The 115,343-nt window shown below is 71.5% G+C and carries 96 protein-coding genes, 2 tRNA genes, 1 pseudogene and 2 riboswitches (2 of these 101 running past the window's edge); of the genes and pseudogenes, 43 read left to right on the forward strand and 56 right to left on the reverse strand.

Annotation, left to right across the window (positions count from 1 at the left end; all coding sequences use genetic code 11):
* Together ACQXVK_RS01055 and ACQXVK_RS01060 are read right to left on the reverse strand one after the other, a co-directional pair.
* On the reverse strand, positions 1 to 161 hold the 5' end (the start) of the coding sequence (locus ACQXVK_RS01055) for a spermidine/putrescine ABC transporter substrate-binding protein (protein ID WP_430852393.1). The gene continues 493 nt to the left of window position 1, outside the view; 161 of the gene's 654 nt are visible here — the first part of the coding sequence; its start codon is at positions 159 to 161; the stop codon falls past the left edge of the window.
* 72 nt (positions 162 to 233) lie between these two features.
* Positions 234 to 1,175 carry a DUF3097 domain-containing protein gene (locus ACQXVK_RS01060; RefSeq protein WP_402264336.1) on the reverse strand — a complete coding sequence of 314 codons (942 nt, stop codon included), beginning with the start codon at positions 1,173 to 1,175 and terminating at the stop codon, positions 234 to 236.
* Between the two features lie 80 nt (positions 1,176 to 1,255).
* Between ACQXVK_RS01060 and ACQXVK_RS01065 the strand changes: the two genes are divergently transcribed.
* The 7 genes from ACQXVK_RS01065 (at position 1,256) to ACQXVK_RS01095 (ending at position 9,562) form a co-directional block, all read left to right on the forward strand.
* The gene (locus tag ACQXVK_RS01065) at positions 1,256 to 2,305 is read left to right on the forward strand and encodes a zinc-binding dehydrogenase (RefSeq protein WP_430852394.1); all 1,050 of its coding nucleotides are present in this window, start codon (positions 1,256 to 1,258) and stop codon (positions 2,303 to 2,305) included.
* A gap of 183 nt (positions 2,306 to 2,488) precedes the next feature.
* Positions 2,489 to 3,730, forward strand: a complete 1,242-nt coding sequence (locus ACQXVK_RS01070; protein WP_430852395.1) for an ROK family transcriptional regulator — start codon at positions 2,489 to 2,491, stop codon at positions 3,728 to 3,730.
* A gap of 158 nt (positions 3,731 to 3,888) precedes the next feature.
* On the forward strand, positions 3,889 to 5,244 hold the full coding sequence (locus ACQXVK_RS01075) for an extracellular solute-binding protein (RefSeq protein ID WP_430852396.1): 1,356 nt from the start codon (positions 3,889 to 3,891) through the stop codon (positions 5,242 to 5,244).
* On the forward strand, positions 5,244 to 6,284 hold the full coding sequence (locus ACQXVK_RS01080) for a carbohydrate ABC transporter permease (RefSeq protein ID WP_022905600.1): 1,041 nt from the start codon (positions 5,244 to 5,246) through the stop codon (positions 6,282 to 6,284). Before ACQXVK_RS01075 ends, ACQXVK_RS01080 begins: the two co-directional genes overlap by 1 nt.
* Positions 6,284 to 7,177 carry a carbohydrate ABC transporter permease gene (locus ACQXVK_RS01085; protein ID WP_022905599.1) on the forward strand — a complete coding sequence of 298 codons (894 nt, stop codon included), beginning with the start codon at positions 6,284 to 6,286 and terminating at the stop codon, positions 7,175 to 7,177. The genes ACQXVK_RS01080 and ACQXVK_RS01085 overlap by 1 nt, the downstream gene beginning before the upstream one ends.
* A 7-nt stretch (positions 7,178 to 7,184) precedes the next feature.
* The gene (locus ACQXVK_RS01090) at positions 7,185 to 8,489 is read left to right on the forward strand and encodes a 6-phospho-beta-glucosidase (protein WP_430852397.1); all 1,305 of its coding nucleotides are present in this window, start codon (positions 7,185 to 7,187) and stop codon (positions 8,487 to 8,489) included.
* Positions 8,477 to 9,562 (forward strand): N-acetylglucosamine kinase, encoded by a 1,086-nt coding sequence (locus ACQXVK_RS01095; RefSeq protein WP_430852398.1) that lies wholly within the window; start codon positions 8,477 to 8,479, stop codon positions 9,560 to 9,562. The genes ACQXVK_RS01090 and ACQXVK_RS01095 overlap by 13 nt, the downstream gene beginning before the upstream one ends.
* Positions 9,563 to 9,754: 192 nt before the next feature.
* Here the strand turns inward: ACQXVK_RS01095 and gap are convergent.
* The 11 genes and pseudogenes from gap to mnmA form a co-directional block, all read right to left on the reverse strand.
* Positions 9,755 to 10,758, reverse strand: a pseudogene (gene gap, locus ACQXVK_RS01100) (type I glyceraldehyde-3-phosphate dehydrogenase).
* Positions 10,759 to 10,890: 132 nt separating this feature from the next.
* Positions 10,891 to 11,841, reverse strand: a complete 951-nt coding sequence (locus tag ACQXVK_RS01105; RefSeq protein WP_022908648.1) for a GlxA family transcriptional regulator — start codon at positions 11,839 to 11,841, stop codon at positions 10,891 to 10,893.
* Positions 11,842 to 11,869: 28 nt separating this feature from the next.
* The gene (locus ACQXVK_RS01110; protein ID WP_083858084.1) at positions 11,870 to 12,592 is read right to left on the reverse strand and encodes a methyltransferase domain-containing protein; all 723 of its coding nucleotides are present in this window, start codon (positions 12,590 to 12,592) and stop codon (positions 11,870 to 11,872) included.
* Positions 12,589 to 13,779, reverse strand: a complete 1,191-nt coding sequence (locus tag ACQXVK_RS01115) for a type III polyketide synthase (RefSeq protein WP_430852399.1) — start codon at positions 13,777 to 13,779, stop codon at positions 12,589 to 12,591. The genes ACQXVK_RS01110 and ACQXVK_RS01115 overlap by 4 nt, the downstream gene beginning before the upstream one ends.
* 121 nt (positions 13,780 to 13,900) lie before the next feature.
* Entirely contained in the window at positions 13,901 to 15,406 is a 1,506-nt protein-coding gene (gene gatB, locus ACQXVK_RS01120) for an Asp-tRNA(Asn)/Glu-tRNA(Gln) amidotransferase subunit GatB (RefSeq protein ID WP_430852400.1), read from the reverse strand.
* On the reverse strand, positions 15,406 to 16,953 hold the full coding sequence (gatA, locus tag ACQXVK_RS01125) for an Asp-tRNA(Asn)/Glu-tRNA(Gln) amidotransferase subunit GatA (protein ID WP_402264370.1): 1,548 nt from the start codon (positions 16,951 to 16,953) through the stop codon (positions 15,406 to 15,408). Before gatA ends, gatB begins: the two co-directional genes overlap by 1 nt.
* Positions 16,954 to 16,964: 11 nt before the next feature.
* Positions 16,965 to 17,264 carry an Asp-tRNA(Asn)/Glu-tRNA(Gln) amidotransferase subunit GatC gene (gene gatC, locus ACQXVK_RS01130; protein WP_022907359.1) on the reverse strand — a complete coding sequence of 100 codons (300 nt, stop codon included), beginning with the start codon at positions 17,262 to 17,264 and terminating at the stop codon, positions 16,965 to 16,967.
* Between the two features lie 48 nt (positions 17,265 to 17,312).
* Positions 17,313 to 19,646: a transglycosylase domain-containing protein gene (locus ACQXVK_RS01135; RefSeq protein WP_430852401.1), complete on the reverse strand. Its 2,334-nt coding sequence runs from the start codon at positions 19,644 to 19,646 to the stop codon at positions 17,313 to 17,315.
* An 84-nt stretch (positions 19,647 to 19,730) separates the two neighbouring features.
* Positions 19,731 to 21,215, reverse strand: coding sequence for an alpha/beta hydrolase (locus ACQXVK_RS01140; RefSeq protein WP_430852402.1), 1,485 nt, complete (start codon positions 21,213 to 21,215; stop codon positions 19,731 to 19,733).
* A gap of 182 nt (positions 21,216 to 21,397) precedes the next feature.
* Positions 21,398 to 23,749: an NAD-dependent DNA ligase LigA gene (gene ligA, locus ACQXVK_RS01145; RefSeq protein ID WP_430852403.1), complete on the reverse strand. Its 2,352-nt coding sequence runs from the start codon at positions 23,747 to 23,749 to the stop codon at positions 21,398 to 21,400.
* Between the two features lie 67 nt (positions 23,750 to 23,816).
* Positions 23,817 to 24,923 carry a tRNA 2-thiouridine(34) synthase MnmA gene (gene mnmA / locus ACQXVK_RS01150; protein WP_416394047.1) on the reverse strand — a complete coding sequence of 369 codons (1,107 nt, stop codon included), beginning with the start codon at positions 24,921 to 24,923 and terminating at the stop codon, positions 23,817 to 23,819.
* A 56-nt stretch (positions 24,924 to 24,979) separates the two neighbouring features.
* Here mnmA and ACQXVK_RS01155 point away from each other — a divergent pair, with 56 nt between their 5' ends.
* The 3 genes from ACQXVK_RS01155 to ACQXVK_RS01165 all read left to right on the forward strand — a co-directional run bounded on the left by ACQXVK_RS01155 (position 24,980) and on the right by ACQXVK_RS01165 (position 27,292).
* Positions 24,980 to 26,314, forward strand: a complete 1,335-nt coding sequence (locus tag ACQXVK_RS01155; protein WP_022907364.1) for an MFS transporter — start codon at positions 24,980 to 24,982, stop codon at positions 26,312 to 26,314.
* 81 nt (positions 26,315 to 26,395) lie between these two features.
* A tRNA-Leu gene (locus ACQXVK_RS01160) sits at positions 26,396 to 26,479 on the forward strand.
* 114 nt (positions 26,480 to 26,593) lie between these two features.
* Entirely contained in the window at positions 26,594 to 27,292 is a 699-nt protein-coding gene (locus tag ACQXVK_RS01165) for a DedA family protein (RefSeq protein WP_402264389.1), read from the forward strand.
* A gap of 536 nt (positions 27,293 to 27,828) precedes the next feature.
* Here ACQXVK_RS01165 and rdgB read toward each other — a convergent pair.
* Genes rdgB through murI form a run of 3 tightly spaced genes read right to left on the reverse strand, consistent with a single transcriptional unit; the run spans position 27,829 to position 29,992 of the window.
* Entirely contained in the window at positions 27,829 to 28,419 is a 591-nt protein-coding gene (gene rdgB / locus ACQXVK_RS01170) for an RdgB/HAM1 family non-canonical purine NTP pyrophosphatase (protein ID WP_402264392.1), read from the reverse strand.
* Entirely contained in the window at positions 28,416 to 29,150 is a 735-nt protein-coding gene (rph, locus tag ACQXVK_RS01175; protein WP_430852404.1) for a ribonuclease PH, read from the reverse strand. Before rph ends, rdgB begins: the two co-directional genes overlap by 4 nt.
* Positions 29,147 to 29,992 carry a glutamate racemase gene (gene murI, locus ACQXVK_RS01180; protein ID WP_022907368.1) on the reverse strand — a complete coding sequence of 282 codons (846 nt, stop codon included), beginning with the start codon at positions 29,990 to 29,992 and terminating at the stop codon, positions 29,147 to 29,149. The genes rph and murI overlap by 4 nt, the downstream gene beginning before the upstream one ends.
* 571 nt (positions 29,993 to 30,563) lie before the next feature.
* Between murI and ACQXVK_RS01185 the strand changes: the two genes are divergently transcribed.
* Positions 30,564 to 31,880, forward strand: a complete 1,317-nt coding sequence (locus tag ACQXVK_RS01185) for a nicotinate phosphoribosyltransferase (protein ID WP_430852405.1) — start codon at positions 30,564 to 30,566, stop codon at positions 31,878 to 31,880.
* 9 nt (positions 31,881 to 31,889) lie between these two features.
* On the opposite strand, the gene ACQXVK_RS01190 is transcribed toward ACQXVK_RS01185, so the two are convergent.
* From ACQXVK_RS01190 to ACQXVK_RS01200, 3 genes are all read right to left on the reverse strand, one after another.
* Positions 31,890 to 32,150: a DUF3039 domain-containing protein gene (locus ACQXVK_RS01190; protein WP_092384164.1), complete on the reverse strand. Its 261-nt coding sequence runs from the start codon at positions 32,148 to 32,150 to the stop codon at positions 31,890 to 31,892.
* Between the two features lie 143 nt (positions 32,151 to 32,293).
* A complete protein-coding gene (locus ACQXVK_RS01195; RefSeq protein ID WP_430852406.1) occupies positions 32,294 to 33,865 on the reverse strand; it encodes an ABC transporter permease in 1,572 nt (523 codons plus the stop codon).
* On the reverse strand, positions 33,841 to 35,241 hold the full coding sequence (locus ACQXVK_RS01200) for an ABC transporter ATP-binding protein (RefSeq protein ID WP_430852407.1): 1,401 nt from the start codon (positions 35,239 to 35,241) through the stop codon (positions 33,841 to 33,843). Before ACQXVK_RS01200 ends, ACQXVK_RS01195 begins: the two co-directional genes overlap by 25 nt.
* A gap of 321 nt (positions 35,242 to 35,562) precedes the next feature.
* Between ACQXVK_RS01200 and ACQXVK_RS01205 the strand changes: the two genes are divergently transcribed.
* From ACQXVK_RS01205 to ACQXVK_RS01220, 4 genes are all read left to right on the forward strand, one after another.
* Positions 35,563 to 36,258 carry an NTP transferase domain-containing protein gene (locus ACQXVK_RS01205; protein ID WP_022907220.1) on the forward strand — a complete coding sequence of 232 codons (696 nt, stop codon included), beginning with the start codon at positions 35,563 to 35,565 and terminating at the stop codon, positions 36,256 to 36,258.
* Positions 36,259 to 36,347: 89 nt separating this feature from the next.
* Positions 36,348 to 37,127, forward strand: coding sequence for an ABC transporter permease (locus tag ACQXVK_RS01210; RefSeq protein WP_430852747.1), 780 nt, complete (start codon positions 36,348 to 36,350; stop codon positions 37,125 to 37,127).
* The gene (locus tag ACQXVK_RS01215) at positions 37,127 to 37,897 is read left to right on the forward strand and encodes an ABC transporter ATP-binding protein (RefSeq protein WP_022907222.1); all 771 of its coding nucleotides are present in this window, start codon (positions 37,127 to 37,129) and stop codon (positions 37,895 to 37,897) included. The genes ACQXVK_RS01210 and ACQXVK_RS01215 overlap by 1 nt, the downstream gene beginning before the upstream one ends.
* Before the next feature lie 108 nt (positions 37,898 to 38,005).
* Positions 38,006 to 38,308 carry a hypothetical protein gene (locus ACQXVK_RS01220; protein WP_430852408.1) on the forward strand — a complete coding sequence of 101 codons (303 nt, stop codon included), beginning with the start codon at positions 38,006 to 38,008 and terminating at the stop codon, positions 38,306 to 38,308.
* A 46-nt stretch (positions 38,309 to 38,354) separates the two neighbouring features.
* On the opposite strand, the gene ACQXVK_RS01225 is transcribed toward ACQXVK_RS01220, so the two are convergent.
* The 5 genes from ACQXVK_RS01225 to ACQXVK_RS01245 all read right to left on the reverse strand — a co-directional run bounded on the left by ACQXVK_RS01225 (position 38,355) and on the right by ACQXVK_RS01245 (position 44,567).
* A complete protein-coding gene (locus ACQXVK_RS01225) occupies positions 38,355 to 39,587 on the reverse strand; it encodes a CDP-glycerol glycerophosphotransferase family protein (RefSeq protein ID WP_022907224.1) in 1,233 nt (410 codons plus the stop codon).
* Positions 39,588 to 39,629: 42 nt separating this feature from the next.
* Positions 39,630 to 40,538: a glycosyltransferase family 2 protein gene (locus ACQXVK_RS01230; protein ID WP_430852409.1), complete on the reverse strand. Its 909-nt coding sequence runs from the start codon at positions 40,536 to 40,538 to the stop codon at positions 39,630 to 39,632.
* Positions 40,535 to 41,353 (reverse strand): CDP-alcohol phosphatidyltransferase family protein, encoded by an 819-nt coding sequence (locus tag ACQXVK_RS01235; RefSeq protein WP_402264419.1) that lies wholly within the window; start codon positions 41,351 to 41,353, stop codon positions 40,535 to 40,537. Before ACQXVK_RS01235 ends, ACQXVK_RS01230 begins: the two co-directional genes overlap by 4 nt.
* Before the next feature lie 9 nt (positions 41,354 to 41,362).
* Complete coding sequence (locus ACQXVK_RS01240; protein ID WP_416394038.1) at positions 41,363 to 42,406, reverse strand: glycosyltransferase family 2 protein; 1,044 nt, start codon at positions 42,404 to 42,406, stop codon at positions 41,363 to 41,365.
* 169 nt (positions 42,407 to 42,575) lie between these two features.
* The gene (locus tag ACQXVK_RS01245; protein WP_402264425.1) at positions 42,576 to 44,567 is read right to left on the reverse strand and encodes a S1C family serine protease; all 1,992 of its coding nucleotides are present in this window, start codon (positions 44,565 to 44,567) and stop codon (positions 42,576 to 42,578) included.
* A 192-nt stretch (positions 44,568 to 44,759) separates the two neighbouring features.
* Here ACQXVK_RS01245 and ACQXVK_RS01250 point away from each other — a divergent pair, with 192 nt between their 5' ends.
* Complete coding sequence (locus ACQXVK_RS01250) at positions 44,760 to 45,962, forward strand: aminotransferase class I/II-fold pyridoxal phosphate-dependent enzyme (RefSeq protein WP_430852410.1); 1,203 nt, start codon at positions 44,760 to 44,762, stop codon at positions 45,960 to 45,962.
* A gap of 693 nt (positions 45,963 to 46,655) precedes the next feature.
* Here the strand turns inward: ACQXVK_RS01250 and ACQXVK_RS01255 are convergent.
* The 4 genes from ACQXVK_RS01255 to ACQXVK_RS01270 form a co-directional block, all read right to left on the reverse strand.
* Positions 46,656 to 47,471 (reverse strand): carbon-nitrogen hydrolase family protein, encoded by an 816-nt coding sequence (locus ACQXVK_RS01255; RefSeq protein WP_430852411.1) that lies wholly within the window; start codon positions 47,469 to 47,471, stop codon positions 46,656 to 46,658.
* Positions 47,472 to 47,643: 172 nt separating this feature from the next.
* Positions 47,644 to 47,720 (reverse strand) — tRNA-Met (locus ACQXVK_RS01260).
* A gap of 65 nt (positions 47,721 to 47,785) precedes the next feature.
* On the reverse strand, positions 47,786 to 50,824 hold the full coding sequence (locus ACQXVK_RS01265; RefSeq protein ID WP_430852412.1) for a UPF0182 family protein: 3,039 nt from the start codon (positions 50,822 to 50,824) through the stop codon (positions 47,786 to 47,788).
* A 189-nt stretch (positions 50,825 to 51,013) separates the two neighbouring features.
* Positions 51,014 to 52,123 carry a YlbL family protein gene (locus ACQXVK_RS01270; protein WP_430852413.1) on the reverse strand — a complete coding sequence of 370 codons (1,110 nt, stop codon included), beginning with the start codon at positions 52,121 to 52,123 and terminating at the stop codon, positions 51,014 to 51,016.
* 106 nt (positions 52,124 to 52,229) lie between these two features.
* On the opposite strand from ACQXVK_RS01270, the gene ACQXVK_RS01275 reads away from it, so the two are divergent.
* On the forward strand, positions 52,230 to 53,624 hold the full coding sequence (locus ACQXVK_RS01275) for a zinc-dependent metalloprotease (RefSeq protein ID WP_416394032.1): 1,395 nt from the start codon (positions 52,230 to 52,232) through the stop codon (positions 53,622 to 53,624).
* Between the two features lie 59 nt (positions 53,625 to 53,683).
* Positions 53,684 to 54,541, forward strand: coding sequence for a hypothetical protein (locus ACQXVK_RS01280; RefSeq protein WP_430852414.1), 858 nt, complete (start codon positions 53,684 to 53,686; stop codon positions 54,539 to 54,541).
* Here ACQXVK_RS01280 and ACQXVK_RS01285 read toward each other — a convergent pair.
* Both ACQXVK_RS01285 and nudC read right to left on the reverse strand, forming a co-directional pair.
* On the reverse strand, positions 54,432 to 56,195 hold the full coding sequence (locus tag ACQXVK_RS01285) for an ATP-dependent helicase (RefSeq protein ID WP_430852415.1): 1,764 nt from the start codon (positions 56,193 to 56,195) through the stop codon (positions 54,432 to 54,434). The genes ACQXVK_RS01280 and ACQXVK_RS01285 overlap by 110 nt on opposite strands.
* Entirely contained in the window at positions 56,192 to 57,127 is a 936-nt protein-coding gene (gene nudC / locus ACQXVK_RS01290) for an NAD(+) diphosphatase (protein ID WP_430852416.1), read from the reverse strand. Before nudC ends, ACQXVK_RS01285 begins: the two co-directional genes overlap by 4 nt.
* A 107-nt stretch (positions 57,128 to 57,234) precedes the next feature.
* Between nudC and ACQXVK_RS01295 the strand changes: the two genes are divergently transcribed.
* Positions 57,235 to 58,233, forward strand: coding sequence for a phosphotransferase (locus tag ACQXVK_RS01295; protein ID WP_416394028.1), 999 nt, complete (start codon positions 57,235 to 57,237; stop codon positions 58,231 to 58,233).
* 195 nt (positions 58,234 to 58,428) lie between these two features.
* Here the strand turns inward: ACQXVK_RS01295 and ACQXVK_RS01300 are convergent, their stop codons facing one another.
* Both ACQXVK_RS01300 and ACQXVK_RS01305 read right to left on the reverse strand, forming a co-directional pair.
* On the reverse strand, positions 58,429 to 61,701 hold the full coding sequence (locus tag ACQXVK_RS01300; protein ID WP_430852417.1) for an ATP-dependent DNA helicase: 3,273 nt from the start codon (positions 61,699 to 61,701) through the stop codon (positions 58,429 to 58,431).
* A complete protein-coding gene (locus ACQXVK_RS01305) occupies positions 61,698 to 64,853 on the reverse strand; it encodes a PD-(D/E)XK nuclease family protein (RefSeq protein ID WP_430852418.1) in 3,156 nt (1,051 codons plus the stop codon). The genes ACQXVK_RS01300 and ACQXVK_RS01305 overlap by 4 nt, the downstream gene beginning before the upstream one ends.
* 135 nt (positions 64,854 to 64,988) lie before the next feature.
* Here ACQXVK_RS01305 and ACQXVK_RS01310 point away from each other — a divergent pair, with 135 nt between their 5' ends.
* Positions 64,989 to 65,213 (forward strand): DUF3107 domain-containing protein, encoded by a 225-nt coding sequence (locus tag ACQXVK_RS01310; RefSeq protein ID WP_031261735.1) that lies wholly within the window; start codon positions 64,989 to 64,991, stop codon positions 65,211 to 65,213.
* 1 nt (position 65,214) lies between these two features.
* Positions 65,215 to 65,511 carry a hypothetical protein gene (locus ACQXVK_RS01315; protein WP_430852419.1) on the forward strand — a complete coding sequence of 99 codons (297 nt, stop codon included), beginning with the start codon at positions 65,215 to 65,217 and terminating at the stop codon, positions 65,509 to 65,511.
* Between the two features lie 69 nt (positions 65,512 to 65,580).
* Here the strand turns inward: ACQXVK_RS01315 and ACQXVK_RS01320 are convergent, their stop codons facing one another.
* Positions 65,581 to 66,294, reverse strand: coding sequence for a ferritin-like fold-containing protein (locus tag ACQXVK_RS01320; RefSeq protein ID WP_416394024.1), 714 nt, complete (start codon positions 66,292 to 66,294; stop codon positions 65,581 to 65,583).
* Between the two features lie 94 nt (positions 66,295 to 66,388).
* Between ACQXVK_RS01320 and ACQXVK_RS01325 the strand changes: the two genes are divergently transcribed.
* Positions 66,389 to 67,894, forward strand: coding sequence for a DEAD/DEAH box helicase (locus ACQXVK_RS01325; RefSeq protein WP_430852420.1), 1,506 nt, complete (start codon positions 66,389 to 66,391; stop codon positions 67,892 to 67,894).
* A gap of 161 nt (positions 67,895 to 68,055) precedes the next feature.
* On the opposite strand, the gene ACQXVK_RS01330 is transcribed toward ACQXVK_RS01325, so the two are convergent.
* Positions 68,056 to 68,928, reverse strand: a complete 873-nt coding sequence (locus ACQXVK_RS01330) for a PHP domain-containing protein (RefSeq protein ID WP_430852421.1) — start codon at positions 68,926 to 68,928, stop codon at positions 68,056 to 68,058.
* Between the two features lie 70 nt (positions 68,929 to 68,998).
* On the opposite strand from ACQXVK_RS01330, the gene ACQXVK_RS01335 reads away from it, so the two are divergent.
* The gene (locus ACQXVK_RS01335) at positions 68,999 to 70,483 is read left to right on the forward strand and encodes an aminopeptidase P family protein (protein ID WP_430852422.1); all 1,485 of its coding nucleotides are present in this window, start codon (positions 68,999 to 69,001) and stop codon (positions 70,481 to 70,483) included.
* A gap of 9 nt (positions 70,484 to 70,492) precedes the next feature.
* Complete coding sequence (locus tag ACQXVK_RS01340; RefSeq protein WP_022906261.1) at positions 70,493 to 70,993, forward strand: GNAT family N-acetyltransferase; 501 nt, start codon at positions 70,493 to 70,495, stop codon at positions 70,991 to 70,993.
* A gap of 255 nt (positions 70,994 to 71,248) precedes the next feature.
* Here ACQXVK_RS01340 and ACQXVK_RS01345 read toward each other — a convergent pair whose 3' ends face one another.
* Entirely contained in the window at positions 71,249 to 72,280 is a 1,032-nt protein-coding gene (locus tag ACQXVK_RS01345; RefSeq protein WP_430852423.1) for a general stress protein, read from the reverse strand.
* A 104-nt stretch (positions 72,281 to 72,384) separates the two neighbouring features.
* Here ACQXVK_RS01345 and ACQXVK_RS01350 point away from each other — a divergent pair, with 104 nt between their 5' ends.
* From ACQXVK_RS01350 to ACQXVK_RS01370, 5 genes are all read left to right on the forward strand, one after another.
* Positions 72,385 to 73,704: a magnesium transporter MgtE N-terminal domain-containing protein gene (locus ACQXVK_RS01350; protein WP_402264478.1), complete on the forward strand. Its 1,320-nt coding sequence runs from the start codon at positions 72,385 to 72,387 to the stop codon at positions 73,702 to 73,704.
* Between the two features lie 52 nt (positions 73,705 to 73,756).
* Entirely contained in the window at positions 73,757 to 74,254 is a 498-nt protein-coding gene (locus tag ACQXVK_RS01355; RefSeq protein ID WP_430852748.1) for a DUF1003 domain-containing protein, read from the forward strand.
* The gene (locus ACQXVK_RS01360; RefSeq protein WP_430852424.1) at positions 74,211 to 75,407 is read left to right on the forward strand and encodes an Mrp/NBP35 family ATP-binding protein; all 1,197 of its coding nucleotides are present in this window, start codon (positions 74,211 to 74,213) and stop codon (positions 75,405 to 75,407) included. The genes ACQXVK_RS01355 and ACQXVK_RS01360 overlap by 44 nt, the downstream gene beginning before the upstream one ends.
* Positions 75,408 to 75,417: 10 nt before the next feature.
* Positions 75,418 to 76,266: a class I SAM-dependent methyltransferase gene (locus tag ACQXVK_RS01365; RefSeq protein WP_430852425.1), complete on the forward strand. Its 849-nt coding sequence runs from the start codon at positions 75,418 to 75,420 to the stop codon at positions 76,264 to 76,266.
* 138 nt (positions 76,267 to 76,404) lie between these two features.
* Entirely contained in the window at positions 76,405 to 77,751 is a 1,347-nt protein-coding gene (locus tag ACQXVK_RS01370; RefSeq protein WP_430852426.1) for a carbohydrate-binding protein, read from the forward strand.
* Positions 77,752 to 77,832: 81 nt separating this feature from the next.
* Here ACQXVK_RS01370 and ACQXVK_RS01375 read toward each other — a convergent pair whose 3' ends face one another.
* Complete coding sequence (locus ACQXVK_RS01375) at positions 77,833 to 78,201, reverse strand: twin-arginine translocase TatA/TatE family subunit (protein ID WP_022906173.1); 369 nt, start codon at positions 78,199 to 78,201, stop codon at positions 77,833 to 77,835.
* A 64-nt stretch (positions 78,202 to 78,265) separates the two neighbouring features.
* On the opposite strand from ACQXVK_RS01375, the gene ACQXVK_RS01380 reads away from it, so the two are divergent.
* Positions 78,266 to 78,898 carry an O-methyltransferase gene (locus ACQXVK_RS01380; protein ID WP_022906172.1) on the forward strand — a complete coding sequence of 211 codons (633 nt, stop codon included), beginning with the start codon at positions 78,266 to 78,268 and terminating at the stop codon, positions 78,896 to 78,898.
* Here ACQXVK_RS01380 and ACQXVK_RS01385 read toward each other — a convergent pair.
* Entirely contained in the window at positions 78,895 to 79,653 is a 759-nt protein-coding gene (locus tag ACQXVK_RS01385) for an AAA family ATPase (protein ID WP_430852427.1), read from the reverse strand. The two genes, ACQXVK_RS01380 and ACQXVK_RS01385, sit on opposite strands and share 4 nt — an antisense overlap.
* 123 nt (positions 79,654 to 79,776) lie before the next feature.
* Entirely contained in the window at positions 79,777 to 79,947 is a 171-nt protein-coding gene (locus tag ACQXVK_RS01390; protein ID WP_017887054.1) for a DUF3117 domain-containing protein, read from the reverse strand.
* A 127-nt stretch (positions 79,948 to 80,074) separates the two neighbouring features.
* Here ACQXVK_RS01390 and ACQXVK_RS01395 point away from each other — a divergent pair, with 127 nt between their 5' ends.
* Positions 80,075 to 81,244, forward strand: coding sequence for an AI-2E family transporter (locus tag ACQXVK_RS01395; protein ID WP_430852428.1), 1,170 nt, complete (start codon positions 80,075 to 80,077; stop codon positions 81,242 to 81,244).
* Here the strand turns inward: ACQXVK_RS01395 and ACQXVK_RS01400 are convergent.
* Positions 81,223 to 82,467, reverse strand: a complete 1,245-nt coding sequence (locus ACQXVK_RS01400) for a hypothetical protein (protein WP_430852429.1) — start codon at positions 82,465 to 82,467, stop codon at positions 81,223 to 81,225. The genes ACQXVK_RS01395 and ACQXVK_RS01400 overlap by 22 nt on opposite strands.
* The gene (gene dapE / locus ACQXVK_RS01405; protein ID WP_430852430.1) at positions 82,452 to 83,534 is read right to left on the reverse strand and encodes a succinyl-diaminopimelate desuccinylase; all 1,083 of its coding nucleotides are present in this window, start codon (positions 83,532 to 83,534) and stop codon (positions 82,452 to 82,454) included. The genes ACQXVK_RS01400 and dapE overlap by 16 nt, the downstream gene beginning before the upstream one ends.
* A gap of 171 nt (positions 83,535 to 83,705) precedes the next feature.
* Here dapE and dapD point away from each other — a divergent pair, with 171 nt between their 5' ends.
* Both dapD and ACQXVK_RS01415 read left to right on the forward strand, forming a co-directional pair.
* Positions 83,706 to 84,674, forward strand: coding sequence for a 2,3,4,5-tetrahydropyridine-2,6-dicarboxylate N-succinyltransferase (dapD, locus tag ACQXVK_RS01410; RefSeq protein ID WP_430852431.1), 969 nt, complete (start codon positions 83,706 to 83,708; stop codon positions 84,672 to 84,674).
* Between the two features lie 13 nt (positions 84,675 to 84,687).
* Entirely contained in the window at positions 84,688 to 85,491 is an 804-nt protein-coding gene (locus tag ACQXVK_RS01415) for an alpha/beta hydrolase (RefSeq protein ID WP_430852432.1), read from the forward strand.
* Between the two features lie 128 nt (positions 85,492 to 85,619).
* Here ACQXVK_RS01415 and ACQXVK_RS01420 read toward each other — a convergent pair whose 3' ends face one another.
* From ACQXVK_RS01420 to typA, 7 genes are all read right to left on the reverse strand, one after another.
* On the reverse strand, positions 85,620 to 86,918 hold the full coding sequence (locus ACQXVK_RS01420) for a citrate synthase (protein ID WP_022908294.1): 1,299 nt from the start codon (positions 86,916 to 86,918) through the stop codon (positions 85,620 to 85,622).
* A 151-nt stretch (positions 86,919 to 87,069) separates the two neighbouring features.
* Positions 87,070 to 88,188 (reverse strand): succinyldiaminopimelate transaminase, encoded by a 1,119-nt coding sequence (gene dapC / locus ACQXVK_RS01425; RefSeq protein ID WP_430852433.1) that lies wholly within the window; start codon positions 88,186 to 88,188, stop codon positions 87,070 to 87,072.
* 14 nt (positions 88,189 to 88,202) lie between these two features.
* A complete protein-coding gene (gene fdxA / locus ACQXVK_RS01430) occupies positions 88,203 to 88,520 on the reverse strand; it encodes a ferredoxin (RefSeq protein ID WP_022908292.1) in 318 nt (105 codons plus the stop codon).
* Positions 88,521 to 88,713: 193 nt separating this feature from the next.
* The gene (locus ACQXVK_RS01435) at positions 88,714 to 89,910 is read right to left on the reverse strand and encodes a PIG-L family deacetylase (protein ID WP_430852434.1); all 1,197 of its coding nucleotides are present in this window, start codon (positions 89,908 to 89,910) and stop codon (positions 88,714 to 88,716) included.
* A gap of 25 nt (positions 89,911 to 89,935) precedes the next feature.
* On the reverse strand, positions 89,936 to 90,478 hold the full coding sequence (locus tag ACQXVK_RS01440) for a hypothetical protein (protein ID WP_430852435.1): 543 nt from the start codon (positions 90,476 to 90,478) through the stop codon (positions 89,936 to 89,938).
* Positions 90,479 to 90,591: 113 nt separating this feature from the next.
* On the reverse strand, positions 90,592 to 91,785 hold the full coding sequence (locus ACQXVK_RS01445; protein WP_402264512.1) for an amidohydrolase: 1,194 nt from the start codon (positions 91,783 to 91,785) through the stop codon (positions 90,592 to 90,594).
* Positions 91,786 to 91,929: 144 nt separating this feature from the next.
* On the reverse strand, positions 91,930 to 93,852 hold the full coding sequence (typA, locus tag ACQXVK_RS01450) for a translational GTPase TypA (protein WP_402264515.1): 1,923 nt from the start codon (positions 93,850 to 93,852) through the stop codon (positions 91,930 to 91,932).
* 138 nt (positions 93,853 to 93,990) lie between these two features.
* Here typA and ACQXVK_RS01455 point away from each other — a divergent pair, with 138 nt between their 5' ends.
* The 3 genes from ACQXVK_RS01455 (at position 93,991) to ACQXVK_RS01465 (ending at position 96,074) form a co-directional block, all read left to right on the forward strand.
* The gene (locus tag ACQXVK_RS01455; RefSeq protein ID WP_430852436.1) at positions 93,991 to 94,740 is read left to right on the forward strand and encodes a CPBP family intramembrane glutamic endopeptidase; all 750 of its coding nucleotides are present in this window, start codon (positions 93,991 to 93,993) and stop codon (positions 94,738 to 94,740) included.
* An 88-nt stretch (positions 94,741 to 94,828) separates the two neighbouring features.
* Positions 94,829 to 95,308 (forward strand): peroxiredoxin, encoded by a 480-nt coding sequence (locus ACQXVK_RS01460; protein ID WP_430852437.1) that lies wholly within the window; start codon positions 94,829 to 94,831, stop codon positions 95,306 to 95,308.
* Between the two features lie 217 nt (positions 95,309 to 95,525).
* The gene (locus ACQXVK_RS01465) at positions 95,526 to 96,074 is read left to right on the forward strand and encodes a hypothetical protein (RefSeq protein WP_430852438.1); all 549 of its coding nucleotides are present in this window, start codon (positions 95,526 to 95,528) and stop codon (positions 96,072 to 96,074) included.
* 94 nt (positions 96,075 to 96,168) lie between these two features.
* On the opposite strand, the gene ACQXVK_RS01470 is transcribed toward ACQXVK_RS01465, so the two are convergent.
* Entirely contained in the window at positions 96,169 to 97,881 is a 1,713-nt protein-coding gene (locus tag ACQXVK_RS01470) for an ABC transporter family substrate-binding protein (RefSeq protein WP_022906080.1), read from the reverse strand.
* A gap of 262 nt (positions 97,882 to 98,143) precedes the next feature.
* Here ACQXVK_RS01470 and ACQXVK_RS01475 point away from each other — a divergent pair, with 262 nt between their 5' ends.
* From ACQXVK_RS01475 to ACQXVK_RS01485, 3 genes are read left to right on the forward strand one after another with little or no spacing between them, the layout of a single operon-like run.
* Positions 98,144 to 99,124: an ABC transporter permease gene (locus ACQXVK_RS01475; RefSeq protein ID WP_402264527.1), complete on the forward strand. Its 981-nt coding sequence runs from the start codon at positions 98,144 to 98,146 to the stop codon at positions 99,122 to 99,124.
* Between the two features lie 3 nt (positions 99,125 to 99,127).
* Complete coding sequence (locus ACQXVK_RS01480) at positions 99,128 to 100,066, forward strand: ABC transporter permease (protein ID WP_022906078.1); 939 nt, start codon at positions 99,128 to 99,130, stop codon at positions 100,064 to 100,066.
* Positions 100,059 to 102,203 (forward strand): dipeptide ABC transporter ATP-binding protein, encoded by a 2,145-nt coding sequence (locus ACQXVK_RS01485; protein ID WP_402264530.1) that lies wholly within the window; start codon positions 100,059 to 100,061, stop codon positions 102,201 to 102,203. The genes ACQXVK_RS01480 and ACQXVK_RS01485 overlap by 8 nt, the downstream gene beginning before the upstream one ends.
* 85 nt (positions 102,204 to 102,288) lie before the next feature.
* Here ACQXVK_RS01485 and ACQXVK_RS01490 read toward each other — a convergent pair whose 3' ends face one another.
* The 8 genes from ACQXVK_RS01490 to gcvT form a co-directional block, all read right to left on the reverse strand.
* On the reverse strand, positions 102,289 to 102,759 hold the full coding sequence (locus ACQXVK_RS01490) for a PH domain-containing protein (protein WP_022906076.1): 471 nt from the start codon (positions 102,757 to 102,759) through the stop codon (positions 102,289 to 102,291).
* A gap of 83 nt (positions 102,760 to 102,842) precedes the next feature.
* Positions 102,843 to 104,585, reverse strand: coding sequence for a dipeptide ABC transporter ATP-binding protein (locus ACQXVK_RS01495; RefSeq protein ID WP_430852439.1), 1,743 nt, complete (start codon positions 104,583 to 104,585; stop codon positions 102,843 to 102,845).
* Positions 104,582 to 105,532, reverse strand: a complete 951-nt coding sequence (locus tag ACQXVK_RS01500) for an ABC transporter permease (protein WP_022906074.1) — start codon at positions 105,530 to 105,532, stop codon at positions 104,582 to 104,584. Before ACQXVK_RS01500 ends, ACQXVK_RS01495 begins: the two co-directional genes overlap by 4 nt.
* Entirely contained in the window at positions 105,522 to 106,451 is a 930-nt protein-coding gene (locus tag ACQXVK_RS01505; protein ID WP_022906073.1) for an ABC transporter permease, read from the reverse strand. The genes ACQXVK_RS01500 and ACQXVK_RS01505 overlap by 11 nt, the downstream gene beginning before the upstream one ends.
* A gap of 231 nt (positions 106,452 to 106,682) precedes the next feature.
* Complete coding sequence (locus ACQXVK_RS01510) at positions 106,683 to 108,311, reverse strand: peptide ABC transporter substrate-binding protein (RefSeq protein ID WP_430852440.1); 1,629 nt, start codon at positions 108,309 to 108,311, stop codon at positions 106,683 to 106,685.
* 401 nt (positions 108,312 to 108,712) lie between these two features.
* Positions 108,713 to 111,637 (reverse strand): aminomethyl-transferring glycine dehydrogenase, encoded by a 2,925-nt coding sequence (gcvP, locus tag ACQXVK_RS01515; RefSeq protein WP_430852441.1) that lies wholly within the window; start codon positions 111,635 to 111,637, stop codon positions 108,713 to 108,715.
* Positions 111,634 to 112,011 (reverse strand): glycine cleavage system protein GcvH, encoded by a 378-nt coding sequence (gene gcvH, locus ACQXVK_RS01520; RefSeq protein ID WP_022906070.1) that lies wholly within the window; start codon positions 112,009 to 112,011, stop codon positions 111,634 to 111,636. The genes gcvP and gcvH overlap by 4 nt, the downstream gene beginning before the upstream one ends.
* 4 nt (positions 112,012 to 112,015) lie before the next feature.
* The gene (gene gcvT / locus ACQXVK_RS01525) at positions 112,016 to 113,134 is read right to left on the reverse strand and encodes a glycine cleavage system aminomethyltransferase GcvT (RefSeq protein ID WP_430852442.1); all 1,119 of its coding nucleotides are present in this window, start codon (positions 113,132 to 113,134) and stop codon (positions 112,016 to 112,018) included.
* Positions 113,135 to 113,184: 50 nt separating this feature from the next.
* Positions 113,185 to 113,304, reverse strand: a riboswitch (glycine riboswitch).
* A riboswitch (glycine riboswitch) is annotated at positions 113,305 to 113,407 on the reverse strand.
* Between the two features lie 94 nt (positions 113,408 to 113,501).
* On the opposite strand from gcvT, the gene ACQXVK_RS01530 reads away from it, so the two are divergent.
* The 4 genes in view from ACQXVK_RS01530 to ACQXVK_RS01545 are tightly spaced (at most 35 nt apart) and all read left to right on the forward strand, a layout consistent with a single transcriptional unit that may run on beyond the window.
* Positions 113,502 to 113,876, forward strand: coding sequence for a BlaI/MecI/CopY family transcriptional regulator (locus tag ACQXVK_RS01530; protein ID WP_402264546.1), 375 nt, complete (start codon positions 113,502 to 113,504; stop codon positions 113,874 to 113,876).
* A 13-nt stretch (positions 113,877 to 113,889) separates the two neighbouring features.
* A complete protein-coding gene (locus ACQXVK_RS01535) occupies positions 113,890 to 114,630 on the forward strand; it encodes a M56 family metallopeptidase (protein ID WP_022906067.1) in 741 nt (246 codons plus the stop codon).
* A gap of 35 nt (positions 114,631 to 114,665) precedes the next feature.
* The gene (locus ACQXVK_RS01540) at positions 114,666 to 115,148 is read left to right on the forward strand and encodes an FBP domain-containing protein (RefSeq protein ID WP_022906066.1); all 483 of its coding nucleotides are present in this window, start codon (positions 114,666 to 114,668) and stop codon (positions 115,146 to 115,148) included.
* Positions 115,145 to 115,343: the 5' portion of a hypothetical protein gene (locus tag ACQXVK_RS01545; protein ID WP_022906065.1), read on the forward strand. The gene runs 56 nt beyond the window's last position; 199 of the gene's 255 nt are visible here — the first part of the coding sequence; its start codon is at positions 115,145 to 115,147; its stop codon lies beyond the right edge, outside the window. Before ACQXVK_RS01540 ends, ACQXVK_RS01545 begins: the two co-directional genes overlap by 4 nt.

Consider the following 115,343-nt stretch of genomic DNA (forward strand, 5'->3'; position numbering starts at 1 on the left):
TGCGGCACGTCCGGTCCGAAGCCCGCCGCCGAGGCGATCGGCGACCCCGTGCACTTCCGACAGATCCGGGTGCGGGGCCGCGCGGTGCCGATCTGCCACCGTGGCAGCCAGCGCAGCCAGACCTCGACAGCGCTCCGCACGCGTCCGTCGATGCCGTCCATGCCCCAACAGTAAGCCTGGAGGCGCGGATCACCCCCGCCATCCGGCGCGCGCGCACGAAACGGTCGGGTCCGTCAGCCCGTCGGTTCCGTCACGAAGTCGATGAGTTCCTCGACGCGGCCGAGGAGCTCCGGCTCCAGGTCGGCGAACGTGCGCACCTGCCCGAGGATCCGCTGCCACGCCCGGGCGATGTCGGCCTGCTCGGCGGCGGGCCAGCCGAGCGCCTGGCAGATGCCCTTCTTCCACTCGATCGAGCGCGGGATCGTCGGCCACGCCTGCAGCCCCACGCGAGCGGGCTTCACGGACTGCCAGACGTCGACGAACGGGTGTCCGACGACGAGCACGTGCGCGCCCCACTTCCCGCGCGTCACGGCGTCGGCGAACCGGGACTCCTTCGACCCGGGCACGAGGTGGTCGACGAGCACCCCGACACGACGGTCGCGCGTCGGCTGGAACTCGTCGAGCACGTCGGCGAGGTTGTCCACGCCGGAGAGCTCCTCGACGACGACGCCCTCGACGCGGAGGTCGGCTCCCCAGACCTTCTCGACGAGCTCGGCGTCGTGCTTGCCCTCCACCATGATCCGGGAGGGCAGGGCCACCCGCGCACGCTGCGACTCCACCGCGAACGATCCGGACGCGGTGCGGAGGCGACCGCCGTCGGAGGCGTGCCGCACCGCCGGGGCCGAGCCGCGCCTCCCGGCACCCGCACCACCCGCCGGGCCCGCACCCGCACCACCCGCCGGGCTCCGCCGCCCCACCGGCGCCTGCGGGCGTCCCAGGGTGACGAGCTCGCCCTCGAGCAGGAACTGCCCGCCGAACGGGAACGAGCGGGTGCGCCCCTTCCAGTCCTCGAGCTCGACGGTGCCGGCCTCGAGCCGGACCACGGCGCCGGCCCAGCCGGTCACGGGGTCCTCGAGGACCATGTCCCGTTCGAGCGGCACCTGCCGCACCTTCTGCACCCCGCGCGAGCGCCAGTCGCCCGAGAGCACGTCACTGCCGTACCGGTCGTCGTCCACCCGCACGAGGGTACTGTCGTCCTCGGCCCGGACGACGTCGACGGGCCGGACACCCCACCATCTCGACGGAAGGCCCACCCGTGCGCGCTGCCATCATCCACGCCCCGAACGACATCCGCGTCGAGGACCGCGACCAGCCCGAGCTCCTCACGCCGAAGGACGCCGTCGTCAAGGTCGTCGCGGCGTGCGTGTGCGGCTCGGACCTCTGGCCGTACCGCGGCGTCACCGAGACGAAGGCGTCGCACGGGATCGGTCACGAGCTCGTCGGCGAGGTCGTGGCGGTCGGCGTCGACGTGCACGACCTGCACGTCGGCGACTTCGTCATCTCCCCCTTCACCATGAACGACGGCACCTGCCAGGCCTGCCGCCACGGCATGACGACCGGCTGCGAGCACCTGTCCGGCTTCGGCGGGAAGGACGCCTACGGCGACCCGGTCGGCGGCGCGCAGGCCGAGTACGTCCGCATCCCGGACGCGGCCGCGACGCTCGTCGCGGTCCCCGGCCCGGTCGACCCGGCGCTCGTGCCCTCCCTGCTCACGCTGTCCGACGTCTTCTCCACCGGGCACCACGCCGCGGTCTCGGCGGCGGTCGGTCCGGGCAAGACCGTCGTCGTGGTGGGCGACGGCGCGGTCGGGCTCTCCGCCGTCCTGGCCTCGAAGCGGCTCGGCGCCGAGCGCATCATCGCGATGAGCCGGCACGCGGACCGCCAGGCGCTCGCCCGCGAGTTCGGGGCGACGGACGTCGTGTCGGAGCGCGGCGCGGAGGGCGTCGCGGCGATCCGTGCGCTGCTCGGCGGCGACCTGGCGGATTGTGCGGTCGAGGCGGTCGGCACCGAGGAGAGCATGGACCAGGCGCTGCACTCGGTGCGTCCGGGCGGCAACCTCGGCTTCGTCGGGGTCCCGCACGGGGTGCCGACGATCGGCACGCGGTACCTCTTCGACACGAACATCACCGTCGCGGGCGGCATGGCCCCGGCGCGGACGTACATCCCAGAGCTGCTGCCCGACGTGCTCTCCGGCGCGATCGAGCCCGGCCGCGTCTTCGACCTCGAGCTCCCGCTCGACGAGGCCGCCGAGGCGTACCGGGCGATGGACGAGCGCCGGGCCATCAAGGTGCTGCTCCGCCCGTAGGCGCGGCACGCTGGGCCGGGAGGCGCGTGGCGGGGCCGACCCGCGCCTCCCGGCCCGCGGTGCGCGCGTCCAGGGCCGCGATCCGTGCGTGCAGGGCGGCTCGCGTTTCGCGCAGCAGAACGCGTGTTTCGAATCGGTAAACAAACCTTTCAGTAAAGAAGGTTGTCCGTTACAGTCCTCGACATGACCACTCGAGGACGCACCCCCGGCCAGCCCGGCCTCCTCCGTGTGCTCAACGACCGCGCGGCGCTCGAGCTCCTGCTCGACGACGGGCCGCTCACCCGAAACGAAATCGCCCAGCGGACCGGACTGAGCAAGCCCACCGCTGCCGAGATCATCCGGCGACTCGAAGCAGCGGCACTCATCCGAGAAGCCGGCACCGCACCGCAGGCCGGTCGCCGCGGTCCGAGCGCCGTCGTGTACGAGGCGATCACCGACCGCGACCTCGCGGTGGCGGTCGACGTCCAGCTCGTCGACGTCCGCAGCACCGTGGTGGACGCCGCCGGCCGGACCTTCCCGGTCGCGACCCACACGATGTCCCCGACCGAGATGCGTGCGCCCGGCGCCGACATCGTCGCCGCCGCGATCTCCCGTGCGGCTGCTGCCGCCGACGTCGACCCTGACCTCGTCACCGCGGTCGCCGTGGGTGTCCAGGCGAGCGTGGACCACGCGACCGACACCCTCATCTTCACCGACGGGCTGCCCGGCTGGCCCCGCGACCGGGTCGCCGCGACCCTGTCCGCGGCGCTCGGGGTGCGGGTCGTCATCGAGAACGACGCCAACCTCGCCGCCATCGCCGAACGCAACATGGGCGCGGGGCGGACCCCGGGCTCGTTCGCCCTGTTCTGGATGGCAGAGGGCCTCGGCATGGCCCTCGACCTCGGCGGCCACCTGCACACCGGCGCCTCCGGGGCAGCCGGCGAGATCGGCTACCTCGGCGTGCCCGCAGCGGCCCGCTCCATCGACCCGACGGCCACGATCGTCGCGGACCTCATCTCCGAGTCCGCGATCATCGCTCTCGCCGCCGAACACGGGATCACGGCACCGGACGGCACCGCAGCCGACTGGCGCCAGGTGCTCCCGCAGCTGCCCGGACTCCCCGAGCAGCACCCGTTCACCACCGCCCTCGGCGAGCGCGTCGGGCACAACGTGCTCCCCGCCCTCGCCGTCGCCGATCCCGAGACGGTCGTGCTGCACGGCCCGACCGGGATCGCGGGCGGACCCGCCCTGGCCGCCGCCGTGACCGCCTGGCTCCGGACCCGCACGCGCTGGTCCACCGCCGTCGTGGCACCCGGCGTCCCCGACACCCCCGTCCTGCACGGTGCGCGCCACGTCCTCATCGACGTCGTCCGCACCGCGCTCGCGGACCGGCTCGAGCGCATCAGTGACGATGTGCCCGCGCCGGACCCCGTCGAGCGCCCCTGACCAGCACCACCCCACCCGCACCACTCGAGGCACCACAACCCGGCCCTGTCCCAGGGCTCTTCGGCGCGCCCGGAACCGGTGCCGCACGCTCGGATCCGTCCGGCGTGCGGCACCGCGACCGCACCGCGTCGGAGCGAGACCAGAGAGCGAGTACCGCAGTGTCCCTCCCCCAACCGAACGTCCCGCGCCGGACCGTCCGCCGCATCGTCACCGCGACGGCCGTCGCCGCGGTCGGCGCCCTCGTCGTCGCCGGCTGCAGCTCCGGCAGCAGCGCCGACTCGATCGACAAGACCGCGCCGAAGGAACTCACGGGCACCGTGTCCCTCTGGCACTTCTTCACCGGGCGCGAGGCCGGTGTCGTGAAGAGCGCCGTGGCCGGCTTCGAGCAGGCGAACCCCGGCGTCACGGTGGACATCCACGCCGGCCAGGACGACGAGAAGCTGCAGAAGGCGATCTCGTCCGGCCAGAACATCGACGTGGGCCTGTCGTACTCGACCGCCATCGTGGGCAGCTTCTGCTCGTCCGGTGCCTTCCGTGACCTCTCGCCGTACATCGAGCGCGACAAGGTCGACCTGTCGGACATCCCGAAGGCCGTGCGGTCGTACACGCAGTACAAGGGCACCCGGTGCACGCTGCCTGCCCTCGCCGACGTCAGTGCGTTGATGTACAACAAGCCGCTGCTCGAGAAGGCCGGGATCGACGCTCCGCCGAAGACCCTCGACGAGCTGAAGACCGACGCGCTGAAGCTGACGACGTACAACGCCGACGGGTCGATCAAGCAGCTCGGCTTCAACCCGCTCATCGACTTCTACGAGAACTCCCCCGAGCACTGGGCACCGATGGTCGACGGGTCGTGGCTGGACGGCAAGGGCAACAGCGTCATCGGCACGTCCGCCGCCTGGAAGAAGCTCATCACCTGGCAGAAGGACTTCGTCGACGAGATCGGGTACGACAAGCTCAAGGCCTTCACCTCGGGCCTCGGGCAGGAGTTCGCGGCCGACAACGCGTTCCAGACCGGCCAGGTCGCGATGCAGATCGACGGCGAGTACCGCACGGCGTTCATCAAGGACCAGAAGCCGGACCTCGACTACGGCACCGCGCCGACGCCGGTGATGGACGGCCTCGGCCACTACGGATCGACCTACATCGCGGGCAACGTCGCGGGCATCGCCAAGGGCTCGAAGCACCCCGAGCTCGCGTGGGCGCTGCTCAAGTACCTCTCCACGAACACCGACGCGCAGGTCACGATGGGCAACGGGTTGAAGAACATCCCGACGCTCACCTCGGCGCTGCAGTCCCCCGACCTCGAGGTCGACGAGAACTACAAGACCTTCGTCGACGTGGCGGGCAACGCGGACACGATGACCTCGCCCGGCACCGCAGACGGCGCCGCGTACATCGGCACGTTCACGAAGTTCTGGCAGGCGTACCAGGAGAACGGCGGGAACCTCGACGCCAAGCTCAAGCAGCTCGACTCCGACATCGACAACGCCAACCAGCTGGCTGGTCCGTGATGAGCGTCACCACCAAGACGACCGGCCGGGAGGCGCGGCTCGCCCGCGCCGCCCGGCCCACGGCCCCGACGGGGTCCGGTCCGGTGCCCCCGACGGCTCCACGGCGCCGGCCCCGCTCCGCCGAGTCGCGGCGTCGGCTCGTCGCCCTGACGATGCTGGCGCCGGCCCTGGCGGGCCTGGTGATCTTCTTCGCCTACCCGCTCGTCGCGTCGGTGTTCTACTCGTTCACCCGCTACAACCAGCTGCAGGAACCCGAGTTCGTCGGCCTGCTGAACTACCGGTTCCTGTTCACGCAGGACCCGCAGATCGGCCCCGCGGTCGTCAACACCCTGTGGTTCGTGGTCATCCTCGTACCGGTCCGGATCGTCTGCGGCCTGCTCGTCGCGGGACTCCTCAGCCGGGCGAAGACGGCCACCGGGTTCTGGCGGACGCTGTTCTACCTGCCCGCACTGGTGCCGCCGGTCGCGAGCGTCGTCGCGTTCGTGTTCCTCTTCAACCCGGGGACGGGGCCCGTCAACCAGATCCTGCGGGTCTTCGGGATCGACGGGCCGCTGTGGTTCAACGACCCGGCGTGGTCGAAGCCCTCGCTCGTGATCATGGGCGTCTGGGTGATGGGCGACATCATGATCATCTTCCTGGCGTCGCTGCTCGACGTGCCCCGCGACCTGTACGAGGCGGCGTCGCTCGACGGTGCGAACGGCGTCCAGCAGGTGCGGCACATCACGCTGCCGACGATCGCCCCGGTCATCGGCTTCGCGGTCGTCACGGGGGTGATCGCCGCTCTGCAGTACTTCACCGAGGCGGCGGTCGCGTCGGGCGTCGCGAGCGGCAAGGCGACCATCGGGGGCGGGACCGCGGCGCAGCTCGGCTACCCGGGCACCTCGCTCCTGACCTACACCGAGCTGCTCTACCAGCACGGTTTCGCGAACTTCCAGTTCGGCTACGCGTCCGCGATGGCCGTGGTCCTGTTCGTCATCACCGCGATCGTGCTCGTGCTCACGATGCGCCGGATCAGCGTGTTCCGACCGGAGGAGTCCTGATGACCGCCGTCTCCCAGTCCCCGCTCGCCCGGGCTCCCCGCGGCGCGGCACCCGGTGCTGCTCGCGGCCCGCGCCGGAGCGTGCTGCTCTGGATCGCGGAACACGCGGTCCTCGTGGCACTCGGCGTGCTGACGATCGCCCCGATCGTGTTCGTGGTCCTGACCTCGCTCATGTCGAGCAACCAGGCACTCACCGCGTCGATCCTGCCGCGCCCGTTCGACTTCTCGAACTACGGCCGGGTCTTCACCGAGCTGCCGCTCGCGCAGTGGTTCGGCAACTCGTCGATGTACGCGGTGCTCGCCACCGCGTTCATGCTGGTCAGCTCGGTCCCGGCGGCGTACGCGCTCGCCCAGATCCGGTTCCGGGGCGCGAACCTGGTCTTCACGGTGATCATCGTCGCGATGCTCCTGCCCCCGCAGGTGACCGCGGTGCCGGTCTACGTGATGTGGTCCGAACTGCACCTGACCGGCACGCTCTGGCCGCTCATCCTGCCGAACCTGCTCGGCGACGCGTTCAGCATCTTCCTGCTCCGTCAGTTCTTCATGACGATCCCGAAGGAGTACGGGGACGCCGCCCGCATGGACGGCTGCAGCGAGTGGGGCGTGCTCTGGCGGGTCGTCGTGCCGATGGCCCGGCCCGGCATCGCGTCGGCGGCGATCTTCATGTTCTTCCACTCGTGGAACGACTACTACGGCCCGCTGCTGTACGCGTCCGAGAACCAGGCCGCCTGGCCGGTGGCGTACGGGCTCGCCACGTTCCGCGGCCAGCACGGCACCGACTGGTCGATGACGATGGCGATGACCGTCGTCGTCATGGTCCCCGTCGTCGTCATCTTCTTCTTCGCACAGAAGGCATTCGTCGAGGGCATCGCGCTCACCGGCGTGAAGGGATAGCACCACAGTGAAACTCGCAGTCATCGGTGGCGGATCCACCTACACCCCCGAACTCGTGGACGGCTTCGCCCGGCTCCGCGACCAGCTGCCCATCGACGAGCTCTGGCTCGTCGACCCCGACCCCGTCCGCCGCGAACTCGTCGGCGGCGTCGCGAAGCGGATGTTCGCGCACGCCGGCCACCCGGGCACGATCCACGTCACGGACGACGTGGTCGCCGGGGTCAGCGACGCCGACGCGGTGATGTTCCAGCTCCGGATCGGCGGGCAGGCCGCCCGGCACCAGGACGAGACCTGGCCGCACGAGGCCTGCTGCATCGGACAGGAGACCACCGGACCCGGCGGGTTCGCGAAGGCGCTCCGCACGGTCCCGGTGGTGCTCGAGTACGCCGAGCTCGTCCGGCAGCACGCCAAGCCGGACGCCTGGATCATCGACTTCACGAATCCGGTCGGCATCGTCACCCGTGCCCTGCTCGAGGCCGGCCACCGCGCCGTCGGCCTGTGCAACGTGGCGATCGGCTTCCAGCGCCGCTTCGCGAAGGAGTTCGACGTCGCGCCGTCGGCCGTCCGGCTCGACCACGTCGGCCTCAACCACCTGACGTGGGAGCGCGGCGTCCACGTGACGGACGCTTCCGGCGAGCGCGACGTCCTGTCCGAACTGCTCGCTGCCGACACCGGCGCCCTCGACCGGATGGCGGAGAGCGTGCACATGCCCGCCGACCTCATCCGGCTGCAGCACGCCGTGCCCTCCTACTACCTGCGCTACTTCTACAGCCACGACGTCGTGCTCGAGGAGCAGCTGCACGCCCCCACCCGGGCAGAGGCCGTCATGGAGACCGAGCGGGCCCTGCTCGCGAAGTACGCCGACACGTCCGTGGTCACGAAGCCCGCCGAGCTCGAGCAGCGCGGCGGCGCGTACTACTCCGAGGCGGCGATCGACGTCCTGTCGTCGATCCTCGGCGACCGTGGCGACGTCCAGGTGCTCAACGTGCGGAACGACGGCACCTTCCCGTTCCTGCCGGATGACCACGTGATCGAGGTCCCAGCACGCGTCACCCGTCAGGCGATCACCCCGCTCCCCGTCGCGCCGCTCGACCCCGACATGGTCGGGCTCGTGTCGGCCGTCGCCGGGTACGAACGCCTCGCGCTCGACGCCGCGGTGCACGGCGGTCGCGACCGGGTGCTCCGGGCGATGTGGGCGCACCCGCTCGTCGGGCAGGTCGACAAGGCGGAGCGGCTGACCGACCTGCTGCTGGCCGCGAACGCCGACCACCTGCCGTGGACCCGATCGGAGCAGCTGACGTGGGCGGGCTGAACCGCACCGCGTCGGGGGTCGCTCGGATCGTCCGGCCGCCGGCTCCCGTCCCACCGGACCCGAGCGACGTCGTCCTCGCCGTCGACGGCGGTGGCAGCAAGACCGACGTCGTCGCGATCGCGCTGGACGGCTCGATCGTCGGACACGCTCGCGGACCGGGGTCGAACCCGCAGACCCGCGGCTGGGACGTGGCCGGCCCGATCCTCGACGACGTCCGGGCACGGGTCGTCAGCGAACTCGGCGACCGTCGAATCCGGACGACGCACGTGTACCTCGCCGGGCTCGACCTGCACGACGAGCTCGTCGCGGCGACCGAGGCGCTGGCCCACTGGGATGCCGACGGCGGCGCACCGCACGTCCTCGACAACGACCTGTTCGCACTCCTCCGCGCGGGGACCCTGTCCCCGGACGCCGCGGCGGTCGTCTGCGGCACGGGCATCAACGCGCTCGCGGTCCGGGCCGACGGCACCACCGCGCGGTTCCCGGCCATCGGCGACGTCTCCGGCGACTGGGGCGGCGGCGCGTACCTCGGCAACCGGGCGCTGTGGCACGCGGCCCGGGCGGACGACGGCCGCGGACCGGCGACGGCCCTCGTCGGCGCGGTCCCGGCGGCACTCGGTCTCCGCAGCGTCCGCGAGGTGACCGAGGCGATCCACTTCGGCCGCCTCGACCAGCGGGTGTTCAACCGGCTGTGCCCCGTGCTGTTCGAGGTCGCCGGCGCAGGTGACTCCGTGGCGCGCAGCGTCGTGGAACGCCAGGCGGAGGAGATCGTCCTGCTCGCGGCGGTCGCCCTCGAACGACTCGGCCTGGGCGGTGCCGCGGCCGGCCCGGTCCCGGTCGTCCTCGGCGGTGGTGTGCTCGCCGCGCGGGACCCGCTGCTCGTCGAGGGGGTCGTCGACGGCCTCGCTGCCCGGGTGCCCGGCGCAGTGCCGACCTGGGTGACCGATCCACCGGTGCTCGGTGCGGGGTTGGCGGCACTCGAGTCCGTCGGGGCCGACGCCGCCGCGCTCGACCGGTTCCGGCAGGCGGTGCGCTCCCGGGCGTTCGCGAGCACCACGGCGCTGATCCGCTGACGCGGCGCGCGGCGGCGCCGCCGCGCGCCGCGCAACCGGCGGATTTCGCGCTCAGCGACAGTTCACGGCCGCCCGATCGCGTGAACTGTCGCACAGCCCGAAACGCGACCGCGACCGCGACCGGAACGTGACCACGACCGGGCCGGAGGCGCGGTGCCAGCCCGCACCGCGCCTCCAGTCCGGCCGGACTCGCTACGCGCGGGCCAGCATCCCCAGCGTGTCGACCACGCGGTTCGAGAAGCCCCACTCGTTGTCGTACCAGGCGACCACCTTCACGTGGCGACCTCCGTCGACGCGGGTGAGCAGCGAGTCGAACACGCTCGACTCCGGCCGCCCAGTGATGTCCGTCGACACGAGGGGGCCGCCGTGTAGGCGAGCACCCCCTGCAACGGGCCGGAGGCCGCCGCGCGGTAGGCCGCGTTCACCTCGTCCACCGAGACGTCCCGCGACACCACCGTGTTGAGCTCGACGATCGACCCGACAGGCACCGGCACGCGGATCGCGTCGCCCGAGAGCTTGCCGTCGAGCCGGGGCAGCACGAGGCCGATCGCCTTCGCCGCCCCGGTCGACGTCGGCACGATGTTCACCCCGGCGGCACGGGCTCGGCGGAGGTCCCGGTGCGGGCCGTCCTGCAGGTTCTGCTCCTGCGTGTAGGCGTGCACGGTGGTCATGAAGCCGTGCTCGATGCCGGCGAGGTCGTCGAGGACCGACGCCAGCGGCGCGAGCGCGTTCGTCGTGCACGAGGCGTTCGAGACGACGGTGTGCACGGCGGGGTCGTACACGTCGGAGTTGACGCCGTACGCGATGGTCGCGTCCGCCCCGGTCGCCGGAGCACTGATGAGCACACGTCGTGCACCGGCGGTCAGGTGTCCCGCGGCTGCGTCACGGGCGGTGAACCGGCCGGTCGACTCGAGCACGACCTCGACGCCGAGGTCGGCCCACGGGAGCTCCGCCGGCTCCCGCGACGCCAGGACGCGGATGCGCCGTCCGTCGATCACGAGCGTGTCCCCGTCGACCTCGACGGTGCCGGAGAAGGGTCCGAGGGCGGAGTCGTACCGGAACAGGTGCGCGAGCGTGTCGGGTGCGGTGAGGTCGTTGACGGCGACGACCTCGAGGTCGTCTCCTCCTCGGGCGATGAGGGCACGGAGGGTGTTGCGGCCGATGCGGCCGAAGCCGTTGATGGCGATGCGGGTCATGTGGATGTCCTTTCGTTCCGCGGTCCATGCTCACGGGGCGCCGGGCACGGCTCCAGTGGCTGGGGAGCCAGTGTTCGAAAGAATCACGCCAGCACCGCCGGCGCGGGCGCGGGCGCCGGCCCGGCGACGCGGTCAGTCCTGGAAGGTGCGCCGGTACGCCGTCGGCGAGGTCCCGAGGATCCGCCGGAAGTGCGTCCGCAGGTTCGCGTCCGACCCGAGTCCCGCGCGCACCGCGACCTGGTCGACAGCGAGGTCCGAGCGTTCGAGCAGTTCCCGTGCCAGGTCGACGCGAGCACGCAGCACCCACTGCATCGGCGTGTACCCGGTGTCCTCGACGAAGCGCCGCGAGAAGGTCCGGGGCGAGACCCTCGCGTTCCGGGCCAGCACGTCGAGCGTGAGCGGGTCGGCGAGGTGTCGCACCGCCCACTCGCGGGTCTCGGCGAAGACGTCCCCGAGGGGCTCCGGCATGCTCCGCGGGACGTACTGCGCCTGTCCGCCGCTCCGGTACGGGGCGCTCACGAGCCGCCGTGCGACGTGGTTGGACAGCGCGACGCCGTGGTCCTGCCGGACGATGTGCAGGCACAGGTCGATGCCGCTGGCCGCGCCGGCGCTCGTCAGCACCGACCCGGCGTCGACGAACAGCACGTCCTCGTCCACGTCGACCCCGGGGTAGCGGTCCCGGAGGACGCGCGTGTAGTGCCAGTGCGTGGTCGCCCGTCGGCCGTCGAGGAGCCCGGCCGCGGCCAGTGCGAACGCTCCGGTGGAGATCGCCGCGATGCGGACCCCGCGTTCGTGGGCACGCCCGAGGGCGGCCACCACGTCCGCGGGCGGCGGCGTGTCCGCGGGGAACCGGTAGCCCGGCACGAAGACCGTCTCGGCCCAGTCGAGCGCGTCCAGCCCGTCATCGACCGCGTACGCCAGCCCGTCTCCCCCGGCGATGCGTCCCACGCGGGGACCGCACACGCGCACCTCGTACGGCATGCTCGGCCGGTTCGAGAAGACCTGCGCCGGGATCCCGACGTCGAGCGGCTTCGCACCGTCGAGCACGAGGACCGCGACACGGTGCAGGTGGGGTGCGGCCATGCAGCGACGCTAGCGCTCCTGGCCCGCCTCAGGCGTCGCGGATCGCGAGCACCCGGTGCGGCGACGCCCGTTCCGCGCTCCACCCGGCCGGCAGCACGTCCTGGAGTTCCGGGAGGGTGAAGCTCCGACGGATCGACCGCAACCCGTCGACGCGCACGAACGTCCCCGCCGCGACGAGCGTCGAGCCGACGGCGTACGCGCGGTAGGCCGATCGCGACCGCCGGATGTCCGAGTGCAGGCTGCGGCTCGACGCGAGCTGCTCGGAGTCGGCGAGGAACCCCTGCCGCTCGGCGTCGCCCAGGTGGTGCAGCACGTGGTTCGACACGACGACGTCGAACCGCTCCCCCGCGGCGACGAGTTCCGTGCTCGACTGCTGCCGGAACGTGACACCGCGCGGCGTCGAGCGGGTCGCCGCCTCGATCGCCCGGGCGTCCGGATCGGCGCCGACGACCTCGACGTCGAACCCGTCCGCAGCCGCCCACCGCACGAGCGCCCGTGCCAGGTCGCCGCCGCCGCAGCCGAGGTCGAGCACACGGCCGCGCCCACTCGCGGGCAGGGCCGGTGCGACGTGCGTCCGCCACACGGAGCGCCACCCGCTCACCAGCGCGTTCACCACCGCGAAGCGTCGGAAGGTCCGCGCGAGGACGCGCGGATCGCAGTCCGGGTCGTCCATGAGTTCGCGGAGGTCGCGTGCGCGTGTGGTCAGGTCGACGGCCGGGAGGCGCGGGTCGAGACCGTCGGTCCGGCTCACGGCGTCCCGGCGATCGCCGGTTCGAGCGGGTCGCCATGCGATCGCGATCGTTCCGGTGCCCGCGATCCCTCGAGCGCGGCCGCCCGGAGGGGCTCGGTGGTGCTCCCGACGGCCGTGAGGCGGGCTGCCTCGACCGTGAGGCCGGGACCGAAGGCCAGTGCGACGACCGGCGCACCGTCGGCGATGCCGTCGTCGAGCACCTGCCGGAGGACGAAGAGCACCGTGGCGCTCGAGACGTTGCCGTGGTCGCGCAGCACCGTCCGGCTCGCGGCGAGGGCGGAGTCGGGCAGCCCGAGGGCGACCTGTGTCCGGTCGAGGATCGCGCGCCCGCCCGGGTGCACGGCCCAGGTGGGGATGTCGACGGCCGCGGCGCCCGCGGCGGACAGCAGCGGCGCGACGGCTTCGGCGACGGTCGCTCCGACGAGCTTCGGGACCGCGGTGCTGAGCACCATCTCGAACCCCTCGTCGCCGATGTTCCACGCCATCTCGGACGCGCCCTCGGGCACCACCGTCGTCGCGAAGTCGTCGAGGCGCAGTCCGGGACCGTCGGCGGTGACCACCGCGGCCGCCGCCCCGTCCCCGAAGACGCTGTTCGCGACGATCTGGTCCGGGTCGTCGCTGGCACGGACGTGCAGGGTGCAGAGTTCGGCGCAGACGACGAGCACCACCGCCGACGGCACCGCCTCGACGAAGGCGGCCGCGATGCGGAGTGCAGGGAAGGCCGCACAGCACCCCATGAACCCGATGTGCTGGCGGAAGACGGTGCGTGGGATGCCGAGTGCGGTCACGACGTCGAGGTCGGGTCCGGGTTGGGTGAACCCCGTGCACGAGACGGTCACGACGTGGGTGATCGACCCGGCGTTGACACCGGCGCGCTCGACGGCGTCGCGGGCGGCCGCCACGAACAGGGCCGGGGCGAGTTCGCGGTAGCGGTCGTTCCGCGTGCCCGTCGACGGTGACCGCAGCACCCCGAGGTCGTCCCGGAACGCTCCGGCAGGTCGGGCGGCGTCGAGTTCGTCGAGCACGGTGTGCCGGTGGGCCACGGCGGAGGCGTCGAACGCCGCGGGGACGAGCCGCCTGCCGAGTCGCCCGAGATCGGGCTGCGACGTGAAGAGGTCACGCACCGCAGCCTGCTCGAGTGTCGTCTCGGGGACGGCGGTACCGATGGCGCGGATCGTTGCGGACACGACTCATCCTGTCACCGGGTCGCTGACGCGTCCCCAGGTTGTCGCCCGGGTCCGGGCCGTCGACTGACGGGAGGCGCGGTGCCAGCCGGCACCGCGCCTCCCGTCCTGCCCGTGGGCGCTGCTAGGACTGCTGCGCGCGCTCCAGCACCAGCTCGCGGACTCGAGCGGCGTCCGCCTGGCCCTGCATGGCCTTCATCACGGCGCCGATGATGGCGCCGGCGGCCTGGACCTTGCCGTCCCGGATCTTGGCGAGGACGTCCGGCTGGGCGGCGAGCGCCTGGTCGACCGCGGCGGTGAGCGCCGAGTCGTCCGACACGACCTTGAGCCCACGCGACTCGACGACCTGCGCCGGCGACCCCTCGCCCGCGATGACGCCCTCGAGCACCTGGCGGGCCAGACGGTCGGTCAGGTCGCCGGACTCGACGAGGCCGATGAGCTCCGCCACGTGCTGCGGCGACACGAGGTCGCCGGGGGCGGCGTCCTGCGTGTTCGCGACACGGCTGATCTCACCCGTCCACCACTTGCGCGCGGCCTGCGGTGCGGCACCGGCCGCGACGGTCCCCTCGAGCTCGTCGAGGAGCCCGCCGTTCACGACGTCCTGGAACTCGAGGTCCGTGAAGCCCCAGTCGCCCTTGAGTCGACGGCGACGCGCCACCGGGGCCTCGGGCAGCCCGGCACGGAGCTCCTCGATGACGGCCGGGTCCGGCACCACCGGGAGCAGGTCGGGCTCCGGGAAGTAGCGGTAGTCGTCGGCGTCCGACTTCGGGCGGCCCGCCGAGGTCCGGCCGGTGTCCTCGTGCCAGTGCCGGGTCTCCTGCGTGATCGATCCGCCGGCGGCGAGGATCGCGGCCTGCCGCTGGATCTCGTAGCGGATGGCGCGCTCGACGGCGCGGAAGGAGTTGACGTTCTTGGTCTCGGTGCGGGTGCCGAGCTTCTCCTGACCGCGGGGACGCAGCGAGATGTTCGCGTCGCACCGGAGGTTGCCGCGCTCCATGCGGGCCTCGGAGACGCCGAGCGCCCGGACGAGGTCGCGGATGACCTGCACGTACGCCGCACCGAGCTCGGGTGCGCGTTCCTCGGCGCCGAAGATCGGCTTCGTGACGATCTCGACGAGCGGCACGCCGGCACGGTTGTAGTCGACGAGCGAGTACTCGGCGCCCTGGATGCGACCGGTGGCACCGCCGACGTGCGTCAGCTTGCCGGCGTCCTCCTCCATGTGGGCGCGCTCGATCGGCACCTGGAAGATCGTGCCGTCGGCGAGCTCGACCTCGACCTCGCCCTCGTAGGCGATCGGCTCGTCGTACTGCGAGATCTGGTAGTTCTTCGGGTTGTCCGGGTAGTAGTAGTTCTTCCGGGCGAACCGCGAGGACTCGGCGATCGAACAGCCGAGCGCGAGCCCGAGCTGGATCGAGTAGCGCACGGCCTGGGCGTTGACGACCGGCAGCGACCCGGGCAGCCCGAGGTCGACCGGCGTCACGTTCGTGTTCGGCTCGCCGCCGAAGAAGTTCGGCGCGTCGGAGAACATCTTGGTCTTCGTCGCGAGCTCGACGTGGACCTCGAACCCGAGGACCGGCTCGTACAGCCGGAGTGCCTCGTCGAAGTCCATCAGCGCGTCCTTCTGCGCCATCAGATCACACCTTCCTGCGCAGCGGACTGCTGACTCTGGTCGAGGTCCGGGATGCTGTCGATGAGCGGGTGGCCCCACTGCTGCTCGAGCAGACGCTCGAGCGCGGCACCGTAGCGGTAGAGCCGTGCGTCCTCGCGCTGCGGCGCCATGAGCTGGACGCCCGTGGGCAGGGAGTCCTCGGGCGCGAGGCCGTTCGGGATGCTCATGCCCGGGACCCCCGCGAGGTTCGCCGGGATCGTCGTCAGGTCGTTGAGGTACATCGCCAGCGGGTCGTCGATGCGCTCACCGATCGGGAACGCGGTCGTCGGTGCCGACGGGCTGACGAGCAGGTCGACCTGCTCGAACGCGGCCTGGAAGTCGCGCTGGACGAGCGTCCGGACCTTCTGCGCGGACCCGTAGTAGGCGTCGTAGTAGCCGGCGCTCAGCGCGTAGGTGCCGAGGATGATGCGGCGCTTCACCTCGGGCCCGAAGCCGGCTTCGCGCGTCGCGGCCATGACGTCCTCGACGGTGGCGCCGTTCTCGGGCGTCACGCGGAGCCCGAAGCGGACGGAGTCGAACTTCGCGAGGTTCGACGACGCCTCGGCCGGGAGGATCAGGTAGTACGCGCTGATCGCGTAGGCGAACGAGGGGGCGTCGATCTCGACGACGACGGCGCCGGCCGACTCGAGCAGGGCCACCGTCTCCTGGAAGCGCTGGGTGACACCGGCCTGGAAGCCCTCGCCACCGGCCAGCTCCTTCACCACGCCCACTCGCAGCCCGCGCAGGGTGTCGGCCTGCAGGCCTTCGCGCGCGGCGGCGGCCATCGAGGGCCAGGCGTCGGGGATGCTCGTGGAGTCGCGCGGGTCGTGGCCGCCGATCACGTCGTGCAGGAGCGCGGCGTCGAGGACGGTCCGGGACACCGGGCCGACCTGGTCGAGGCTGGACGCCAGGGCGATCGCACCGTAGCGGCTGACGCCGCCGTACGTGGGCTTCACACCGACGGTGCCGGTGACGGCACCCGGCTGACGGATCGACCCGCCGGTGTCCGAACCGAGGGCGAGCGGGGCCTCGTGCGCGGCGACCGCGGCCGCCGAACCGCCGCCGGACCCGCCGGGGATGCGGTCGAGGTCCCACGGGTTGTGCGTCGGCCCGTACGCCGAGAACTCGGTGGTCGAGCCCATCGCGAACTCGTCCATGTTGGTCTTGCCGAGCGGGACGAGACCGGCGGCACGGAGCTTCGCGACCGGGGTGGCGTCGTAGGGCGGCACCCAGCCTTCGAGGATCTTCGACCCCGAGGTCGTCGGCATGTCCTGCGTGCACAGGACGTCCTTGATCGCGATCGGCACGCCGGCGAGCGGACCGAGGTCGTCGCCGGCGGCGCGGCGGGAGTCGATCGACTTCGCCGCCGCGATGGCGTTCTGGTTGACGTGCAGGAAGGCGTGGACGTCGCCGTCCACCGCCTGGATGCGGTCGAGGTGCGCCTGGGTCGCCTCGACGCTCGAGACGTCGCGCGCCACGAGGGCGTCGGCGAGCGCAGCGGCGCTCAGCTTCGTGATGTCGTCAGTCACTGGTCTTCGCCCTACTGTTCTTCGCCGAGGATGGCCGTCACGCGGAACCGTTCGCCGTCGGAGTCGGGGGCGCCCGAGAGCGCCTGCTCCTGCGTGAGGGTCTGGCCCACCACGTCGGGTCGGGTGACGTTGCCGAGCGGCACGGGGTGGCTCGTCGCCGGCACGTCCGGGGTCGCGACCTCGGTGACCTTGGCGACGCTGTCGACGATGTGCGACAGCTCCCCCGTGAGCTTCTCGATCTCTTCGGGCGTGAGTGCGATACGCGCGAGGTTCGCCAGGTGGGCGACCTGCTCGCTCGTGATGTCAGGCATGGTGCTCCGTCGATCGGTTCGTGGATTGCGCACCAGTCTATTGGAGCGTCAGTGGCCCTTCTGCTTCCCCGTCTGCTTCTGGGGAGACTGCTGCTGCCCCTGCTGCGCTGTGGACGTGGAGTCCCCCGGCGTGGAGCCGGTCGGCGTACTGGGCGACCCGTTCGCCGCCGCACCGGCCGAGGAGTCCGACGACCCGTTCGACGACGCGTCCGACGACGAGGTGGACGACGAGTTCGACGAGGTGTGGCTGGTCTGCCCGATCATCGCCGCGTTCGGGGTCGGCAGCGTCCCGCCACCGACGGTCTGGTCGAGGTAGGACATCATCGACTTCCCGACGCCGAACTTCGCGCTGTACCCGGTGGTCCCCTGCAGGAACGGCCAGTTCGCGAGGCTCACGCTGCCCTGCACGTTGCCGATCCACGTCGCGTTCGTGTACTTCGTGCTCGAGGTGACGAGCCAGTTCTGCACGTCGCCGTCGGTCGTCCCGGTCTTGGCGAACTTCGGGACGCTGTCACCAGGGTTCGCGCTCGCGGCCGTGCCCGAGCCCGTGAGGACGCCCTGCAGCGCGTAGTCGACCGTGCCGGCCACGTCGGCCGCGACGCCCCGCGTGCAGGACGCGGGCGTCGGGGTGATCGTCGTGCCGTCGGCCTCGGTGACCGAGTCGATCGCGGTCGGCGTGCAGACGACACCGCCGTTCGCGAAGCCCGCGTAGGCCTCGGCGAGGTCGATCGGCGACAGGTTGTTCACGCCGAGGATGGACGACGGGGTCTGTCCGAGCGCGCCGCCGGATGCCGGGTGGATGCCCATCGCCTGGGCGACCCCGGCGATCTTGCACAGGTCGAGCTGCTTGCCCATCGCGGCGTACGCGGTGTTGATCGACTCGGACGTCGCCGCCTGCACCGTCATCGACGCGGGCACCGATTCGGCGTTCGACACCGGCCAGGTGCCGCCGCTGACGTTCTGGCAGGAGTTCGTGAACTCGGAGTTCTGGAAGGTGTGCTCCGTCGTCGACACCGACTGCGACAGCGTGTGCCCGGTCGCGAGCCACTCGGCGAGCGTGAACACCTTGTAGGTGGAGCCGGTCTGGAAGCCGCCGGAGTTGCCGTAGCCGCTGTCGGCGCTGTAGTTGACGGCGGTGGAGCCGGCCGCGCCGGTGTCGCCCTGGGTGTACGCGGTGTTCTGCACCATCGACAGGATCCGACCCGTCCCCGGCTCGACCGTGACGTTCGACCCGCCGACGTCGACGCCGGCCATCGTCGACGGGACGTAGGTCGACAGGGCGGTCTGCGCCCGGGACTGCAGGTCGAGGTCGAGCGAGGTGTGGATCTCGAGGCCCTTGGTGTCGAGCGTCGCGATGCGCTCGGCGGCCGTCTTGCCGAACGCCGGGTCCTGCAGCACCTGGTCGCGTACGTAGTCGCAGAAGTAGCCCGCGTCGTAGCCGCTCGCGGCCGACGAGCAGCCGTTCGCCGTGGCGGTGATCTTCGGCGTGATCGGCGTCGCCTTGGCCTGGTCGAGCTGCGCCTTCGTGATGTCGTGGTGGACGTACATCCGCTGCAGGACGTAGTCGCGGCGTTCCTTGGTGGCGGCGTAGCCGTTCTTCGCGCCGTTGTCCGTGTTCGTGGGCTGGTCGATGCGCAGGTTCGACGGGTTGTTCAGGATGGCGACGAGCGTGGCGGACTGCACGAGCGAGAGGTCCTTCGCGTGCACGCCGAAGTAGTACTCGGCACCGGCCTCGGCGCCGTAGACCCGGCCACCGAGCCCGACGAGGTTGAGGTACCCGGTGAGGATCTGGTCCTTCGAGTACTTCTTGTTCACGGCGATCGCGTACCGCATCTCCTGGAGCTTGCGCTGCGGCGTCACGCCGGCCGCGTCCTGGTAGCAGGCGGCGACCTTCTTCTCGGTGTCGGCCGCGTCCTTGCCGGTGAGCTCCTCGCACTGCTGCACGAGGACGTTCTTGACGTACTGCTGGGTGATGCTCGACCCGCCCTGCACGTCCCCGCCGACGACCGTCGCCGCCGCGCCCCGGAGCGTCCCGACGACGTCGATGCCGCCCTCGTCGTAGAAGCGCGGGTCCTCGGTGTCGATCGCCGCTTGCTTGAGGGACTTCGCCATCGCGTCCGACGCCACCGTGGTGCGGTTCTCGGCGTAGAACGACGCGATCTTGACCTGGTGCCCGTCCTTCGTCGCGTAGACGGACGACACCTGCTGCGGCGTCTGGATGTCGAGGTAGCTCGGCAGGTCCTCGAAGAAGGACACGGCACCGGACGTCCCCTCACCGGCGACGGCGACCGCGGGCGTGACCGCCACGGCGACGAGCATGCCGGCCAGCGCCGACATCGCCACGAACGTCAGGAGAGCACCAGGCCATCGCACCACACGCATGGGGGCACGGTACGAGGGCGGTCTGGACTGGTTCTGCCGCGGAACGAGTCCTGGCTGCGCCCGTGTTCAGGTTGCCACCCAGGATCAGTCGCGGGGCTGGAGGTCCTGTGGTCGCACGAGGTACATGTCCGGCGACGCCTGCGGCATCCCCTCGCCGCCGCGCTCGCCCCGACGCACCTGCTCGCGGACGAGGTCGCCCCGACCGACGGCGATGAGCGCCACGTCGTGCAGCGACGCGGTCCCCGGCTTGAGGTAGTCGTTGTGGCCGACCGGTCGACGGAAGACGTCACCGGCGTCCTGGGCGTCGACGCCGCCGGTCAGGTCGAGCACGGTCGAGCCGAACCCCGCGGCTCCCGGGTCGGTGCCGAAGTACCCGGACCCGGCGACCGGGTCGCTGTGCGCGTCGCCGACGAAGACCTGCCCGCTGCCGACGGCCAGGTCGGCGGCTGAACGGACGTCGCTCCCCGGGGACCCCAGGACGGTCAACGAGTCCGCGCGCATCCGTCCGGACGCCAGCGCCATGAGCGCGGTGGTCGACCCGTACGAGTGGGCGACGATGTTCACCCGCGGCTCGTCGCCGGCTCGGACCGCACGGAGTCCGCCGACCGTGCGCGCGAGCCGGTCGGCACCGGTCTTCGCGAGGCCGAGGGACATGATGTTCGACAGGTCCGGCGTGCGGTAGCCCATCCAGGCCACCACGGCGACGCCGTTCCCCGACCCGGGAGCCGCCAGCCCGGCGACCGTCGCCTGTTCGGTGTACAGGTCGTTCGCGGTGTTCGTGAAGTCCGCCATCTGCCCGGTGACGGTGAAGAACATCCCGGGGACCACGACCGTCACGTCGGCGGCGGTCGCCAGGTCACCGACGGCGATGGCGGCCCGGCCGGACCCCCGGGTGTCGAGCGTGATGAGGGAACGGTCCGGGGCGCCGACCTCGTGCACGAGCGCGTCGCGGACCTGGCCGAGCATGGCCTTCACGGCGGCACCGGCGGCGGCGTCGGCGAGTCCGCGGGCGAGGACGGCTCGGTTCGCGCGGTCGCGTTCGGCGTACGGCACGCCGTCGAGGTTGCCGATGACGGACGGTGCGCAGGAGGTCAGCGCCTCGCGCTCGTCGTCGTCGAGTCCCGACCACCAGGCGGCCACCTCGGCGGCGGTCGGCGGGTCGTCCTCGGCGGTCGCGAGCACGCGCCGGTCGCGATCGGCCCGGAACAGGTCCGCACGGTCGAGCGAGGACAGGTCGTCGAGGAACGCCCGACCGTGGTCGGCGGTGACGTCGCCCGGCGCGGACATCGAGCTGGTCCCCGAGACGCGCGCGGACGTCGTGCCGGCCACCGAGACCGGCGCGGACGTCGTGCCGGCCACCGAGACCGACGCGGACGTCGTGCCGGCCACCGAGACCGACGCGGCGAGATGTACCCCGGTCATGACCGGTCGGGGTACTGAGGGTCCTTCAGGGACCTCGGCGACGGCGTGCACGACGGCAACCGACTGGACGGCGGGCACGACCGGGGCCTCGACCACTCCGAATGAGTGCATCGAGGCGGTGAGCAGAGCCGCGGCGATGAGCAGCATTCGGGTCTCCCCCGGGAAGGCCGTCCCGTCGCCTCCCTGCAGACGACGAGTGATGCTCCGTCAAGTGTATGGAGAATACCCGTCCGAGGGACGTGCGCGATGCAACTTGTCCCCTGAACTGGGTGCAGGACATGGCGCGCCGCGGTCGCCGGACAGTGCCCGGCCGTGCTCCTGAGCGGAACTCAGCCCTCGGTGCCGCCCTCGGCCTCGTCATCTACCGCGTCGCCGAGCGCCGCCGGCCCCTCGGTGACGAGCACCCGGAACTGGTCGGCGTCGATGATCCGGACGCCGAGCTGCTCGGCCTTCGTGAGCTTCGATCCGGCTCCGGGACCCGCCGCGACGAAGTCCGTCTTCTTGCTCACGCTCGAGGCGGCCTTCCCACCGGCGGCGATGATCGCTTCCTGCGCACCTTCCCTGCTGTACCCCTCGAGAGACCCGGTCGCGACCACCGTGAGCCCGCTGAGCACTCCACCCTCGACGGCCGCGGCGCCGGGCCCGGGGTGGCCGGGTGTCGTGAACTGCACGCCGGCCGCCGTCCAGCGGTCGATGATCTCGCGGTGCCAGTCGACCTCGAACCAGTCGAGCAGCGCGTCCGCGATGATGCCGCCGACACCGTCCACCGCGGCGAGTTCCTCGCGCGAGGCAGACCGGATGGCGTCGAGGGAGCCGAAGTGGTTCGCGAGCGCGCGCGCCGCCACCGGACCGACGTGCCGGATGCTCAGGCCGACCATGATCCGCCAGAGCGGCTTGGTCTTCGCGGCGTCGATGTTCGCGAGCATCTCGAACGCGTTCTTCGACGGGTACCGGCTCGGTTCGCCCGTGTAGTCCGCTCCGCGTGCGTCGGGGTCGAACGGCGGATCGGTCTTCTTGCGCGCCCGGCTGAACGGGGTGACCCGCTTCGGCGCACCGTCGTCGGTGGTCTTCTCCATGCCGGTCTCGGCGTCGCGGACGATGACCTCGATCGGGACGATGTCCTCCATCGTCAGGTCGAACAGCCCGGCCTCGGTGTCGAGCGGCGGCTGCTCGGGGTGCAGGGGCTGCGTCAGGGCGGCCGCGGCGACCTCGCCCAGCCCCTCGATGTCGAGCGACCCACGCGACGCGATGTGCTCGACGCGGCCGCGCACCTGCGCCGGGCAGCTCTTCGCGTTCGGGCAGCGGAGGTCGATGTCGCCCTCCTTCGCCGGGGCGAGGGGTGTGCCGCACTCGGGGCAGTTCGTCGGCATCACGAACTCGCGCTCGCTGCCGTCCCGGAGCTCGACGACCGGCCCGAGCACCTCGGGGATGACGTCGCCGGCCTTGCGCAGCACGACGGTGTCCCCGATGAGGACGCCCTTCGCTTTGACGACCTGCTGGTTGTGCAGCGTGGCCTGACGGACGACCGAGCCCGCGACCTCGGCCGGGGCCATCACCGCGAACGGTGTCGCGCGACCGGTCCGGCCGACGCTGACGACCACGTCGAGGAGGGTCGTGTGGACCTCTTCCGGCGGGTACTTGTACGCGATCGCCCAGCGGGGTGCGCGCGAGGTCGACCCGAGTTCCTCGTGCAGGGCGAGGTCGTCGACCTTGATCACGATGCCGTCGATCTGGTGCTCGACCGAGGCACGTCGCTCGCCGTAGTCCTTGACGAAGGCCAGCACCTCGTCGATGGAGTCGAAGACCCGGTAGTGGGAACTCGTCGGCAGGCCCCACGTCGCGAGGAGCTCGTAGACCTCGGACTGTGCGCGGACGTCGGTGTCCCGCTCGAGTTCGGGGACGGGCCACGCGCCGATGCCGTGCACGAGCATGCGGAGGCGGCGCAGCCGGTCGACCATGAGTTCGCGCTTCGCCTCGGACTTGCCGTCTTCCTTCTGGCGGAGGGACCCGGCGGCGGCGTTCCGCGGGTTGGCGAAGAGCCGCTCGCCGGCGTCGCGCTGCCTGGCGTTGAGTTCGTCGAACTGCTCGACCGGGAAGAAGATCTCGCCACGGACCTCGACGACCGGCGGGTGGCCGGAGCCGGACAGCCGGTCCGGGATGGTGCCCATCGTGCGGACGTTGCCGGTGACGTCCTCGCCGACGACGCCGTCTCCGCGGGTCGCGGCCGAGACGAGCCGACCGTTCTCGTACCGCAGGTTGATCGCGAGCCCGTCGATCTTCAGCTCGGTGAGGAAGCGGACGCGCTCGGCGCCGGCGTCGCGCTGCACCTTCACCGCCCAGTCGACGAGTTCGTCGGGGCTGAACACGTTGTCGAGGCTGAGCATGCGCTCGGCGTGCTCGACCGGTGCGAACTGCACGGTCTGCGCCTGCCCGCCGACGGTCTGCGTGGGGCTGTCGTCCGTCAGCAGCTCCGGGAAGCGCCGCTCGATCGCGTCGAGTCGGTGGACGAGCGCGTCGTAGTCGCCGTCCGCGACCGTCGAGCCGTTCTCGTCGTAGTAGGCGTGCCGCAGGTCGTTGATCAGCGACCGCAGCCGGTCGACCTCGCGCTGCGCCTGCGCCGCGTCGAGTGCGGCGGGGTCGATCGTCTCGAACGTCGAGTCCGCGGGCGTCGTGTCGCTCATGCCTCCAGTTCTACCGGCAACCACCGACCGGACGCGCAGCGACCGGTCGGCCGGGAGCGTCGAGCGCTCAGACGGTGGCCGGGACCGCCGAGACCGTGGCGTCGATCGTGCACTGTCCGAGCACCCGCGTGCCGACGTAGACCACCGCGGTCTGCCCCGGCGCGACGCCCGAGAGCGGCTCGTCGACGTCGATGACCAGCTGGCCGTCGGTGACCCGTGCGGTGGCCGGCACCGGGTCGGCGTGCGCCCGGATCTGCACGTCGCACGCGAACGGCACGGCGGGGTCGGCCGGTGCCGTGCCCGCCCAGGTGAAGCGCGACCCGGACATCGAGGTCACGTCGAGCGCCTCCTTCGGGCCGACCACGACGGTGTTCTCCTTCGGGCGGATCTCGAGCACGAACCGGGGCTTGCCGTCCGGTGCCGGTCGACCGAGGTGCAGTCCGCGCCGCTGCCCGACGGTGTAGCCGGTCGCACCCTCGTGCGCGCCGACGACCGTGCCGTCGCGCTCGACGACGTCGCCCGGTGCCGTGCCGACGCGGTCCGCCAGCCAGCCGCGGGTGTCGCCGTCGGGGATGAAGCAGATGTCGTACGAGTCGGGCTTCTGCGCCACGGTGAGTCCGCGGGCGGCGGCCTCGGCACGGACCTCGTCCTTCGAGGGCGTCGCGCCGAGGGGGAACATCGCGTGCTGGAGCTGCTCCGCCGTGAGCACGCCGAGGACGTACGACTGGTCCTTCGCCCACGCCGCCGAACGGTGCAGCTCGCGCGACCCGTCCGGACCTGTGACGATCGAGGCGTAGTGCCCGGTGCAGACGGCGTCGAACCCGAGGGCGAGCGCCTTCTCGAGCAGCGCCGCGAACTTGATCCGCTCGTTGCACCGCATGCAGGGGTTCGGCGTGCGACCGGCCTGGTACTCGGCCACGAAGTCGTCGACGACGTCCTCCTTGAACCGGGCCGAGAAATCCCACACGTAGTACGGGATGCCGAGTGCGGACGCGGCGCGCTGGGCGTCCATCGAGTCCTCGATCGTGCAGCACCCGCGGCTGCCGGTGCGGAGGGTCCCGGGCATGCGACTCAGCGCGAGGTGCACGCCGACCACGTCGTGCCCGGCGTCGACGGCCCGTGCCGCGGCCACCGCCGAGTCGACCCCACCGCTCATCGCCGCCAGAACTCGCATGCCTCCAGGGTAACCCGCCGCCGAAGCGGTACCGCGGGCGTACCGTTGCACGAGCGATGACCTCCGAGACCCCTGCCTTCGACTTCCGGTCGGTCCTGCTGTCCGGGTTCCTGCCCGCCGCGCTCTTCGCGATCGGCGAGGGCGCGATCATCCCGATCATCCCGATCGCCGCGGACTCCCTCGGCGCGAGCCTCGCGTTCGCGGGCTTCGTCGCGGCCCTGATCCTCGTCGGCGAGCTCATCGGCGACGTCCCGTCGGGCGTCGTCGTCGCCCGGATCGGTGAGCGCAACGCAATGATCGGCGCCGCCGTGGTGTCCGTCGTCGGCCTCCTGGTCTGCACGATCGCGCCGAACCCGTGGGTCCTCGCCCTCGGGGTGTTCCTCGTCGGTGTCTCCACCGCGGTCTTCGCGCTCGCCCGGCACGCGTACATGACCACCGCGATCCCGCTGCACATCCGGGCCCGGGCGCTGTCGAGCCTCGGCGGGGTGTTCCGCTTCGGGTACTTCGTCGGCCCGTTCATCGCCGCCGGTGTCGTGCACCTGACGGGCACCACGCAGAGCGCGTTCTGGATCCACATCGTCTGCTGCCTGCTGGCGGCGCTGACGCTCGTCGTCCTGCGCGACCCGGCGACGGGCGCACGCGGCTTCCGGAGGCCGAGCCGCGCCTCCCGGCCCGCGACGGACGACGCGAGCGACGGGACCGTCGCGACCACCGCCGACACGACCGGCCGACCGGCCGCGACCGAGCCGCCGACCGACACCGGGGCGCAGTTCGTCCAGGAGGAGGCGCACGGCCTCTTCCGCACCATCCGCGCGAACCGGGCCGTCCTCCTCCGACTCGGCAGCGGCGCCGGCCTGATCGGCGCGCTCCGCGCCGGCCGCCAGGTCATCCTGCCGCTCTGGGCGGTCAGCGTCGGGCTCGACGACTCCACCGCGGCGCTCGTCATCGGCATCGCCGGAGCCGTCGACTTCGCGCTGTTCTACACGAGCGGGCAGATCATGGACCGGTGGGGACGGCTCGCGAGCGCCCTGCCCTGCATGGTCGGCCTGAGCATCAGCTACTTCCTGCTCGCCTGGTCCGGACACCTCGACGCCCGAGTCGGGTGGTTCGTCGCGATCGCGATGGGGATGTCGCTCGCGAACGGCGTCGGGTCCGGCATCCTCATGACGCTCGGCGCGGACCTCGCGCCCCGGGACCACCCGGCACCCTTCCTCGGCGCCTGGCGGTTCACCGGGGACTTCGGGCAGGCCGCTGCGCCGCTCCTCATCTCCGGCGTCACCGCCGTCGCGTCGATCGCCGTCGCGAGCGGGGTGATGGGCGTCCTCGGCCTCGTGGGTGCCGGCATCCTGCTGCGGTACGTGCCGCGGTACCTCCCCCGCACGCTGCGCTGACGCTCCGGCGTCCGCCGGCGGGTCCAGGAGGCGCGGCTCGCTCCCGGCACGCCGGTCGCCCTCGGTAGACTGCCGCTGCTCGCGGGAGTGGTGGAATCGGTAGACACGCAGGATTTAGGTTCCTGTGCCCCTGGCGTGAGGGTTCGAGTCCCTCCTTCCGCACCAGAGGTTGCGTCCTCACGCATCTCATACCACCGAGGGACGTTGCCGTCATCCGCGGACGGTACCCTCGTCCTGCGGGACGACTCCCCGTGCCCCGCCTCCACGACCGGAAGAACCATGCACTCCGTCGCACTCGCCCTGATCCCCTGGCTGGATCCGCAGTACATCCTCGACAACTTCGGGGCCATCGCCGTGTTCGTGGTGTGCGCCATCATCTTCGCCGAGACCGGACTGCTGGTCGGCTTCATCTTCCCGGGCGACAGCCTCCTCGTGATCACCGGCCTCTTCGCCTTCGACCGCGGCGGCGAGATCGGCGGCATCCCGGTCTGGGTCGCGGCGCTGATGATCGCCGCCTCGGCGTTCCTCGGCGGCGAGCTCGGCTACTACATCGGCAAGAAGGCCGGGCCCCCGATCTTCGAGCGCAAGGAGAGCGGGCTCTTCTCGAAGGCCAACGTCGACCGCACGAACGCGTTCTTCCACCGCTTCGGACCGCTCGCCGTGATCCTCGCCCGCTTCGTCCCGGTCGTGCGCACCTTCCTGCCGATCGCCGCCGGTGTCGGCCGGATGAACTACAAGAAGTACTCGCTGTACAACGCGATCGGCGCCGTCATCTGGGGCGTCGGCGTGACGTTCCTCGGGTACTTCATCGGGCACATCCCGTTCGTCGCGCACATCGTCCGCGAGTACATCGACATCATCCTGCTCGCGGCCGTCGTCGTGACGGTGGTGCCGATGGCGCTGACGTACGTGCGGAACGCACGCAAGGCCAAGCGCGACGAAGCCGCGGCCGAGGCGGGGACCGAGCCGCAGCGCTGACGGTCCCGTCCTGCCGGACAGGAGGCGCGGTGCCGGCTGGCACCGCGCCTCCTGTCCGTCCGCTTCGTCGCTTCGCCGCTGCACCGCCGGGTCGCCGCTTCGCCGCCGAGCGGGCGAAAAACGTCACCCTCGGCGCGTCCAGTCGACACGTTCCGCCCGCTCGCCGGCGCGCGTACGGCGTGTTCTACCCGCTCGACGCCGGCCCGGTCGGGCGTCGGCCGTCGCTTTCGCCGCGCGGTCCCGCGGGCGCTTCGCCGCTGGGTCGGCGCTTCGCCGCCGGGTCGCCGCTTCGCCGCCGAGCGGGCGAAATACGTCCCCCTCGGCGCGTCCAGTCGACACGTTCCGCCCGCTCGCCGGCGCGCATACGGCGTGTTCTACCCGCTCGACGCCCGGCCCGGTCCGGCGTCGGCCCCGTCGCTTTCGCCGCGCGGTCGCGCGGTCGCGCGGGCGCTTCGCACAACCAAAGACACCCGGAACCACGTCACGACGTGGTTCGGGTGCCGTTGGTTGTGCGCCGTCGCCGGCGCGCGTGACCGTCAGACGCCGAAGTGTTCCCGCACCACGGGCGCGATCCCGCGGAACGCCTTGCTGCGGTGCGAGAGCGCGTTCTTCTCCTCGCGCGTGAGCTCAGCCGACGACCGGTCGGAGTCGTCGGACCGGAACACCGGATCGTAGCCGTGCCCGCCGGTCCCGGTCGGCTCGGTCAGTACCTCGCCGTTCCACACCGCCTCGACCACGTGCTCCTCACCCTCGGGCGTGACGAACGCCGCCGCGCAGACGAAGGCCGCGGTCCGCTCCAGCACGCCCTCGAGGTTCCGCAGCAGCAGCGCGATGTTGTCCGCATCGACCCGGGTGCCGGCGTAGCGCGCCGAGTGGATGCCGGGGGCACCGCCGAGCGCGTCCACGGCGATGCCGGAGTCGTCGGCGAGCGCCGGGAGGCCCGTGTGCGCGACCGCTGCGCGTGCCTTGATGAGGGCGTTGGCGGCGTAGGTGTCGCCGTCCTCGACCGGCTCCGGGCCGTCGTAGCCGACGAGCTCGACACCCTCGCCCAACGCCGAGCCGAGGATCTCGCGCAGTTCGACGACCTTGCCCTGGTTGTGCGTCGCGAGGACGACGGTCCCGGTCACAGTCCGAGCACCTCGCGCTGGATGGCCGCGAGGGACTGGTTGCCGGCGAGCCCGAGGTCGAGCAGCGTGTTGAGCTCGTCGCGGTCGAACGGCGCGTGCTCGGCCGTGCCCTGCACCTCGATGAACTTCCCCGACCCGGTGGTGACGATGTTCATGTCGGTGTCGGCGGCGGAGTCCTCGGTGTACGCGAGGTCGAGCATCGGCTCGCCCTTGACGATCCCGACGGAGATGGCCTGCACGCTGTCGAGCAGCGGGGTCGCCTTCTTCCCGACGAAGCCGCGCTCGCGGCCCCACTCGATCGCGTCGACCATGGCGACGTACGCGCCGGTGATCGACGCCGTGCGGGTACCGCCATCGGCCTGCAGCACGTCGCAGTCGATGACGAGGGTGTTCTCGCCGAGGCCCTTGGTGTCGACGACGGCACGCAGGGAGCGTCCGATGAGGCGCGAGATCTCGTGCGTGCGACCGCCGACCTTGCCCTTGATCGACTCGCGCTGCATGCGCTCGTTCGTCGAGCGGGGCAGCATCGAGTACTCGGCGGTGACCCAGCCGGTGCCCTTGCTGGCGAGCCAGCGCGGGACGCCGTTCGTGAAGGACGCGGTGCAGAGCACCCTGGTGTTGCCGAAGGAGATGAGCGCACTGCCCTCGGCCTGCGTGCTCCACCCCCGCTCGATCGTGACGGGACGGTGGTCGGTCGCGGTGCGGCCGTCGATGCGGAGCGTGTCGGTCATGGGGTCCTTTCGATGCGGGGCAGCGTGATGGCCCCGGTCTGGAGGTGGCCGACGCTGGAGACCTCGGGGCCGAGGAAGCGTCGGGCGAGTCGGATGAAGCCGTTCTTGTCGTCGCCGGTCGCCTCGAACGAGTAGGTCGGCGGCTCGGTGGTGGTGCGTTCGAGTCCGTGTTCGACGAGTCGGCGGTACACGTCGTTGGCGGTCTCCTCGGCGCTGGAGACGAGCGTCACGTCCGGACCCATCACGTACTGGATCGCGGCGGACATGAGCGGGTAGTGGGTGCAGCCGAGCACGAGCGTGTCGACGTCTGCAGCCCGGATCGGTGCGAGGTAGCCCGCTGCGACCTCGCGGAGTGCCGGGGAGGAGGTGTCCCCCGCCTCGACGAACTCGACGAACCGCGGGCAGGCGGCGAGGCTGAGCGTGATGTCCGAGGCGACCGCGAAGGCGTCCTCGTAGGAGCGCGAGGCGATCGTGCCGACCGTGCCGATCACTCCGATGCGTCCGGTGCGGGTCTGCTTCACGGCGGCGCGTGCGGCGGGCTGGATGACCTCGACGACGGGGATGCCGTACGCCTGCTCGTACCGTTCGCGGGCATCCCGGAGCACGGCGGAGGACGCGGTGTTGCATGCGATCACGAGCGCTTTCACCCCCTGCTCGACGAGGTCGTCCATCACCTCGAGCGCGTAGCGGCGGACGTCCGCGATCGGCTTCGGACCGTACGGCGAGTGCACGGTGTCGCCCACGTACCGGATGCTCTCGCGCGGCAGCTGGTCGATGATGGCGCGGGCCACCGTGAGCCCGCCGACCCCGCTGTCGAAGACTCCGATCGGTGCATCCGTCACGACACCAGCGTACCGACGCGCGGCCCCGCCCTCCCCGCCCGCTCCGCGAGCGGGCGGAACGCGCACCGCTCGGCGCCTGAGCGGGACACACTTCGCCCGCTCGCCCCGCAGCACCCGCCGGTCCCCCGCGAGCGGGCGGAATCCGCACCGCTCGGCACCCGAGCGGTACACACTCCGCCCACTCGCCCCGCAGCACCCGCCGGTCTCCCGCGAGCGGGCGGAATCCGCACCGCTCGGCGCCCGAGCGGGACACAATTCGCCCGCTCGCGCCGCCACACCCGCCGGTCCCCTTCGAGCGGGCGGGATCCGCACCGCTCACCGCCTGAGCGGGACACAATTCGCCCGCTCGCACCACCGGTCGCGCGCCCGCTCGCCCCGCCACATCCTCCGGCCGCCCCGCGAGCGGGCGGGATCCGCACCGCTCGGCACCCGAGCGGGACACAATTCGCCCGCTCGCGCGCCCGCTCGCGCGCCCGCTCGCGCCGCTGCACCAGCCGCACCCGCCCCGGCGGCCGGGGGCGCCGCCGCGCGGACCGCACCTCGGAGGCCGCGCGACACTAGTGTCGGAGAGGTGACCAGCGCGCTCCTGACGGACCAGTACGAACTCACCATGGTCGACGCAGCCCTCAAGGACGGCACGGCCGATCGCCGCTGCGTGTTCGAGGTCTTCGCGCGCCGACTGCCCGACGGACGCCGCTACGGGGTCGCCGCGGGCCTCGGCCGGTTCCTCACCGCGCTGACCGACTTCCGGTTCGGCGACGAGGAGATCGCCTTCCTGCGCGACCGCGGAGTCATCGACGCCGGGACGGCCACGTACCTCGCCGACTACCGGTTCACGGGCAACATCCGCGCCTACCGCGAGGGCGAGGTGTTCTTCCCGAACTCCCCCGTCCTGCAGATCGAGGGCACCTTCGCCGAGGCGGTGGTCCTCGAGACCCTCGCACTCAGCATCTTCAACGCGGACAGCGCGATCGCGAGTGCGGCGGCGCGCATGGTCTCGGCGGCCGACGGACGCCCGCTCGCCGAGATGGGATCGCGCCGCACGGGTGAGTGGAACGCGGTCGCCGCCGCCCGGGCCGCGTACATCGCGGGCTTCGGGGCGACGAGCAACCTCGAGGCCGGGCGCACCTGGGGCATCCCGACGATGGGCACCGCGGCGCACGCGTTCACGCTCCTGCACGACACCGAGGAGGACGCCTTCCGCTCGCAGATCGACGCCCTCGGGACCGGCACGACGCTCCTCGTCGACACGTACGACATCGAGAGAGCGGTCGACACCGCGGTCCGGCTCACCGACGGCAAGCTCGGAGCGGTTCGCATCGACAGCGGCGACCTGCCGTCCGTCGTGGCCTCGGTCCGGGCGCAGCTCGACCGCCTCGGCGCGACCGAGACGAAGATCACCGTCACGAACGACCTCGACGAGTACACGATCGCGGCACTCCGCGCGGCTCCGGTGGACTCCTACGGCGTCGGGACCTCGGTGGTGTCCGGCTCGGGGCACCCGGCCGCGGGCATGGTGTTCAAGCTCGTCGCACACCGCGACGCGAGCCACCGCGACGCGAGCGAGGGCGGAACCGGAGGCGACTGGGTCCCGGTCGCGAAGAAGTCGGCCGAGAAGGCCACGGTCGGCGGCCGCAAGCAGGCCGGTCGTCGGCTCCGGAACGGCATCGCCACGGCCGAGGTCGTGCTCACCTCGGGGCAGGTCGGCCCGGACGAGCGCCCGCTGCTCGTCCCCGTGGTGACCAACGGCGAGGTGGACCCGGCGTTCCTCGGCGTGCAGGGTGTCGAAGCGGCCCGCGAGCACCACAAGATGGCGAAGGCCGAGCTGCCCGCCGACGCGTCCCGCATCGGTCGGGGCGACCCGGCCATCCCCACGCTCGTCATCTGAGCGTCGGCGTCACTCTGCCTTCATCTTCTCGTAGATCGCCTTGCAGTCGGGGCAGACCGGGAACTTCTCGGGGTCGCGACCGGGGATCCACTTCTTCCCGCACAGGGCCTTGACGGGCTTGCCGGTCAGGGCCGACTGCAGGATCTTGTCCTTCTTGACGTAGTGCGAGAAGCGCTCGTGGTCGCCGGGCTCGATCGCCTCTTCCTCGAGGAGCTTCTCGAGCTCACGGTCCATCACGTCGAGGCCGCCACCGGGTTCCGTCATGCTCATGGCTCCAGGGTACGACGACCACGCGCGCGCCGCGACGGCAGCGGGCGGACGACCGGGTGACCCTGTGACGGACGGGAGGCGCGGTGCGGGGCCGACCCGCGCCTCCAGACCGTCAGGCGGTCACCTCCGGGACGCGACCCGGCTCAGTTGCGCTGCGCCGCGGCGAGCAGGTCCGGTCCGTGGCGGTCGAAGAGCCGGCCGCCGACCGCGACGCCGGCCGCGAGGACGACCACGCCGACCAGGACCCCGACGACCACGGTGGCCATCCCCCACGGCTCCGGGCCGTCGACGAACGCGAGCACCGCGAGCCACGCTGCGGGGACCGAGCAGACCAGGATCCCGAGCACCATCGACGACTGCGCGACCGAGGCGAGCACCCCGGCGGCCTGAGGCTGCTGGAAGGGGTGGTCACCGGGACGGACCGTCGGGTACGGCAGCACGACCGACACGACGCTCGACAGTCCGAGGCCGGACAGGAGCGCGCTCGCACTCACGCCGATCAGCAGCGGGAACGCCGTCCAGTCGCCGAACAGCCACGCCGAGACCCACGAGCCCGCGACGAGCGCGGGGATGCCGACGGCCAGCACGGGCACGAGGCGACCCAGCCGGTCGCTCCACCCGGGTGCCCCCGAGGCGACGTGCAGCCACACCGCCGTGTTGTCGTACGAGACGTCGTTGTGCGGCAGGAACCCGGCGATGAGCGCCATCAGCGGCAGCGGCACGAGCGCGGTCCAGTGCCACGGCACGCCGGCCACCCCGAGCGGGATGACGACGATCGGGACGAAGACGATGATCAGGTACGAAGCGCGGTAGCGCGGGTCCCGACCCCAGTAGGTGAGCGCCCTGGCCGCGACCGCGCCGACGGGCGTGGAGCCGAGCGTGTCGAACCAGCCGAGCCCCCGGTAGCGACGGGTCCGAGCCCGGCCGTCGACCGTCTCGAGCGCCCGTCCCACCAGCGCCCACCAGGCGAGTCCGAGCAGTGCGACGACGACGACCGCGATGAGGAGCTTGACGATCCCCTCGCCCACGCGCCCGCTCGCGACGTCGGCCGGGACCGCCCACGCGGCGCCCCACGGCGTCCACCCGGCGACGTCGGCGACCCGCTGCGTCTCGGCGCCGGTCGGGTCGAGCCAGTCGACCCGCAGCAGGAGTGACACGGCCGGGATCGCCAGGACGACGATGACCAGGGCGACGAACCAGCCGGCGTCGCGGGAGCGGTGCGCACCGATCAGGGACGCCCCGACCGCGCTGCCGACGCGGATGAGCAGGGCGCAGGTGACGATCGCGAGCAGGGCCGCGACGACACCGAGGACGCCCACGGCGCCGCCCCGCATCCACGTGACCGACTGCGCCACCGCGACGATCGCGACCGAGACCACCGGCACGCCGATGAGCCCGGCGACCCCGAGCCCGACGGCCAGCTCGCGACGGTCGATGCCGAAGACGGTGAAGCGCCTCGGGTCGAATTGGTCACCACGTCCGACGACGATCGGGACGACGGTGAACGCGAAGGCGATGAGGGCGCCGACCGGGACGACCACGGAACGTGCGACCTCGGGCGCGGCGTCACGGAGCCCCGCGACCTCGATCGCGACGAGCACCGCGGCGACGAGGCCGGCGAGACTGCCGAGCACGACCAGGACGGAGCGTCGCGCGCTGCCGCGGACCGAGCCCGCGAGCAGGTCCGCCCTCAGCCGGAGAAGCTGTGCAACCATTCCATGCTCTCTGCCACGACGCGGCCGCCCGCGAGTTCGACGAACTTGTCCTCGAGGCTCTTGCGCCCGCGGACCTGCGCCATCGTGCCGGACGCGAGGACCTTGCCGCCGACGATGATGGCGACCGAGTCGCACGTCCGCTGGACGAGCTCCATCGAGTGGCTGGAGAGCACCACCGTGCCGCCCCCACGCGTGTAGCGACGGAGGATCTCGGTGATGGTCGCGGCGCTCACCGGGTCGACGGACTCGAACGGCTCGTCGAGCACCAGGACCCGGGGCGAGTGGATGAGCGTGGCGGCGAGGGCGATCTTCTTCGCCATGCCGACCGAGTAGTCGGCGACCTGTCGGCCGAGCGCCTCGCCGAGGCCGAACGCCTCGGCCAGGTCGCTGCTGCGCTTCCGCGCGGTCGCGCCGTCGAGCCCGCGGAGGGTCGCCGAGTAGTAGAGGAGCTGCGCGCCGGTCAGCCGGTCGAACAGCCGCAGGCGGTCCGGCAGGACGCCGAGGTCGCGCTTGGCGGCGGTCGGGTCGGCCCAGACGTCGTGGTCGAGCACCGTCACGCTGCCCGCGTCGGGACGCAGGAGTCCGGTGACCATCGACAGCGTGGTCGTCTTGCCGGCGCCGTTCGGGCCGACGACGCCGAAGATCGAGCCCTGGCGGATCTCGAGGTCGACCTCGTCGACGGCGAGCGTCTGCCCGTACCGCTTCACGAGCCCGGAGGCGCGGAGGACGACGGGCTGCTGGGGCTGCTTGGTCGTGGGAGCGGGGCGCTTGGTCCCGCTCGGGCGCTTCTTGGCGGGCTTGGTGCCGGTCGCGGACGCGTCCGTCGTCGGCGTGTCCGTCGCGGTCGCGCCGTCGGTCGCGGGTGCGGCCGTCGCCGGCGCGTCCGCGGGTGCGTCCGTCGCGGGTGCGTCCGTCGCGGGTGCGTCCGTCGCGGTGGTCCCGTCGGTCGCGGAGGTCCCGTCGGTCGCGCGGCCGGGAGGCACGGTGCCGGTCTTCCCCGCCGCCTGCGTCGGGCGGGTGGCGCGTCCCTTGCCGCCGCGCGCCTTGGCAGGGCGGCTCGTGGTCGTCGGGGCGACCGCCTGCGCGGCGACCCGGTCCCCGTCCGTCTCCGTCGTGTCGGTGGCCGTCGTGTCGTCGGTCATCGCGTCCTCAGCGGAGGCGTCGTGCGCATCCCCGTCCCCCATGTCGTCGTCCGCGACGTCGTCCGTCGCGATGGCGTCGTCGTCGTCCTCGGTGGCCGCGTCGTCCGCGTCGGCGGTGTCGTCCGCGTCGGCGGTGTCGTCCGCGTCGGCGGCGTCCGCTTCCGCTTCCTCGGTCAGCCAGGCGGCGTCCGACGTGGCGTACACGTCGTCGTCTTCCCCTGCTGCTGCGGCCACCGCCCCACCGTACCAACGCTCACCCGGCTGCGTGGGACGCCCGGGGCGCGCTGTCCCGAATCCCCGGTGCCGGGTCACGAATTGAGCACGAAGCGCCCGGAGCTGTACCCCGTCGGCGGGTCGTTCCGTATCATTCACCGAGGCACGACGAAGTGTTCACCACTTGGAAACCTGTCCCGGCCGGCCTCCCCGTGACGATCCCTCCCTGCGAATGCGCGCAGAGACGGCGGTCCTCCCGGGCAGATCGAACCTTGCGGGGGCAGACTCGACGAGGCCCGCCCGTGCCCCAGGGCGCGCGGGCGGACACCAGAAGGGACCAGCATGACCACGCAGATCGTCATCCTCGCAGCAGGGATGGGCAGCCGCCTCGGGCGCAGCCTGCCGAAGCCGCTGACCGAACTGAGCGACGGCCGCACCATCATGCAGCAGCAGTTCGACAACATCCGCGCCGCGTTCGGCTCGAGCGCTCGCGTCACGATCGTCGTCGGCTACAAGTCGGAGTACATCGTCGAGGCGTTCCCCGAGGCGAACTTCGTCTACAACGAGTCGTACGACTCCACCAACACCTCGAAGAGCCTGCTCCGTGCGCTCAAGGCCACGGGCAAGGGCGGCGTGCTGTGGATGAACGGTGACGTCGTCTTCGACCCCCGTGCGCTCGTCCGTGCCGCCGACATGATCGACGAGGACCGCTCGTTCGTCAGCGTCAACACCGACAAGGTCTCCGACGAAGAGGTCAAGTACACGGTCGACGCCGAGGGCTTCATCCACAAGCTGTCGAAGCAGGTCGTGGGCGGGCTCGGCGAGGCCGTCGGCATCAACTACGTGTCCTCGTCCGACAAGCAGGCGCTCATCCGCCAGCTCGGCCGCGTCGACGACCAGGAGTACTTCGAGGGCGGCATCGAGGCGGCCATCGCCGAGGACGGGCTACTCTGGAGCCCGATCGACATCTCCGACCTCTACGCCGTCGAGATCGACTTCGCCGAGGACCTCGAGCGCGCGAACAACCTGTTCGCCTGAACCAGCGTCAGGACCCCCTCGGCGGTTCCGCCCGAAGGGATACCGTGACCACAGCGAGTGCGCCGACCGCGACCCCGACCGCCACACCGATGGTGTCTCGGAGCGCGGCTCGGCGCTATCGCCATGCCCTGTGGTTGTTGACGGCACGTGACCTCCGGGTCCGGTACTCGACCTCGGCGCTCGGCTACCTCTGGTCGATCCTCGACCCGCTCGTGATGTCGGCGATCTACTGGTTCGTCTTCACCCAGGTGTTCCACCGGGGCAAGGTGGGCGAAGAGCCGTACATCGTGTTCCTGCTGTCGGCCCTGCTGCCGTGGATGTGGTTCACCGGCGCGGTGTCCGACTCCACCCGCGCCTTCGTGAGCGAGACGAAGCTCATCCGCTCGACGACCATCCCGCGGAGCATCTGGGTGGCCCGGGTGAACGCCTCGAAGGGCATCGAGTTCCTGCTGAGCCTGCCCGTGCTCGCCGTCTTCGCGATCGCCACCGGGGCCCACCTGCACTGGCAGGTCGCGCTCTACCCGCTCGCGATCGTGCTGCAGGCCGCGCTGGTGTACGGCATCGGCCTGATCGTGGCGCCGCTCGTGGTCTTCTTCCGCGACCTCGAACGCGCCGTGAAGCTCATCCTGCGGTTCTTCTTCTACGCGTCACCGATCATCTACAGCACGACGGCGCTGCCCGATCGACTGCACGACATCGCCGCGTTCAACCCGCTGAGCGGCATCTTCGGCATCTACCGGTCCGCGTTCTTCCCGTCCCAGCTCAACTGGTTCGAGATCGCCGTCTCCGCCGTGGTCACCGTCGTCGTCCTCGCGATCGGGCTCGTCGTGTTCCGCCGCAGCGAGCACCGCGTCCTGAAGGAGCTGTGATGACCGCCACCCAGCAGACCACCCGCAGCCAGGCGGTCGCCCCCGTGATCTCCGTGCGTGACGCCGGCATCCGGTTCAAGCGCAACCGTCGGGCGAGCCGCAGCTTCAAGGACCTGTTCGCCGGCAGCAACCGCCGCAAGCGCGCGGACGAGTTCTGGGCGCTCCGGGGCGTGTCGTTCGACGTCCGCCCGGGCGAGGCGATCGGGGTCGTCGGGCGCAACGGGCAGGGGAAGTCGACGCTGCTGAAGCTGGTCGCGCAGGTCATGCTCCCCGACGAGGGTCGGGTCCAGGTCGGTGCCGGCGTGGCACCGCTGATCGAGATCACCGGCGGCTTCGTCGGGGACCTCTCGGTGCGCGACAACGTCTACCTCACCGCCGGCCTGCACGGCATGTCCCGGGCCGAGATCCGTGACGCCTTCGACGAGATCATCGAGTTCGCCGAGATCGGCGACTTCGTGGACACCCCGTACAAGCACCTCTCCAGCGGCATGAAGGTGCGCATCGCGTTCGCGGTCATCTCGCGGCTCGACGAACCGGTGATCCTGGTCGACGAGGTGCTGGCGGTCGGTGACAAGGGGTTCCGCGAGAAGTGCTACAAGCGGATCGAGGAGCTCCTCGCCGGTGGTCGCACGCTGTTCTTCGTCTCGCACAGCGACAAGGACCTGCGCCGCTTCTGTGATCGCGGGCTCTACCTCGACAAGGGCCGCCTGCAGTTCGACGGCACGATCGAGGAAGCGTTGCAGCGGTACTCGGCCGACTACACCGTCTGACGACCTCACCCGTCCACAACCAGGGTCCCCCGCACCGCTCTCCACAGCGATCGCTCCCCCACGCCGAACCGGCCACCCGACGTCAGACCCTCACCCTACGGTGACGGCATGCACCACCCGACACCGGCGTACGCCGTCCCGTTCTCGATCGACCGTTCCCGAGCGCCCCACCGCTACGACCTGCTGAACGTCGGGGACGAACCCGTCGACGGCATCACCCTGACCCACCTCGGCAACGGCTACTCGCCGCCCTTGACCGTGCACCGGCTCGAGCCCGGCCGGTCCCTCTCGATGGCCGTCTTCGGTGCCGACCCCGAGGACACCGGCGTCGTGATCGTCCGCTGGCGTCGTCCGGACCGCTCCGAGTACGTCTGGCGGATGTCCCTGGTGGGTGACGCCCGTGCGGCGTGACGCCCCGCGCCGCGCCGCGCCGCCGCGAGCCGATCCTGTCGGTCGGTCAGTCCTCGCCGCGTGCCGCCGCGACCTCGTGCCAGCGGGCGAGCAGACGCTCCACGGCGTCGTGCAGACGCCGGGTCGCCGCACCCGGCGTGGTGTCCCCGAAGTACCGCTCCACCCAGTGGCGCAGCTTCGCGAGCTCGGCGGCGTCGCTGACCGCGGCGTCCACCCGTGCGACCACGTCGTGCGCGTCCGTCGCGGTCAGCCAGTTGGCGTCCCCGAGGTACCCGCGTTCGTCGACGTCCGCCTCGGGCGAGACCGGCCGGGTCACGATGAGCGGCTTCCCGACGGCGAGCCGGTCGTAGATCATCGCGCTGATGTCCGTGATCGCCACGTCGGCACCGGCGAGCTGCCAGCCGAGGCCGGGTCCGTCGTCGTACACGTGGTGCGCGCTCGGGTCGGCGGCGTTCGCGCTCGCGATGCCCGCGACGATCCGTTCGTGTGCGGCCTTGTACGCGGGGTCGCTGACGCCGCTGCGGGGGTGCGGGCGGTAGACCAGCCGGTGCGCCGGCGACGCGAGCACCCGCTCGGCGATCGTGGTGCCGTGGCTCGCGATCGAGCCGTAGGCGGCAGCGGCCCGGTCGCCCTCCCAGGTCGGCGCGTACAGCACGACCGTCCGACCGTCGGCCGGGTACGGTGCGGCACCGGCGAAGTGGTCGGCCTGCGGGCGACCGATCGCGATCGTGCGGGTGTCCAGGTCGTAGTCCCAGAGCGCGTCCGACAGGCGTTCACGAGCGGCGTCACCGGCGATCAGGGCGTAGTCGTACGCCTTGAACTGGTTCGTCGTCATGTACATCTTGTCGCTCTCGCCGTGGTTCACGAACACGTGCCACATGCGCCCGTACCGCATCATCTGGAAGTTGCGGGCGTTCTGGTTGACGTAGAAGACGATCTTCGGTGCCTGCTCGTCGACGAACCGTTCGAGGTCCACGACCTGCCTGGCGTACACCACCGGCACCGGCGACTCGTCGAGCAGGGCGAGCATGGTGCCGGGGCTCCGCGCGATGATCGCCACGGGGTGCGTCGCCGCGAGCTCGGCCAGGGGCGCGTACCACTGCCGCACCTGGTACATGTTCACCGGGCCGTCCGCGAAGTAGACGGCGATCTCCACGCTCCCCCGCGCGGGTTCCGGGACGGACGGCAGACGCCGTGCCAGTTCGCGGCGGCTGCGACGGGACTTGAGCAGGCGTTCGGCGAGCCGCAGGGCCGTGCGCGCGTCGCTGATGATCGGCATGGTCTCTCTTCCGGGGTCCGGGGACGGTTCGGGGCGGGTGGGTCAGACGACGGGCGGGCGACCGGCGAGCGTCATCCGGCCGATCGTGAGCCACCCCATCACGTGCACCGGGCCGCAGTCGGTGCGCCATCCTTCGCGGACGCCGGCGAACCAGGTCGCCAGACGTCGCGGGTGCCGCCACCACCGGGCGACCTGGATCGCCGCCCAGGACCCGACGTACAGCGGCCGGAGCACCGCCGGCAGGTTGCGCCGCGCGAGCCAGACCCGGTTCCGGGCGTTCAGCCGGTAGTACTCGGTGTGCCGTGCCGGGTCGATCGCGGGGTGGTGTGCGACGAGGTCCCCGGCGTACCAGGTCCGTCGGCCGGCGTCCCACACCCGCCAGGCGAGCTCGATGCCCTCGTGCGCGTAGAAGTACGCCGCGCCCCATCCCCCGGTCGCGCGGTACACGTCCATCGGCAGGATGACCGCGCCCTCCCACACCGAGAACACCGGCGACGAGTGGTCGGGCTCCCCCTTGCGGATGCGGGGGATCCACCGGGTCGGGTTCGCGGCGCCGGTGGGGTCGACGACCCGGGGTTGGACGAGCCCGAGCGACGGGTCGCGCTCGAACAGGGCGATCGCGTCACGCAGGAAGGTCTCGGACGGCACCGAGGCGTCGTCGTCGAGGAAGAACACGTAGTCGCCGTCGACCACGTCGGCGCCGGCGTTCCGTCCGGCGGGGATGCCGACGTTCTCGGGCAGCGCCAGTGTCCGGACGCCCTCGGGCAGGCCGGTGGGCTCCCACCCGTTGCCGACGCAGACCACGTCGAGCTCCACGTCCCGCTGCGCGAGCACGCTCTCGAGACCACGACGCAGCTCGTCGGGTCGGGTGCCCTGCGACAGGCTCACGACGGCGACGCGGGGCCGGTCACGGTGCGGCACGGCGTGGCGACGGAGCGTCCCAGGGGTCACGCCCGGACCCGCTTCGACGAGATGATCGCGAGGAAGTGCCCGAAGGTCGCCAGCACCGCGAGCGGCAGCAGTGCGCCCACGAGGATCCGGTCGGCCAGCGGATGACCGATCACGAGCCCGAGCAGCGCGAAGACGAACGCGAGGATGCTCAGTTCGACCGAGTGGTACAGGCGGTGGAACGGCAGGAACCGTGCGGCCCGGCGCAGCGTCGCGAGCCGTCGGCCGGACGGCACGGTGCCGGCGTCACGGCGGTCGACGAGCTTCTCGAGCCCGGCGTTCGCCCGTGCGACGTGCACCATGTCGTTGAGCGCCTTGTTCAGGACGATCACGAGGCCCAGTGCGCAGCCGATCGTCGTCCACATCCAGTCCGCACCGTGGATCGGCCACGTGGCGGCCCGGACGCCGAGCGCGATGGGGATGAGTCCCTCGGTCGTGTAGTGCCCGACCTTGTCGAGGAACACGCCTGCGGGCGAACGGGTCCCCCGCCACCTTGCGACCTCGCCGTCCGAGCAGTCGACGAGCATCTGGAGCTGACCGAGCACGAGGGCGAGGACCGCGCCCCAGATCCCCGGGATGAGCAGCGCCGCGGCGACGCTCCACCCGACCAGGATCATCAGACCGGTCACCTGGTTCGCGCTCACCCGTGTCTTCAGGAGCACCCACGTCAGGTACGGCGAGACGTCCCGCAGGTACAGCGAGGCCGTCCAGTGCTCGGCGTTCGCCCGCGAGCGCACCTCGTCCGGTTGGGCGACGGCGCGGAGTTCGGCGATCGAGGAGGGGCGGGCGTTCCCGCGGCCGGTCGTGTCGTCGGTCAAGAGGTCAGGTCACCGTCCCGTGTGCGTGGTCAGTTCGGACGTCCGGGTCAGGAAGCCGATGATGAAGCCGAGTCCCCACCCGACGTGGATGCACGGCAGCACCACGACGAGCCAGAGGAGCGTCGGGAGCCCCGACCGCCGGGCGACCGCGACGGCCCCCAGGACGACGAAGACGAGGTAGACCGCCGGGACGACGAAACCGAGCAACGCCCATGCCGCACCGGTGCCGAGCGCGGCGCCGATGATCCCGACGACCCCGGCGACGATGCCGAGTGCCATCGCCGCGACCATCGCCGGGGGCACGAAGTAGCGCAGGCCGTTGTTGGCGGGGAACCGGCGGGCGAGTTCGCCGCGCCACAGCCCGGTGGCGACGAACTGCCGGACCAGGCGCTTCAGGCTGGGCCGCGGGCGGTAGGTGACGACGAGCTCGGGCGTGAACCAGACGGTGCCACCGGTCTGCCGCAGCCGCCGGTTGAGTTCCCAGTCCTGACCGCGCTTGATGCCCTCGTCGAACAGCCCGACCTCGAACAGGCGGTCGCGGCGGAACACACCGAGGTACGCGGTCTCGGCCGGACCGGCCCGTCCGCCGACGTGGTGCGGCGTCCCGCCGAGGCCGACGCGGCTGCCGTAGGCGAGCGCGACGGCGCGTTCGAAGGGGGTCCGTCCCTCGGCGCGCATGATGCCGCCGACGTTGTCGGCACCCGATTCCTGCAGCACGCGCACCGCGATGCGCGTGTAGTCCGTGGGGAGGACCGAGTGGGCATCCACGCGGACGACGACCGGGTGCACCGATGCACGGATCGCGACGTTGAGGCCGGCGGGCGTCGAGCCGGCCGGGTTCTCGATCGCGCGGATCCGGGGGTCGGCGGCGCTCATCTCGGCGACGAGTTCGTTCGTGCCGTCGATCGACGGGCCGAGGGCGAGGATGACCTCGAACGGACCGGAGTAGTCCTGCTCCAGCAGACTCTGGACGGCTGCCCGGACCTCGGTGACCTCGTTGAGGACGGGCATCACGTACGAGACGCCCGGCAGGGGCTGTCCGTCTGTCTGCATCGGTACCTCGGGGTCCTCACCTGGGTGCACGGGACGCACCGCGGACGGTGCCGCCCCGCAAGAGCGACCCTGAGCCTATCAAGTCGCCGCGGGTCGTCGGGGCGACCGGCAGACGGACGGGAGGCGCGGTGCCAGCTGGCACCGCGCCTCCCGTCCGTTGCTGGTCGCGTCAGCCCTTGTAGGTCCCGAGGGTGACGTCCGCCTCACGCGTCTGGCCGTTGCGGATGAAGGTGATCGTCGTCTTCGCACCGCCCGCGAAGTAACGGACCTGCGCCGTCAGGTCGGTTGCGTCGGAGACCGTCGCCGACCCGATCTTCGTGACCACGTCGCCCTTCTGCAGACCGGCCTTCGCCGCTGCACCGCCGGACGACACCGACTTGATGAGGCCGCCCATCTGCGTGGCGTTCGCGTCCTCGGCGGCGTCGCCGACGGTCGCGCCGAGCAGCCCGTGCGTCGCGGAGCCGTTGTCCTTGATCTCGTTCGCCACGCGCTTGACGAGGTTCGACGGGATCGAGAAGCCGACGCCGATGCTGCCGGACTGGCTCGACGACGAGTCGGACGAGCTGCCCGCGCTCGCGATGGCCACGTTGATGCCGATGAGCTTGCCCTTGGAGTCCAGCAGCGCGCCACCGGAGTTGCCCGGGTTGATCGACGCGTCGGTCTGGATGACGGGCAGCGAGACCGTGCTGTTCGTCGAGGAGTTGCTGCCGTTGCCGCCGTTGCCCCAGAAGTCGAAGGGACCGCCGCTCGAGCCGTTCCCGCCCTCGTTCGAGTCGCCGCCCTCGGTGGGGGCGCTCGAGGTGACCTGGATGCTCCGGCTCAGGGTCGAGACGATGCCGTCCGTGACGGTGTTCGACAGTCCGAGCGGAGCACCGATCGCCACGGCCGTGTCGCCGACGTTGAGGTCGCCGGAGTCCGCGAACGTGATCGGCTTCATGTCGGTCGCGTCGATCTTGATGACCGCCAGGTCGACCGTCGGGTCGGTGCCGACGAGCTTCGCCGGGTAGATCTTGCCGTCCGAGGTGGTGACCGTGATCGTGCCGTTCGAGCTGTCACCGTCGAGCGTCACCACGTGGGTGTTCGTGACGATGTAGCCGTCCTTGCTGAACACGACGCCCGATCCGGTGCCCGCTTCACTGCTCGACGAGACGTTGATCGTGACCACCGACGGGGTCGCCTGCGCGGCCACCGCGGTGACGACCGTCGCGTTGTTGTAGTCGTTGACGGTGAGGTTGCCGCCGCCCTGGCTGGTGGACGACCCGACGACGGTCCCGCCGCCCTGGCTCGATCCGGCGAGCCATCCGGCACCGCCGCCCACGAGACCGGCGATGACGACGCCGGCGATGATCGGGAGGGCGAGGCGGCCACGGCCGGTGCCCGCGCGACGGCTGGCGGGTGCCGCACCCGGGACGCCGGCGGCGCCGGCTGCTCCGCTCTCGAAGTAGTGGCCGTTCCGCTGGTTCGAGCCGTCGACGTCGCCGAACGCGCTCGTGGCGGAGGCCGGAGCCTGGGCCGATGCGGTGGCGTACTCGGAGGCCGAGGCGGGAGCCGAGGTGGGCTGGGCGTACTCGCCGTAGCGGGGCTGCTGGCCGTACTGCGACTGCTGGCCGTACTGGTTCTGCTGGCCGTACTGCGACTGCTGGCCGTACTGGCCGTGCTGCTGCTGTCCGTACTGGTCCTGTTGGCCGTACTGGCTCTGCTGGCCGTACTGCGACTGCTGGCCGTACTGACCGTGCTGGCCGTACTGCTGCTGTCCGTACTGGTCCTGTTGGCCGTACTGGCTCGTCTGGGACTGGCCGTACTGCGGCTGCTGCGTCGGCTCGGTGCCGTAGGGCGTCCCGTGCGCGCCGTAGCCGCCCGAGGCCTGCCCGTACTGGCTCGTCTGGTCGGCCTGACCCTGCTGGCCGGACTGGTCGGCCCGGCCCGGCTCCGACGCGTGGTCGGACAGCGTCGGGTACGGCGCCGTGTACCGATCGGTCGGGTGGTCGTTCGCGGACGCGATCACGTCGGTGTGGTCTGCGTCGGTGTGGCGCGCGTCGGTGTGGTCCGCGTCGTGGAGGTGCTCGGAGTCGTTCGGCGAAGCGTCCTCGGATGCGGCCTTGGCGGCCGCGTCGTCCGGACGGATGTCGTCGCCCTGCCCGTTGGGCGTGGTGTCGGTCATGCTGGACGTGCTCCTTTCAAGCTCGTGCAGTCTGTCGCACGCACCTGAGCGGTGCTCCTGGTGACGCTGGAAGCGACCTATGGCGATCTTATGCGTGGGCTGTGCGACCCTTCCCGGGGTGCGCTCGACTCGGCCGCTAGGTTGGGGTCCGTTCAGCGCCGCGAGCGCGATCGACATCCCGGAGGGAACCACATGCGCCACGCAGGACCCTGGTTGCGAGCCGCCGAGGGAGCGATGCTCCTCGGACCGGACGGCGTCCCCGCGCCGACGGTGTTCGCCGAGATGAGCGCACTCGCGGCCGCGACGGGCGCACTGAACCTCGGGCAGGGGTTCCCGGACGAGGACGGCCCGGCCGAGGTCCTCGAGGCAGCGATCGCAGCCATCCGCGACGGCGTCAACCAGTACCCGCCGGGACGAGGGACCCCAGACCTGCGGGCCGCGATCAGCGAGCACCAGGCCCGTTGGTACGACCTCGACGTCGACCCCGACCGCCAGGTACTCGTCACCGCCGGCGCCACCGAGGCCCTCGCCGCGACGCTCCTGGCGCTCGTCGAGCCGGGCGACGAGGTCATCACGTTCGAGCCGTTCTACGACGCGTACGGTGCGCTCATCGGGCTCGCCGGCGGGACGCACGTCACCGTGCCGCTGTCTGCTCCCGACTTCCTGCCGGACGAGACTGCCCTCCGCGCCGCGTTCTCCGACCGCACCCGCGCCGTGCTCGTGAACACGCCCCACAACCCCACCGGCCGCGTGCTGCCGACCGAGGTCCTGACGACGATCGTCGAACTCGCGACGCACCACGACGCGGTGATCGTCACCGACGAGGTCTACGAGCACCTGACCTTCGACGTGCCGCACGTCCCGATCGCCGCCCTGCCCGGTGCCGCCGAGCGGACCGTGACGATCTCGAGCGCTGGGAAGACCTTCAGCACCACCGGTTGGAAGATCGGCTGGCTCACGGCTCCCCCGGCGCTCGTCGACGCGATCACCAGCGTGAAGCAGTTCCTCACGTTCGTGAACGGAGCTCCGTTCCAACCCGCGGTGGCAGCCGGCCTCCGGCTCCCCGACCGGGTCTTCACGGGCATCGCCGCCGAGCTGTCCGCCAAGCACGACCTGCTCGCGGGTGGGCTGGCCGCCGCGGGCTTCGAGGTGATGCGTCCCGACGGCGGGTACTTCGTCATCGCGGACGTCGCGCCGCTCGGGTACGACGACGCCCGGTCGTTCTGCCTGCGACTCCCAGAGCTCGCCGGCGTCGTCGGGGTGCCGGTCTCGGCGTTCGTCCGTCCCGACCACGCGGCCGACTACCGGACCCTCGTGCGGTTCGCCTTCTGCAAGCGCCGCTCGGTGCTCGAGGACGCCGCCGCTCGCCTCGCCGGTCTCGCTCGGCGCGGCTGACCCGCCCGCGCCACTACCCGCCGCACCGCTCGACGGGCGCATTCCGCCCGCTCGGGGCCGTGCGTCCGCCTGCGGCGCGCTCCGAGCGGGCAGAACACGGCCCACCCGAGTCCTCAGCCGGACGCAACTCGCCCGCTCAGCGTGAGCGCGTCCCGTGCCGGCGTCGAGCGGGCGAAATACTGCCCACCCTCCCCTCCAGCGGTACGTATTTCGCCCGCTCGGGTCGGGCGCACCGCATGGGCGAGCCGAGCGGGCGAGATCTGGCCAGCCCGTGCCTCCAGGCAACCCGGTTTCGCCCGTTCGGCGGGAGCGCGTCACGGGCACATCGAGCGGGCGAAAGGTGGCCCATCCGCGCCTCCAGTCGGACGGATTTCGCCCACTCGGGTCGGATGCACCGCCTAAGCGAGCCGAGCGGGCGAAATCTGGCCAGCCCGTGCCTCCAGGCAACCCGCTTTCGCCCGTTCGGCGGGAGCGCGTCGCGTGCCGTCGTCGAGCGGGCGGAATCTGGCCCGTCCGCGCCTCCAACGGGACGGATTGCGCCCGCTCGGGTCGGGCGCACCGCCCGGACGAGGCGAGCGGGCGGAATCTGGCTCGCCCGCGCCTCCAGGCGGACGTACTTCCCCCGTTCGGCGTCGGCGTGTGCGTAGGCGCGCCGCGTGCCGGCAGCGCGCGGGCAGCTGGCCGCGTGCCGGGTCAGGCGCGGGGCGTGACCTCGTAGCGGCGGAGCGCGAGCGACGGGTTCGTCCGGCGGACGGCGTCGGTCACAGCGGTGTCGACCTCCGCGACGAGCATCCCCGGAACGGCCCCGGCAGCGGCGACCGCGACGCCGGAGGGGTCGAGCACGAGCGAGCCTCCGATGCCGATCGGCGGCGTCTGGCCGACGCCCACCACCCAGACGGTGTTCTCGATCGCGCGGGCGGTGAGCAGGGTCCGCCAGTGGTGCTCCTTGCCGGGACCCCTGACCCACTCGGCGGGCAGGACCACGACGTCCGCCGCCCCGTGTTCGGGCGCGACGAGTCGGCGTGTGACCTCGGGGAAGCGCAGGTCGTAGCAGGTCTCGAGGCCGACGCGGACGCCCCCGAGCGAGAACACGGGCAGCTGCTCGGGGTCACCGGACTCGATGCGGTCCGACTCCTTCGAGCCGAACGCGTCGTAGAGGTGCACCTTCCGGTACGTCTCGGCGATCGATCCGTAGGGCAGGACCGCGACGAGGGTGTTCCGGAAGCGGCCCGGGGTTTCGGCGCACTCGGCGATGCCGACGACGAGGGCGATGCCGACCTCGCGGGCGATGGTCTGCAGGCCGGTGACGAACGGGCCGTCCAGGGGTTGTGCGGCGGCCACGAACCGGTCGTCGATGTCGGCGGTGAAGTACGAGGTGTACTCCGGCGTGACGAGCAGGTCGGCCCCCCGGGCGGCCGCGTCGACGGCGGCGGTCCGGACGGTCTCCAGGTTCGCGGCGGGGTCGTCCACGGGCGCGAACTGCGCCGCGGCGACGGTGAGGGTGTCCATCCGCCGAGCGTACCGGGCGGCCCGCGACTCGGCCCCGCGGACGTTGCTCGCGCCATGAGCGCGCGAAAGTGTCCGCCCAGCCGAGACTCGGCCCCGGCACGAAGGCCGGCGCGACGGTCGGCGCACGAAGAAGGCCCCGGTACGACTGGACCGGGGCCTTCTCTGTGACGCTTGGTTGCGGGGGCAGGATTTGAACCTACGACCTCTGGGTTATGAGCCCAGCGAGCTACCGAACTGCTCCACCCCGCGGCACGTTGAACAGCCTACACGGGGCCGTGGCGGGGCACAAATCGAGCGCCCCGCCACGGTGTGTCTCAGTTCCCGCCCTCGGCCTCGGTCGCGGCCTGGATGGCCTCCTGCAGGCGCTGGTCGGCCTCGGCCGCGGCGACCAGGTCGTTCTCGGCGTAGGCGTCCTGACGGTCCTGCAGCGCCTGCTTGGCGTCGTTCAGGGCCTTCTGCAGCGCCTCGTTGTCGACCGTCCCGGAGCCGGTCGACGATCCCGAGCCGGTCGACGAACCGGAGCCGGAGTCCGACGAGCCCGAGCCGGAGTCGGACGAGCCGGAGCCCGACGACGAGCCGGAACCGGACGACGCACCCTGGTCACCGGCCGACGCACCCGAGTCGCCGCCGAACAGGCTGTTGAGCGCCTCGTCGAGGGTGTCCTCGAACGCGATCTTGTCACCGAAGGCCACGAGCACCTTCTGCAGCAGCGGGTACGAGCCGCTCGACGTCGACTGCACGTACACGGGCTGCACGTAGAGGAAGCCGCCACCGACCGGGAGCGTGAGCAGGTTGCCCTGCTTCACGGTCGAATTCCCGCGCTTCAGGATGTTGAGCTCCTGCGAGACGGTCGAGTCACCGTTGAAGAGGCTCTGCACCTGTCCGGGGCCCGGGATGTTGTCGGTCTTCGGCATCGTCAACAGCGTGAGCTTGCCGTAGCCGGACGCCTTCTTCCCCTCGCCCGCGCCACCCGCGTCGGAGTCCACCGCCAGGTACCCGGTGAGCACGTTGCGGTTGTTCGTCCCGGCGGACTGCTGCGGGATGTACGTCGTGTACAGGGAGTAGGCGGTCCCCTGCCCCGGCACCTTCATCGTGAGGTAGTACGGGTCCTGCAGGTTGCCCCTGGTCGTCGTCGTGGTGGTCGCCCCGAGCGCGTTCGCGCCCGTGTTGGTCGTGGTCGACGCGTCCGACGTGTCCGTCTCGTTCGTGCCGGACGTCGGCTCCTGCGGCACGTTCCAGGCGTCGTCACCGGAGTAGAACGAGTTCGCGTTGGTGACGTGGTAGGTGCCGAGGATCGACCGCTGCACCTTGAACAGGTCGGTCGGGTACCGGACGTGGTCGAGCAGTTCCGCGCTCATCTTCGACACGGGCTGCATCGAGGTCGGGAAGATCTTCTGCCACGTCTTGAGCACCGGGTCCTGGGTGTCCCACGCGTAGAGCGTCACCTTGCCGGTGTACGCGTCGACCGTGGCCTTGACCGAGTTGCGGATGTAGTTGACCTGGTCGGTCCGGTACGACGAGCTCTCGGCGCCGGCGATGGTGTCCGACAGGCTCTGGCTCTGCGAGTACGGGTAGGCGTCGCTCGTCGTGTAGCCGTCGACGACCCACTGGATGCGGTGGTCGACGATCGCCGGGTACGCGTCGCTGTCGAGCGTCAGGTACGGCGCGACCTTCTGCACGCGGGTGATCGGGTCGCGGTCGTAGAGGATCTGCGAGTCCTGGTTCACCGCGTTCGACAGCAGGATCTGCTCCGACTGGAACTTCGCCGCGTAGACGAGCCGGTTGAAGAAGTTCCCGAGGCTCGGGCCGCCGTTGCCGGCGTACGTCGTCGTGGCGTTGCCGCCACTGTCGTCGTTCTCGTCCGAGCCGGACGGGTAGTCGAGCTCGACGTTCTTCGAGCCCTTCGGTCCACCGACGATCGAGTAGGCGGGCGACGTCTCACCGAAGTACACGCGCTGCTGGAAGTCGCCGAGGGCGCCGTTGGACGGGATCCCCGACTCGAGGAACACCGGCTTGCCGTCGCTCGCGCGCTGGTTGCCGTACGCCGCCGTCACGCCGTAGCCGTGCGTGTAGACGAAGGCCCGGTTGTAGGGCGTGTTCGCCTGCGCGCTCAGGCCGTCGAGGTCGATGTCGCGCACCGCGATGACGGTGTCCTCGGTCTCGCCCTTGACGTCGTAGCGGTCGACGTCGAGCTCCTTCGGGAACTGGTAGTACTGCCGGTACTGCTGGAGCTGGCTGAAGGTGTCGGAGACGATCTTCGGGTCGATCAGGCGGATGTTCGCCGTCGTCTGGGCGTCCTGCGCGAGCGCGCCGGAGCTCGCCTCGGTCGTCGCGTCGTAGTTCCGTTCCTGGACACCGGCGACACCGTAGGCGTCACGGGTCGCCTTGATGTTCCGCTCGATGTACGCCGACTCGAAGGTGCGCTCCGAGGGCTTCACCTGCAGGCGCTGGACGATCCACGGGTAGATGCCACCGATCACGATCGCGGCGACGAGCAGCAGGCCCGTCCCGACGATCGAGATGCGCCAGCGACCGATGACGGCCGTCACGATGAACAGGATCGCCACGATCGCGGCGATGCCGGCCATGATCTCGCGACCCGGGATGACCGCGTTCACCTCGGTGTACTGGGCACCGGTGATGAGCGAGTTCGACTTCGTCAGGGCGGCGTACTGGTCGAGCCACAGGCTGACGGCCTGCAGCGCGACGTAGACGGCCGCCGTGACCGCGAGCTGGATGCGCGCAGCCTTCGAGATGCGGACCTCACGCCCACCGAAGCGCATCGCGCCGTACAGGTAGCAGGCGGCCAGGGCGGCCAGGCCGGCGATGAGCACGACGGCCGACGAGTACGCCACGATCGCGCGCCAGAACGGCAGTTCGAACACGTAGAAGCCGATGTCGAGCCCGAACTGCGGGTCGGTCTTGCCGAACGGCGTCCGGTTGAAGTACTCGAGCACCATGCTCCAGCGCCCCGCGGTCGAGAGTCCGGCGAAGATGCCGAGCACGACCGGGATGCCGATCATGACGGCACGACGCAGCGGCTCGATGACCTGCTGGTAGCGGTCGAGCTGCGAGTTGAGCTTCGCGTAGACCGGCCGGAACCGGAACGCGAGCGCGATGCTCGCGTACACCGGGACCGCCATCCCGAGGAAGCCGGCGAGGAACATCAGCGTCCCGGCGATCCACCTGGTGGTCAGGACCTGCTGGAAGCCGAGCTGCGCGAACCACGCGTAGTCGGTGTACAGGCTCGCGAAGATGAAGAAGGCGATCACCAGTGCGGCCAGCACGATGATCGTGACCACGATCGGGACCCGCGGCGAACGCCGCCCCGAGGTGGACGAGGTTGTCGTCACTTGATGTGCTCCAGACGTGTCGAACCGGCGGGCCCGGCGCGGCGGGCCGTCAGTGCATCGATCCTATGTGGCGCGAGCACCCCTGAAACTGTACGGCGACTCAGGAAGGGGTGTCGCGCCTCCAGGCTGAACGCTCGGGAGGCACGGATCGCGTCGTCCGCGGACGTCGCCCGGAGCGCATGGCCGGGTCTAGGACGTGCAGCGCGCGAGCTTCGCGGTGCTCTTCCCGGAGGCGATCGTCTGCAGATCGGTGACCGCCTGGTCGAGGGTCGCGACCCGGTAGACGTCGAGCCCGTCCGGGACGTGACCGACCACCTCGTCGCAGTTGTCGGCCGGTGCGAGGAAGACGGTCGCGCCGGCGTCCTTCGCGCCGTACATCTTCTGGCGGATGCCGCCGATCGCACCGACCTCGCCGTCGGCGGTGATCGTGCCGGTCCCGGCGACGTGCTTCCCGCCGTTGAGCTTGCCCGGCGTGATCTCGTCGATGATCCCGAGTGCGAACATCATCCCGGCCGACGGGCCGCCGACGTCCTGGAGCTCGATGGAGACGCGGAACGGGAAGTCGTACTGCTCGGTCACGCCCACACCGATCAGGGCCGTGCCCTGCTCGCTCCGCGGCGTCAGCTCGACCGTCTTCTCGGCACCGTCGCGTTCGACGACCACCGTCGCCGGGCCCGAGGTGCCGTGCTTCGCGACCAGCTCACGGAGCGAGGTCGCGTCGGCGTTCTCGGTGAGCGAGGTCCCGTCGAACGACCGGATGACGTCCCCCTCGTCGATGACGCCGTCAGCCGCCGAGCCCTTCTGGACGGTGCCGACCTCGAGCTCGGTCGGCAGGCGGTACCCCTGGTGGATGAGCGCCGCGGCGACGGCGGACTGCTGCGACTGCTGCATGTCGGCCGTGTCCTGCTGGTTCACCTGGTCGGTGCTGACGCCCTCCGGGTAGATCGCGGACGCGGGGATCACCGCCTCGGACTTCGTGAAGAGGGCACGGATGACGCTCGTCCACGACGGTCGGTTCGTCGCGTCGCCCTGGATCCCGACGGTGAGCATGTCGAGCGCGCCGCCGGTCGGGTAGGTCGGGTGCCCGTCGATCTGGATGAGCTTGACCTGCTTCGCGTCCTTGCCGGTCCCCTGCTCCTGCGTGCCGATGGTGTTGTAGACCGGGCCGGGGACCTCGATGAGGTACGGGCTCGGCAGCAGGCTGGCGAGCAGCCCGAGGACGACGGCACCGATCACGAACGCCCAGCCGACGGTCCGGGAGCGCGGACGTCGGCGGGGTTCGGGGGCGAAGAGGGTCACGCAGCGTCCTTCCACGGTGGGCTGTTCGCCCTCGGCGCAGCGGTTCGGGCGTTCCCACGGGGGCGTCCCAGTCGCGGCCCCGTGAGCAGCGATTAGCGTAGTCGTCATGCCTGATGAACCGCAGCCGGGGCCGGACGACGACTTCCAGGAGATGCTCCGGAAGCTCCTGTCCGGCGAGGGCCAGATCGACCCGTCGCAGCTCGCCGGAGCCGCGGGGCTGCCGAACGACCCGGCCTTCGTCGCGAACCTGATGAGCCAGCTGCAGCGTGCCGCGCAGTCCGGCGGCGACGGCATCGACTTCTCGGTCGCCTCCGAGCGGGCCACCGCGATCGCCCGTGAGGGCGGCCACCCCGTCGACCCCGCGACCTCGCAGGCGGCCGACCAGGCGTTCCAGGTCGCCGCGCTCTGGCTGGACGAGGCCACCTCGGTCGCCGAGCTCACCGCGACGCCGAGCCTCTACACGCGCGAGCAGTGGGCGAAGGCGACCACCCCGGTGTGGGCGCAGATCGCCGAGCCCGTGGCGCTGAGCATCTCGAACGCGCTCACCGAGGCGATCGAGCAGCGCGCGCCGGAGCAGCTCAAGGCGATGCTCGGCGACGTCTCGAAGGCGATGCGCGGCGTCGGCGGCGCACTGTTCGCGATCCAGCTCGGCCAGGTCGTCGGGCAGCTCTCGAAGGAGGTCGTGTCCGGCGGCGACGTCGGCGTGCCGCTCCTCGACGAGCAGGTCGCCGCACTCCTGCCGCAGAACGTGGCCGAGTTCGCCGAGGGACTCGACGTCCCCGAGGACGAGGTCCGGATCTACCTGGCCGTCCGCGAGCTGGCACACGCCCGGCTCTTCCGCTCGGCCCGGTGGCTGCGGCTCCACATCATCTCGTCGATCACCGACTACGCCCGGGGCATCCACATCCCGTTCGACCGCGTCGAGGAGCTCGCCTCCGAGATCGACCCGACGAACCAGGAACAGCTCCGCGACGCCCTCGCGTCCGGCGCCCTCATCCCGCCGCGCACCGAGGAGCAGGAGGCCGCCCTCGCCCGCCTCGAGACGATGCTCGCGCTCGTCGAGGGCTGGGTCGACACCGTCACCGCCGCCGCCACCGAACGCCTGCCGAAGTCCGGCGCGATCGCCGAGATGGTCCGCCGCCGTCGCGCGGCAGGCGGGCCGGCCGAGTCCGCGTTCGCCACGCTCGTCGGGCTCGAACTCCGGCCCCGTCGCCTCCGCGAGGCCGCCGCGATGTGGCAGCGCGTCACCGACGAGCTCGGCACCGAGCAGCGCGACGCCCTCTGGTCGCACTTCGACGCCGTCCCCACCTCCGAGGACATCGACGCGCCCGACGCCTTCGTCGCCCGGCTCCGGAACCCCGGCCGGTCCGCCGAGGACGACGAGTTCGACAAGGCGCTCGAGGACCTCCTCAACGACGCGACCGGCGACCGCCCGCGCGAGGACGAGGACGGCAACGTCGAGGACGGCCCCGCCGACGACCGCGGCGACGCTCCGAAGTAGTTCTCCACAGATCCGCCGCCCCTCCCCCACGCCCGGGCCCCGTCCGCCAGCGTGGGGGCATGGGCATCCGCATCGATCCGTCCCTCGAGTTCGTCTGGCGCGACCCGACCACCGTCCAGCTCGGGGTCGACCCGCCGCGCGCCGTCGTGCCGGTCCCGAGCACGGCCGAGGAACGCTTCCTGTGCGCACTCCGACGCGAGACCGGTCGGGATGCGCTCTCCGGGGTCGCCGCGGCGAGCGGCTGCCCACCCGGTCTCGCCGCACGCGTCCTCGGGGACGCCTCACCGGCGGTCGTGGACGTCCTCCCCGAACCGCTCGCGCGCGTCGAGGTGCACGGCACCGGCGCGCTGCCCGACGCGGTCGCCGAACTGCTCTCGGGCGAGGGCGTCACGATCGTGTGCACCACTGCGCCGCGTGGTGGACCGGTGGCCGTCCCCGACCCGGATCCCCAGCTCGCCGTGGTGGTTGCCGACCACGTCGTCGACCCGGCGGTCCGCGCGGCCTGGACCCGGCGGGGCACCGCCCACCTGCCGGTGGTCGTCGGGGACGGACGCGTGCGCCTCGGGCCGTTCGTCGTCCCGGGTGCCGGGCCGTGCCTCCAGTGCGTCGAGTACGCGCGCGTCGACGACGACCCGTGCTGGCCGGCCATCGCGGCGCAGGTGTGGGGCCGTCCCGCGGCACCGCTCTCGCCCTACCGGATCGCAGCGGTCGCGGCGGCGACGACCCGGATGCTCCTCGAACGGCTCCCGTCCCGGACCCAGCACCCCGGTCCGGACCAGCTCGTCTTCGACCGCGACGACCTGTCGGTCAGTCGGCAGCCGGTGACGTTCCATCCGCGGTGTTCGTGCCGAGCGCTGCCAGGAAGCGACTCGCCACCCGGGCTCCCCCACGCGTGGACCCCTGTCGCGACCACGTGAGGGTCACCGAGCGGCGGGCACGGGTGAGCCCGACGTAGAAGAGCCGGCGTTCCTCGTCGACCTCGTCGTCGGTGGTGGCGTAGGAGATGGGGAGCAGTCCCTCGGCCACGCCGATCACCACGACGTGCGGCCACTCGAGGCCCTTCGACGAGTGCAGCGTGGCGAGGGTCACCGCGTCCAGCTCCGGCTCGTGGTGCGTCGCCGCACGGTCGACCAGGTCCTGCGTGAACTGCTGCATCGTCGTGCCGGCGGGCGCGTCCTCGGCGAGGCCCATGATCGCCTGCAGCGCCTCCCACTGCTCGCGCACCGCACCCGTGCCCTCCGGGGGCGTCGGCGTCCACCCGCTCACCCGGAGCACGAGGCCGACCCGCCGGGTGAGCTCGTCGTCGGTCTGCCGGACGGCCTCGCCCCGCATGTGGTGCACCGCCAGCTTGACCTCGGGTCGGTCGAAGAACCGGGTGCCGCCCTGCACCCGGTACGGGATGCCCGCGCGCCCGAGCGCCGACTCGACCGCGGCGGCCTGGGCACCCAGGCGGTAGAGCACCGCGACGTCCCCGTAGGACGCGGGCGAGGCCGGGTCGGCGACGAGGTCGGCGATCGTGCGCGCGACCGTCTGGGCCTCGTCGCCGTCGTGCACGCACGCCAGGACCTCGGGCCGCGGGCCCGGCTCGGTGTGCTGCGCGACGAGGTCGAGGGCCCCTGGCTGCCCGCGCATGAGCGCGTTCGCGGCGTGCACGACCTCGCGCGTGGACCGGTAGTTCCGCTCGAGCCGCAGCACGGACCCGCGGGGGAACTCGGAACCGAAGCCGAGCAGGTACCGGCTCGACGCCCCCGCGAACGAGTAGATGGTCTGGCTGGCGTCGCCGACCACGCAGACGTCGTCCCGGCCGCCGAGCCAGGCGCGGAGCAGGTCGTGCTGCACGGGCGAGACGTCCTGGTACTCGTCGACCACGAAGAACCGGTACTGCTGCCGGACGTAGGACGCCACCCGGGGTTCGGACTCCACCATGCCGAGCGTGGCGAGCAGGACGTCCTCGAAGTCGAGCTGTCGACGGTCGTCCTTCAGCTGCTCGTAGGCGCGCATGAGGTCGAGGACCCGACGCGGCGCGGTGTCCCGGGGCATCACCCGGTCGGCGGCGGCGGCCTCGTACTCGTCGTAGGAGAGCATCTGGACCTTGCGCCACTCGACCTCGCCGGCCAGGTCGCGGAGCGTCGGGGTGTCCACCTGCAGCCCCACCGAGTCGGCCGCGTGCGCGATCATGCGGCCCTTGGACTCGACGATCTTCGGCGCGTGGCCGCCGACCGTGTCCGGCCAGAAGTAGCTGAGCTGTGCCATCGCGGCCGCGTGGAACGTGCGGGCCTGCACGGTCCCCGCACCGAGGGACCGCAGCCGCGACCGCAGCTCGCCGGCCGCCCGGGTCGTGAACGTCAGCGCGAGGACGTGGTTCGGCGCGTAGGTGCCGGTCGCGACGCCGTAGGCGATCCGGTGTGTGATCGCCCGGGTCTTGCCGGTGCCGGCACCGGCCAGTACGGCGACCGGCCCGAGCAGGGTGCGGGCGACGGTGCGCTGTTCGGCGTCGAGGGCGGCGAGGAGCTCGTCGGGCGACGGCGGACGGAGCGGCTCGGCGGAGGCCTCGGCGGCGGTCCCGCTCACGGCAGGTCCAGCGGCCCGCCGTACCACTCTTCGATGATGGCGCGGGCGATCGACGTCTTTCCCGGCAGGAGCAGGGTGTCGCCGGCGCGCTCGCGGATCTCGTCGCGCGAGAACCACCGGACGTCCAGGATCTCGACGCCGTCCGGTCGAGCGGTCGTCGGGTCGCCGTCCACCGCGCGGGCACGGAACCCGAGCATGAGCGAGGCCGGGAACGGCCACGGCTGGGACCCCAGGTACTCGGGCTCCTCGACGCGGACGCCCGACTCTTCCCAGACCTCGCGCCGGACGGCGTCCTCGAGGGACTCCCCCGGCTCGACGAAGCCCGCGAGGAGCGAGTACCGGTCGGCGTCCCACGCGGCGTTCGAGCCGAGCAGGATCCGGTCGTCGGCGTCGGTGACCCCGACGATGATCGCCGCGTCGGTGCGCGGGAAGTGCTCGTGCCCCTCGGGGTCCCGGCGGACCCAGCCGCCGGTGACGACGTCGGTCGCGGACCCGGTGCGGGGTGAGAAGCCGTGCACCGCGTGCCAGTTCGCCATCGCCACGGCCTCGACCGCGAGGCCCTGGTCGCGCGGCGAGAGCTCGGTCCCGAACATCCGGAGGCTCGCCCACGCGTCGTCGTCGGGCTCGATCGCGGCCGCGGCGCCGGCGTCGAGGAACGCGGCGACGAACCGGGTGCCGGTCGGCGCATCGGGTGCGTCGGACACGGCACGGCCGAGGTACAGCGTCACGGCGTCGTGCGGCACGGCGTCGGCGGAAACGAAGCGCAGCGTGTCGTCGCCGTTCCGCAGCAGCTCCGAGCCGCGGACGGGCAGGTAGCGGGTCGACGGGTCGTCCCGGAGCACGCGGTCGAGGTCGTCCGTCGTGCGGAACTCCGCGTCGCGGTCGAGGTCGTTGCGGGAGAGGGGCAGCCGGGCGGCGAACTCGACGGTCACGGCAGGGGGCTCCTCGGGTCTGGTCGGGTCGGTGTGCGGGAGCCCGGGCTGTCGCGGGCCAGCGTGGCGCACGCTCGACCACCGGCTGCGGACCTACCCTGAGGGGCATGGCGGGATCCCAGTTCACTCTAGCCGCGTTGGCGACCACGGCCGTCTCCGGCCTCGTCGTCACGGGCACGCGCACGCTCGGCTCGGCGGCGTCCGGGGACTACGAATCAGCCGTCCTCCGCGACGTCGACGGCGCCTGGTCGGCGATCCGTCGTCCGCGCAACCAGCGGGCCGAGGCACGGCAGTCCGCCGACCTCGTCGCGATCCGAGCGCTGAGCGCCGGGATCCGCACGCGCCTCCCGTTCGGTGTCGCCGAGTACCGCGGCCAGGCGCCCATCGGGTCGACCCGCGCCATCGTCACCTCGTACCTGCCCGGTACGCACCCGACGCTGCAGGACCTCGTCGACCGGCCGGAGCTCGCCACCAGCGTCGGCCGCGCGGTCGCCGCCGTCCACCAGCTCCCGACGAGCTTCGTCACCGACGCCGGCCTGCCGTCGCTCACCCCCTTCGAGGTGCTGCGCTCGGCGGTCTCCGTGATGGACCGGGCGGTCGCCACGAAGCTCGTGCCGGCAGCGCTCAAGGAACGCTGGGAGGGTGCCGCGCGCGACCAGCAGCTGTGGCAGTTCACCCCGACCGTCGTGCACGGTTCGCTCGGGACCGAGACGATCCTCGTCGAGGGCGACGACGTCTCCGGGGTCATCGACTGGGGCGAGCTGCGACTCGGCGACCCGGCGAAGGACCTCGCGTGGGTGCTCGCGGGACGGGCGCAGGCCTTCGACACCGTCCTCAGCGCCTACGAGGCGAACGGCGGCGGCCGCGACCGGCAGCTCGCCCAGCGCGCCCGGGTCCACCACGAGCTCGAGACGGCCCAGTGGCTGCTGCACGGCGTGCAGGTGAAGAGCACCGAGGTCGTCGACGACGCCGTCGCGATGATGCACCGCCTGGTCGACGCCGTCCAGACGCCGAGTGCGGCACCGCTGCAGTCGGTCTCACCCGAGACGATGGAGATCGGCGAGGTCGAGCAGCTGCTCTCGTCGACCGAGCGTCGGCACGGCTGACACCGGCCCGCTCCGCTGACGCGCGTCGGCCCTGGAGGCGCGGCTCGTCTCCGCCCCGTCGCCGGCGGTCCGACGCGCCACCAGTCCGGATCGAACCACGGTTCCGACGTCGAACCAGCGTCCGCGCGTGGTTCGACGTCGGATTCGTGGTTCGACGTGCGGGCCGGCGTCGGCGCGGCCGGCCGGCGGCGGGCGTCAGCCGACCGCGTCGCGCCAGGCGCGCTCGAGTCCGGCACGGTCGAGCAGTTCCCGCGGCCGGACCTCGAGGTCGTCGGCCACGAAGTAGAACACGGCGTCGACCTCGTCGATCGGACGCCCGGTGAACTCGGCGTAGGCGACCCGGTACAGCGCGAGCTGCAGCTGCCGCTTCGCCAGGTCGTCGTCGCCCGTCGGTGCCTTGCCGGTCTTCCAGTCGACGACCTCGGCCCGCCCGTCGATCTCGTACACCGCGTCGAGCTTGCAGACGACGCTGTGGCCGAGGAACGGGATGTGGATCTCACGCTCGACCTCGACCGGGGTCAGTGCCGCCCAGCGGGACCGGGCGAAGGTCGCCTGGAAGTCGGCGAGCCGCCGGGCGTCGTCGTCGGTGACCACGGCGTCAGCCGAGGCGTCGACCACGTCGTCCCCGTCGAGGTCGAGCTCGTCCGGCCAGGCGTCGAGCGTCTCGAGCGACCCGCCGCTGCGGGCGCGCTGCTCGACCCACTGGTGGAACAGGGTGCCGAGTCGCGTCGCCCGGTACGGCCGTTCCGGCATGGGCCGGCGCAGCCGCTCGGCGACGGCGTCGGGTTCGGCGAGGTAGTCCTTGAAGCCGGACGCCGGGACGCGGTGCGGGACGACCACCCGGTGCCGGGCCGTCCGGTTCGCGGCGCGCTCGGCGAGCAGCAGGTCGATGTCGGCGCTGAAGCGTCCGGCAGCCCCGGGGTTCGCGTTCCGCACGCGCTCGGCGGCAGCGACGACCCGGGCGGCTCGGTGCCCGAACGGCACGTGCGGCCAGGACTGCGTGGCACCGGCGTCGCCGAGCGGGTTCTCCTCGTGCTCGGTCGTCTCGGGGACGGCGGCGGCGTCCACCACACCGGCGTCGACGAGGTCGCGCAGGTACCGACTCGGCTCGGTGGGACGGACCCCGCCCGCCCAGAACGACCCGGAGACGAGCAGGTCGTGCTTCGCCCGGGTGAGCGCGACGTACGTGAGACGCCGTTCCTCGTCCTCGTTGCGGGCCTTCACCTGCTCCTTGTAGGCGTCGATCGCGAGCGTGACGTCCTTCTGCGTGTCGTGCCCCCGCCAGTCGAGGCGCGGCAGTTCGTCGGCGTCGCCGCGGAACTCGTACGGCAGCCGGCCGAAGCCGATCCACCCGGACGAGCCCTCCTGTGGGCGGGCGGGGAGCGCGCCCTCGACGAGCCGCGGGACCGCGACGGCGTCCCACTCGAGGCCCTTCGACCCGTGGATCGTCAGGATCTGCACGGTGCCGGCCTCGGGCTCCTCGGAGCGCGGGCCCATGTCGTCGCGCCGGGCGGCGGCGTCGATCCACCCGAGGAACGCACCGAGGTCGGCCCGGTCGTCCGTCGTCACGAAGCCGGCGAGCTCGTCGATGAAGGCGTCGAGGAACGCGCCGCTGCCCTGCTCGTGCGCGGCGACCTCGATGTCGAGCCGCATCTCCTGCACGACGAGCGTGACGAAGTCGACGAGGTCGCCGCTCGCCCGGGACCGCAGCGCCTGCAGCTGCCGGCCGAGCGCGCGCATGCGGCGACGGCCGGTCTCGCTGATGTCGGCCAGTGCGCCGTGCTCGTCGGGGGCCGTCGCGACGAAGTCGAGGGCGTCGACGATCGACCCGTGCTCCCCCGCGGCGACGGATGCGCGGAACGCCGCCGTGACGTCGTCGTCGAGTCGCTGCTGGGTGTGGTCGCGGCCGAACAACCAGCGAGCGAGGGCGTGCAGGGCGACGATGTCCGCGGCGCCGATCCGCCACCGTGCCCCGGCGAGGAGCCGGATGAGGTCGTTGCCCGCGGCGGGGTCGTGCAGCACGCGGAGGCACGCGACGAGGTCGACGATCTCCGGGCGCTGCAGGAGCCCGCCGGTGCCGAGCACGTGGAACGGCACCCGACGGTCGCCGAGGGCGGCAGTGAACGCGGCGAGGTCCTTCCGGGACCGCAGCAGCAGCGCCATCGAGCCCGTCGGGTCGGCGGCACGGCGCTCGGCGAACCACCCGGCGACCGCGGCGGCCTCGTCCGGCAGGGTCTCGGGGAAGACGGCGCGGACCGTCCCGGCGTCCGCACCGGGTCGGGGCACGAGGCGCTCGACGTCGACCTCGGACGCCTCGGACAGCGGCGCCACGACGGCGTTCGCACCGGCGAGGACGTCGACCGGGTTCCGCCAGCTCGTCGAGAGCGCGAAGGTCACGGGCCGGACGGCGTCGCCACCCGGCTCGGCCGCAGCACCGAAGTCCCGCGGGAACCGGGCGAGGTTCGCCGCACTCGCACCACGGAACCCGTAGATCGACTGGTGCGGGTCGCCCACCGCCATCACCGGGTGCCCGCGGAACAGCCGGGCGAGGAACCGGGTCTGCACCACCGAGGTGTCCTGGTACTCGTCGAGCAGCACCACGCCGTACCGCTGCCGCAGGTCGGTGACGACCCGGGGCGCCGACTCGGCCGCGGCGAGCGCGAGGGCGATCTGGTCGGAGAACTCCACGAAGCCCCGGTCGACCTTCTGCCGGCGGAACTCCTCGACCAGGTCGACGAGGGGTTCGAGCGCGCCGATCGCGGCGACGGCGTCGGTGATCGCCTTGTACGCTCCGCCGCGGCCGTTCCCCGGCAGCTCGAGCAGCCCGGCGAACTCGATCGCGAAACGTCGCAGTCGCTCGGGCTCGACGAGGTGCTCGGACACCGCCCCGGCGAGCGCCACGACGGCCGCGGTCACGGTGTCGACGTCGCGGTCGAGGCCGGACAGCCGGTCGTCCCGCGCGGCGACGACGACCCGGCGTGCGAGCTGCCAGGCAGACGGCTCGGTCAGCACCTGCGACTCGCCGTCGCGGCCCACGAGCAGCGCGTTCTCGCGGAAGACCGAGTTGGCGAACGCGTTGTAGGTGGACACCGTCGGCGCCTCGAACGCGTCACCGGCTGCGAGCAGTCCGACGTCCTCGAGCGCGCGGATGCGGTCGTTGATGCGGACCGAGAGCTCCCCGGCGGCCTTGCGGGTGAAGGTCAGCCCGAGGATGCCGTCGGGGCGGACCATCCCGTTCGCGAGCAGCCAGACGACGCGGGACGCCATGGTCTCGGTCTTGCCGCTGCCGGCTCCCGCGACGACGAGCGCCGGGGTGAGCGGCGACTCGATGACGGCGCGCTGCTGCGGCGTGGGGCGTGGGCGTCCGAGGGCGTCCGCGATCGCGTCGGCACCGTGGCGGGGTGCGGCGAGGTCGTCCGGGTCGACCGTGGTGGCGTCGTCGGGTCCGAGCAGCTGGTCCTCGTTCACCAGGTCACCTCGCCCACGACGTGGATCCGGCACGGGGCGCCGGTCCGGGCCTTCTCGCAGTGGTCGTCGACGTTCGCCAGGAAGGTCCGTCCGGCCATGCCCGTCGCGACGGTGTGCAGCCGCTGGCGGTAGGTCTCACGTGCGTCGTCGTCGAACGCCTGCTGCGTCCGTTCCGAGTAGGCGCGGCCGCTCCGGGCGTTCTGCACGAAGACCAGCCGGGCGTCGGCCATCGTCGAGCCGGCGGGCACTCCCTCGACCGCGCCGTCCTCGATCGCGAGCTGGTAGGCGCCGAGCTGGGGGTGCTCCGGCATGTCGTTCTTCTCGCTCGGCATCGACCGTCCGGTCTTCAGGTCGACCACGCTGACGCGGCCGTCCGGGTCCACCTCGATCCGGTCGATGCTGCCGCGCATCCGTGCCGGCCCGGTGACGAGCGCGAACGAGGTCTCGGCGCCGAGCAGTCGGCGTCCGGCGCTCGCGAAGGTGCGGAGGTAGTCGCTGAGGCCCTCGATCATCCGGCGCGTGCGGGCGCGTTCGCGGTCGGCGATCCACGGCGACTCGAACATGAGCTCGTCCCACCGTCCCTCGACGTGCTGCCACAGGGACTCCACGTCGACGGCGGTCGCGTGCTCCATCGTCTCGTGCACGATCGTCCCGATCCCCATCGCCGGGCTCGGCGCACTGCCGCCGAACGTCTGCACGAACCAGTGCACGGGGCACTCCTCGAACGTGCCGATCCGCGACGGCGAGACGGACACGGTCGGTGCGACCGGTTCACCCCCCTCGTGCTCGGGTGCCGGCGGGGCGTCGAGGTCGACGAGCGGGTCGTCGGTCGAGGGCTCGGCGAGTCCGTACCAGTCGTCCGGAGCGGCACCGGGGACCTCGGCCTCGGCCAGGCGGGCGAGGGCGGACGCGGCCTCGTGGTCGCCCGAGGCCACCACGCGACGTCGGAGCGAGCCGGCGAGCCCGCGCAGCGAGAGCGGGTGGACGGTCGGCTGCCGGTCGGGAGGCACCGGCACGAGGCGGACGAACGGGGACGGTGCCTCGTCGTCGTTCGCCACCGTCCCGATGATCACCTGGGTGGTCGCGCGGGAGACCGCACGGGCGAACAGTCGGAGTTCGTCTGCGATGACCGCTGCACGGTCGTCGATCGTCTCGTGGCCGATCCCCGCGACCGCACGGACCAGGCCGTCGGGGTCGAGCAGGCTGCCGCGGACCCGCGTGTTCGGCCAGACGCCGTCCTGCAGCCCGAGCACGACGACCACGTCGCACTCGAGTCCGATGGTGGCCGAGGGGGTGAGCACGCGGACCCGTCCGGCGGTGCGGTCGGGTCCGATCGAGTCCTCGGGCAGGTCGGCGCCGAGCACGTCGTCGACGAACACGCGTGCCGGGGCGTCCGGCGTGCGTTCGACGAACCGCTTCGCGGCGGTGAACAGCCCGACCACGGCGTCGAGGTGCCGATCGGCCTCGGCCGCGCCGACCCCGCCCGCGGCGGACTGTCCGCCCCAGGTGCCGGCGAGCCCGCTGCGCTCCCAGAGTCCCCAGAGGATCTCCTCGATGCTGGCCCCCGCTGCGGCGTCCTGCTGCGCCTGCACCAGGCTGCGCGCCAGCCGCGTGGCACGCCGGGCGAACCCGGCGTCCACCGTCGCCAGGCGTTCGGGGGCGCCGAGCGCGTCCACGAGGAGTTCGTCGGCCGTGCGGGTACCGCCGCCGGCGAGTTCTTCGCGGCGGAGGGCGAGCCGGAGTCGGCGCATTGCGAGGGTGTCGAGGCCGCCGAGGGGTCCGGTCGCGAACGAGGTGGCGAGCACGGGATCGAGCGGGAACACGCCGAGTGCGACCGCCGCGGCGTCGAGCAGCGACCGTGCCGCGGTGTCGTCACGGGGTCGGACGGGGGCGGCTCCGGCGGTCGCCGGGACCTCGGCCACCGAGAGGGCACGGACGAGCTCGGGGATCGCGGCCCCGCTGCGGGTGACGACCGCCATCCGGTGCCACGGCACGCCGTCGAGCAGCCGGTGCTCGCGGAGCCGCCGGGCGATCGCGACCACGAGGGCGGCGCGGCTCGCTCCCTCGAGGTGCACGACGGCGTCGGGGCGGGCGTCCGCCGTGGTCGCGACCGCCGTGCGTTGCCGACCGGCCGCCGCCGCACCGATGCGTGCCGTGATGCCGGACACGAGGGCACGGACCGGGGCCGCGTGCCGGTGCACCGTGCCGAGGACGAGCTCGTCGACGCGGTCCACACCGAGGCGGGACGCCAGCCGGCCGAGCACGTCGGGTTCGGCCCCGCGGAAGGCGGACGCCGCGATGTCCGGGTCGCCGAACGCGACGATCTGCACGCCGGAGCGGGCGAGGGCGCCGAGGAGGGCGATCTCCCCCTCGACGAGTTCCTGGGTGTCGTCGACCACGACGAGGCGGAGCGCCTGGACGCTCGCCGGCAGCTGGCCGCGCAGGACCGCCGCCGTGGCGTAGGCGACGAGTTCGGCGGCGTCGAGGCTGGTGGCGCGGAACGCGGTCAGTGCTGCGCGGTACTCGTCGACGAAGTCCCCGACCGCCCGCCACTCCGGCCGCCCGGTGTCGTCGCCGAGCTCGCGCATGTCCTCGGGTTCCACGCCCGCGGCGACCGCCCGCATCATGACGTCGCGGAGCGCGGTGCGGAACCCGGCGCGTTCGCGGACGACCGCGGTGATCGGCGCCGGCCACTCCGGCCCGGTGCCGTCGGTCTCGTGCCCGTCGAGCAGGTCGGCGATGATGCGGTCCTGCTCCCCACCGGTGAGCAGGGTCGGTGTCTCGAGGCCCTGCACGGCGGCGGCGTGCGCGACGACCTGGAACGCCAGGGAGTTCACGGTGCGGGCGAGCGCCCCCGGCACCGGCCGGTCGACCGCGGCGGCGAGCCGGTCGCGGAGCGCGGTGGCGGCGGTGCGGGCGCTGGTCAGGGCGAGGACGGTCGCGTGGCCGTCGGCCGAGATCGCGTCCGCGCGGGCGAGCCGGGCCGCGACCAGCCGGGTCAGCGTGGTGGTCTTGCCTGTGCCCGGTGCACCGATGACGGCGGCGTGCCGGCCGTCCGGCAGCGCGAGCACCGCCGCCTGGGTCGGGTCGGACGCCAGGGCCCGCGCGACACCCGTGTCCTCGGGAGCGGGCGCGAGCGTGGTGTGGGGCACCCTCGTACGGTAACCGGAGCGACCGACACCGACGAGGTGCCACGACGCCGGTCCACGAGACGCCGGACCGGCGGGCGCAGTGCGCCTGCGGCGAACGCCCGATGGGGTCCACGGCTGCTCGGATACGCTGTGCTCGTGGACATCAAGATCGGCATCACCAACAGCCCGCGCGAGATCGCGTTCGAGACCGCCCAGACCGCCGACGAGATCGAGCAGGCCGTCGCGGCCGCCCTCGGCGAGAAGTCGACGCACCTGTCGCTCCAGGACGACAAGGGCCGTCGGTTCATCGTCCCCGTCGGCTCGCTCGCCTACGTCGAGGTCGGCGCGGAGGAGTCCCGTCGCATCGGTTTCGTCGCCTGACGTGGAACTGCTCTTCGCGGTCCTCGGCGGCCTGATCGTCGGGGCCGTCGCGCACGTGGTCGTGCCGTGGCGCTCCAGCCGCGGTTCGCTGCTCGGGCCGGCGCTCGGCGGCATCGCCGCCGCCGTCCTGTGGGAGGCCCTGACCTGGGCCGGCTGGCGCTACGACGCGACCTGGATCTGGGTCGTGGCCCTCGTCGGCGCCGGCGTGGTCGCCCTCGTCGCCGAGTGGTTCCTCGGCCGGCGCCGTACGGCCGCCGACACGGCGTACTTCGAGCGTGCCAAGGCCGAGGGCGTCTGAGTCTGACGACGCACCGCCCGCGGGACGTGACGGGACCGCCCGGCGCGAGCCGCGCCTCCTGGACCGCCGTCAGGCCGTCAGGCCGAGCGCGTCCATGCGTCGCGTGTGCGCGGCGATGAGTTCCGTCCACACCGGCTCGAGCCGCTCCTGGTCCTCGCGCGCGTGGGACGCGAGCGCCGAGCGGGCCACGAGCAGGGTGTCGCCGACGAGTCGTCGGCCCCACATCGCGAGCCGCGAGCCGATCTTCGGGTCCTCGGCGATGCGCTCGGTGAGCTCCTCGACGACGGCGGCTTCCTCGCGCGCGTCGAACACGGTCTTCAGCCGCTGGCGCACCTCGGCCGGGAGCGACCGCAGCAGCGAGCCGAACAGGTCGTTCAGGATGCCGGCGGTGACGTAGCCGGTGAGCATCGACTCGTACCAGTCGGCGCCGCTCGTGCGTTCGAGGAAGAGGTCGATCGCCTCGCGGTGGGGTGCCATCAGCGCAGCGGGATCGCCGCCCGTCCGCTCGATCTCGGCGACGATCGCCCGGTGCCGCTCGAGTGCCGTGGTCGCGAGCACGCCCGTGACGAGCCGTCCGGACAGCGTGGGCGCTCCGGCTCCGGCGCGGCCCATCGTCTCGTAGAGCGAGAGTTCGAGGTACGCGGCCTGGCCGAGGTACACGTCGAGCTCGGGGCTGACGTCGTCGAGCTGCAGGCGTTCGACGGGCGAGGCGTTCCGCGGGTTGCGCGACGCGAGCCACGCGGCGGCGAGCTGCGCAGCGCGCTTCCGGTTCCACCACGACACCACCCGACGAGCATAGCGGGAACCGCCCCGGCACCCCGCCCGACCGGCCCGTCGGTAGACTGGTCGGGACTTCCACCAGGACTAAGGTGATTCTTTGACTTTCGCAGACCTCAACATCGAGCAGGACATCGTCGACGCGCTCGCGACGAAGGGCATCATCGAGCCCTTCCCGATCCAGCAGCAGACGATCCCGCTCGCCCTCACCGGCCAGGACATCATCGGCCAGGCCAAGACGGGTACGGGCAAGACCTTCGGCTTCGGCCTGCCCCTCATCCAGCGACTCGGTGCCGACCCGGACCACGGCGTGAAGGCCCTCGTGGTCGTCCCGACCCGTGAGCTCGCGGTCCAGGTGACCGAGGACCTCGAACTCGCGACCTCGAACCGCCCGACGACCATCGTGTCGATCTACGGCGGCAAGGCGTACGAGGGCCAGATCGAGCAGCTCAAGGCCGGCGCGCAGATCGTCGTCGGCACCCCGGGTCGACTCATCGACCTGCAGCGCCAGCGCCTGCTCGACCTCTCCCACGTGCAAGAGGTGGTCCTCGACGAGGCCGACCGCATGCTCGACCTCGGCTTCCTGTCCGACATCGAGCGGATCTTCCAGGCCGTCCCCGACGTCCGGCACACGATGCTGTTCTCGGCGACGATGCCGGCGCCGATCGTCGCACTGGCACGCCGCTTCATGAGCCGCCCGGTGCACATCCGCGCCACGGACCCCGACGAGGGTCTGATGCAGGCGAACATCAAGCACGTCATCTACCGCGCGCACTCGCTCGACAAGGACGAGGTCATCGCCCGCATCCTGCAGGCCGAGGGGCGCGGCAAGACCGTGATCTTCACCCGCACGAAGCGCGCCGCCGCGAAGCTCGTCGAGGAGCTCAAGGACCGCGGGTTCAACGCCGCGGCCGTGCACGGCGACCTCAACCAGGAACAGCGCGAGCGCGCGATGGCCGCCTTCAAGGCCGGCAAGCGTGACGTGCTCATCGCCACCGACGTCGCGGCCCGCGGCATCGACGTGGACGACGTCACGCACGTGATCAACCACACGATCCCGGACGACCCCGACACGTACCTGCACCGCGCCGGACGCACCGGTCGCGCGGGCAAGACCGGCATCGCGGTCACGTTCGTGGACTGGGACGACCTGCACAAGTGGACGCTGATCGACAAGGCGCTCGAGTTCGGCATCCCGGAGCCCGTCGAGACGTACTCGTCGTCGCCGCACCTCTTCGAGGAGCTCGACATCCCGGCCGGCACGAAGGGTCGTCTGCCCGGTGCCTCGGCGCACGCAGCCTCGGCCGGTGGCCCCGCCGAGAAGTCCTCCGGCGACCGTCAGCGCAGCAGCTCGCGTCCGCCGCGCACGCGGACCCGGTCCGGCTCGGGCTCCGGTTCCCGTTCGGGAGGCGCGGCACACGCCGACACGCAGGCCCCGGCCGACGGCGCCCCGGCTCCGCAGGCCGCCGGCACCGAGGGCGCGTCGGCCGACGGTTCCACGGACGGTGCCGCGAAGCGTCGGCGTCGCCGCCGCCGTCGCGGGGCCGGCGGCGGGTCGTCCGAGGCGACCGCCTCGGCACCGCAGGGGTCGTCGGACGGCGAGTAGCGCCTCCGGACCGAAGGGCCCGTCGCTGACGCGACGGGCCCTTCGTCGCATCCGCCGCGGGACCGTTCTCACGCCCTGATCGACAGATCACGCGCACGCTGATCCGTGAGGTGTCGCTGGGTCCGAAAGGTCGTCGGGGCCCAGACCCGCGGGGGCGCCGGTCAGGGCAGGCGGGAGCCGGCGCCGACGACGGGCGCGCTGCCGGTCGCCTCGGAGCGGATCGCGTCGAACGCGGCCAGTGCCGTCCGGTGCTCGCCCAGCCGGTTCGGCTTGCCGGTGCCGTGGTAGTCGCTCGACCCGGTGACGAACAGCCCGTACCGCGTCGCCCAGTCGAGCAGGGTGCGCTTGCCGTGCGCGAGGTTCTCGCGGTGGTCGACCTCGAGGCCGCCCAGCCCGGCCTCGACCAGCTCGCGGAGCATCGGCTCGTCGATGACGATCCCCCGCGACGACGCCGCCGGGTGCGCGATCACCGGCACGCCGCCGGCCTGCCGGATGAGCTCGACGCCCCGGAGCGGACTCGGCGCCTCGTGCGGCTCGTAGTACCCGGAGGCCGGGTGCAGGATGCCGCGGAACGCCGCGCTGCGGTCGGGCTCGAGCCCGCGGGCGACCAGGGCGTCGGCGATGTGCGGACGGCCGATCGTCGCACCGTCCCGCGACTGCGCGAGCACGTCGTCCCAGGTGATCGGGTGGTCCTTGCCGATGCGCTCGACCATGCGCCGCGCACGCGCCAGACGGCCGTCCCGGATCCGCTGGGTCTCGGCGACGAGGGCCGGGTCCGCGGGGTCGACCAGGTAGCCGAGGACGTGCACGCTGCGGTAGCCGACACGGGTGCTGAGTTCGAGACCCGGGAGGAGCGTGAGCGGCAGGTCGCGGGCCGTCGCCGTGGCCTCGTCCCACCCCGCGGTCGTGTCGTGGTCCGTCAGCGCGACGGCGTCCAGTCCGGCGGCCGCTGCCGCCCGGACGAGGTCCGCGGGTCGCTCGGTGCCGTCGGAGACGCTCGAGTGCGCGTGCAGGTCGATGAACGGATCGGGCACGTCGCCAATGCTATCCGCAGGTGACCGGGCGCACAGGCCGCGGTGCGAGCGGCGGTGCGATGATGGGTGCATGTCCGACACCACGCCCCGCGCGACGAGCAACCGTTCCACCACCCCCGGATCCTCGACGTTCAAGGACTACATCGGCTCGCAGTGGGCCGATCGTGACCGTCCGCTGCCCGAGCCCCGCGAGCAGGCCGCGTTCGCCGCCGACCGCCGCGCCAAGCTGTCCGAGCTGCACCCCGGCCGGACGATCGTCATCCCCGCCGGGCAGGCCAAGGTCCGCTCGAACGACTGCGACTACCCGTTCCGTCCGCACTCCGCCTTCGCCCACCTCACCGGCTGGGGAACCGACACGGTCGTCGGATCCGTGCTCGTGATGACGCCGAACGGCACCGGCCACGACGCCACGCTGTACTTCCGCGCGACCGCCGGCCGCGACTCCGAGGAGTTCTACGCCAACCCCGAGATCGGTGAGTTCTGGGTCGGTCCGCGTCCCTCGCTCGACGAGGTCGCGGCGGACCTCGGGCTCCGGACGGCCGACCTCGGCGCGTTCGACGCCGTCCGCGACGGGCTCGACGCGTCCGCCCTCGTCGTCCGCGACGCCGACACCGACCTCACGCGCGGCCTCGACGACCGGATCGGCAGCGCCGTGGGTGGCGCGCCCGAGGCCGACGGCGTGCCCGCGACGGACGACGCCGCCGCGCGCGACCTCTCCGAGCTGCGGCTCGTGAAGGACGCCTACGAGATCAACGAGCTGCGCAAGGCCGTGAACGCGACCAAGGCCGGGTTCGACGACGTCATCGCCGACTTCGACGCCGTCCTGGCACACCCCCGTGGCGAGCGCATCGTCGAGGGCACGTTCAACCGCCGTGCACGTGCCGACGGCAACACCGTGGGCTACGACACCATCGCCGCCTCGGGCCACCACGCCTGCATCCTGCACTGGACCCGCAACGACGGCTCCGTCGAGCCGGGCGACCTCATCCTCATCGACGCCGGTGTCGAGGTGGACTCGTTCTACACGGCCGACATCACCAGGACGCTCCCGGTCAGCGGCACCTTCACCGACGTGCAGCGGCTCGTCTACGAAGCCGTGCTCGAGGCGGCGGACGCGGCGTTCGCGATCGTGAAGCCCGGCATCACCTTCCGTCAGGTGCACGCCACCGCGATGGAGGTCATCGCGCGCAAGACCGCCGAGTGGGGCTTCCTGCCCGGCACGGCCGACGAATCGCTGCAGCCCGACAACCAGTTCCACCGCCGCTACATGGTGCACGGCACGAGCCACCACCTCGGCCTCGACGTGCACGACTGCGCGAAGGCCCGCCGCGAGATGTACATCGACGGCATCGTGCAGCCCGGCATGGTGTTCACGATCGAGCCCGGCCTGTACTTCCAGCAGGACGACCTGACCGTGCCCGAGGAGTTCCGCGGCATCGGCGTCCGGATCGAGGACGACATCCTCGTGACCGAGGACGGCGCTGAGAACCTGTCCGTCGGCATCCCCCGGACCCCCTCGGAAGTGGAGGGGTGGATCGCCCGCTCCGGCCGCTAGCCTGAGCGTGTGACGACTCCCGAGGTCTCCCCCAGCATCCCGTCGGACCCCGTCGACGGCGCGTTCTCGATCGACGTCGAGCACTTCGACTCGCCGGACGCCCAGCGACTCCGAGCTGCCCAGCGGCTGGAGATCGACCGCGCCTACGGCGGTGACACCGAACCGGGCGAGAAGCCGACGGCCGACTCGATCGCGGTGTTCTTCCTCGCCCGCGACGACGACGGCACGCCGCTCGGCTGCGGCGGGCTGCGGATCGTGCAGGACGGCATCACCGAGATCAAGCGCATGTACGTCCGGCCCGAGTCCCGCGGAGCGGGCGTGGCGACGGGGCTGCTGCGCCGACTCGAGGACGCCGCGCTCGACCTCGGTTCACCGGCACTCGTGCTGGAGACCGGCAACGAGCAGAAGCGGGCGATCGGGTTCTACGAACGCGAGGGGTTCACGCGCATCGCGAACTTCGGGCCGTACGTCGGGGTGCCCACCTCGATCTGCTACTCGAAGGTCCTGTAGTCCGCCGCACCACGGACTGCGTCCCGCCGAGCGGGCGAATTCCGTCCCGCTTGGCGTTCGGACGCGACGTACTCCGCCCGCCGGGCGTCGTGCCTGCGGCGTGTTCTGCCCGCTCGGCGCCGCGCCCAGGTGGCCCGGGTAACGGCAACCGGCCCCGGACACGACGACGGCCGCTCCCCGCGACGGGGAGCGGCCGTTCGTGCGACCTCGGCGGGCGTGAGCGGCGAGCCGTGCGACCGGAGCGGCCGCGAGGCCTCAGCGGGACTCGTCGTCCTTCGACCCGGACTCGGGAGCACTCGGCGACGGCGTGGTCCCGGTGACCCGTTCCCCGTAGCGCGGCGGCTCGTCGGCACGCGGCTGTGCAGCGGGCGTGGGCTCGGCCGGAGCCGGGGCGGTCGCAGGGGCCTCGCCGTAGCGCGGCCCCTCGTTCGTACCGTAGCGCGGCGCACCCGCCTGCGTGCCGGAGGCCGACGTGCCGGACTGCTGCGCGCCTCCCGGCTGCTGGTGCGGTGTGGCGTGCCCACCGTACGGCGATCCCTGCTGACCGCCACCGTACGGCGATCCCTGCTGACCGCCACCGTACGGCGACCCCTGCTGGCCGCCACCGTAGGGCGACCCCTGCTGACCGGCGCCCGGCCCGCCCGCCGGACCACCGGCCGGAGGACCCGGCCGCCACGGCTGCTGCCCGTGGAGCCCCGGACCACCGGCGCCCGGACCGCCAGCGCCCGCACCACCGGCGCCCGGACCACTCTGCGGGCCCGGGGCACCCGGGGTCCCGGGGTTCCAGTGGGTGGCCGGCGCGATCCCGGCCTCGCCGAGGATGCGGCGGGCCTGCCCGGTCAGCTGCGGGGCGACGACGATCTGGTAGTTCGTGGCGAGCACCTGGTGCACGCTCGTGAAGTCGCGCTGGCGCTTCGTGATCGCGAAGGAGACGATGCCGTAGAGCATGCCGAAGGCCGCGCCGATGATGGCCGCGGCGAGGATGAGTCCCCCCGCGCTCGGCGAGAAGAGCGTCAGCACGATGCCGAAGAAGATGCCGAGCCAGAGACCGGACAGCGCGCCGGCGATCGCCGCACGGCCGTACGTCATCTTGCCGGTCACCCGCTCGACGGTCTTGAGGTCGTTGCCGACGATCGAGAGCTGGTTGACCGGGAAGTCGGCCTCGGCGAGCTTCGCCACCACGCGCTGGGCGTCGGGGTAGCTGTCGTAGGTGCCGAGGACGTCGCCCTTGGGCAGCGTCGGGAAGGCCTGGGCGGTGCGGCCGCCGAACGGGCTCTGATTGCTCACACAGCCATCATTCACCGCACACCTTGCAATCGCACGTGCACTCTCAGGGAAGCCGCCGACCGCCGCGGCGGTTCCGCACGGACGTACCGACTACGCTGGGTCGGGTGAGCGCCACGAAGGTCTTCGTCGCCCGTCTCGCCGGGTGCTCCGTCTTCGACCCCGCCGGCGATCGCGTGGGTCGCGTCCGGGACGTCCTGGTCGTGTACCGCCGAGCCGACCCCCCGCACGTCGTCGGCCTGATCGTCGAGGTCCCCGGCAAGCGCCGCATCTTCGTCAGCATCGGCCGCATCACCTCGATCGGCGCCGGGCAGGTCATCACGACCGGCCTCGTGAACATGCGCCGCTTCGAACAGCGCGGCGGTGAGGTCCGGGTCATCGCGGAGATGCTCGGTCGCAAGGTCCTCATCAAGAAGGAGCGCACGCGCGCCACCATCGAGGACGTCGCGATCGAGGACCGCGGGCAGGGCGAGTGGGAGGTCTCGCAGCTCTTCCTCCGGAAGCCCAAGACCACGCCGTCCCCGTTCGGCAAGGGCCCCACGACGTTCGCGACCTGGAACGAGGTCACCGAGGACGAGCTCCCCGGCGAGGCCCAGTCGGCCGAGCACGTCATCGCCGCCTACTCCGACCTGCTGCCGGCGGACCTGGCGTCCACGCTGCTCGACCTCCCCGCCGAGCGCCGGTTCGAGGTCGCCGAGGAACTCCCCGACGACCGGCTCGCCGACGTGCTCGAGGAGATGCCCGACCAGGAGCGCATCGAGATCCTCACCCGGCTCGAGGACTCCCGGGCCGCCGACGTCCTCGACCACATGCAGCCCGACGACGCGGCCGACGTCCTCGCGCAGTTCTCCGACGAACGCAGTGAAGCGCTCCTCCAGCTCATGGAGCCGGAGGAGGCGCAGGACGTCCGCATGCTCCTCGAGTACGAGCCGGACACCGCCGGTGGGCTCATGACGACCGAGCCGGTGATCGTCTCGGCGGACGCCACCGTCGCCGAGGGCCTCGCACTCGTCCGCCGTCACGAACTCGCGCCGGTGCTCGGTGCCGCCGTCTGCGTGACGCTGCCGCCGTACGAACCCCCGACCGGGCGGTTCCTCGGGCTCGTGCACTTCCAGCGGATGCTCCGCTACCCGCCGAACGAGCGGCTCGGCACCCTGATCGACCAGCAGACCGACCCGGTCCGCGTGGACGCCAGTGCGGCCGAGGTCACCCGCATCATGGCGACCTACAACCTGCTGTCCGTCCCCGTGGTCGACGATGCCCACCGTCTCGTCGGGGTGGTGACGATCGACGATGTCCTCGACCACGTCCTGCCGGACGACTGGCGAAGTCAGGGCGAGGGGGAACCCTCACCGCTTCCGCGCCAACGCCCACGCAGGACGCCCGTGACGACGGGAAGGAGGACCACCCGTGGCCCGAACGGATGACAACCGCCGCGATCGCGAGCGGACCGATGCTCGACTCGACTCCCCCAAGGGCATGCGCACCCGCGTCCTGCCGACCCGGCGCCGAGGTCGCGGTGACACCTTCGGTCGCGCGACCGAGGGCATCGCGCGGGCCATGGGCACGCCGTGGTTCCTCGTCGGCCTCACCCTGTTCTGTGTCGTGTGGATGGGCTACAACACGCTCGCACCACGGGCGTGGCAGTTCGACTCAGCGGCGATCGGCTTCACGGCCCTGACCCTCGTGCTGTCCCTGCAGGCGTCCTACGCGGCGCCGCTCATCCTGCTCGCCCAGAACCGGCAGGACGACCGCGACCGCGTGCAGTTCGAGCAGGACCGGCAGCGCGCCGAGCGGAACCTCGCCGACACCGAGTACCTCGCCCGGGAGGTCGTGGCGCTCCGCCTGGCGATGCGGGACATGGCGTCGAAAGACTTCATCCGCGCCGAGATCCGCTCGCTGCTCGAGGAGCTCGACCGGCGCGACGCCGAGGATGCCGGATTCGCCGACGAGTCCGGCACGACGGCCCGTGGCTGACGGCGACCGGTCCGACGAGCAGCTGGGCAGCGCGGTCCTCGCCGCGCTCGGCCGCGTGATCGACCCTGAGATCCGCCGGCCCGTCACCGAGCTCGACATGATCCGTGGCGTCGACGTGCAGCCAGGAGGCGCGGTTCGCGTCGACCTGCAGCTCACGATCGTCGGGTGCCCCGCCGCCGACACCATCGAGCGCGACGTGCGCGTCGCCGCGGGTTCCGTGGACGGTGTCTCCAGCGTGGCGGTCGACGTGTCCGTGATGGCCCCGGCGACGCGTGCCGCGCTCACCGAGCGGCTCCGTGCCGGTCGGCCGCGGGGCGTGCAGTTCACCGCGGACTCGCTCACCCGGGTCATCGCGGTCACGAGCGGCAAGGGCGGCGTCGGCAAGTCGACGGTCACCGTGAACCTCGCGGCGGCCCTCGCAGCCCGCGGGCAGCGCGTGGGGATCGTCGACGTCGACGTGCACGGGTTCAGCGTGCCCGGGCTGATGGGCCTCACCGACGAGCACGGCGTCGCACCCCGGCCGACGCGGGTGGACAGCATGATCCTCCCGCCGGTCGCCCACGACGTGAAGGTCGTCTCGATCGGCATGTTCGTCGACGACGTCTCGACCGCGGTGTCGTGGCGCGGCCCGATGCTGCACCGGACCGTCTCGCAGTTCCTCACCGACGTGTACTTCGGCGACCTCGACGTGCTCCTGCTCGACCTGCCGCCCGGCACCGGGGACGTGGCGATCTCGGTCGGCCAGCTCCTCCCGCACGCCGAGGTCCTCGTCGTCACCACGCCCCAGGCGGCCGCGGCGGACGTCGCCGAGCGGAGCGGTACGGTCGCCCGGCAGACCGGGCAGCGGGTGATCGGCGTGGTCGAGAACATGGCGGGTCTCGTGCAGCCGGACGGCCAGGTGCTGCACCTCTTCGGCGAGGGTGGTGGCGAGGAGACCGCGCGACGGCTCTCCCGTGGCCAGGACGCCCCGGTGCCGGTCCTCGGCAGCGTACCGCTGTCGGTGCCGCTCCGCGAGGGCGGGGACGCCGGGGTGCCGGTCGTGCTCGGCGTTCCAGGAGACCCGGCGGCGCTGGCGCTGGCGGAGATCGCGGACCGCATCGGCACCATGGGGCGCGGGCTGTCCGGTCGGAAGCTCGGTCTGACGCTGTCGTAGGGTCGAGTGCATGAGCACTGATCACGTCAGCGTCGACTGGGAGCAGGCCCGCGACACCAACCGCGCGAACTGGGACGACCGGGTGCCCATCCACGAGGGCGCCTACGAGATCGACGCCCTGACCGACCCGGACCACCGCTCGACCGTGGTCCGCGACGACCTGCCGGCGCTCCGCCCCTGGCTGCCGGAGGGTTCCCTCGTCGGCCTCGACCTCTGCCACCTGCAGTGCCACATCGGCACCGACACGGTCTCGCTCGCACGCCAGGGTGCGCGGGTCACCGGCGTGGACTTCTCCCCCGCGGCGCTCGCCTCGGCCGCCGGGCTGTCGGCACGCCTCGGCCTCGACGTCACCTGGGTCGAGACGGACGTCCTCGACGCCCGAGCTGCGGTGGTCGGCGACTTCGACGTCGTCTACACGAGCATCGGCACGATCTGCTGGCTCGACGACCTGGACCGCTGGGCGGCCCAGGTCGCGGCGCTCCTCCGGCCGGGCGGCGTGTTCTTCATCCGCGACGGCCACCCCGCCCTGTACGCGCTCGACGAGGACGCCGACGGGCTCGTCACCCGCTACCGGTACTTCGCGGACGGCTCGGCACAGCAGTGGGACGACGCCGGCACCTACGCCGGCGAGGGCACGGTGGCGAACACCCGGACGTACGAGTGGCCGCACCCGTTGTCCGAGATCGTGAACGCCATGCTCGGTGCCGGGCTCCGACTCCGACGACTCGACGAAGGCCGCACCCTGCCGTGGCGGTTCAGCCCGCGCATGGTCGACACCGGCGACGGCTCGTGGGCGTGGCCCGGCGAGGACCGGGACCGGCTCCCCACGACCTTCACGATCGTCGCCACCAGGGACTGAGCGGGCGGACCACAGCCGAACAGTCCGGAGACCGCTCGGCTGTACGTCCGTTCATGGACAGGTCGTTCCACCGCGGAGCATTATGCAGGGGTATTCCACAATGCTCCTGCGGAATCTCGGTCTGCAGGAGCTCCACCCGTGTCCGGCAACGACGCCGGCCGAGGACAGGAGAACCGTGTGAACAGCAAGACCAGGCTCAGGATCGGACTCGTCGCGGCGATCGCGGCGGCACTCGCGGGCGGCTCCGTCGCCGCGGGTCCCGCCATGGCCGCCACCGCGGCGTGCGCGACCGCGTGGAACGCCGGCACCGCCTACACCGGCGGGGCGACGGCGAGCGAGAACGGCACGAACTACACCGCGAACTGGTGGACGCAGGGCGACGAGCCGGCGACCCACTCCGGGGCGACGGGGAGCGGCCAGCCGTGGACCTCGACCGGCTCGTGCAGCGGCACGGGTACCGGCGGGGGCACGGGTGGCGGCGGGACCGGCACGGGCGGGGGTACCGGCGGGGGCACGGGCACGGGCGGCTCGGGCGGGACGGCGAAGGGCCTGGTCTTCAGCCCCTACAAGGACGTCACCGTGAACCTCGACTGGAACACCAACGTGATGAACACCGCGGTCACCGGATCACGGATCCCCGTCGTCGGGTCGTCGAACAGTCTCGTGTCCACCCGTGAGCCCGGGCTCGGGGCGATCACCCTCGCCTTCGCGACCGGCACCTGCGGCAGCGAGAACTGGGGCGGGGTCGCCGCGGACGCCTTCGCGAGCGCCAACATCCCGAAGCTCGACGCCGCCGGGGTGAACTACATCGTGAGCACCGGCGGCGCGGCGGGGTCGTTCAAGTGCTCCGGTACGGCGCTGCAGAGCTTCATCGCGCGCTACGCCACCCCGCACATGATCGGCGTCGACTTCGACATCGAGAGCGGGCAGTCCGCCGCCGACGTGCAGAACCTCGTGAACGCCGCGGCGCTCGCACAGTCGAAGTACCCGGGCATGCGCTTCTCGTTCACCCTCGCGACCCTGGCTGCCAGCGACGGCAGCTTCGGCGGCCTGAACAGCACCGGGGACGCGACGGTCAAGGCCATCAAGGCGTCGAGCCTGACGAACTACACCGTCAACCTCATGACGATGGACTTCGGCCGCGCGACGACCGCGAACTGCGTCCTCTCCGGGTCGACCTGCGAGATGGGCAAGTCCTCGATCCAGGCCGTCACGAACCTCGAGCACACCTACGGCATCGCGCCGTCGAAGATCGAGGTCACCCCGATGATCGGTGTGAACGACGCCTCGGACGAGGTGTTCACCCTCGCCGACGTCGACACACTGACCGCCTACGCGAAGGCGAACGGTCTCGCAGGCATCCACTTCTGGTCGCTCGACCGGGACACCCCGTGCTCCTCCACGACGGCGATGTCGACCTGCAGCTCGGTGCCGAGCGCACCGGCGCTCGCCTGGACGGACCGGTTCCTGGCCGACCTGCGGTAGACGCGGCCATCTGACGGACAGGAGGCGCGGTGCCGGCTGGCACCGCGCCTCCTGGCCGTCACACGGTCACGTGATCCGGCGTCAGGTCGCCTCGGCGTCGAACGGTGCTGCCTCGCCGACGGCGAGCGGCACCACGGGTGCCGTCGCACGGACCTTGGAGGCGGTCACCTGCGCCGTCTGCACGGCGGCCACGCTGCTGCCGGAGTCGAGCAGCGCGTCACGGATGATGCGTCGCGGGTCGTACTGCCGGGGGTCCAGCTTCTGCCAGTCGACCTCGTCGAACTCCGGGCCCATCTCCTCGCGCATCCGGTCCTTCGCGGTGTCGGCGAAGCGGCGGACGGCCTTGACGAACTCGGCGAGCTTCTGTGCGTACTGCGGCAGCCGCTGCGGACCGAGCAGGAGGACGCCGATGATCCCGATCACCAGGAACTTCTCGAAGCCGTCGAACACGGTACGAGCGTAACCCGTCCGCACCGCGCAGCACCCGTAGAGTTGTCACCCGAACGGAGTGTGCGTGTCAGAGAAAGAGTCGAACTGGAAGTTCGCCGAGGACATCGTCTCGGAGTCCGAGGTGATCGCCCGAGCGCGGGAGCACTCCCTCGAACTCGGGGTCGAGGCGATCTCCCCCGCCATCGGCGCACAGATCGGGGTCGTCGCGGCCGCCTCGCGCGCCACGAGCATGATCGAGATCGGGACCGGACTCGGGGTGTCCGGGCTGTACCTGCTCGGGGGCGCACCGTCCGCGACGCTCACCACGATCGACGTCGAGGTCGACCACCAGCAGTACGCCCGTGACGCGTTCATCGCCGCCGGCACCGCACCCGCACGCATCCGGCTCATCCCGGGTCGCGCGAACCAGGTGCTGCCGCGCATGAACGAGGCGTCCTACGACGTCGTCCTCGTCGACGCCGACCCGGAGCACGTCATCGAGTACGTCGAGCACGGCCTGCGGCTGGCGCGCCTCGGCGGGACCGTCCTCGTGCCGCACGCCCTGTGGCGCGGCCGCGTCGCCGATCCCGTGAAGCGGGACCGGGCGACCACCGACTTCCGCCTGCTGCTCACCGAGGTCTCGACGTCGGGTGCGGTCATCAGCGCACTGTCGCCGGCCGGCGACGGGCTGCTGCAGATGACGAAGGTCTCCGCCTAGTCGGTGTCGTCTCGGCCGGGGTCGTCGTTCCCGAGGTGGCGCAGGTAGCGCTCCGGGGACTCGAGGAACGACCGTTGGTGCCGGACCAGGTCGAGGTCGGCCCACTCGGTCCGTCGGAGCCCCCACTCGCCGACCTCGTGGATCGTCGCACCGGGGAAGGCCGCGAGCACCGGTGAGTGCGTCGACATGAGCACCTGTCCGACACCGCTCTCGACGATGGACTGCAGCAGGCCGATCAGCGCCAGGCAGCCGGAGAACGACAGCGCGGACTCGGGCTCGTCGAGGATCCACAGGCCGGGCCACCGCGCGCGGTCGATCACGAAGTCGAGGAACGACTCGCCGTGGCTGCGCTCGTGGAAGACCGGTTCGGGTCGGGCGTGGTTCGGGTGCTCCTCGAGGTAGGTGAAGAAGCCGTGCATGGTCTCCGCCCGCAGGAAGAACCCGCCGCGCGGGGCGCCGAAGTCGCGTCGGATGGCGATGTGCTCGCACAGGTCCGACTCGGACGGACGGGTCGCGTGCCGTGACCCCGTGCCGCCGCCCTCGGGTCCCATGCCGAACTGCAGCGCGATGGCCTCGACGATGGTGGACTTGCCGACACCGTTCTCGCCGACGAAGACCGTGACCGGGTCGAGGTCGAGCCCCTCGTCGAGGAGCTGCCGGACCGGGGCGAGCGTGGCGGGCCAGACGTCGCGTGGCATCGGGTGCGGGTCGCGGAACTCCTCGACGCGACGGATCGGCAGGTGGGTCCTCGGCACGCCGCCATCTTGCCCTGCCGCGCCGACATCCGCCCTGTGCGGGGCAGACGCGCGCGGTGCGGGGACGGACGGAGGGCCCGGAGCGTACGCGCTCCGGGCCCTCCGTTCTGGTGCGTCGACGTACTAGGCCGAGACGACCTCGGCGAGTGCGTCGTGGAGTTCCTTGGCCTCGGCATCGTTGACCGAGACGACCAGGCGGCCTCCACCTTCGAGCGGAACCCGCACGATGATGAGTCGACCCTCCTTAACAGCCTCCATCGGCCCGTCACCGGTCCTCGGCTTCATGGCTGCCATCAGATGTCCCCTTTCGTGCAGTACATGCACCCCCATTATCTCGTATCGATGGGGGAACTGCGAAACCGCCCAGGTTGGGGGCCGCGGATCGCGACGTTCTCGCGGTTCCGAGTGGTCACCTTGGCGTGTGCCGTACATCCGCTCCAAGCGCCGTCAACCGCTCGACCCCGCCGTCGAGGCCGTCCCAGCGGGCATGCGCGTCGCCGGGGCCTTCTCGTGGCGACTGATCGTCGTCGTCGGGGCCCTCGCCGTCGTCGTGGCCCTGGTCATCCTGCTGCAGGACATCGTGGTGCCGTTCCTCATCGGTCTCATCGTGTGCGCCCTGCTCGCGCCGTTCTCGCGGTTCCTGCAGCGACACCGGTGGCCGAAGTGGCTCGCGGTGCTGTCCTGCTTCCTCGCGGTGGTGATCGTCATCGGCGTGCTCGCCCTCGTCGTCACCGCGCAGATCCGATACGACCTGCCGATGCTCGAGCACCGCCTCGACCACAACGTGCAGTCGCTGCAGTCCCTGCTCGCCACCGAGCCGTTCGGGATCACCGCCTCGCAGGTGACGAAGTGGTTGTCGGACGGGACGAAGTTCCTGCAGTCGCACGCGTCGTCGATCGCCTCGGGCGCGGCGGAGGCGGGGAGCGGGCTCGTGCACGTGCTCGAGGGCCTCTTCATCGTGGTGTTCACGACGATCTTCGTGCTCGTCGACGGGCCGCGGATCTGGTCGTGGGTGGTGCGGCTCTTCCCCCGCCGGGCGCGCGGTCGGATCGACGTCGCCGGACAGGCCGGGTGGAAGACCCTGACGAGCTTCATCCGGGTCCAGCTCGTCGTCGCGGTCACGGACGCGCTCGGCATCGTGATCGGCGCCCTCGCGCTGCAGGTGCCGCTCGCGATCCCGATCGGCGTCATCGTGTTCTTCGGCGCGTTCGTCCCGGTCGTCGGCGCCATCGTCGCCGGGGTCGTGGCGGTCGTCATCGCCCTCGTGTTCAACGGCTGGGTCCCGGCGTTGATCATGCTCGGCATCGTGATCGCCGTGCAGCAGCTCGAGAGCCACGTCCTGCACCCGTTCCTCACCGGGTCGGCGGTCCGCGTGCACCCGCTCGGCGTCGTGCTCGGCGTCACCGCGGGCACGACCATCGCCGGCGTCGTCGGGGCGTTCTTCGCGGTGCCGTTCATCGCCACCGCGAACGCGATGATCCACGCTGCGGCGTCAGCGGACCCCGAGGCGGTGGAACGCGGCGCCGAGGAGCGCGAGGTCGACGTCGATCACGGCGGGGTCGACGCCGATCACGGCGGGGTCCAGTCGTAGCCGTCGATCCACCAGCAGAAGTACATCCACACCCACTGCAGCGCGATGCACACGACCACGACCGCCACCCGGTAGACCCGCGACCGGGGCAGCGCCACGATCCCGAGCAGCGGAGCGATCGGCAGCAAGATGCGCCAGGTGCTCGACTGCGGGAAGAACACCGCCAGCAGGTACACGAGGTAGGCGACGCCCCACAGGCGCAGCTCCAGCCCGATCCGCCTGGCACCCGGCAGGGCGACGAACACCGCGAACCCGACGACCACCACGGCGAGCAGGACCGCGCCGGCCGGCTGCCCGAACCACCACCCGAAGCCCTGCACCCAGGGTGCGAACGGGACGAGTTCCTTCCACCCGATGTAGGACGACCGCCAGGCCAGCTCGGTGTCGGTGTACGCCCGCGGCACCCCGGTGACCGCCCAGGCGATCGCCGGCCACGCCAGGCCGACGAGCCCGGACACCACGGCGACCACGGCGGGCGGTACGAGCTGGCGCACCGTGAGCGGTGCGGACGCCCGGACCCAGGCCGGCCGGACCGCCCAGGCCACGAGGAACAGCGCGATCAGCAACGCGAACGCGAGCCCGGTCGGCCGGGTCATGCCGAGCAGCAACACGACCGGCAGCATCGACCACCAGCGGCGGTCCACCATGAGCAGCAGGGCGACGAGGAGCAGGAACAGGCCCATCGACTCGGCGTAGGCCACCTGGAACATCGCGGAGACGGGGGCGACGGCGAACAGCACCGTCGCGAAGGTCGCCCGCGCCGGGTCGAGGAACCGCCCCAGCAGCCGTCGGAACACCAGTGCCGCGCCCCAGCCGAACAGCAGCGACACCGACACCGCGACGAACTCGAACGACGCACCCGTGACGTCCATCAGGCCACGGACGAGGAACGGGTAGGCGGGCATGAACGCCCACGCGTTCTCGGTCACGTGCCCAGCGGTGTCCACCGGCAGCGTCGACGGGTACCCGGACGCGGCGATCACCCGGTACCAGGCACCGTCCCAGATCGACGAGAACGACAGCAGGCCCGGGTGCTGCACCGTGAACGAGTTCGCGGCCTGCACGCTCGCGAACGCGGCGAGCATCACGCCCGTCACGACCCGCGCGAGCACGTAGACGACCGTGATCCGCACCCACCACGGCACCACCCGGTAGCGGGCGTTCCACCGGGCGCGGGCAGGGCTCAGCCGGGTCGACCCGGCCGTCGTCAGGCCGTCAGCCACCGACGCAGACCGTGCTCGACCGAGGTGATCTGGTCGACGGGGACCTGCTCGTCGTCGTGGTGGGCCCAGACCGGCTCGCCGGGGCCGTAGTTGACCGCGGGGACGCCGAGCGCCGAGAACCGGGCGACGTCGGTCCAGCCGTACTTCGGACGGGGTGCCGGACCCCCGACGGCCGCGACAAAGTCCTGCGCCAGCGGAGCGTCGAGCCCCGGCCGGGCCCCGGCCGCGAGGTCGACGATCTGCACGTCGTAGCCGTCGAACAGCTCACGGACGTGGGCGACGGCCTCGTCGGCGGTGCGCGACGGTGCGAAGCGGTAGTTGACGTGCACCATGACCTCGTCCGGGATGACGTTGCCGGCGATGCCGCCCGTGATGCCGACGGCGTTGAGCCCCTCGCGGTAGTCGAGCCCGTCGACCGTGACCGTGCGCGGCTCGTACGCGGCGAGGGTGGCGAGGATCGGTGCGGCCTTGTGGATCGCGTTGTCGCCGATCCAGCTCCGGGCACTGTGCGACCGCTTGCCGAAGGCACGGACCTCGGCCCGGAGGTTGCCGTTGCAGCCGCCCTCGATCTGCGCGCCGGAGGGCTCGCCGAGGATCGCGAAGTCCCCCGCGAGGAGCTCGGGGCGGGTCCGGGCCAGGCGACCGAGCCCGTTCAGGGCGTCGCTGACCTCTTCGTGGTCGTAGAACACCCACGTGACGTCGACGTTCGGTTCGGCGAGGTCGTACGCGAGCTTGAGCTGCACCGCGCACCCGGCCTTCATGTCGACCGTGCCGCGGCCCCACAGGATCTCGGTCCCGTCATCGGCGGTGCGGAACTCGGTCGGCAGGTTCGCGTTGAGCGGGACGGTGTCGATGTGCCCCGCGATGACGACCCGGCGGTCGCGGCCGAGGATCGTGCGCGCCACGATCGCGTCGCCGTCTCGGATCACCTCGAGGTGTGGCAGCGGCGCCAGGGCGGCCTCGATCGCGTCGGCGAGCGGTCCCTCGTTGCCGGACACCGACTCGATGTCGCAGATGGCACGGGTGATGTCGATGGACGAGGCGGTGAGGTCGAGCGGCTCCGGCATGCGGGAAGCCTACCGGCCGACCCTTGCAGGGGCCGTCGAGGTGACCACCTGTGGACGGTTCGTGCTCTGTCCACAGGTGCCGCGCCTCCATGCCGGGAGGCGCGGTGCGCGTCCGTCGGACCCGTCCGGACGGACGGGTGGTCGCCACCGACCGCTGGGTACCCTGGTGCGGTGACCGACACGACCGCTGCCACCGACCGCCCGACCCACGCCTGGGGCCACGGCCTCGCGACGATCGCCGCCGACGGCACGACGCTCGACACCTGGTACCCCGAGACCCACCTCGGCGCACTCCCCGCCGACGCCGCGTTCCCCGCCGAGCTGCGGGCGCACGTCGGCGACGACCCGCGCCGTGTCGTCACGATCGAGGCGGTCACGACCGAGGTCACGATCGACGCGGCCCCCGCCAGCACGCCCGACGCCTACCTGCGCCTGCACCTGCTCAGCCACCTGCACGTCCGCCCGAACGAGGTCAACCTCGACGGCGTCTTCGCGCACCTGCCGATCGTCGCCTGGACGAACGCCGGACCGGTGCACCCCGACGACCTGACGCGGCTGCGCCCCGGCCTGCAGCGCGCCGGGATCGCCGTGCACGCCATCGACAAGTTCCCCCGGCTGGTCGACTACGTCGTGCCCGACCGCGTGCGCATCGGCGACGCCAACCGGGTCCGTCTGGGCGCGCACCTCGCCCCCGGCACCACGGTCATGCACGAGGGCTTCGTGAACTTCAACGCCGGCACGCTCGGCGACGCCATGATCGAGGGACGCGTCTCCCAGGGCGTCGTCGTCGGCCACGGCACGGACATCGGCGGCGGCGCGTCCATCATGGGCACGCTGTCCGGCGGCGGCACCCACCGTGTGTCCCTCGGCGAGCGGGCGCTGCTCGGGGCGAACGCCGGGCTCGGCATCTCGCTCGGCGACGACTCCGTGATCGAGGCGGGCCTGTACGTGACGGCCGGCACGAAGGTCGTGCTCGTCGGGGCGGCACCGAACCCCGACGGGACGCCCCGGACGGTCAAGGCCGCCGAGCTCTCGGGCACGCCGAACATCCTGTTCCGCCGCAACTCGCTGACCGGCGCGGTCGAGGCCCTGCAGCGGCAGGGGCAGGGCATCCAGCTCAACACCGCGCTGCACGCCTAGCCGGTCGTCGGCCGTGGGGGTGGTCGGGGGGCCGCACGGCCCGGTGCCGGTCCGCCGGTACGCGGCTCGTACGGAGGCCGCTCGGGGCACGACCCTCGTGTGGCTGCACGGCGGCGGGTTCTTCCGCGGTGACCTCGACCTGCCGGAGGCGCACGCGGTCGCCGGTGCCCTCGCCGACCGCGGGCTCGACGTCGTCACGGTCGACTACCGTCTCGCTCCCCTGCCCGGGCTCCCGTTCGTCGGACGACGCGGCGCCCGCGGTCGACGACACCACCCGGTACCGAACGACGACGTCCGGGCCGTGCTCGCCGAGGTGCGTGCGGCGGCCGACGGCCCGGTGCTCCTCGGCGGTGCGAGCGCCGGAGCGTGCCTCGCCGCGGCGGTCACCCTGGCGCTGTCGGAGGATCGGCGTCCGGACGGCCTCGTCCTCGCGTACGGGTTCTTCCACGCCAGGACGCCCCGCGACCCGGCGGTGCTGCGGTCGGTGCGCGGGCACCGCCGCGTGACCCACCACCCGGTGCTGCTCGACCTGGCGAACCGGAACCACGTCGGACGCGCGGGCGACGGCGACACCGCGTTCCCCGGCGGGACGGACCCGTCGGGCATGCCGCGCACGCTCATGGTGGACGCCGAGCACGACACGATGCGGGCGTCGGGCGACCGGTTCGCCGCCGAGCTCCGGGTCGCCGGCGTCGACGTCGAACGGCACGTGCTCGCGGCAGCGCGGCACGCGTTCCTCAACCGACCGGGGTCGCCGGACTCGGACCGGGCGCTCGACCTCGTCTCGGCGTGGGCGGCGCGCGTCGCCGGCGCCTGAGCGGCGTGGGCGGGCGGTGGAGCCGGCCAGCCGTCCCGGTGACCGTCTCGCAGAACCACGAAAGCGACATCGAACCAGCCGACGAGACTGGTTCGACGTCGCTTCCGTGGTTCGAAGCGCGCGCGGCGTCAGCGCGCCGGGAGGTCCCGCTCGGCGTGCCCCACGTAGAGCTGCTGCGGGCGCCCGATCTTGTTCAGCGGGTCGTTGTTCAGCTCGCGCCACTGCGCGATCCACCCCGGCAGACGCCCGATGGCGAACAGCACCGTGAACATCCGCGGCGGGAAGCCCATCGCCTTGTAGATGATGCCGGTGTAGAAGTCGACGTTCGGGTAGAGCTTGCGGCTGACGAAGTACTCGTCCTCGAGCGCGATGCCCTCGAGCTCCATGGCGATGTCGAGCAGGTCGTCCTGCACGCCCAGCGCCTCGAGCACCTCGTGCGCGGACTCCTTCACGAGCTTCGCGCGCGGGTCGTAGTTCTTGTAGACGCGGTGCCCGAAGCCCATGAGCTTCACACCGCGCTCCTTGTTCTTCACCCGCTCGACGAAGCGGGTCACGGGCTCGCCCGAGTCCTTGATCTGCTGGAGCATCTCGAGGACGGCCTCGTTCGCGCCGCCGTGCAGGGGGCCGTACAGGGCGTTGATGCCGGCGGAGATCGAGGCGAACATGTTCGCCTTCGTCGAGCCGACCATCCGGACCGTGGCCGTCGAGGCGTTCTGCTCGTGGTCCTCGTGCAGGATGAGGAGCCGCTCGAGGGCCTTCGACAGCACCGGGTTCGGCTGGTAGGTCTCGGCCATGGTGCCGAAGTTGAGGCGCAGGAAGTTGTCGACGAACGACAGCGAGTTGTCCGGGTACAGGAACGCCTGGCCGATGGACTTCTTGTGCGCGTACGCGGCGATCACCGGCAGCTTCGCGAGGAGCCGGACGGTCTGGAGCTCGACCTTCTCGGGGTCGTCGACGTCCATGTCGTCCTCGTAGTACGTCGACAGGGCGCTGACCGCGCTCGAGAGGACCGACATCGGGTGCGCCGAGTGCGGCAGGGCGTCGAACAGACGACGGAGGTCCTCGTGCAGCAGCGTGTGCCGACGGATCCGGGCGTCGAAGGACGCGAGCTCGGACTCGGTCGGGAGCTCGCCGTAGATGAGGAGCCAGGCCACCTCGAGGAAGGTCAGGTTCGACGCGACCTGGTCGATCGGGTAGCCGCGGTACCGCAGGATCCCCTGGTCGCCGTCGATGTAGGTGATGGCGCTCTTCGTCGACCCGGTGTTCACGAACCCGTAGTCGAGCGTGTTCATCCCGGTCTGCTTCTTGAACGTCGAGATGTCGATGGCGGACGCACCGTCGACGCTCGGCAGGATCGGGAACTCCGCCGTGCCACCCGGGTACGTCAGCGTCGCGGTCGCCGTGGCCTGCTCGGCGGCGGGACTCACGGGGACGGGCGTGGTGGGCGGTGTGGCCGTCTTCTGAGCGTCATTGGCAGTGTCAGTCACGATGACAGCCTAATCGCGCCCACTGTCGGTCGTGCACACATCGAGCCTCAGGACTTGGTGGGAACCACGGATTGCGCGGAACGCGAAAGGCTCAGGCGGATGCCAGACGCCGCGAGCTCGCCAGGCGCTGCGCGGCTGCGGCGATGCGTTCGTCGGTCGCGGTGAGGGCCACGCGGACGTGCTCCGCGCCCGCCGATCCGTAGAACGTGCCCGGTGCGACGAGGATCCCGCGCTCGGCCAGCCAGGCGACGGTGTCGAGTGCGGGTTCGCCCCGGGTCGCCCAGAGGTAGAGACCCGCATCGCTGTGGTCGATCCGGAAGCCGGCGCCTTCGAGTGCCCGTCGGAGCATGTTCCGTCGGGCGCGGTACAGCGCCTTCTGCGCCTGCACGTGGGTCTCGTCGGCGAGGGCGACGATCATCGCTTCCTGCACCGGGAGCGGCGGCATCATGCCGGTGTGCTTGCGGACCGCGAGCACCTCGGCGAGGACCCGCGCGTCGCCCGCGACGAAGGCCGCCCGGTACCCGGCGAGGTTCGACTGCTTCGACAGCGAGTAGACGCTGAGCACGCCGTCGACGGAGTCCCCCACCACCCGGGGGTCGAGGATCGTCGGCGTGGGGGCGGCGTCGTACGGCGGCTCCCACCCGAGTTCGGCGTAGCACTCGTCGCCGACGATGACCGCGCCGAGTTCCCGCGCCCGCTCGACCGCGGCACGCAGCTCGTCGATCGACAGGACGCGGCCGTCCGGGTTGCCCGGCGAGTTCAGCCAGACGAGCTTCGTGGTGGACGGCCACGCCGCCGGGTCGTCCGAGGCGAGGGCGTCCGCGCCGACCAGGGCCGCACCGAGCTCGTACGTCGGGTACGCCGCGGCCGGGAACACGACCGTGTCACCGCGGCCGATGCCGAGCCAGAGCGCGAGCCCGGCGATGAACTCCTTCGAGCCGATCGTCGGCAGCACCTGGTCGGGCGTCAGCGTGACGCCCTGCCGACGGCCGTACCAGTCGGCGATCGCCTCGCGCAGGGCCGGCGTCCCGGCGACCTGCGGGTAGGCGTGCGCGTCGGTCGCCTCTGCCAGCGCCGTGCGGACGACGGCGGGGGTCGGGTCGACGGGCGAGCCGACGCTGAGGTCGACGATGCCGCCCTCGACCGCCGCGGCCTGCTGCTTGAACGGGACGAGCTGGTCCCAGGGGAAGTCGGGGAGGTCGAGCGCCACGGTCCGGCTCCGGGTCAGCCGCGGGGCGGCTCGGCCATGACGACCGGGTGGTCCTTGTGGATCACGCCGACCTTCGCGGCACCGCCGGGGGAACCGACCTCTTCGAAGAACTCGACGTTGGCCTTGTAGTAGTCGGCCCACTCCTCGGGGAGGTCGTCCTCGTAGTAGATCGCCTCGACCGGGCAGACCGGCTCGCACGCACCGCAGTCGACGCACTCGTCGGGGTGGATGTACAGGGACCGGTCACCCTCGTAGATGCAGTCGACCGGGCATTCGTCGATGCAGGCGCGGTCCTTGACGTCGACACAGGGCTGGGCGATCACGTACGTCACGGTTGGGGTGCTCCCTTCGGACTGAGCAGATCGAGTCTACCCGCGCGGCCCGGCCGCACCTGACCGCCGGACGGCGAGGTCCGCACTCCGCCGGACCGCGAGGTCCGCACTCCGCCGGACCGCAGGACCGGTCCACACCGCGCCGGACCGTCAGGACCGCGCCGGCCCGTCCGCACCACTCCGCGCCGGACCGTCAAGAGCGGTCCGCGCCACCGGACCGTGCGGCGGCCGCCCGGATCCCGGACAGGTCCGGCCAGGCGAGCACGAGCGCGGTGACGGCCGCGGGGCCGAACGTCCACACGTAGCCGGCGACGTTCGCGAGCACGAGCGGGGAGCTCTGCCCGGCCACCGACGTCAGGACCTGCGTCGCGGCGATGATCCCGATGCCGACCGCGGCGACCATCGCCCGCGACCGGTACAGCAGCCGGATGCCGACCGTCAGCCCGACCACGATGAGCGAGGTGAGCACGATCCCGACCGCGAACCCCCCGAGGGCCTGCTGGTGCGTGACGGTGCCGAGTCCCCCGGCGACGAGTCCGAGGACGAGGGCGACCACGACCGCGGTGACCTTGCCCTGCCGCGAGAACTCGGCGAAGGTCTGCGGCGCCTCGGGGACCCGGTCGACGTCGTGCCGGAACGCCTCGGTCGCCCGGGCGTGCTGCCGTTCGCCGTGCGGCATCACCCACGACAGCGCGGTGGGGTCACGGGGATCGACGGGGTCGACGGTCACCTGGGAGCGGTACTGCTCGACGGCCGCCCGGACCTTCGCCCGCACGGGGAGGACGTCCACGGTCAGGTCGGCCTGCCCGGACTCGGGGTCGACGATCATCGAGAACGGGAGTTCCTCGGCGCGTGCGGCGTACCGCGCCGCGTGGTGGACGCGGACGTGGTCCGGGTGACCGTAGCCGCCGTCGTCGGCGTAGCTCACCACCGCGTCGGCGCCGGTGGAACGGATCGCGGCGCGGATGTCGTCGACGACCTCACCGAGGTCGGCCGCGGTGAGCGAGTCGGCCGGGGCGTCCCCCGCGGCGACCGCGCGACCGTCGGGGCCCCACTGCATGCCGGAGTCGGTGTAGCGGCGCTCGGGCAGGTCCGTCGGCCGTGCACCGGGGCCGCCGAGCCAGAGGTGCGCGGGACCGCCGAGTGCGGCGAGGGCACCGGCGATCTCGGTCTCGCGGTGTGCGGCGACCCGGGGGCCGTCGCCGAAGAGCGGCCCGAGCTCGGGGGTCAGCATCTCCCCGCGCTCACCCCGGGTCGCGGTGAGCACCGTCACCTCGGCGCCGAGCTCGAGCAGGGTGGCGATCGTCCCACCGGACGAGAGCGTCTCGTCGTCCGGGTGGGCGTGCACGAACAGGACGCGCTCGGGGCGGGTTGCAGGGGCCTTCGACATCGGGTCCAAGCGTACCCAGCGGCGACTAGCGGGGCGTCACGATGTAGGTCGCGGTCACACCGTCGTTGCCGTCCGAGAACGTCAGGACCACGCGGTAGGCGTCGCTCCGGAACATCCCGAAGGCGCTCGACGAGTCCGCGCGCTTCGCCGACTCGGTGAACCCGGCGTCGGTGAGCTGCTGCGCCGCCGCCTGGAAGTCGTCGACGGAGCCCGCGCGGACCTGTGCGACCCAGCCGGAGCCGTTCGGGCCGGAGCCGCCGCCGAGCACGGTGCCGTCGACGAGCGGGACGTCCTTGGTCGGGAAGCCGTCCGGGACCTTGCCGTCCGAGGTCACGTTCGCGCCCTTCAGCGCGGTGTCCAGGGCGCCGTCGATGCCCCCGGCGACCGAGGCCATGCCGTCCTGGACGGCCTTGCCGTCGATGCCCTGCACGCCCTCGGCGACGCTCGACGCGACCGAGGAGCCGAGGTCGGTGGCCTGCTTGACGGCGTCGGACGAGCAGCCGGCCAGTCCGGCGAGGGCGATGCCGGCTGCGACGGCGGCGATCAGGGTGCGGGTCGGGGTGCGCATGCCCAGCACCCTAGGGGGCGAGCCGGGAGGCGCGGCGTGAGTCCCCTGGGAACGTCACGTGCGTGACGCGGGTCGCGCCGCGCCTCCTGGCCGGCCCGAGCGGGCCGCTCGCGTCAGGCGACGTACGCGCGCGTCGCCGCGACGAGGGCGTCGACACCCACCGGGATCGCCGTCTCGGCCTGCGGCGCGTAGAACGGCGAGTGGTTGCTCGGGATGTCCTCGCCGCGACGGAAGAGCTCCGGGTCGGTGATGCCGGTGAACCAGTACACGAGCGGAGCGCCCGCGGCGGTGGCGAGCTGCCCGACGTCCTCGGACGCCATCGCCAACCCGATCTCGAGGTCACGCGCCCCGGGGACCTCGGCGCGGATCGCGTCGAGCACGACCTGGGCGGCCTCGACGTCGTTCACGGTGACCTCGGCGCCGGGTGCGCGCACGATCGTCGGCTCCGGCAGTCCGCCGGCCTCGCTCTCGGCGCGGACGATGCGCTCGATCGAGGCGATGATCCGCTCACGGGTCTCCTCGTTGCGGGCACGCGTCGAGATCTCGATGACGGCCTGGTCGGGGATGATGTTCGCGCGGGTGCCGGCGTGGAAGCTGCCGACGGTGACGACTCCGGCGTCGCTCGGCGAGACCTCACGCGAGACCACGGTCTGCAGGCGGACGACCGCCGAGGCCGCGGTGACGACCGGGTCGAGCGAGGCCTGCGGGGCGGAACCGTGCGCACCACGGCCGTTGAACGTGACGGTCAGCCGGTCGCTCGACGCCATCACGGGGCCGCTGCCGACGGCGACGATGCCGACCGGTGCCGGCGCCGAGTGCTGCCCGAGCACGACGTCCGGCTTCGGGAAGCGGTCGACGAGCCCGTCCTCGACCATCGCCCGGGCGCCGGAGATGACCTCTTCCGCGGGCTGGAAGACGCCGACGACCGTGCCGTGCCAGTCGCCGGTGGTCGCGGCGAGGCGTTCGAGGGTGCCGAGCAGCCACGTCACGTGGATGTCGTGGCCGCACGCGTGCATCGTCGGGACGTCGTTGCCGTCCTCGTCGGTGCCGTGGTGCTCGCTGGCGTACGGCAGGCCGGTGCGCTCCTGGACCGGCAGTCCGTCCATGTCGGCGCGGAGCCAGACGACCGGCCCGTCGCCGTTCGACAGGACACCGACGACACCGGTGCCGCCGATGCCCGTGGTGACCTCGATCCCGCCGATCGCCTCGAGCCGGTCGGCGACGATGCCCGCGGTGCGGTGCTCCTGGAAGCCGAGCTCGGGGTGTGCGTGGAGGTCCTGGTACAGCGAGAGGAGGTCGAGAGTCACGCGCACCACGCTACATCCGACGACGGCCCGGCCACCTCGGACGAGGTGACCGGGCCGTCGGACGCGAGTCGCGCCTCCTGGATGGACCGCTTACGCGTCCTGACGCTTCAGGCGGGCGTGGGCGCCCGCTCTGTTGCGACGGGCCTACGCGTCCTGACGCTTCAACCGGGCGTAGGCGCGCTGGCGAGCCTGCGCGTCGAGCTCGACCTTGCGGATGCGCACGGCGTCGGGGGTGACCTCGACGCACTCGTCCTCGCGCGCGAACTCCAGGCACTCCTCGAGGGAGAGCTGGCGCGACGGCGTCATCGACTCGAAGGAGTCGGCGTTCGCCGAACGCATGTTCGTGAGCTTCTTCTCCTTCGTGATGTTGACGTCCATGTCGTCGGCGCGCGAGTTCTCGCCGATGACCATGCCCTCGTAGACCTCTTCGGTGGGGTTGACGAAGAACGTCATCCGCTCCTGCAGGTTCGTGATCGCGAACGGCGTGACCACACCGGAGCGGTCGGACACGATCGAGCCGTTGACACGGGTCTGGATCGGGCCGGCCCACTCGGCGTAGCCGTGCGAGATCGCGTTGGCGATGCCGGTGCCGCGGGTCTCGGTGAGGAACGCGGTGCGGAAGCCGATCAGGCCACGCGACGGCACGATGAACTCCATGCGGATCCAGCCGGTGCCGTGGTTCGTCATGTTCTCCATGCGACCCTTGCGCGCGGCCATGAGCTGCGTGATCGCGCCGAGGTGCTCCTCCGGCGTGTCGATCGTCATGTGCTCGTACGGCTCCTGCAGCTTGCCGTCCTCGTCACGCTTGGTGACGACCTGCGGCTTGCCGACGGTGAGCTCGAAGCCCTCGCGACGCATCTGCTCGACGAGGATGGCCAGCGCGAGCTCGCCGCGACCCTGGACCTCCCACGCGTCGGGACGACCGATGTCGAGGACCTTGAGCGAGACGTTGCCGATGAGCTCGCGGTCGAGGCGGTCCTTCACCATGCGGGCGGTGAGCTTGTGGCCCTTGACCTTGCCGACCAGCGGCGACGTGTTCGTGCCGATCGTCATCGAGATCGCCGGGTCGTCGACCGTGATGGTCGGCAGCGGACGGACGTCCTCGGGGTCGGTCAGGGTCTCACCGATGGTGATGGTGTCGAAGCCGGCGACGGCGACGATGTCACCGGGGCCCGCGGACTCGGCCGGGTAGCGCTCGAGTGCCTTGGTGACGAGCAGCTCGGTGATGCGGGCGTTCACGACGCTGCCGTCGTGCTTGACCCACGCGACCGTCTGGCCCTTCTTCATGGTGCCGTGGAAGATGCGCAGGAGCGCGAGGCGGCCGAGGAACGGCGAGGCGTCGAGGTTCGTGACGTGCGCCTGCAGGGGGTGCTCGTCGTCGTACTTCGGGGCCGGGACGTGTTGCAGGATCGCCTCGAACAGGGGCTCGAGGTCGTCGTTGTCGGGCAGCGAGCCGTCCTCCGGCTTGTTGCGCGACGCGGCACCGGCGCGACCCGAGGCGTAGACCACCGGGACGTCGAGGATCGCGTCGAGGTCGAGGTCGTCGACCTCGTCCGACAGGTCGGAGGCGAGCCCGAGCAGGAGGTCCTGCGACTCGGACACGACCTCGTCGATGCGGGAGTCCGGGCGGTCCGTCTTGTTGACGAGCAGGATCACTGGGAGCTTCGCGGCGAGCGCCTTGCGGAGCACGAAGCGGGTCTGGGGCAGCGGGCCCTCTGATGCGTCGACGAGGAGCACGACGCCGTCGACCATGGAGAGGCCGCGCTCGACCTCGCCACCGAAGTCGGCGTGACCCGGGGTGTCGATGACGTTGATGGTGATGGGGCCGTCCGCGCCGAACTCGGTCGCGTGCTTGCCGTTGTAGAGCACCGACGTGTTCTTCGCGAGGATCGTGATGCCCTTCTCGCGCTCGAGGTCGTTCGAGTCCATCATGCGGTCTTCGCCCTCGAAGTGGGCGTCGAACGAGTTGGTCTGCGTGAGCATCGCGTCGACGAGGGTGGTCTTGCCGTGGTCGACGTGTGCCACGATGGCGACGTTGCGCAGGTCGGACCGGGTGGCGAGCGCCATACAGGACATCCTTTGGTGTTCGGAAGAAGATCGGGCGGCCGACGGTGGCACGCGCGCCGCGGTGGCACTGCCCGGAGGTGGGCAGAACGCCCGACACGCCAGTCTACCGGTAGTTCGCAACCGAGAGGAGTACCACCGATGAGCCGTCGGCGAACGTGGATCGAGATCACCATCGTGCTGCTGCTCTCGCTCGGCGGCAGCGCGCTCTACTCGGTGCTGCAGATCATCGACGACCTGTCGCAGACGACGCCGCTCGGCGAGCAGTCCACGGCGCTGAACACGTCGACCACGACCGTGCAGTACGTCGACCTCGCCCGGCAGCTCGTGGGCATCGCGGTCGACCTCGCCCCGGTCGCGCTCGTCTGCTACCTGCTCTGGAGCACGACCCGTCCGCACCTCGGCCGGCTCGGCATCGACCGGTTCCGGGTGCGCCCCGACCTCGGCGGCGCGGCGCTCATCGCCCTCGGGATCGGGATCCCCGGCCTGGCGCTCTACTTCACCGGGCGGGCGCTCGGCGTCACGGTGAACGTGGACCCGGCGGCGCTCGACTCGTACTGGTGGACGATCCCGGTCCTGCTGCTCTCGGCGATCCGCTCCGGGCTGCAGGAGGAGGTCATCGTCATCGGCTACCTCTACGAGCGGCTCGGCTCCGTCGGGTGGGGGCGCTGGCAGATCATCCTGTCCACGGCCGTCCTGCGCGGCAGCTACCACCTGTACCAGGGGTTCGGCGCGTTCGTCGGCAACGCCGTGATGGGCATCGTGTTCGGGTGGATCTACACCCGGTGGGGACGGCTCCTCCCCCTCGTCATCACGCACTGCCTGCTCGACGCGGCCGTCTTCGTCGGGTACCCGTGGGTCGCGCACGCGTTCCCGCAGCTGTTCCGCTGACGCCAGCGCGCGCGTCCCCGCACGTTCCCACAGTGAACCCACAGCGCGGCGCGGCACCGGACGGAGGTCGCGCACCTACCGTTGCGGCATGAGCATCCCCGAGGTCGGCGATCCCGCACCCGGATTCACCCTTCCCGGCATGATCGTGCGGGACGGCACCCGTACCGACGACGAGTACGCGCTGTCCGCCGTGATCGGCCGGACCCTCGTGCTCGCCTTCTACCCCGGCGATGCCACCCCCGTCTGCACGGCGCAGCTCTGCAGCTACCAGGAGGAGCTCGACGACTTCGGTGACCTCGGCGCCGTCGTGTGGGGCGTCAGCCCGCAGGCGCTCGACTCGCACGAGGCGTTCGCCCGCGGGTCCTCGCTCACCTTCCCCCTGCTGAGCGACACCGCCGGCGACGTCATCCGCGCGTACGGCGTGCAGGCGCCGGGCATCGGCCTCCGACGGTCGGTGTTCGTGATCGGACCCGACGGCGTGGTCCGCTGGCGGCACGTCGGGCTGGTCGGGCTCCGGTTCCCGAAGGCCGAGGCGATCCGGGCGCAGGTCGAGCTCCTCGTGGCCTGAGACGGGTGACACGGCGTGTCGGTCCCCAGAAGATGCGACACCCTGGGGTATCGACACCCGAACGGGGGCCGAGGACCATTGACGCCACGAGAGGTCCACACAGGGCCTGCCTCCCCGGGGAATCGGGTCGTCCGGAGATACGCGCAGGTGTGTCACACCCGCTCTCCGGACGTCTCCGGGGAGGCATCTCGTCACCTCGTCTCGTACGCTCGTCCGGGTGACCACGATCCTCGCCCCCGGCATGCGCCTGCTCGCCGTCGTCCTGTGGGTCGCGGCCGTCGCGCTCGTCCCCCTCGCACTCCTGACCGGCGGCGCCGTCTGGCTCGCCCCCGTCCCGAGCATCAGCATCGCGTTCATCGCGTGGGCCGTCCTCTGGCGTCCGCGCTTCGAGCTCACCGACGACCACCTGCGGATCGTCGACGTCCGGCGTACCAGCACCTACTCCTGGCGGCGCATCACCGAGGTCCGCACGAAGTACGGCCTCGAGGTCGTCACGAGCGAGGGCGTCCGACGCACCTGGCTCGCGACCCGCAGGTCGGCTCGGCTCGCCGCGGTGGTCGACGGTCGTCCAGGAGGCGCGACCCGCCTCGACGTCGACGCTGCGGCCGAGCGGATCCGCGGCTTCGTACCGGCGCCGCCCGAGGCGGACGGCCCGCCTCCGGCGACCGTGACGGCTGCGCCGATCACGCACCGTGTGCACGGGTGGACGATCCTCGCGATCGTGGTCCTCGCCTTCGTCGCGACCCTGGCGGCCGCGCAGCTCTGAGCGCCGCGATCCGTCGTCCGCTCCCGCAACGAAGAACGACATCCCCGACGTCGTGCGACGTCGGGGATGTCGTTTCCGGGTGGAGTGCGGCGGACTACTTCTTGTAGCCCACGTCCTGCCACTTCACGGAGGACTGCTGGAACTGCGCGGGACCGTAGTTCACGAGGTCCTTGCGCACGCCCCAGGCGTAGGGCTCCGGGAACAGCGGGATGGTGCCGGCCACCTTGACGATCTTCTTGTCGATCGCGTCCGCGTCCTCGATGCGCTTGTCGGCGTCGAGCTCCGCGTTGGCCTTGTCCCAGGCGGCACCGAGCGAGTCGTCCGTCACGCCGGTGTAGTTCTGACCGGCGTCGGCCGGGTAGTAGATCGACTTCAGCGACGACACCGGGAACGGCGTGCCCTGCCAGGCGAAGTACGTCGCGTCGAAGTCACGGCCGTCGGTGGTGACGTACTTCGTGAAGAAGTCGTCGGTCGGGACGGTGTCGATGGTCACCTTGAAGCCGGCGAGCTTGGTCTGCTGCTGCACGAGCTGCGCGACGTTCGCCGAGTTCTGGTTGTCCGACGGGATGACGAAGCGGACGTCGAGCGTCTTGCCGCCCTTGGTCGCGTAGCCGTCCGAGCCGATCGTGTAGCCGGCGTCCTCGAGCTTCTTCTTCGCCTTGTCCGTGCTGTAGCCGTAGACCGACGAGACGTTGTCCTGGTAGCCCTTCTGGCCGGGCAGGTACACGAGGTTGTTGAGCACCTGGACCGGGCTCTTCACCGGCGAGAGGATCGCCTGCGCGACGACCTGGCGGTTGATCGCCTGGGCGAAGGCCTGACGGACCTCCTGGTCCTTGAACACGTCGGACGTGCCGTTCAGGGTGATCTGACGCTGGGTCGTGCCGAGCGAACGCTCGATCTTCGAGTCCGAGCGGCTGTTCGCGGTCTTGAAGTTGTCCGCGGAACCGTTCAGGTTGAACGCGTCGAACTCCTTGTTCGCGTACGCCTGGGCGACACCGTCGCGGGACACGGTCTTGAAGACGATCGTGTCGAGCTTCGGCGCGTCACCCCACCACTTGGAGTTCTTCTCGAAGGTCACGACGCCGCCGTTGGCGTCGAAGGACTTGAGGATGTACGGGCCGGCGGAGACGTACGTCTTGCCGTCGGCGGCGTAGGGACCCTTCGCCCACGAGTTGTTGAAGTGGTCGGGGGTGTCGACGGCCCAGTAGGGGTAGATCGCGCTGAAGACGCTCGGCCAGTCGGCGTTGGTCTTCGAGAACGTGACGATGACGTCGCGCTCGTCCGACCCCTGCTTGACGGAGTCGACGTCCTCCCAGACGTTGGTGGCGAGCGGGGCGAAGGCCTTGTTCGTGCCGTTCAGCGCCTTCCAGTTCGCCTCGACGTCCTTCTCGGTGATCGGGGTGCCGTCGGACCAGACCGCCTTGGGGTTGATCTTGATCTCGACGGTCTGGGGCGAGTCCTTCGTCAGCTCGATCGAGTCGACGTAGTCCTTGTTCGCCTCCCACTCACCGTTGGCCTTGAACTGGATGAACCCCGGCAGGTAGGTGCCCGCGATCGTGTTGTCGTCGACCGTCCCGGAGTCGAGGTTCGACAGCTGCCAGTTCGCCGGAGCCGAGTCGATCGGCAGGGTGAGCGAGCCGCCGTCCTTGATCGTGTCGCGGTCGGCGACCGTCCAGCCCGTCGACTTCAGCGACGACGTGGCGACGGCCGAGCTGCTCTGTCCGGCGGATCCGCCGCCGGAGCAGCCCGCGAGCACGAGTGCCGCGGCGGCTGCTGTGGCGAGCACGGCCGTCGTCTTGATCCTCATTCGCATGGCGAGGATTCCCTTTCGTTGTGGTTCGCGCCGGAGCGCCGGGACGCGACAGCCCCCGCCGCCACGCCTGTTGGTTGAGAACCCTAGTCACATCCGAAGGTCGCACAAGGCCTGCTGTACCGAATCGAAACATGGTCGTAACGAATGTTGCATAGCGTCAACAGTGATCACCCACCCCGGCTCGGAAGCGGCTAACCTGTCGCCACCGAACAACGCCGTCCGGACGGACGGCCGCACCCCCCTGAGGTCCCAGTACATGCTTGCTTTCCTCGCGAAGCGGATCGTCAACTACGTGATCCTGACGATCGTCGCGACGACGCTCGGCTACCTGCTCGCCAGCGCGACGCTCAACCCGACGGCCAGGTACCTCGGCAAGAACCCGCCGGTGCCGCAGAGCTCGATCGACGCCGCGCTCCAGAAACTCGGCGCCGATCCGAACACCCCGCTGCTGGTCCGGACGTGGAACTGGTGGGTGAACCTCGTCACGCACGGCTCGCTCGGCATCAGCGCCCGCGGCACCGAGGTCACCGCCGACATCGTCGCCCGGTCCGGCACGAGCCTCCGGCTGCTCGTGATCGGCACGCTGCTCGGCGCGATCCTCGGCGTCCTGCTCGGCGTCTGGAACGCGGTGCGGCAGTACAAGACGTCCGACCAGGTCTCGACCTACGCGTCCTTCGCGGTGCTCGCGACCCCGCCGTTCGTCATCGCGGTGGTCCTGATGATCCTGGCGACCAACCTCAACAACGTGGTTGGCACGCAGGTGATCAGCTTCACCGGCGAGTACACCCCGGGCGTCAGCGGGTTCTTCCCGGTGCTCGGCGACCGGCTGGTCCACCTCTTGTTACCGACGATCTCGCTGACGGTGGGCGCCGTCGCGTCGTACTCCCGGTACCAGCGCTCGGCGATGCTCGACGTCCTGTCAAACGACTTCATCCGGACGGCACGCTCGAAGGGCCGGACGCGTGGATCGGCCATCATGCGGCACGGTGTCCGCGTCGCGCTCATCCCGATGTCGACGTTCTTCGCCTACTCCTTCGGCCTCATCCTGACGGGTGCGAGCATCACCGAACTCGTCTTCAGCTGGCACGGCATGGGCGAGTACTTCGTCCAGAGCATCAGCAACAACGACATCAACGCGGCAGCGGGCACGATCCTCTTCACGGCGATCCTCGTGCTCATCGCAGGCACCCTCGCGGACCTGCTCTACGCCGCGCTCGACCCGCGAGTGAGGGTGTGACCCGTGTCTGTTCTCGACCCCACGACCACGAACACCGCCGGCGACCCCGGTGACGGCGGCGCCGGCACCCCGGCGCACGTCGTCGAGGTGAAGGGTGGCCGCACCCCGCTCTGGCGCAAGGTGCTCGGCACCTGGCGCGCCCGCATCGGCGGCGGCGCGCTGCTGCTCATCCTGCTCTGGGCCTTCGTCGGTCCGTACCTGTACCACTGGAACGCCGTCGACTCCGACGGCCTGGCGTTCGGCATGCCGCCGAGCGCGTCCCACTGGTTCGGCACGAACGACATCGGGCAGGACATCTACGCGCAGACGCTCGTCGGCCTGCAGAAGTCGCTGCTCATCGGCCTCATCGCCGGTCCCGCCGCCACGCTCATCGCCGGCATCGTCGGCGCCGTGGCCGGGTACTTCGGCGGGTTCGTGGACCGGGCGCTCGTCTGGGGCATCGACCTGCTGCTGGTCATCCCGTCCTTCTACGCGCTGGTCCTCCTCAGCCCGCTGTTCAAGAACCTCAGCTGGCTCGCGCTCATCGTCGGGCTGGCGATCTTCGGCTGGATGATCATGGCGCGCGTGATCCGCGGGCAGACGATGTCGCTGCGAGAGCGCGACTACGTCAAGGCCGCGCGGTTCATGGGTGTGCCGTCGTTCACGATCATCCGGCGGCACATCCTGCCGAACGTGGCCTCGCTGCTGATCATCGACGCCACACTCGGGGTCGGCGCGATGATCCTGTCCGAGAGTGCCCTGAGCTTCTTCGGCTTCGGCATCCAGGTGCCGGACGTGTCGCTCGGCACGCTGCTCGCCGCCGGCAGCCAGTCCGCGGTCACCCGACCGTGGCTGTTCGTCCTGCCGGCTGCGACACTCGTCGCCACGGTCCTCTCCACCAGCCTGCTCGGCGACGCCCTGCGCGACGCCATCGACCCCACCTCGGGAGCCAACCGTGACTGAGCCCCTGCTCTCCGTCTCCGACCTGACCGTCACGTTCAACCCGGGCTCGAAGCCCGTGTACGCCGTCCGCGGTGTGGACTACTCCGTCAACCAGGGCGAGTTCCTCGGCATCGTCGGCGAGTCCGGGTCCGGCAAGTCGGTGTCCTCGATGGCCGTCATGGGCCTGCTGCCGTCGTCGGCCAAGGTCGAGGGCAGCATCCGGTTCGACGGCCGCGAGCTGCTCGGCCTGAACGACCGCGAGATGTCGAAGCTCCGCGGGCGCGACATCGCCATGGTCTTCCAGGACCCGCTCTCCGCCCTGACGCCCGTGTACACGATCGGGCAGCAGATCGTCGAGGGACTGCGGCTGCACGACCGGAGCCTCACCCCGCACGCCGCCCGGACCCGCGCCGAGGAACTGCTGCGTGTCGTGGGCATCCCGAACCCCTCCAGGCGACTCGACGCCTTCCCGCACGAGTTCTCCGGCGGCATGCGTCAGCGCGCGATGATCGCCATCGCCATCGCGAACGACCCGAAGCTGATCATCGCCGACGAGCCGACGACCGCGCTCGACGTGACGATCCAGGCGCAGATCCTCGACGTCCTGCAGACCGCGAAGGAGATGACCGGCGCCGCGGTGGTCCTCATCACGCACGACCTCGGTGTCGTCGCCGGCAACGCCGACCGCGTCGCCGTGATGTACGCGGGCCGGATCGTCGAGACCGCTCCGGTCGAACCGCTCTTCCGCGAGCCGGTCATGCCGTACACGATCGGGCTGCTCCGCTCGATGCCGAACATGACGTCGGCGCGCTCGGAGCGCCTCGTCCCGCTCGAGGGCCGCCCGCCGCTCCTCACCCAGAAGCCGACCGGGTGCCCGTTCGCCGACCGCTGCCCGGCCGTGCTCGACGCCTGCCGCGAGGGCGAGCCCGCCCTGATCGCCCCCACGGTCCCGCCGAGTGCCGACAACCCGGTGCTGACCGGCGCGACGCCCACGATCTCGAACGGCGCCTTCGACGACGAGCACACCGCCGCGTGCATCCGCCGCGACGAGATCGCCGCCGGGACGCTCGCTCGCTCCGAGATCTTCCCGCGTCCGGAGGACGTGCCCGAGGCCGAGATCGACCACGGCGACGACGTGGTGCTGCAGCTCGACGACGTCGTGAAGACGTTCCCGCTGACGAAGGGTGCGCTGTTCCGTCGGCGCATCGGCGAGGTGCACGCGGTCGACGGCATCTCCCTCACCCTGAAGCGCGGGCAGGTCCTCGGCCTCGTCGGCGAGTCCGGTTGCGGCAAGACGACCACGATCATGGAGATCCTCGAGCTCGCCGGCGCCCAGCAGGGCACGATCAGGGTGAACGGTGTCGACACCGGCTCGCTGTCGAAGGCCGACCGCCGTGCGCTCCGCAGCGACATCCAGGTCGTCTTCCAGGACCCGATGGCCTCCATCGACCCCCGGCTCGACATCGGTTCCGTGATCGGCGAACCGCTCACCGTGCAGGGTGTGCCGAAGGACGAGATCCGTCGACGAGTGCGCGACTCCCTCGAGCTGGTCGGCCTCGAGCCGAGCTACATCGACCGGTACCCGCACGAGTTCTCCGGCGGGCAGCGCCAGCGCATCGGGATCGCCCGCGCGCTCATCGTCGAGCCGAAGATCCTCGTGCTCGACGAACCGGTCTCCGCGCTGGACGTCTCGGTGCAGGCGGGCGTCATCAACCTGCTCGAGGACCTCAAGCACCGGCTCGGCCTGTCCTACCTGTTCGTCGCGCACGACCTGTCCGTGGTCCGGCACATCGCCGACGACGTGGCCGTGATGTACCTCGGCCGGATCGTCGAGTACGGCGACGGTGACCGGGTGTTCGACGACCCGCAGCACCCCTACACGCGGGCGCTCCTGTCCGCCGTCCCGGTGCCCGACCCGTTCGCCGAGGCCGCCCGCGGACGCATCCTGCTCGACGGCGACCTCCCGTCGCCGACCGAACGGATCGAGGGGTGCCGCTTCCGGACCCGCTGCCCGCTGTACCAGCTCCTCGACGAGGGCCGGCAGCAGCAGTGCCGTTCGGTCGACCCGCGGCTGCAGGACGTGCACGGCCGCGGTGTCGCGTGCATCCAGACCGACCAGAACCCGCTCCTGACCGAGCGGGTGGAGGCCGTCGCCTAGGCGGTTCCCCCGCAACGGACTGGAGGCGCGGTGCCAGCTGGCACCGCGCCTCCAGTCCGTTGCGGGTCGCGTCGCGGACGCGACGTCAGACGAGCAGGGCGACGACGCAGAGGACGACGATCACCGCTCCCGCGACGAGCGCGGGCCGGTCCCATCCGCGGACCACGGGCCCGTCGGCGGCCGTACCGTGTCGTTCCGACCACCGGTCGCGCACCGCGACGAACTCGTCCGGCTGCCGCAGCACCCGGGGTTCGCCGCGGCGGGTCGGCTTCGGCCGCGGCAGCGACGGGCCGCCCCAGCAGGTCAACCGCCGGCCGTCGGCGAGGTCGAGCACGATCTGCCAGCGCATCCGGACGTCCTCGACGGCGCCCCACGGCACCGTCGTCCGGCGGAGCGGGTTCACGACCGTGACGGCGTCGTCGGCGATCCGCACGTGCGGGCGGAAGGTGAGCACCCAGAGCACCCAGACGAGGGCGGCGAGGGGACCGACCGCGTGCAGGACGACGTCCCAGCTGCCGCGGACCGCCGCGTCGCCGAGCATGAAGAGGGCCAGCACGGCGACGAGGCCGGACGCGACCGCGCCCCCGCGACCTGCGCGGAGGACGACGATGCGTCCGGCCTCGTTGGTGTCCAGCGGGATCAGCGTCCGAACTCGAACCCGGCGCCGGGGATGGCGTCGAGCAGGTCCTTCGTGTACTGCTCACGCGGGTCGGCGAAGACCTCGTCGGTCGTCGCCTTCTCGACGATCTGGCCCTTGCGCATGACGCAGACGTTGTCCGCGACGAGGCGCACCACGGCGAGGTCGTGCGTGATGAACAGGTAGGTCAGGCCCAGCTCGGACTGCAGCTCGGTGAGCAGGTCGAGGATCTGGCCCTGCACGAGCACGTCGAGCGCGGAGACCGCCTCGTCGAGCACGATGACCTCGGGCTTGAGCGCGAGCGCGCGGGCCACGGCGATGCGCTGCCGCTGCCCGCCCGAGAGCTCGTTCGGGTAGCGGTTCACCATCGACTTCGGCAGCGCGACCTGGTCGAGCAGCTCGAGCACGCGCGCGCGGCGCGAGTCCTTGTCCCCGACCTTGTGCGTCTTCAGCGGCTCGGCGATCGTGTTCCCGACGTTGTACATCGGGTCCAGCGAGCCGTACGGGTCCTGGAAGACCGGCTGCACGCGGCGGCGGAAGTCGAAGAGGTCCTTGCCCTTCAGCGCGCCGATGTCGATCCCGTCGAACTGCACCGTGCCGCTCGTGATGTCCTCGAGCTGCAGGACGAGCTTCGCGACGGTCGACTTGCCCGAACCGGACTCGCCGACGAGCGCCGTGGTCGTGCCCTTCGGGATCGAGAACGACACGTCGTCGACGGCCTTCAGCTCGCGGGTGGCGAGGTTCTTGCCGCGCAGCTTGTAGACCTTCTCGAGGTTCTTCACCACGATGAGGTCCTCCGCCGGCTGGTGCTCACGCTGCTGGGCACGGGCGAGGAGCTCGGCGTCGTCGCTGCCGACGTCCGCGATGTCGACCCGCTGGTGCTGCACCTTCGACTGGATGCGGCGGCTCGCGAGCGACGGCGCGGCGGCCACGAGGCGCTGCGTGTACGGGTGCCGCGGGTTCGCCAGGATCTCCTTCGAGGGACCGGCCTCCACCACCTGGCCCTTGTACATCACGACCAGCTTCTCGGCCCGCTCGGCGGCGAGGCCGAGGTCGTGCGTGATGAACAGCACCGAGGTGCCGAAGTCGCGGGTCAGCGTCTCGAGGTGGTCGAGGATGACCCGCTGGACGGTGACGTCGAGCGCACTCGTCGGCTCGTCGGCGATGAGCAGCTTGGGGCGACTCGACAGACCGATGCCGATGAGCACGCGCTGGCGCATGCCGCCGGAGAACTCGTGCGGGAACTGCTTGAGGCGCGTCGACGCGTCGCCGAGGCCGGCCTCCTGCAGGACCTCGACCGCGCGGGCGCGGATCGCGTGCTTGCCGGTCGCGATCCCGTTCGCCTTGATGGCCTCTTCCACCTGGAAGCCGATCGACCAGAGCGGGTTGAGGTTCGACATCGGGTCCTGGGGGACGTAGCCGATCTCCTTCCCGCGGATCTCCGACATCTCCTTGTCGCTCAGCCCGACGAGCTCGCGCCCGTTGAACTTGATCGACCCGCCGGTGACCTGGCCGGTGCCGGGCAGGAGCTTGATGATCGACTGCGCGCTGGTCGACTTGCCGGACCCGGACTCGCCGACGATCGCGAGCCGTTCGCCCTGCTCGAGGGTGAAGCTCGCGCCGCGGACCGCCTGGACGAAGCCGTTCTGGGTCTTGAAGCCGACCTCGAGGTCGGTGATCTCGAGCAGGGGCGCGCCGGTGCCGCCGGTACGGCTGGCGTTCGGCTGGGTCAGAGTCTCGCTCATCGGCGGGCCCTCGCCTTCGGGTCGAGTGCGTCGCGGACCACGTCACCGAGGAGGAGGAACGAGAGCACGGTGATGGACAGTGCGGCCGACGGCCAGAAGATCGTCGAGGGCGCGGTGCGGATCGACGCCTGCGCGTTGCCGATGTCCTGGCCCCAGCTGAGCGCCGAGTCGGGCAGGCCGATTCCGAGGAAGGACAGCGTCGCCTCGGCCACGATGAACGTGCCGAGCGACACGGTCGCGACGACGATGACCGGCGCGAGCGAGTTCGGCACCACGTGCCGGACCAGCGTCGTGAAGCGGCTCACGCCGAGCGCCGCCGAGGCGGTGACGTAGTCGGACTGCTTCGCGCTGAGCACCGCGCCGCGCATGATGCGGGCGATCTGCGGCCAGGCGAACACGGCCAGGACGAGCGACACCGTCAGGGCGTTCCGCGCCGGGAGCACCGACATGATCACGATCGCGCCGAGCACGGTCGGGATCGAGAAGAAGATGTCACCGATGCGGGACACGATCGTGTCGAGCCAGCCGCCGAAGAAGCCGGCGAGTGCGCCGATCACGATGCCGACGACCGACACCAGGACCGTCGCCACGATGCCGACGATGAGCGAGTTGCGCGTGCCCCAGATGGTGCGGGCGTACACGTCGTTGCCCTGGCGGTTGAAGCCGAGGATGTGGCCGGGCTCGGACCCCTCGTTGCTCTTCGCCAGGTTCGCCGCGCGCGGGTCGACATGGGCGAAGAGGCCCGGGAAGAGCGCCACGAGGATGATCAGCAGGATGAGGACGGACGACACCCAGAACATCGGGCGGACCCGCATCGCGTCCCACGCGTCACTCCAGGTCGAACGGGTCTTCTCGTCCTCGTTGACCTGGTCGACCGCCTGGAGCGGGGTCTCCTCGATCGGGGCGACGTAGTGGGTCGCCGAGCGGGGTTCGGTGTTACTTGGCATAGCGGATCCTCGGGTCCAGGACGGCGTAGAGCAGGTCGACCAGGAGGTTGGCGAGCATGAAGATGATGACCATCACGGCGACGAACGACACGACGGTCGGGCCCTCACCGAGCTTGACGGCCTGGAACACCGTGCCACCCACACCGTGGATGTTGAAGATGCCCTCGGTGACGACCGCGCCGACCATCAGGTTGCCGATGTCGACACCCAGGTAGGTCACCACGGGGATGAGCGAGTTGCGGAAGATGTGCACGCCCACGACCCGGCGTCGCGCCAGCCCCTTGGCCGTCGCGGTCCGCACGAAGTCGGCCGACATGTTCTCGGCGACGCTCGCACGGGTCAGGCGGACGATGTACGCGAACGACACCGTCGCCAGCACGATCGCCGGCAGCACGAGCTCGGACCACGGCGCCTGGCTCGACACCGTCACCCGGAACAGCCCGAGGTTGATGCCGAAGACGTACTGCAGCAGGAAGCCGACGACGAACGTCGGGACCGAGATGAGCAGGAGGCTGACGACCAGGGCGGTCGCGTCGAAGAGCTTGCCCTTGCGGAGGCCGGCGATGACACCGACGACGATGCCGGCGATCGACTCGAAGAGCAGGGACAGGATCGCCAGACGTGCCGTGATCGGGAACGCCTGCGCGAGCTGCGAGCTGACCGGCAGACCCGAGTAGGTCAGACCGAGGTCGCCGCGGAACACGCCGCCGATCCAGAGGAGGTACTGGATGATGAACGGCTTGTCGAGGTTGTACTGCTGACGCAGCTGCTCGATGACCTGCGGGGACGGCTGACGATCGCCGAACAGGGCGGCGATCGGGTCACCCGGCAGGGAGAACACCATGAAGTAGATGAGGAACGTGGCCCCGAAGAACACGGGGATGAGTTGCAGGAGGCGCTTGCCGAGGTACCAGGCCATCAGATCCCTGCCTGGTTCGGGACGCGCATGTCGTTCAGGTTCATGTCGTGAGGGGTGGACGGTCCGCGGGTCGGCACGGGTGTCCGGTGCGGGCGGCGGCGCCCGCGGTGGTGGGGGAAGGTGTTGCCGCCGTGGTACGGGGGTTCGGGAGCCTGGTGGGCCCCCGAACCCCCGTCCGGTGGTCGCGGAGCAGGATACCCGTCCGCGATGTGTCTCACGAGGAGACTGGTGTTACTTCTTGACCTCGACGTCGTAATACAGCGGCACCGAGTTCCAGCCGAACTTTACGTTCGACACGTTGTCCGCGTTCCAGACGCCGGTGACGTTGGAGTACCACAGCGGGATCTCCGGGAGGTCCTTGAACAGGAGCTCCTGCGCCTGGTCGAAGTACTTGTTGCCCTCTTCGACGGTCGCGGCCGAGCGGCCCTTCGCAAGGAGCTCGTTGTACTCGGACGAGTCGTAGCGCGAGTAGTTGCTCGACGAACCGTCACCCATGGTCGGGCCGAGGAAGTTGTACAGCGACGGGTAGTCCGCCTGCCAACCGGTGCGGCTGCCGCCCGTGAGCTTGTTGTCCGTCTGGACCGCGAGCGCCTCGGCGAAGGTCGGGTACGCCTTGCCCTCGGCCTTGATGCCGAGCGTGCTCGAGATCGAGTTGGTCACCGCGGTGACCCAGGCCTGGTGGCCGCCGTCGGCGTTGTACGCGATGGTGAGGGTGTCGTTGTACTTCGAGATCTTGTCGGCCTCGGCCCACAGCTCCTTGGCCTTCGACTTGTCGTAGGTCAGGACGTCGGAACCGTCGAGGTCGTCGTTCCAGCCGGCGATCACCGGGGAGGTGAAGTCCTTGGCCGGGGTGCGGGTGCCTTCGAAGATCTTGTCGGTGATCTGCTTGCGGTTGATCGACAGCGAGATCGCCTCGCGGCGGAGCTTGCCCTCTTCACCCTTCCAGTGGTCGAGGTAGTAGGGCAGGTAGATCGCCTGGAAGATCGCGGCGGCCTGGTTGACGTTCGAGTCCGGGAAGTCGGACTTGTAGGTCGCGAAGGCGCTGTCCGGCACGGCGTCGAGGACGTCGAGGTTGCCGCCCTGGGCGTCGGAGTACGCGGTGTCCTGCGAGGTGTAGAACGTGACCGTCAGGCCGCCGTTCTTCGGCTTGCGCTTGCCGACGTAGTCCTTGTTGGTGACCAGCTTGATCGACTGGTTGTGCGTCCACGCACCCTTGCCGTCGAGCTTGTACGGGCCGTTGCCGATCGGGTCCTCACCGAAGGCCTTGGTGTCCTTGTAGAACGCCGAGGGCAGCGGCACGAACGCCGAGTAGCCGAGCGAGAGCGGGAAGTCCGACTGCGCCGACTTGAGCGTGACGGTGAACTCGTCATCGCTCTTGACCTTGAGGCCGGTGAGCTCGGAGTCCTTCGTGGCGTCGTAGCCCTCGATGTTCTCGAAGAAGTAGCTCGCGCCCTGCTTGTTCGAGAACTGCGCCGCCCAGTTCCACGCCTTCGTGAACGACTCGGCCGTGACCTTCTCGCCGTTCGTGAAGGTGTAGTTCGTGTTCAGCTTGATGTCGAACGTCTTCGAGTCATCGGTGTCGATGCTCTTCGCGACCTCGTTGACCGGCTTGCCCTTGGCGTCGTACGACACCAGGCCTTCGAAGATCGAGTCGATGATCTTGCCGCCGCCGACCTCGGTGGTGTTCGAGGGGATGAGCGGGTTCTGGGGCTCGTTGCCGTTGGTGGTGACGATGCCGGACGCGTTCGTCGAGCCCGACTTGTCACCGCCGCTGCTGCTGTTGCTGGAGCAGCCGGCCAGGGCGATTGCTGTGGCCCCGAGCACGGCGAGGGCTGCGAGCCCAGCGCGCTTCTTGATCAAGATTCCTCCTGGTGCATGGGACGCGGCGAGGCGCACGGGTGCCCCCTCGCCACGTTTGACCTTTGCACTGTAGGCAGTGCGGGGAGCGCTCACCAAGCCCAGAGGAGATCGGTTACAAATCGGAAACCAAGTTGCACGATCCTTGCGAGAGGATGCAAGATTCGGGCGGATCGCGGACGCCCGGGCGAGATTGTTGCAACCGCATCGAGATGCTTGCATCGACGCACAACTCTGTGCAAGTCGGCATGCAGCGGGGCACCACGGCGACGCGCCCGGACAGCGGGCGTGCCACCCCGGCACGGCGGTCTGCGCGACCACGGGACGGCGGCGTGCACGCTCCCGGGACGGCAGTGTGCCCCGCCCGGCAGGCCGGACGGGGCACACGGTACTCGGACTCGCGGTCAGGCGAACGCCTCGACCGGCGGGCAGGCGCACACGAGGTTGCGGTCGCCGTACGCCTGGTCGATGCGCCGCACCGGCGGCCAGTACTTCCGTGCGCTGATGCCGGGCAGCGGGTACACCGCCTGCTCCCGCGTGTACGCGTGCGTCCACTCCCCCGAGATCACCGAGGACGCCGTGTGCGGCGCGTGCACGAGCGGGTTGTCGTCGGCCGGCCACTCGCCGCGCTCGACGGCCGAGGCCTCGGCACGGATGGCGAGCATCGCGTCGACGAAGCGGTCGAGCTCGGCGAGGTCCTCGCTCTCGGTCGGCTCGACCATGAGCGTGCCCGCGACCGGGAACGACATCGTCGGGGCGTGGAACCCGTAGTCGACCAGACGCTTGGCGACGTCGTCGACCGTGATGCCGGTCGTGTCGCGCAGCAGGCGGAGGTCGAGGATGCACTCGTGCGCGACGAGCCCGGACTCGCCCGTGTAGAGCACCGGGAAGGCGTCGCGCAGACGGGCGGCGACGTAGTTCGCGCCGAGCACGGCGGCCTCGGTCGCACGCGTGAGTCCCTCGAGCCCCATCATCCGGACGTAGGTCCACGTGATGGGCAGGATGCTCGGGCTGCCGTACGGCGCCGCGCTGACCGGTCCGCCGGCGTGCGCGTCCCGCCCGGACCCCGGCTCCGCCACCGAGCCCGTGCGGCGGTCGGCGTCCTGCGCGAACGGGTGCCCGGGCAGGAACGGCGCGAGGTGCGACTTCGCCGCGACCGGTCCGACACCGGGACCGCCACCGCCGTGCGGGATGCAGAACGTCTTGTGCAGGTTGAGGTGCGAGACGTCCCCGCCGAAGTCGCCGAAGCGGGCGTGACCGAGCAGCGCGTTGAGGTTCGCGCCGTCGACGTAGACCTGGCCGCCGGCGTCGTGCACGGCGGCGCAGATCTCGCGGATGTCGTGCTCGTAGACGCCGTGCGTGGACGGGTACGTGATCATCAGCGCGGCGAGCCGGTCGCCGTGCTGCGCGGTCTTCGCGCGGAGGTCGTCGAGGTCGACGTTGCCGTTCTCGTCGCACGCGACCACGACGACCTGCATGCCGGCGAGGACCGCCGACGCGGCGTTCGTGCCGTGGGCGCTCGACGGGATGAGGCAGACGGTGCGGGCGTCGTCGCCGCGGGACCGGTGGTACCCGCGGATCGCCAGCAGCCCCGCGAGCTCCCCCTGGCTGCCGGCGTTCGGCTGCAGGGAGACGGTGTCGTACCCCGTGACCTCGGCCAGCCAGGACTCGAGGTCGCCGATCATGTCGAGGTAGCCCACGACGTCCTCGCGCGGGGCGAACGGGTGCACGTTCGCGAACTCCGGCCAGGTGACCGCGGCCATCTCGGTGGCGGCGTTGAGCTTCATCGTGCAGCTGCCGAGCGGGATCATGCCGCGGTCGAGCGCGTAGTCCTTGTCGGCGAGGTGCTTCAGGTACCGCATCATCCGCGTCTCGCTCCGGTGCGCGCTGAACACCGGGTGCGTCAGGTACTCGCTGGTGCGCCGGAGGGCGTCCGGGAGGCCCGTGGCCGCGTCCCGCACGGCCGTCTCGGTCGCCGGGACGGTCTGGTCCACGGCCCCGAACACGACGGCGAGCGCCGTCACGTCGTCCGGCGTCGTCGTCTCGTCGACGGACAGCTGGAAGGTGTCGGCGTCGACGAGGTGGAGCAGGCGGTCCGCGTCGCGGGCCGCGGCGACGAGCGCCTCGGCGCGTCCGGGGGCGCGGAGCGTGAGCGTGTCGAAGAACGCGTCGTGCACGACGTCGAGCCCGGCGTCACGGGCGACCGCGGCGAGCGCCGAGGTCGTCCGGGCGACGCGGTCGGCGATGAAGCGGAGGCCCTCCGGCCCGTGGTACACGGCGTACATCGAGGCCATGACGGCGAGCAGGACCTGCGCGGTGCAGATGTTGCTCGTCGCCTTCTCGCGGCGGATGTGCTGCTCGCGGGTCTGCAGGCTGAGGCGGTACGCCATCTGCCCGTCGGCGTCGAAGGACACCCCGACGAGTCGGCCGGGGAGCTGACGCTCGAGCCCGGCCCGGACGGCGAGGTAGCCGGCGTGCGGGCCACCGAAGCCGAGCGGGACGCCGAAGCGCTGGCTCGTGCCGACGGCGACGTCGGCACCGAGGTCACCGGGGCTGGCGAGGAGGGTCATGGCGAGGAGGTCGGCCGCGACGACCGCGATGCCGCCGCCGGCGTGCACGCGCTCGATCGTGGTGGACGGGTCGACGATCCGACCGGACGCGCCGGGGTACTGCAGGATCACGCCGAAGGCGCCGTCGAGCTGTTCGTCGCTCGGTCCAGCGACGGGGTCGAACCCGCGCAGGGTGATGCCGACGGCGTCCGCGCGGTGGTCGAGGAGTGCACGGGTCTGCGGGAGCAGGTCGTCGTCGACGAGGAACGCGTCGCCCTTCACCTTCGATGCACGGCGGGCGAGGAGCATGCCCTCGACCACGGCGGTGCCCTCGTCGAGCATCGAGGCGCCGGCGGTGGCCATGCCCGTCAGGTCCGAGACCATCGTCTGGAAGTTGATCAGCGCCTCGAGCCGGCCCTGCGAGATCTCGGGCTGGTACGGCGTGTAGGCCGTGTACCAGCTCGGGTTCTCGAGGACGTTCCGCTGGATCACGGCGGGGGTGTGGGTGCCGTGGTAACCGAGGCCGATCATGGCTCGGCGGACCGTGTTGCGGGCGGCCTTGGCGCGGAGCTCGGCGAGCGCTTCGGTCTCGCCGACGGCGGCGGGGATGGTCGAGTCGACGGTCGGCGCCGCGTGGATCGACTCCGGGATCGCGGCGCGGACGAGGGCGTCGAGCGAGGGCTGCCCGACGGTGTCGAGCATCGTCCGCTGGTCGGCCGGGGTCGTCCCGATGTGCCGGTCGGCGAAGGACGTCTGCAGGTTCTGGAGGTCGCCGGTCATGCGAGGGACGCCCGGTACGCGTCGTGGTCCATGAGGTCCTCGGGGAAGGAGGTGCCCTCCACCTTGATCTTGACGAGCCAGCCGGCACCGAACGGGTCCTGGTTGACGGTGTCGGGAGCGTCGACGACGGCGTCGTTGATCGCCACGACCTCGCCCTCGATCGGGGCGAAGAGCTCGCCGACGCTCTTGGTGGACTCGATCTCGCCGATCTGCTCGCCCGCGGTGGTTGCGGTGCCGACGGCCGGGAGCTCGACGAAGACGACGTCACCCAGCTGTTCGGCTGCGTGGTCGGTGATGCCGACGGTGACGGTGTCGCCCTCGACGAGCAGCCACTCGTGGTCGGCCGTGTACTGGAGTGCGGTCTGGTCGGTCATTGCATCAGCCTTTCGAGGCGCGGCGGTAGAAGGGGAACGCGGTGACGGTGCTGGGGATGGCCGTGCCCCGCACGTCGATGTGGAGGACCTGTCCCTCGGTGGCGAGGGCCGGGTCGACGAAGGCCATGGCGACGGGGTGGCCGAGCGTCGGTGACAGCGCACCGGACGTCACGGTGCCGACGACCTCGCCCTCGTGGACGACGTCGTAGCCGGCACGCGGGGCTCGGCGGCCCTCGGTGACCAGGCCGACGAGCACGCGGGCGTCGTCCGACGGGGTGACGCCGGTGGCACCGACGAAGTCGCCCTCCTTGGCCACGACCCGGCCGAGGCCGGCCTGGGCGGGACGGACGTCGGTGCCGAGCTCGTGCCCGTAGAGCGGCATGCCCGCCTCGAGCCGGAGGGTGTCGCGGGCGGCGAGCCCTGCGGGGACGACCCCGCGGTCGGCGCCGGCCTCGAGCAGGGCGTCCCAGAGCGCTCCGGCGACGGACGGGTCGCTGTAGACCTCGAAGCCGTCCTCGCCGGTGTAGCCGGTGCGGGCGACGAGGACCTCGGCACCGTCGAACACCGCGTGCAGCGCCCGGTAGTACCCGAGCTCGTCGAGGGGGCTCTCCGGCTGGAGCCGGTCGGCGACGACGAGCGCGTCGAGCGTCCCGGCAGCTGCCGGGCCCTGGATCGCGACGAGCGCGGTGGTGTCCGAGTCGTCCGACACCTCGACGTCGAAGCCGTCGGCCCGTGCGGTCAGGGCGTCCACCGCGACCTGCCGGTTCGACGCGTTCGCGACGACCAGGAAGACGTCCTCGTCGGTGCGGTAGACGACGAGGTCGTCGAGGATCCCACCGTCCTCGGCGAGGAGCAGCGAGTACTTCGCCCGCCCGACCGGCATCGCGCCGAAGGACCCGGCGAGGGCGTGGTCGAGGAAGGCGACGGCCGCGTCACCGGTCACCCCGATCTCGGCCATGTGCGAGAGGTCGAAGACGCCGGCGGCCTGACGCACGGCATGGTGCTCGGCGAGGTCGGACGAGTACCGGACGGGCATCCGGTACCCGGCGAAGTCGGTGAAGGTGGCGCCGGCCGCTTCGTGGGCGGGTTCCAGCGGCGACGAGCGCAGTGGGGACGTTGGCATGAACGGAGTTCTCCTGGCATCGGCAGGACCCGACGACCGTCGTCGGGCGGAACTCCCCCTCTGTCATGGGCCTGAGAGTTTCACCGCGGCCCGTGAGGTCCGGCGGCTTTCACCGTGGGCGAGCCACGGACCGACCCGGTGGGGGCTTCGTGGCTGCTTTTCAGAGTGGCCTGTCCGCTGCGGTGTGGGACCTGAGAGATTGTCGGGGGGATTGCTCCTTCGGTGCCGTGCAGGGTGCCCAGGGCACCGCACGACGTCTCCCGCGACGGATGAACGGCCGGTCTTCAGTTGTCCGGGCCGATCATACCGACCCCGCGTTTCGGGCATGTGTCGGATCCAGGGGTTCGACATCTCGTAGAATGCGCGGATGGCAGGTCAGCGATCGCGCCCCAGGGGGCAGCTCGAGCAGGCGGTGCTCGACGCACTGTGGTCGGCGGACGGCGGGCTCAGCGCACGCCAGGTCCTCGACGCCTTCCCGGAGCCCCGGCCCGCGTTGACGACCGTGCTCACCGTGCTCGACCGGCTCGGTCGCAAGGGGCAGGTGGAACGACAGCAGCACGACGACGCCCCGCTCACCTTCCGCGCGACGAACAGCAGGGAGGAGCAGACCGCCTCGCTGATGTCGAACGCCCTTGCCGCCGCGACCGACCGCGAAGCCGCCCTGCTGCAGTTCACCGGCTCGCTCGCCTCCGACGACCTCGACGTCATCCGCCGCGCCCTCGACGCCCGAGCCCGTTCCTGACGGTCCCGCTGTCGTGGTCGTCTCCGGAGTCGTCCTCATCGCGCTCGCCCTCGCGGTGGTGGTCCTCGCGCCCCGGGTGCTGACCCGCTCCGCGTGGACGATCGACCGGCCGCGCACCGCGCTGGTGTGCTGGTCGCTCGCCGTGCTGCTCGGGGTGGTCGGCTTCGTCGCCGGCATCACCCTCCTCGTCGTGGCGAACCGTCCGATCACCGACCCGCTCGGTCTCGGTGACTCCCCCACGCACGGCCTCAACGTCGGGGTCGCCCTGCTCGCCGTGCTCGCGTTCGTCGTCGCCGTGCGCGTCCGGCCGGGGCCCGAGCACGAGGCCGTGCGCGAGGCGATGCGCTCCGGTGCCGCGCCGCACCGCGAGATCGACGGCACGCCCGTGTCCGTCGTCGAGGCGGACCACGCGCTCGCCTGCGCCGTGCCGGGCCGGGCCGGTGGCGTGCTCGTGAGCACCGGGCTCGCGGACCGCCTGCGCACCGACGAGCTCGAAGCGGTGGTCGCCCACGAACGCGCCCACCTCACCCAGCACCACGCGGTCGCGGTCGCCATCGCGGAGTCGATCGAGCGTGCGGTGCCGTGGGTACCCGGCGCGCGCGCCATGGCGCGGTCGACGCGCGTCCTCGTGGAGTTCGCCGCCGACGACGCCGCGGCCCGACGCGTCGGACGCGACGCGCTGCGTCGAGCGGTGCTGGTGGCGGACGCGACGAGCGCGCTCGGGGCGATCCGCGCCTCCCGTCTGGGGTCCTGACGCGTGTCGGTGGCGAGGCATATGGTGGTCGCACCGTGAAGCCACTGACCGAAGCAGACATCCGTTCGTCGTTCGTCAACGCCACCCCGGACGAACTCGCCCAGCTGCCCATCCCGGGTCTCCACGAGATGCTGTGGGACGAGCGCGAGTTCCTCGGGTGGCGCGACCCGCAGGCCGCTCGTCGCGGCTACATCGTGTCGTGGATCGACGACCGACCCGTCGGGATCGTCGTGCGGTCGGCCGGCGGATCACTGCGCGCGGGCATCGCAGCGATGTGCTCGTTCTGCCACTCCCCGCAGCCGGCGACGCAGGTGCGCCTGTTCTCCGCCGCCCGCGCAGGCGAGTCCGGACGGAACGGCAACACCATCGGCTCCTACATCTGCGAGGACCTCGGCTGCTCCATGCTGATCCGGACGGCACCGCCGCACCTCAACCCTCCGGCGACGATCGCGATGCGCGGCGAAGCGCTCCTGCAGCGGGTGCGGAACTTCACCCAGGACGTCGCGAAGACCGCGTGAGCCGGTTCAGCACCGCCCGGTGGGCCGTCGTCGAGGAACTCGGTGACGGCCGGTGGCGGCTGACCCTGCACGACGAGGCCGACGACGAACTCGGTGCGATCGGGCTCGGGGTCGAGGGTCCGTGGGACCCGGACGTCGAACCGCACGTGGGCTTCGTCCTCGCCCAGCTCGGGCTGACCCTGCGCGGCGCGCGGC

Source organism: Curtobacterium sp. AB451, from assembly GCF_050585845.1.
In the GTDB taxonomy this organism is placed as follows: Bacteria; Actinomycetota; Actinomycetes; order Actinomycetales; family Microbacteriaceae; genus Curtobacterium.

Excerpts from the sequence above, each read along its gene's own strand:
- ACQXVK_RS01070 (WP_430852395.1), top strand. The coding sequence starts at position 2,489 with ATGACCACTCGAGGACGCACCCCCGGCCAGCCCGGCCTCCTCCGTGTG.
- ACQXVK_RS01080 (WP_022905600.1), top strand. The coding sequence starts at position 5,244 with ATGAGCGTCACCACCAAGACGACCGGCCGGGAGGCGCGGCTCGCCCGC.
- ACQXVK_RS01085 (WP_022905599.1), top strand. The coding sequence starts at position 6,284 with ATGACCGCCGTCTCCCAGTCCCCGCTCGCCCGGGCTCCCCGCGGCGCG.
- ACQXVK_RS01105 (WP_022908648.1), bottom strand. The coding sequence starts at position 11,841 with ATGGCCGCACCCCACCTGCACCGTGTCGCGGTCCTCGTGCTCGACGGT.
- gatB (WP_430852400.1), bottom strand. The coding sequence starts at position 15,406 with ATGGCGCAGAAGGACGCGCTGATGGACTTCGACGAGGCACTCCGGCTG.
- gatC (WP_022907359.1), bottom strand. The coding sequence starts at position 17,264 with ATGCCTGACATCACGAGCGAGCAGGTCGCCCACCTGGCGAACCTCGCG.
- ACQXVK_RS01135 (WP_430852401.1), bottom strand. The coding sequence starts at position 19,646 with ATGCGTGTGGTGCGATGGCCTGGTGCTCTCCTGACGTTCGTGGCGATG.
- ACQXVK_RS01140 (WP_430852402.1), bottom strand. The coding sequence starts at position 21,215 with ATGCTGCTCATCGCCGCGGCTCTGCTCACCGCCTCGATGCACTCATTC.
- ligA (WP_430852403.1), bottom strand. The coding sequence starts at position 23,749 with ATGAGCGACACGACGCCCGCGGACTCGACGTTCGAGACGATCGACCCC.
- mnmA (WP_416394047.1), bottom strand. The coding sequence starts at position 24,923 with ATGCGAGTTCTGGCGGCGATGAGCGGTGGGGTCGACTCGGCGGTGGCC.
- ACQXVK_RS01155 (WP_022907364.1), top strand. The coding sequence starts at position 24,980 with ATGACCTCCGAGACCCCTGCCTTCGACTTCCGGTCGGTCCTGCTGTCC.
- ACQXVK_RS01165 (WP_402264389.1), top strand. The coding sequence starts at position 26,594 with ATGCACTCCGTCGCACTCGCCCTGATCCCCTGGCTGGATCCGCAGTAC.
- rph (WP_430852404.1), bottom strand. The coding sequence starts at position 29,150 with ATGACCGACACGCTCCGCATCGACGGCCGCACCGCGACCGACCACCGT.
- ACQXVK_RS01190 (WP_092384164.1), bottom strand. The coding sequence starts at position 32,150 with ATGAGCATGACGGAACCCGGTGGCGGCCTCGACGTGATGGACCGTGAG.
- ACQXVK_RS01195 (WP_430852406.1), bottom strand. The coding sequence starts at position 33,865 with ATGGTTGCACAGCTTCTCCGGCTGAGGGCGGACCTGCTCGCGGGCTCG.
- ACQXVK_RS01205 (WP_022907220.1), top strand. The coding sequence starts at position 35,563 with ATGACCACGCAGATCGTCATCCTCGCAGCAGGGATGGGCAGCCGCCTC.
- ACQXVK_RS01210 (WP_430852747.1), top strand. The coding sequence starts at position 36,348 with ATGGTGTCTCGGAGCGCGGCTCGGCGCTATCGCCATGCCCTGTGGTTG.
- ACQXVK_RS01215 (WP_022907222.1), top strand. The coding sequence starts at position 37,127 with ATGACCGCCACCCAGCAGACCACCCGCAGCCAGGCGGTCGCCCCCGTG.
- ACQXVK_RS01220 (WP_430852408.1), top strand. The coding sequence starts at position 38,006 with ATGCACCACCCGACACCGGCGTACGCCGTCCCGTTCTCGATCGACCGT.
- ACQXVK_RS01225 (WP_022907224.1), bottom strand. The coding sequence starts at position 39,587 with ATGCCGATCATCAGCGACGCGCGCACGGCCCTGCGGCTCGCCGAACGC.
- ACQXVK_RS01240 (WP_416394038.1), bottom strand. The coding sequence starts at position 42,406 with ATGCAGACAGACGGACAGCCCCTGCCGGGCGTCTCGTACGTGATGCCC.
- ACQXVK_RS01245 (WP_402264425.1), bottom strand. The coding sequence starts at position 44,567 with ATGACCGACACCACGCCCAACGGGCAGGGCGACGACATCCGTCCGGAC.
- ACQXVK_RS01250 (WP_430852410.1), top strand. The coding sequence starts at position 44,760 with ATGCGCCACGCAGGACCCTGGTTGCGAGCCGCCGAGGGAGCGATGCTC.
- ACQXVK_RS01255 (WP_430852411.1), bottom strand. The coding sequence starts at position 47,471 with ATGGACACCCTCACCGTCGCCGCGGCGCAGTTCGCGCCCGTGGACGAC.
- ACQXVK_RS01275 (WP_416394032.1), top strand. The coding sequence starts at position 52,230 with ATGCCTGATGAACCGCAGCCGGGGCCGGACGACGACTTCCAGGAGATG.
- ACQXVK_RS01280 (WP_430852414.1), top strand. The coding sequence starts at position 53,684 with ATGGGCATCCGCATCGATCCGTCCCTCGAGTTCGTCTGGCGCGACCCG.
- ACQXVK_RS01295 (WP_416394028.1), top strand. The coding sequence starts at position 57,235 with ATGGCGGGATCCCAGTTCACTCTAGCCGCGTTGGCGACCACGGCCGTC.
- ACQXVK_RS01335 (WP_430852422.1), top strand. The coding sequence starts at position 68,999 with ATGTCCGACACCACGCCCCGCGCGACGAGCAACCGTTCCACCACCCCC.
- ACQXVK_RS01355 (WP_430852748.1), top strand. The coding sequence starts at position 73,757 with ATGCGCACCCGCGTCCTGCCGACCCGGCGCCGAGGTCGCGGTGACACC.
- ACQXVK_RS01360 (WP_430852424.1), top strand. The coding sequence starts at position 74,211 with ATGCCGGATTCGCCGACGAGTCCGGCACGACGGCCCGTGGCTGACGGC.
- ACQXVK_RS01365 (WP_430852425.1), top strand. The coding sequence starts at position 75,418 with ATGAGCACTGATCACGTCAGCGTCGACTGGGAGCAGGCCCGCGACACC.
- ACQXVK_RS01390 (WP_017887054.1), bottom strand. The coding sequence starts at position 79,947 with ATGGCAGCCATGAAGCCGAGGACCGGTGACGGGCCGATGGAGGCTGTT.
- dapE (WP_430852430.1), bottom strand. The coding sequence starts at position 83,534 with ATGCCGGAGCCGCTCGACCTCACCGCCTCGTCCATCGACATCACCCGT.
- ACQXVK_RS01435 (WP_430852434.1), bottom strand. The coding sequence starts at position 89,910 with ATGTCGAAGGCCCCTGCAACCCGCCCCGAGCGCGTCCTGTTCGTGCAC.
- ACQXVK_RS01440 (WP_430852435.1), bottom strand. The coding sequence starts at position 90,478 with ATGCGCACCCCGACCCGCACCCTGATCGCCGCCGTCGCAGCCGGCATC.
- typA (WP_402264515.1), bottom strand. The coding sequence starts at position 93,852 with ATGGCGCTCGCCACCCGGTCCGACCTGCGCAACGTCGCCATCGTGGCA.
- ACQXVK_RS01455 (WP_430852436.1), top strand. The coding sequence starts at position 93,991 with ATGAGCCGTCGGCGAACGTGGATCGAGATCACCATCGTGCTGCTGCTC.
- ACQXVK_RS01460 (WP_430852437.1), top strand. The coding sequence starts at position 94,829 with ATGAGCATCCCCGAGGTCGGCGATCCCGCACCCGGATTCACCCTTCCC.
- ACQXVK_RS01470 (WP_022906080.1), bottom strand. The coding sequence starts at position 97,881 with ATGAGGATCAAGACGACGGCCGTGCTCGCCACAGCAGCCGCCGCGGCA.
- ACQXVK_RS01475 (WP_402264527.1), top strand. The coding sequence starts at position 98,144 with ATGCTTGCTTTCCTCGCGAAGCGGATCGTCAACTACGTGATCCTGACG.
- ACQXVK_RS01495 (WP_430852439.1), bottom strand. The coding sequence starts at position 104,585 with ATGAGCGAGACTCTGACCCAGCCGAACGCCAGCCGTACCGGCGGCACC.
- ACQXVK_RS01500 (WP_022906074.1), bottom strand. The coding sequence starts at position 105,532 with ATGCCAAGTAACACCGAACCCCGCTCGGCGACCCACTACGTCGCCCCG.
- ACQXVK_RS01505 (WP_022906073.1), bottom strand. The coding sequence starts at position 106,451 with ATGGCCTGGTACCTCGGCAAGCGCCTCCTGCAACTCATCCCCGTGTTC.
- gcvP (WP_430852441.1), bottom strand. The coding sequence starts at position 111,637 with ATGACCGGCGACCTCCAGAACCTGCAGACGTCCTTCGCCGACCGGCAC.
- gcvH (WP_022906070.1), bottom strand. The coding sequence starts at position 112,011 with ATGACCGACCAGACCGCACTCCAGTACACGGCCGACCACGAGTGGCTG.
- gcvT (WP_430852442.1), bottom strand. The coding sequence starts at position 113,134 with ATGCCAACGTCCCCACTGCGCTCGTCGCCGCTGGAACCCGCCCACGAA.
- ACQXVK_RS01530 (WP_402264546.1), top strand. The coding sequence starts at position 113,502 with ATGGCAGGTCAGCGATCGCGCCCCAGGGGGCAGCTCGAGCAGGCGGTG.